Source organism: Dyadobacter sp. HNCC25DJ186, assembly GCF_056895235.1.
On record NZ_JBXHAS010000012.1, the window covers coordinates 57,672 to 173,014 of the forward strand.

Annotated in this window: 111 protein-coding genes and 1 pseudogene (2 of these 112 cut by a window edge); 51 read left to right on the plus strand and 61 right to left on the minus strand. The window is 41.2% G+C overall.

What is annotated here, in order from left to right; genetic code table 11:
- Positions 1-257, plus strand: the final stretch of a protein-coding gene (locus tag AC1XUO_RS25365; protein WP_483332637.1) for a PepSY-associated TM helix domain-containing protein. The gene continues 1,303 nt to the left of window position 1, outside the view; the window shows 257 of its 1,560 coding nt (coding positions 1,304-1,560); its start codon lies off the left edge, out of view; the stop codon is at positions 255-257.
- 346 nt (positions 258-603) lie between these two features.
- Here the strand turns inward: AC1XUO_RS25365 and AC1XUO_RS25370 are convergent, their stop codons facing one another.
- From AC1XUO_RS25370 to AC1XUO_RS25440, 15 genes are all read right to left on the minus strand, one after another.
- Positions 604-858 (minus strand): helix-turn-helix domain-containing protein, encoded by a 255-nt coding sequence (locus tag AC1XUO_RS25370; protein ID WP_483332638.1) that lies wholly within the window; start codon positions 856-858, stop codon positions 604-606.
- Positions 859-902: 44 nt separating this feature from the next.
- Entirely contained in the window at positions 903-1,256 is a 354-nt protein-coding gene (locus AC1XUO_RS25375) for a hypothetical protein (RefSeq protein ID WP_483332639.1), read from the minus strand.
- Positions 1,195-1,983, minus strand: a complete 789-nt coding sequence (locus tag AC1XUO_RS25380) for a hypothetical protein (protein ID WP_483332640.1) — start codon at positions 1,981-1,983, stop codon at positions 1,195-1,197. The genes AC1XUO_RS25375 and AC1XUO_RS25380 overlap by 62 nt, the downstream gene beginning before the upstream one ends.
- 30 nt (positions 1,984-2,013) lie before the next feature.
- The gene (gene traN / locus AC1XUO_RS25385; protein ID WP_483332641.1) at positions 2,014-2,853 is read right to left on the minus strand and encodes a conjugative transposon protein TraN; all 840 of its coding nucleotides are present in this window, start codon (positions 2,851-2,853) and stop codon (positions 2,014-2,016) included.
- Between the two features lie 44 nt (positions 2,854-2,897).
- Complete coding sequence (gene traM, locus AC1XUO_RS25390; protein ID WP_483332642.1) at positions 2,898-4,223, minus strand: conjugative transposon protein TraM; 1,326 nt, start codon at positions 4,221-4,223, stop codon at positions 2,898-2,900.
- Positions 4,224-4,227: 4 nt separating this feature from the next.
- A complete protein-coding gene (locus AC1XUO_RS25395; RefSeq protein ID WP_483332643.1) occupies positions 4,228-4,629 on the minus strand; it encodes a hypothetical protein in 402 nt (133 codons plus the stop codon).
- 18 nt (positions 4,630-4,647) lie between these two features.
- Positions 4,648-5,289, minus strand: coding sequence for a conjugative transposon protein TraK (gene traK / locus AC1XUO_RS25400; RefSeq protein ID WP_483332644.1), 642 nt, complete (start codon positions 5,287-5,289; stop codon positions 4,648-4,650).
- Positions 5,290-5,301: 12 nt separating this feature from the next.
- Positions 5,302-6,402, minus strand: coding sequence for a conjugative transposon protein TraJ (gene traJ / locus AC1XUO_RS25405; RefSeq protein WP_483332645.1), 1,101 nt, complete (start codon positions 6,400-6,402; stop codon positions 5,302-5,304).
- Between the two features lie 12 nt (positions 6,403-6,414).
- Positions 6,415-7,050 carry a TerB family tellurite resistance protein gene (locus AC1XUO_RS25410; RefSeq protein WP_483332646.1) on the minus strand — a complete coding sequence of 212 codons (636 nt, stop codon included), beginning with the start codon at positions 7,048-7,050 and terminating at the stop codon, positions 6,415-6,417.
- Between the two features lie 7 nt (positions 7,051-7,057).
- The gene (locus AC1XUO_RS25415; RefSeq protein WP_483332647.1) at positions 7,058-7,699 is read right to left on the minus strand and encodes a hypothetical protein; all 642 of its coding nucleotides are present in this window, start codon (positions 7,697-7,699) and stop codon (positions 7,058-7,060) included.
- Between the two features lie 14 nt (positions 7,700-7,713).
- Positions 7,714-8,394 (minus strand): conjugal transfer protein TraI, encoded by a 681-nt coding sequence (locus AC1XUO_RS25420; protein ID WP_483332648.1) that lies wholly within the window; start codon positions 8,392-8,394, stop codon positions 7,714-7,716.
- Positions 8,391-10,859: a TraG family conjugative transposon ATPase gene (locus AC1XUO_RS25425; RefSeq protein ID WP_483332649.1), complete on the minus strand. Its 2,469-nt coding sequence runs from the start codon at positions 10,857-10,859 to the stop codon at positions 8,391-8,393. Before AC1XUO_RS25425 ends, AC1XUO_RS25420 begins: the two co-directional genes overlap by 4 nt.
- Positions 10,860-10,894: 35 nt before the next feature.
- Positions 10,895-11,236: a DUF4133 domain-containing protein gene (locus AC1XUO_RS25430; RefSeq protein ID WP_483332650.1), complete on the minus strand. Its 342-nt coding sequence runs from the start codon at positions 11,234-11,236 to the stop codon at positions 10,895-10,897.
- 437 nt (positions 11,237-11,673) lie between these two features.
- Positions 11,674-11,997, minus strand: a complete 324-nt coding sequence (locus tag AC1XUO_RS25435; RefSeq protein WP_483332651.1) for a DUF4134 domain-containing protein — start codon at positions 11,995-11,997, stop codon at positions 11,674-11,676.
- A 101-nt stretch (positions 11,998-12,098) separates the two neighbouring features.
- Positions 12,099-12,623, minus strand: coding sequence for a hypothetical protein (locus AC1XUO_RS25440; RefSeq protein WP_483332652.1), 525 nt, complete (start codon positions 12,621-12,623; stop codon positions 12,099-12,101).
- A gap of 524 nt (positions 12,624-13,147) precedes the next feature.
- Here AC1XUO_RS25440 and AC1XUO_RS25445 point away from each other — a divergent pair.
- Entirely contained in the window at positions 13,148-14,413 is a 1,266-nt protein-coding gene (locus AC1XUO_RS25445; protein WP_483332653.1) for an aminotransferase class I/II-fold pyridoxal phosphate-dependent enzyme, read from the plus strand.
- 216 nt (positions 14,414-14,629) lie between these two features.
- Here the strand turns inward: AC1XUO_RS25445 and AC1XUO_RS25450 are convergent.
- The 3 genes and pseudogenes from AC1XUO_RS25450 to AC1XUO_RS25460 all read right to left on the minus strand — a co-directional run bounded on the left by AC1XUO_RS25450 (position 14,630) and on the right by AC1XUO_RS25460 (position 15,670).
- A pseudogene (locus AC1XUO_RS25450) lies at positions 14,630-15,198 on the minus strand (PDDEXK nuclease domain-containing protein).
- Between the two features lie 114 nt (positions 15,199-15,312).
- Positions 15,313-15,483, minus strand: coding sequence for a DUF1016 N-terminal domain-containing protein (locus tag AC1XUO_RS25455; protein WP_483332654.1), 171 nt, complete (start codon positions 15,481-15,483; stop codon positions 15,313-15,315).
- Positions 15,484-15,490: 7 nt separating this feature from the next.
- Positions 15,491-15,670, minus strand: coding sequence for a hypothetical protein (locus AC1XUO_RS25460; RefSeq protein WP_483332655.1), 180 nt, complete (start codon positions 15,668-15,670; stop codon positions 15,491-15,493).
- Between the two features lie 486 nt (positions 15,671-16,156).
- On the opposite strand from AC1XUO_RS25460, the gene AC1XUO_RS25465 reads away from it, so the two are divergent.
- Positions 16,157-17,230 (plus strand): proline iminopeptidase-family hydrolase, encoded by a 1,074-nt coding sequence (locus AC1XUO_RS25465; RefSeq protein ID WP_483332656.1) that lies wholly within the window; start codon positions 16,157-16,159, stop codon positions 17,228-17,230.
- Between the two features lie 435 nt (positions 17,231-17,665).
- Here AC1XUO_RS25465 and AC1XUO_RS25470 read toward each other — a convergent pair whose 3' ends face one another.
- Positions 17,666-17,968, minus strand: a complete 303-nt coding sequence (locus AC1XUO_RS25470) for a hypothetical protein (RefSeq protein WP_483332657.1) — start codon at positions 17,966-17,968, stop codon at positions 17,666-17,668.
- A 216-nt stretch (positions 17,969-18,184) separates the two neighbouring features.
- On the opposite strand from AC1XUO_RS25470, the gene AC1XUO_RS25475 reads away from it, so the two are divergent.
- Complete coding sequence (locus AC1XUO_RS25475; protein WP_483332658.1) at positions 18,185-18,493, plus strand: transposase; 309 nt, start codon at positions 18,185-18,187, stop codon at positions 18,491-18,493.
- A 255-nt stretch (positions 18,494-18,748) separates the two neighbouring features.
- On the opposite strand, the gene AC1XUO_RS25480 is transcribed toward AC1XUO_RS25475, so the two are convergent.
- From AC1XUO_RS25480 to AC1XUO_RS25515, 8 genes are all read right to left on the minus strand, one after another.
- Entirely contained in the window at positions 18,749-19,795 is a 1,047-nt protein-coding gene (locus AC1XUO_RS25480; RefSeq protein WP_483332659.1) for a T9SS type A sorting domain-containing protein, read from the minus strand.
- A gap of 852 nt (positions 19,796-20,647) precedes the next feature.
- Positions 20,648-20,914: a transposase gene (locus AC1XUO_RS25485; protein ID WP_483332660.1), complete on the minus strand. Its 267-nt coding sequence runs from the start codon at positions 20,912-20,914 to the stop codon at positions 20,648-20,650.
- Positions 20,915-21,444: 530 nt separating this feature from the next.
- Entirely contained in the window at positions 21,445-22,050 is a 606-nt protein-coding gene (locus tag AC1XUO_RS25490; protein WP_483332661.1) for an RNA polymerase sigma factor, read from the minus strand.
- Between the two features lie 199 nt (positions 22,051-22,249).
- Positions 22,250-22,948, minus strand: a complete 699-nt coding sequence (locus tag AC1XUO_RS25495) for a LytR/AlgR family response regulator transcription factor (RefSeq protein ID WP_483332662.1) — start codon at positions 22,946-22,948, stop codon at positions 22,250-22,252.
- Positions 22,929-23,942 (minus strand): sensor histidine kinase, encoded by a 1,014-nt coding sequence (locus tag AC1XUO_RS25500; protein ID WP_483332663.1) that lies wholly within the window; start codon positions 23,940-23,942, stop codon positions 22,929-22,931. Before AC1XUO_RS25500 ends, AC1XUO_RS25495 begins: the two co-directional genes overlap by 20 nt.
- Positions 23,943-24,377: 435 nt before the next feature.
- Positions 24,378-25,070, minus strand: coding sequence for a pirin family protein (locus AC1XUO_RS25505; RefSeq protein WP_483332664.1), 693 nt, complete (start codon positions 25,068-25,070; stop codon positions 24,378-24,380).
- 2 nt (positions 25,071-25,072) lie between these two features.
- Positions 25,073-25,624 (minus strand): hypothetical protein, encoded by a 552-nt coding sequence (locus AC1XUO_RS25510; protein ID WP_483332665.1) that lies wholly within the window; start codon positions 25,622-25,624, stop codon positions 25,073-25,075.
- A gap of 32 nt (positions 25,625-25,656) precedes the next feature.
- On the minus strand, positions 25,657-26,367 hold the full coding sequence (locus AC1XUO_RS25515; RefSeq protein ID WP_483332666.1) for a dioxygenase family protein: 711 nt from the start codon (positions 26,365-26,367) through the stop codon (positions 25,657-25,659).
- A 682-nt stretch (positions 26,368-27,049) separates the two neighbouring features.
- Between AC1XUO_RS25515 and AC1XUO_RS25520 the strand changes: the two genes are divergently transcribed.
- From AC1XUO_RS25520 to AC1XUO_RS25540, 5 genes are all read left to right on the plus strand, one after another.
- Positions 27,050-27,310 carry a hypothetical protein gene (locus tag AC1XUO_RS25520; protein ID WP_483332667.1) on the plus strand — a complete coding sequence of 87 codons (261 nt, stop codon included), beginning with the start codon at positions 27,050-27,052 and terminating at the stop codon, positions 27,308-27,310.
- Between the two features lie 803 nt (positions 27,311-28,113).
- Entirely contained in the window at positions 28,114-28,977 is an 864-nt protein-coding gene (locus AC1XUO_RS25525) for an AraC family transcriptional regulator (protein ID WP_483332668.1), read from the plus strand.
- Positions 28,978-29,056: 79 nt separating this feature from the next.
- On the plus strand, positions 29,057-29,866 hold the full coding sequence (locus AC1XUO_RS25530; protein ID WP_483332669.1) for an inositol monophosphatase family protein: 810 nt from the start codon (positions 29,057-29,059) through the stop codon (positions 29,864-29,866).
- The gene (locus AC1XUO_RS25535; protein ID WP_483332670.1) at positions 29,863-30,486 is read left to right on the plus strand and encodes an NAD(P)-dependent oxidoreductase; all 624 of its coding nucleotides are present in this window, start codon (positions 29,863-29,865) and stop codon (positions 30,484-30,486) included. Before AC1XUO_RS25530 ends, AC1XUO_RS25535 begins: the two co-directional genes overlap by 4 nt.
- A gap of 183 nt (positions 30,487-30,669) precedes the next feature.
- The gene (locus tag AC1XUO_RS25540; protein WP_483332671.1) at positions 30,670-30,849 is read left to right on the plus strand and encodes a hypothetical protein; all 180 of its coding nucleotides are present in this window, start codon (positions 30,670-30,672) and stop codon (positions 30,847-30,849) included.
- 51 nt (positions 30,850-30,900) lie between these two features.
- Here AC1XUO_RS25540 and AC1XUO_RS25545 read toward each other — a convergent pair whose 3' ends face one another.
- Positions 30,901-31,080 (minus strand): histone H1, encoded by a 180-nt coding sequence (locus tag AC1XUO_RS25545; RefSeq protein WP_483332672.1) that lies wholly within the window; start codon positions 31,078-31,080, stop codon positions 30,901-30,903.
- Positions 31,081-31,403: 323 nt separating this feature from the next.
- Between AC1XUO_RS25545 and AC1XUO_RS25550 the strand changes: the two genes are divergently transcribed.
- From AC1XUO_RS25550 to AC1XUO_RS25565, 4 genes are all read left to right on the plus strand, one after another.
- The gene (locus AC1XUO_RS25550; RefSeq protein WP_483332673.1) at positions 31,404-31,745 is read left to right on the plus strand and encodes a hypothetical protein; all 342 of its coding nucleotides are present in this window, start codon (positions 31,404-31,406) and stop codon (positions 31,743-31,745) included.
- 367 nt (positions 31,746-32,112) lie between these two features.
- Positions 32,113-33,096 carry a helix-turn-helix transcriptional regulator gene (locus tag AC1XUO_RS25555; RefSeq protein WP_483332674.1) on the plus strand — a complete coding sequence of 328 codons (984 nt, stop codon included), beginning with the start codon at positions 32,113-32,115 and terminating at the stop codon, positions 33,094-33,096.
- A gap of 392 nt (positions 33,097-33,488) precedes the next feature.
- A complete protein-coding gene (locus tag AC1XUO_RS25560; protein WP_483332675.1) occupies positions 33,489-33,923 on the plus strand; it encodes a MauE/DoxX family redox-associated membrane protein in 435 nt (144 codons plus the stop codon).
- Positions 33,924-34,066: 143 nt separating this feature from the next.
- Positions 34,067-34,327: a hypothetical protein gene (locus AC1XUO_RS25565; RefSeq protein ID WP_483332676.1), complete on the plus strand. Its 261-nt coding sequence runs from the start codon at positions 34,067-34,069 to the stop codon at positions 34,325-34,327.
- 60 nt (positions 34,328-34,387) lie between these two features.
- Here the strand turns inward: AC1XUO_RS25565 and AC1XUO_RS25570 are convergent, their stop codons facing one another.
- From AC1XUO_RS25570 to AC1XUO_RS25580, 3 genes are read right to left on the minus strand one after another with little or no spacing between them, the layout of a single operon-like run.
- The gene (locus AC1XUO_RS25570) at positions 34,388-35,740 is read right to left on the minus strand and encodes a RagB/SusD family nutrient uptake outer membrane protein (RefSeq protein WP_483332677.1); all 1,353 of its coding nucleotides are present in this window, start codon (positions 35,738-35,740) and stop codon (positions 34,388-34,390) included.
- Positions 35,741-35,751: 11 nt separating this feature from the next.
- Positions 35,752-38,955 (minus strand): SusC/RagA family TonB-linked outer membrane protein, encoded by a 3,204-nt coding sequence (locus tag AC1XUO_RS25575; protein ID WP_483332678.1) that lies wholly within the window; start codon positions 38,953-38,955, stop codon positions 35,752-35,754.
- 22 nt (positions 38,956-38,977) lie between these two features.
- Positions 38,978-40,363 carry a TlpA family protein disulfide reductase gene (locus AC1XUO_RS25580; protein WP_483332679.1) on the minus strand — a complete coding sequence of 462 codons (1,386 nt, stop codon included), beginning with the start codon at positions 40,361-40,363 and terminating at the stop codon, positions 38,978-38,980.
- Positions 40,364-40,915: 552 nt separating this feature from the next.
- Here AC1XUO_RS25580 and AC1XUO_RS25585 point away from each other — a divergent pair.
- Together AC1XUO_RS25585 and AC1XUO_RS25590 are read left to right on the plus strand one after the other, a co-directional pair.
- Positions 40,916-41,137 (plus strand): helix-turn-helix domain-containing protein, encoded by a 222-nt coding sequence (locus AC1XUO_RS25585; RefSeq protein ID WP_483332680.1) that lies wholly within the window; start codon positions 40,916-40,918, stop codon positions 41,135-41,137.
- 65 nt (positions 41,138-41,202) lie between these two features.
- Positions 41,203-41,442 (plus strand): helix-turn-helix domain-containing protein, encoded by a 240-nt coding sequence (locus AC1XUO_RS25590; RefSeq protein WP_483332681.1) that lies wholly within the window; start codon positions 41,203-41,205, stop codon positions 41,440-41,442.
- A gap of 130 nt (positions 41,443-41,572) precedes the next feature.
- Here the strand turns inward: AC1XUO_RS25590 and AC1XUO_RS25595 are convergent, their stop codons facing one another.
- The gene (locus AC1XUO_RS25595) at positions 41,573-42,775 is read right to left on the minus strand and encodes a hypothetical protein (protein ID WP_483332682.1); all 1,203 of its coding nucleotides are present in this window, start codon (positions 42,773-42,775) and stop codon (positions 41,573-41,575) included.
- A 181-nt stretch (positions 42,776-42,956) separates the two neighbouring features.
- On the opposite strand from AC1XUO_RS25595, the gene AC1XUO_RS25600 reads away from it, so the two are divergent.
- Both AC1XUO_RS25600 and AC1XUO_RS25605 read left to right on the plus strand, forming a co-directional pair.
- Complete coding sequence (locus tag AC1XUO_RS25600; protein WP_483332683.1) at positions 42,957-43,586, plus strand: TetR/AcrR family transcriptional regulator; 630 nt, start codon at positions 42,957-42,959, stop codon at positions 43,584-43,586.
- Between the two features lie 381 nt (positions 43,587-43,967).
- The gene (locus AC1XUO_RS25605) at positions 43,968-44,522 is read left to right on the plus strand and encodes an antirestriction protein ArdA (protein WP_483332684.1); all 555 of its coding nucleotides are present in this window, start codon (positions 43,968-43,970) and stop codon (positions 44,520-44,522) included.
- 243 nt (positions 44,523-44,765) lie between these two features.
- Here AC1XUO_RS25605 and AC1XUO_RS25610 read toward each other — a convergent pair whose 3' ends face one another.
- A complete protein-coding gene (locus tag AC1XUO_RS25610) occupies positions 44,766-45,335 on the minus strand; it encodes a DUF6624 domain-containing protein (protein ID WP_483332685.1) in 570 nt (189 codons plus the stop codon).
- Positions 45,332-45,964 carry a hypothetical protein gene (locus tag AC1XUO_RS25615; RefSeq protein WP_483332686.1) on the minus strand — a complete coding sequence of 211 codons (633 nt, stop codon included), beginning with the start codon at positions 45,962-45,964 and terminating at the stop codon, positions 45,332-45,334. The genes AC1XUO_RS25610 and AC1XUO_RS25615 overlap by 4 nt, the downstream gene beginning before the upstream one ends.
- A 500-nt stretch (positions 45,965-46,464) precedes the next feature.
- Between AC1XUO_RS25615 and AC1XUO_RS25620 the strand changes: the two genes are divergently transcribed.
- The 3 genes from AC1XUO_RS25620 to AC1XUO_RS25630 all read left to right on the plus strand — a co-directional run bounded on the left by AC1XUO_RS25620 (position 46,465) and on the right by AC1XUO_RS25630 (position 49,101).
- A complete protein-coding gene (locus tag AC1XUO_RS25620; protein ID WP_483332687.1) occupies positions 46,465-47,460 on the plus strand; it encodes an SDR family NAD(P)-dependent oxidoreductase in 996 nt (331 codons plus the stop codon).
- A gap of 18 nt (positions 47,461-47,478) precedes the next feature.
- Positions 47,479-48,207, plus strand: coding sequence for an SDR family NAD(P)-dependent oxidoreductase (locus AC1XUO_RS25625; RefSeq protein WP_483332688.1), 729 nt, complete (start codon positions 47,479-47,481; stop codon positions 48,205-48,207).
- 75 nt (positions 48,208-48,282) lie between these two features.
- Entirely contained in the window at positions 48,283-49,101 is an 819-nt protein-coding gene (locus AC1XUO_RS25630) for an AraC family transcriptional regulator (RefSeq protein WP_483332689.1), read from the plus strand.
- 195 nt (positions 49,102-49,296) lie between these two features.
- Here AC1XUO_RS25630 and AC1XUO_RS25635 read toward each other — a convergent pair whose 3' ends face one another.
- Positions 49,297-49,638, minus strand: coding sequence for a hypothetical protein (locus AC1XUO_RS25635; RefSeq protein ID WP_483332690.1), 342 nt, complete (start codon positions 49,636-49,638; stop codon positions 49,297-49,299).
- A 2-nt stretch (positions 49,639-49,640) separates the two neighbouring features.
- Positions 49,641-49,928 carry a hypothetical protein gene (locus AC1XUO_RS25640; protein WP_483332691.1) on the minus strand — a complete coding sequence of 96 codons (288 nt, stop codon included), beginning with the start codon at positions 49,926-49,928 and terminating at the stop codon, positions 49,641-49,643.
- Between the two features lie 203 nt (positions 49,929-50,131).
- Between AC1XUO_RS25640 and AC1XUO_RS25645 the strand changes: the two genes are divergently transcribed.
- From AC1XUO_RS25645 to AC1XUO_RS25680, 8 genes are all read left to right on the plus strand, one after another.
- Positions 50,132-51,082 carry a toprim domain-containing protein gene (locus AC1XUO_RS25645; protein ID WP_483332692.1) on the plus strand — a complete coding sequence of 317 codons (951 nt, stop codon included), beginning with the start codon at positions 50,132-50,134 and terminating at the stop codon, positions 51,080-51,082.
- Between the two features lie 173 nt (positions 51,083-51,255).
- The gene (locus AC1XUO_RS25650; RefSeq protein WP_483332693.1) at positions 51,256-51,648 is read left to right on the plus strand and encodes a plasmid mobilization protein; all 393 of its coding nucleotides are present in this window, start codon (positions 51,256-51,258) and stop codon (positions 51,646-51,648) included.
- A complete protein-coding gene (locus AC1XUO_RS25655) occupies positions 51,633-52,937 on the plus strand; it encodes a relaxase/mobilization nuclease domain-containing protein (RefSeq protein ID WP_483332694.1) in 1,305 nt (434 codons plus the stop codon). Before AC1XUO_RS25650 ends, AC1XUO_RS25655 begins: the two co-directional genes overlap by 16 nt.
- 12 nt (positions 52,938-52,949) lie before the next feature.
- Complete coding sequence (mobC, locus tag AC1XUO_RS25660) at positions 52,950-54,938, plus strand: conjugal transfer protein MobC (protein WP_483332695.1); 1,989 nt, start codon at positions 52,950-52,952, stop codon at positions 54,936-54,938.
- Between the two features lie 134 nt (positions 54,939-55,072).
- Positions 55,073-57,109, plus strand: a complete 2,037-nt coding sequence (locus tag AC1XUO_RS25665; protein ID WP_483332696.1) for an AAA family ATPase — start codon at positions 55,073-55,075, stop codon at positions 57,107-57,109.
- Between the two features lie 4 nt (positions 57,110-57,113).
- Entirely contained in the window at positions 57,114-58,184 is a 1,071-nt protein-coding gene (locus AC1XUO_RS25670) for a hypothetical protein (protein WP_483332697.1), read from the plus strand.
- Between the two features lie 44 nt (positions 58,185-58,228).
- Positions 58,229-58,930 carry a restriction endonuclease gene (locus AC1XUO_RS25675; RefSeq protein WP_483332698.1) on the plus strand — a complete coding sequence of 234 codons (702 nt, stop codon included), beginning with the start codon at positions 58,229-58,231 and terminating at the stop codon, positions 58,928-58,930.
- Positions 58,931-59,389: 459 nt separating this feature from the next.
- On the plus strand, positions 59,390-59,818 hold the full coding sequence (locus tag AC1XUO_RS25680) for a very short patch repair endonuclease (protein ID WP_483332699.1): 429 nt from the start codon (positions 59,390-59,392) through the stop codon (positions 59,816-59,818).
- A 137-nt stretch (positions 59,819-59,955) separates the two neighbouring features.
- Here the strand turns inward: AC1XUO_RS25680 and AC1XUO_RS25685 are convergent, their stop codons facing one another.
- From AC1XUO_RS25685 to AC1XUO_RS25715, 7 genes are all read right to left on the minus strand, one after another.
- Entirely contained in the window at positions 59,956-60,972 is a 1,017-nt protein-coding gene (locus tag AC1XUO_RS25685) for an HNH endonuclease (protein WP_483332700.1), read from the minus strand.
- 2 nt (positions 60,973-60,974) lie between these two features.
- Positions 60,975-62,759, minus strand: coding sequence for an ATP-dependent nuclease (locus tag AC1XUO_RS25690; protein ID WP_483332701.1), 1,785 nt, complete (start codon positions 62,757-62,759; stop codon positions 60,975-60,977).
- A 48-nt stretch (positions 62,760-62,807) separates the two neighbouring features.
- Entirely contained in the window at positions 62,808-64,565 is a 1,758-nt protein-coding gene (locus tag AC1XUO_RS25695) for a response regulator receiver domain (RefSeq protein WP_483332702.1), read from the minus strand.
- A gap of 20 nt (positions 64,566-64,585) precedes the next feature.
- A complete protein-coding gene (locus AC1XUO_RS25700; protein ID WP_483332703.1) occupies positions 64,586-67,486 on the minus strand; it encodes an ATP-binding protein in 2,901 nt (966 codons plus the stop codon).
- Positions 67,452-68,555 (minus strand): DNA cytosine methyltransferase, encoded by a 1,104-nt coding sequence (locus AC1XUO_RS25705; protein WP_483332704.1) that lies wholly within the window; start codon positions 68,553-68,555, stop codon positions 67,452-67,454. The genes AC1XUO_RS25700 and AC1XUO_RS25705 overlap by 35 nt, the downstream gene beginning before the upstream one ends.
- Positions 68,556-69,015: 460 nt before the next feature.
- A complete protein-coding gene (locus tag AC1XUO_RS25710) occupies positions 69,016-70,428 on the minus strand; it encodes a tyrosine-type recombinase/integrase (RefSeq protein ID WP_483332705.1) in 1,413 nt (470 codons plus the stop codon).
- Between the two features lie 281 nt (positions 70,429-70,709).
- Complete coding sequence (locus AC1XUO_RS25715) at positions 70,710-71,060, minus strand: helix-turn-helix domain-containing protein (protein ID WP_483332706.1); 351 nt, start codon at positions 71,058-71,060, stop codon at positions 70,710-70,712.
- A 240-nt stretch (positions 71,061-71,300) separates the two neighbouring features.
- On the opposite strand from AC1XUO_RS25715, the gene AC1XUO_RS25720 reads away from it, so the two are divergent.
- On the plus strand, positions 71,301-72,005 hold the full coding sequence (locus AC1XUO_RS25720) for a hypothetical protein (protein WP_483332707.1): 705 nt from the start codon (positions 71,301-71,303) through the stop codon (positions 72,003-72,005).
- Between the two features lie 57 nt (positions 72,006-72,062).
- Here the strand turns inward: AC1XUO_RS25720 and AC1XUO_RS25725 are convergent, their stop codons facing one another.
- From AC1XUO_RS25725 to mnmE, 3 genes are all read right to left on the minus strand, one after another.
- Positions 72,063-73,205, minus strand: a complete 1,143-nt coding sequence (locus AC1XUO_RS25725; RefSeq protein ID WP_483332708.1) for a site-specific integrase — start codon at positions 73,203-73,205, stop codon at positions 72,063-72,065.
- Positions 73,202-73,666 carry a helix-turn-helix domain-containing protein gene (locus AC1XUO_RS25730; RefSeq protein WP_483332709.1) on the minus strand — a complete coding sequence of 155 codons (465 nt, stop codon included), beginning with the start codon at positions 73,664-73,666 and terminating at the stop codon, positions 73,202-73,204. Before AC1XUO_RS25730 ends, AC1XUO_RS25725 begins: the two co-directional genes overlap by 4 nt.
- A gap of 372 nt (positions 73,667-74,038) precedes the next feature.
- Positions 74,039-75,406, minus strand: coding sequence for a tRNA uridine-5-carboxymethylaminomethyl(34) synthesis GTPase MnmE (gene mnmE / locus AC1XUO_RS25735; protein WP_483332710.1), 1,368 nt, complete (start codon positions 75,404-75,406; stop codon positions 74,039-74,041).
- 275 nt (positions 75,407-75,681) lie between these two features.
- Here mnmE and AC1XUO_RS25740 point away from each other — a divergent pair, with 275 nt between their 5' ends.
- The 8 genes from AC1XUO_RS25740 to AC1XUO_RS25775 all read left to right on the plus strand — a co-directional run bounded on the left by AC1XUO_RS25740 (position 75,682) and on the right by AC1XUO_RS25775 (position 85,200).
- Positions 75,682-76,263, plus strand: a complete 582-nt coding sequence (locus AC1XUO_RS25740) for a 7-carboxy-7-deazaguanine synthase QueE (RefSeq protein ID WP_483332754.1) — start codon at positions 75,682-75,684, stop codon at positions 76,261-76,263.
- Complete coding sequence (locus AC1XUO_RS25745) at positions 76,263-78,161, plus strand: OmpA family protein (RefSeq protein WP_483332711.1); 1,899 nt, start codon at positions 76,263-76,265, stop codon at positions 78,159-78,161. Before AC1XUO_RS25740 ends, AC1XUO_RS25745 begins: the two co-directional genes overlap by 1 nt.
- A gap of 178 nt (positions 78,162-78,339) precedes the next feature.
- Positions 78,340-79,308, plus strand: coding sequence for a thioredoxin-disulfide reductase (gene trxB, locus AC1XUO_RS25750; RefSeq protein WP_483332712.1), 969 nt, complete (start codon positions 78,340-78,342; stop codon positions 79,306-79,308).
- An 85-nt stretch (positions 79,309-79,393) separates the two neighbouring features.
- Positions 79,394-80,470, plus strand: coding sequence for a peptidoglycan DD-metalloendopeptidase family protein (locus AC1XUO_RS25755; protein WP_483332713.1), 1,077 nt, complete (start codon positions 79,394-79,396; stop codon positions 80,468-80,470).
- A gap of 54 nt (positions 80,471-80,524) precedes the next feature.
- Entirely contained in the window at positions 80,525-81,256 is a 732-nt protein-coding gene (gene bshB1 / locus AC1XUO_RS25760) for a bacillithiol biosynthesis deacetylase BshB1 (RefSeq protein WP_483332714.1), read from the plus strand.
- A 184-nt stretch (positions 81,257-81,440) separates the two neighbouring features.
- Entirely contained in the window at positions 81,441-82,010 is a 570-nt protein-coding gene (msrB, locus tag AC1XUO_RS25765; RefSeq protein ID WP_483332715.1) for a peptide-methionine (R)-S-oxide reductase MsrB, read from the plus strand.
- Between the two features lie 230 nt (positions 82,011-82,240).
- Positions 82,241-84,643: an ABC transporter permease gene (locus AC1XUO_RS25770; protein ID WP_483332716.1), complete on the plus strand. Its 2,403-nt coding sequence runs from the start codon at positions 82,241-82,243 to the stop codon at positions 84,641-84,643.
- A gap of 251 nt (positions 84,644-84,894) precedes the next feature.
- A complete protein-coding gene (locus AC1XUO_RS25775; protein ID WP_483332717.1) occupies positions 84,895-85,200 on the plus strand; it encodes a MoaF-related domain-containing protein in 306 nt (101 codons plus the stop codon).
- A 65-nt stretch (positions 85,201-85,265) separates the two neighbouring features.
- Here AC1XUO_RS25775 and AC1XUO_RS25780 read toward each other — a convergent pair whose 3' ends face one another.
- Positions 85,266-86,558, minus strand: coding sequence for a purple acid phosphatase family protein (locus AC1XUO_RS25780; RefSeq protein ID WP_483332718.1), 1,293 nt, complete (start codon positions 86,556-86,558; stop codon positions 85,266-85,268).
- A 15-nt stretch (positions 86,559-86,573) separates the two neighbouring features.
- Here AC1XUO_RS25780 and AC1XUO_RS25785 point away from each other — a divergent pair, with 15 nt between their 5' ends.
- Entirely contained in the window at positions 86,574-86,771 is a 198-nt protein-coding gene (locus AC1XUO_RS25785; protein ID WP_483332719.1) for a hypothetical protein, read from the plus strand.
- Between the two features lie 212 nt (positions 86,772-86,983).
- Here the strand turns inward: AC1XUO_RS25785 and AC1XUO_RS25790 are convergent, their stop codons facing one another.
- Entirely contained in the window at positions 86,984-87,361 is a 378-nt protein-coding gene (locus tag AC1XUO_RS25790) for a hypothetical protein (RefSeq protein ID WP_483332720.1), read from the minus strand.
- Between the two features lie 83 nt (positions 87,362-87,444).
- Positions 87,445-87,642: a KTSC domain-containing protein gene (locus AC1XUO_RS25795; protein WP_483332721.1), complete on the minus strand. Its 198-nt coding sequence runs from the start codon at positions 87,640-87,642 to the stop codon at positions 87,445-87,447.
- 346 nt (positions 87,643-87,988) lie between these two features.
- Here AC1XUO_RS25795 and AC1XUO_RS25800 point away from each other — a divergent pair, with 346 nt between their 5' ends.
- The 6 genes from AC1XUO_RS25800 (at position 87,989) to AC1XUO_RS25825 (ending at position 93,820) form a co-directional block, all read left to right on the plus strand.
- Positions 87,989-88,399, plus strand: coding sequence for a response regulator (locus AC1XUO_RS25800; RefSeq protein WP_483332722.1), 411 nt, complete (start codon positions 87,989-87,991; stop codon positions 88,397-88,399).
- Positions 88,400-88,606: 207 nt separating this feature from the next.
- Entirely contained in the window at positions 88,607-91,519 is a 2,913-nt protein-coding gene (locus tag AC1XUO_RS25805; protein ID WP_483332723.1) for a PAS domain S-box protein, read from the plus strand.
- Between the two features lie 77 nt (positions 91,520-91,596).
- On the plus strand, positions 91,597-92,139 hold the full coding sequence (locus AC1XUO_RS25810; protein ID WP_483332724.1) for an SRPBCC family protein: 543 nt from the start codon (positions 91,597-91,599) through the stop codon (positions 92,137-92,139).
- A 69-nt stretch (positions 92,140-92,208) separates the two neighbouring features.
- Positions 92,209-93,177 carry a 3-keto-disaccharide hydrolase gene (locus AC1XUO_RS25815; protein WP_483332725.1) on the plus strand — a complete coding sequence of 323 codons (969 nt, stop codon included), beginning with the start codon at positions 92,209-92,211 and terminating at the stop codon, positions 93,175-93,177.
- A gap of 121 nt (positions 93,178-93,298) precedes the next feature.
- A complete protein-coding gene (locus tag AC1XUO_RS25820; protein ID WP_483332726.1) occupies positions 93,299-93,589 on the plus strand; it encodes a Dabb family protein in 291 nt (96 codons plus the stop codon).
- A gap of 3 nt (positions 93,590-93,592) precedes the next feature.
- Entirely contained in the window at positions 93,593-93,820 is a 228-nt protein-coding gene (locus AC1XUO_RS25825) for a DUF2905 domain-containing protein (protein ID WP_483332727.1), read from the plus strand.
- 30 nt (positions 93,821-93,850) lie between these two features.
- Here AC1XUO_RS25825 and AC1XUO_RS25830 read toward each other — a convergent pair whose 3' ends face one another.
- Both AC1XUO_RS25830 and AC1XUO_RS25835 read right to left on the minus strand, forming a co-directional pair.
- Complete coding sequence (locus tag AC1XUO_RS25830; protein ID WP_483332728.1) at positions 93,851-94,774, minus strand: helix-turn-helix domain-containing protein; 924 nt, start codon at positions 94,772-94,774, stop codon at positions 93,851-93,853.
- Positions 94,775-94,842: 68 nt separating this feature from the next.
- The gene (locus tag AC1XUO_RS25835; RefSeq protein ID WP_483332729.1) at positions 94,843-95,853 is read right to left on the minus strand and encodes an aldo/keto reductase; all 1,011 of its coding nucleotides are present in this window, start codon (positions 95,851-95,853) and stop codon (positions 94,843-94,845) included.
- A gap of 622 nt (positions 95,854-96,475) precedes the next feature.
- Between AC1XUO_RS25835 and AC1XUO_RS25840 the strand changes: the two genes are divergently transcribed.
- Positions 96,476-97,921, plus strand: a complete 1,446-nt coding sequence (locus AC1XUO_RS25840) for a S41 family peptidase (protein ID WP_483332730.1) — start codon at positions 96,476-96,478, stop codon at positions 97,919-97,921.
- Between the two features lie 120 nt (positions 97,922-98,041).
- Here the strand turns inward: AC1XUO_RS25840 and AC1XUO_RS25845 are convergent, their stop codons facing one another.
- Complete coding sequence (locus AC1XUO_RS25845; protein WP_483332731.1) at positions 98,042-99,751, minus strand: helix-hairpin-helix domain-containing protein; 1,710 nt, start codon at positions 99,749-99,751, stop codon at positions 98,042-98,044.
- Between the two features lie 470 nt (positions 99,752-100,221).
- Between AC1XUO_RS25845 and AC1XUO_RS25850 the strand changes: the two genes are divergently transcribed.
- From AC1XUO_RS25850 to AC1XUO_RS25860, 3 genes are all read left to right on the plus strand, one after another.
- Positions 100,222-101,493 carry an AGE family epimerase/isomerase gene (locus AC1XUO_RS25850; protein ID WP_483332755.1) on the plus strand — a complete coding sequence of 424 codons (1,272 nt, stop codon included), beginning with the start codon at positions 100,222-100,224 and terminating at the stop codon, positions 101,491-101,493.
- A 323-nt stretch (positions 101,494-101,816) separates the two neighbouring features.
- Positions 101,817-102,014, plus strand: a complete 198-nt coding sequence (locus tag AC1XUO_RS25855; protein ID WP_090338661.1) for a CsbD family protein — start codon at positions 101,817-101,819, stop codon at positions 102,012-102,014.
- 180 nt (positions 102,015-102,194) lie between these two features.
- The gene (locus AC1XUO_RS25860; protein ID WP_483332732.1) at positions 102,195-103,193 is read left to right on the plus strand and encodes a 3-hydroxyacyl-CoA dehydrogenase family protein; all 999 of its coding nucleotides are present in this window, start codon (positions 102,195-102,197) and stop codon (positions 103,191-103,193) included.
- Between the two features lie 20 nt (positions 103,194-103,213).
- Here the strand turns inward: AC1XUO_RS25860 and AC1XUO_RS25865 are convergent, their stop codons facing one another.
- Positions 103,214-104,641 carry a right-handed parallel beta-helix repeat-containing protein gene (locus AC1XUO_RS25865; RefSeq protein WP_483332733.1) on the minus strand — a complete coding sequence of 476 codons (1,428 nt, stop codon included), beginning with the start codon at positions 104,639-104,641 and terminating at the stop codon, positions 103,214-103,216.
- A 273-nt stretch (positions 104,642-104,914) separates the two neighbouring features.
- Here AC1XUO_RS25865 and AC1XUO_RS25870 point away from each other — a divergent pair, with 273 nt between their 5' ends.
- Both AC1XUO_RS25870 and AC1XUO_RS25875 read left to right on the plus strand, forming a co-directional pair.
- On the plus strand, positions 104,915-106,240 hold the full coding sequence (locus tag AC1XUO_RS25870; RefSeq protein ID WP_483332734.1) for a cytochrome ubiquinol oxidase subunit I: 1,326 nt from the start codon (positions 104,915-104,917) through the stop codon (positions 106,238-106,240).
- Between the two features lie 55 nt (positions 106,241-106,295).
- Complete coding sequence (locus AC1XUO_RS25875; protein WP_483332735.1) at positions 106,296-107,315, plus strand: cytochrome d ubiquinol oxidase subunit II; 1,020 nt, start codon at positions 106,296-106,298, stop codon at positions 107,313-107,315.
- Positions 107,316-107,399: 84 nt separating this feature from the next.
- Here the strand turns inward: AC1XUO_RS25875 and AC1XUO_RS25880 are convergent, their stop codons facing one another.
- From AC1XUO_RS25880 to AC1XUO_RS25895, 4 genes are all read right to left on the minus strand, one after another.
- Positions 107,400-107,969 carry an NADPH-dependent FMN reductase gene (locus tag AC1XUO_RS25880; RefSeq protein WP_483332736.1) on the minus strand — a complete coding sequence of 190 codons (570 nt, stop codon included), beginning with the start codon at positions 107,967-107,969 and terminating at the stop codon, positions 107,400-107,402.
- Positions 107,970-107,993: 24 nt separating this feature from the next.
- Entirely contained in the window at positions 107,994-108,560 is a 567-nt protein-coding gene (locus tag AC1XUO_RS25885) for a YceI family protein (RefSeq protein ID WP_483332737.1), read from the minus strand.
- Between the two features lie 93 nt (positions 108,561-108,653).
- On the minus strand, positions 108,654-109,049 hold the full coding sequence (locus AC1XUO_RS25890) for an OsmC family protein (RefSeq protein WP_483332738.1): 396 nt from the start codon (positions 109,047-109,049) through the stop codon (positions 108,654-108,656).
- A complete protein-coding gene (locus tag AC1XUO_RS25895; protein WP_483332739.1) occupies positions 109,049-109,942 on the minus strand; it encodes a pirin family protein in 894 nt (297 codons plus the stop codon). The genes AC1XUO_RS25890 and AC1XUO_RS25895 overlap by 1 nt, the downstream gene beginning before the upstream one ends.
- Before the next feature lie 155 nt (positions 109,943-110,097).
- Between AC1XUO_RS25895 and AC1XUO_RS25900 the strand changes: the two genes are divergently transcribed.
- Positions 110,098-110,976, plus strand: a complete 879-nt coding sequence (locus tag AC1XUO_RS25900; RefSeq protein ID WP_483332740.1) for an AraC family transcriptional regulator — start codon at positions 110,098-110,100, stop codon at positions 110,974-110,976.
- 118 nt (positions 110,977-111,094) lie between these two features.
- Here the strand turns inward: AC1XUO_RS25900 and AC1XUO_RS25905 are convergent, their stop codons facing one another.
- The 4 genes from AC1XUO_RS25905 to AC1XUO_RS25920 form a co-directional block, all read right to left on the minus strand.
- Positions 111,095-111,475, minus strand: coding sequence for a DUF983 domain-containing protein (locus tag AC1XUO_RS25905; protein WP_483332741.1), 381 nt, complete (start codon positions 111,473-111,475; stop codon positions 111,095-111,097).
- Between the two features lie 234 nt (positions 111,476-111,709).
- Positions 111,710-113,359: a serine hydrolase domain-containing protein gene (locus AC1XUO_RS25910; RefSeq protein WP_483332742.1), complete on the minus strand. Its 1,650-nt coding sequence runs from the start codon at positions 113,357-113,359 to the stop codon at positions 111,710-111,712.
- 203 nt (positions 113,360-113,562) lie between these two features.
- Positions 113,563-113,997: a hypothetical protein gene (locus tag AC1XUO_RS25915; protein ID WP_483332743.1), complete on the minus strand. Its 435-nt coding sequence runs from the start codon at positions 113,995-113,997 to the stop codon at positions 113,563-113,565.
- A 13-nt stretch (positions 113,998-114,010) separates the two neighbouring features.
- Positions 114,011-115,343: the end of a metallophosphoesterase family protein gene (locus AC1XUO_RS25920; RefSeq protein ID WP_483332744.1), read on the minus strand. The gene runs 2,459 nt beyond the window's last position; 1,333 of the gene's 3,792 nt are visible here — the last part of the coding sequence; the start codon falls outside the window, past its right edge — the gene reads right to left on this strand; its stop codon occupies positions 114,011-114,013.

Genomic DNA, 115,343 nt, shown 5'->3' on the forward strand with positions numbered 1-115,343 from the left:
TTTCCTGGCTGATCCTGACGATTGCAGGTTTATTTGCCAAAACAGAAGCCGGCTGCACACGGCTGTATTTGTTTCTGGGAGGATTCTGTTCGGTTATGGTACCGATTAAAAATGGAATTATAACCAATGACTGGATCTGGATATCATGGGCAAAGGGGAATTATTATGTCGCTGGCACCGATCTGTTCTGGCTTGTTTCGGGCGTTCTTTCGTTTTCCATCGCAGCATCGATGAATTTGGAAAAGAAAAAGCGATGAAATCTTCTGTTCGAAATATCAGCAGCCATCTCCATTCCTGAACGGATTCAGGGTTCAGATAACGCTTAACTAGGCGAAAACATCTGGTGATTGATTGTTTTGGTCGAAAGGTACGGAACTGACATCGAGGATCCGGTTAACAACTTTTTAACTAAAACGGAGTCGACATTGAAATGACCAAGCGTGCTGGTTTTTGTTGGTAGAAAAGGTCTATGTAACATTTGCATCGCGGGCAGTTTCCTTTGACCTGTCCAATTATATATATTCTTCTAGTGTTAAGATAGATTCCACCTACTGGTAACAGAATATTTGCATGCAATCCGCTTGGCCTGCTCCACATATTCAATTAGCTCCTGGCGCTTAAATTAAGCCGTCCATTTCGCTTGTAATGAGATATTTTTCCAATATGACGATATACCGCCTGTTTGCTCAGTCCCAAAAATCTGGCAGCTTCTGTGATGCTAAGTAGTTCCGGCTGCTCTACTGATGTTGGATAATGATGTAAATGGGTATTTTCCATCAAACGGACCAGCATCTGCTCGATCCTTGGCAGACGCTGAGCAAGAATATGGAACGGATTTATCTTTTTAAGATCATCCATTGTTTTCAGTAGTTTAGGCTACTCCTCTCTAACCTGGTTTCGTCTCATTCTCCACAAGTAAAATAAATCTCACTTGGCCTATTCCGGTTAAAGGAACGCTCATACCGGATATAGCCATATTCGCTCAGCTCACCGACATATTTAAAATACGTATCGCGACAGGACAGCTTAGCCAGCCCGATCATCTGATGACTAAAAACCCGGATCGGACTGATCCTGCCCTGCTCATTCCAGTAGTTGAGCAGCGATGCATACACACCGATATGTGTACTGCCGATCCTGGGGTCTTTTTCGATGGCTTTGAAAAAATCAGCCAGCGGGCTCAGCTCGCTGATTTCACTGGCTGACAGAGAGTCCTTTCCGTTTTCCGGCCCTAACCGAAGTGGCATCGTTTTCATTAGCTTCTGGCTTTAATTGCTGACTCTGCTTTTGAGTGGCGCTCTGTTTTTCAAATTGTTTTTCTGACAGATCCTGACGTATACGCTTCGAATTGTCATCATAGACAGTGATGGATTTAAACTGCGGGTTGGCTTCTATAAAGCGTTTCTGCTCTGTGCCATTTTCATTGAAAGTCACAGACTGGCGGTTGCCCTTATGGAGCGATTCGATCAGACGGCTTTTATCCTGCCCGTTGCCAAGCTCCTTGATCGGCAGTTTACCCAGCGCTTTTTCGAGCTCAAAACCGTAGTTCTGATGGAACTGTTTGAGCTTATAATTGCCGTTATTATCCGTATTTTTAAAATCCAGCTGGACCCAGGCATTGTAAAGCTGACCCTCCTTGTTGGTCAGGTCTTTGTTTATCGCCCGCCCCTGCATCAGATTAAAAGCTTCCTTTAAGGTGATGTTATTGTTTTTTTCAACATAAAAGGACTGGTTCATCTTCTCGGTCTGATCCTGCTTTTTGAGCGATACCTGGTAGCTGTTAAAAAAATACATATCACTGCTGGGCGATTTTTTAAAGTGCAGCGCAGTTGTGGTCTCATCCCTGCCGAATGTATTCTGATGCTTCAGGGTGAACTCCGGTGCCTGTCTTTTCATGTTCTCTTTCAGCTGATTTTCCAGCCCTTCACCAAACCCGGTATACTTGATCTGGTCTTTTAGATAATCAAAATTTTTCTGGTTCATGATTTTGTTTGTTTATAGGTGATCTGATTTTTATTCTGCTACATCTCTGGCCTTCAGAAGGGTCTTACCGGCAATGTCCAGCGCAAGATGACGCCCGCCATTTTTCTCCATGACTTCGATGGCCAGATATTTCTTATCAGGGATCGTGAATTTGGGCAGCGCGTAGACAAACGAGTGCGCCGATTCACCCGCGATTACCGCCGTATCGCCTTTGATATAAACTGGCCTTATCTCCAGCTGCTGCACCGCTGTGCGTTTCGCTCTTTTTTTATCGCGGATAAAAAACCTGAGACTACCGATATCATAGCTGATCTGTGAGCTGTTTGTCATTTCAAGCCGGTAGAACATTACGTCCTGATCTATGTAAATGCCATGCAGTACAAGCGAGGATCCGGAGTTTTTGTCTTTGATGCTCCGCAGATGCTTTGGCTGCGCCATTACCCTTTCAGCTAACCTGCTGAGCTCAGCTTGGTTCGGCTGAAACTGATCAAGCGACGCATTGGGCCCTGAATTGGCTCCGGCAAATTCGATAGTAAGCTGCAAGGGCTCTGCGGCATAGTCCACCGCAAAATTATACAGCTTACCATCCGAAGTGATCACCGTCAGACTGGTGCTGTGAAAATCGGCTACCGTGGCTTTGACCCGCAGAATGTTGCTGACTCCTTTCGCCTTTTGCGCCAGAATATCGCGGCTCCCTTTATCAACACTGACGATATCATAAGGAAAAACAAGGTGCGTGGTCTTCGATGTGGTCAGCTCAAGTGGAAAAGGCTGGCTAACAAACATCTGCATGCTGTGATCCTGGGCCAGTACCGCTGCAGTCTCCAGCAGAAGGATCAGTTGGAAGATCCATTTAAAAGGATGATACATAATGTTTAGCTTTAATATGTTTGAAATGGATTAATTCACGGTTATTAGCTGCTGGCATTTCCGTCTAGCAGAAGAACCTGATAACCTGCTTTGACTGTCACCTGCAGCAGTCTGGCTTTTTTACCCATTAATGTCTTCGCGGTCTGAATGCCCGCGCTGGCCGCCTGCGCGCCCAGCGAAGGATCAAGAGTCCCGATACTGATGCCTTGTATATCCTGACTTAAAGACTGTTTGGCTACATCGCGCGCAATAGCGCCAGGGATATGAATGCCTGCAATCCCGTCCAGATCATACACGGAAAGCTTTACCGGAAACAGATTGTTTTCATAGCGGACTGATTCAATGCGGATCACCAGCCGCTCATTGTTCAAGGTCGCAATCCCGTAAACAAAGCTCTCTTTCGGGATCAGAACACCTGCTATATAAACATCCTGCGTCAATCTGAGCTTTACCGTTGAGCCGCTCACCACAGTCTGGGTCTGCGCTATGACAGCCGGGATTGCATTCTGATCAGCCAGTCCGAGTGTTTCATCCAGACCAAAAAAGCCATTTTGCTCAAAAGAAATGGATTTGACCGGATCCGCTTCCGTAGAATCTTCTGTTGAATTAGTCGCAAGCAAACTCACCGGATCCGCGCCAGACGCCTGACGGACAGCAAATACCTGGCCTCTGCTGCTCTCAGACTGCTCTTTGATCTTCTCTGATTCCAGCTCCGGATTTTGGATCTGGATAATTTTATCGAGAATTCCACTGAGCTCTTTAAGTTCCGGATCTTCATATACGTCCGGCGCGGAAGACTGCTGGTTCAGACCGGCCATGAGTGCTTCGAGCTTCTGAATTCCTTCATTTCCGCTGCTGTCATCACCCTGCGGGGAATTTTCGCTTTTCATATCCCGCCTGCTGAATTCAGGCCGGCTCGTCTCACTAAGCACATCATCGAGCGCTTTAAGCTTTTTTAATACCTTCTCTTCACCAGCCTGTACAGAAGTACTTCCCTGGTAACTTACCGGCCCCTGCTTTGCCTTAAAAGGTGCACCAAGCCCTGCCAGCTGACCGGTTTGCAGCGAATCCTTATAACCAGGACTGTCACTGCGGTAAGGGTCTTTACGGATCAGCTCACCAAGTTTAGCTGAATCAGCCGCTGCCCGCTCATAGAAACTTAATTTATTAACCTCCTTGTCCTCTTTAAGTACCGCATCAGGAAGGCTCGTAATCAAACCCTGACTCTGCGTGGTCTGCTGCTTCTTTTTTGCTCCTTTCACAAAAAGTGCCCAATAGATCAGCGTAACAAAGGGCAAAACCAGCAAGGGAAACATCATATAAAACTTTCGCTGCTGTAAATACCGGGCAGAATAAGCTGTGTTTTCCATCGTATTATTTGTTTATGGTTCGTCTGTCATTAATGCTGTCGGTGCGAAATGCTCTTTGCAGACTATCCAGATAAAGCTCAAAATCTGTCTGATGCTGCAGATCTTCCAGCTGCGTGAATTGATCCGGCAATGATGGTATTGAGATCCTGTCATAAACTGGCATTACTGCTGTGGGCTGCTGGTAAATGATCAGAACAACCAGGCAAAACAGCACGCAAGCGCCTACCAGATTCACAAACGTTATTTTCAGAAATATTTTGGCAAATCTGTCTGTACAGATATGTGTAAACATGACCCGCCAGCGTTGCAGACTGGTGATCCTGGAAATCATACCGCGTGACGGCCAGCGCCTGGGTTTTGCGCAAGCTTCAGACGGTTTTTTATGGGCATTAAAGTTGTAGAACATGACTTATATCTTAAAAGATTAAAAAAACGGGCTTAGTCCGGCGCTGCGGTTACGGATACTGACATCCTTGTTTTCCAGCGTCATCCAGCGCTCGATCAGAAATCCGTGCGGATTGTGATCGCTTCGTGAAACGTTTCGAAGATAGCCTTCCGTAACAAGGCTTCTTGTCACGATGCTCGTCGCCCGGATGATCTGCTGAGATGCTGTGCAGCGGAAATAATAAGGGTACGCTTTTGTATCGACCGCTACACTGTCAATCACGATCTGCTGGCTGATATTTCCTGATATAATGCTGGTGTAAAAGCCGGATTCGCGCAGATTATCATACTGCTTTTTTGCCGAAGCATCTGCCAGATAAAGCGCTTTTACCACACTGGCCTGTATTGCTTTTTCATCAGGATCGAGCGTAAAGAAAAACCGGTGAAAACTCGCCACGTGGTCTCTGGCCTCGACAGGAATATTGTCGCGCCGATCAGAAGCGTATGCTTCAAGCACCTTTCCGTCTGCCAGAATATAAACCCGGCTGGCGCTCGCCTCTGTCATCTGATAACTTTTGTAAACAGCAAAACAGCAGAAGGCAAAACTGGCACTTACAACCAGGAGCGTAAAAATCCGGATATGCCCGAACGCTCTTTCTATATCTTTCGCTTTTGAAAACATGATCTTTACAGGTTATGGTTTTGGTTCAGGCCTGGGGTAGCGGCCAAATCCGCCACCGGCCGGAAATGCCTTGTTGCCTACTGCGACTGCCGTGGCAGCAAAAATGGACGTTACTTTATTGAGCAGCGCATTACCGCCACCGGCCTGGATGATGTAGCCAGCCACCGAAGGGACCGAGAAGTATCCGACGATGCCGATAATGAGAAAAATCAGATATCCCATATCCTGTGCACTGAAAAAAGTATCTCCGCTACCCTGAACTTGTCTGATATCCAGCGCAATCATTTTTTCCTGCACTTTGCCAATAATAGCTCCGAAAATATTGGCCACCGGAAGCCACAAAAAGACGTTGATATAGCGCGCAATCCAGGCAGTAAGCGTATGCTGAAAACCATCAAATACGGCAATGCCAAATACCATCGGCCCGATAATGGCCAGCACCACCAGCTGAAAGGTCCTGATCGTGTTGATGCAAAGCGCCGCTGATTCAAAGATCACACGGAGTACTTCCGAGAGCGCCGCCTTGATCGAATTACGGAAATTGTAAGACTGCTTGGCCATATAAAACTTGATATCATTGCTGATCCCGTCTGTAAAACCTTCCGAATAATCATCGCCGTAGGTATACTTGATCCACTTCTCACGGCTGCCTTTCTGATCATCGCCCACATACATCTGCCAGAAATCAGAGCTTTTGATCGCATCTTCCTTCTTTTTTAAAAGCAGCGCAATCGCTTTGTCCGAGTCTGTGACCATACCTGCCGTACCGCGGACCGTAGGCGAAAGAATGCCATTGATCATCGCGATCACAGAGGGAAAAATCAGAATCGCAAACCCCAGCGCAAAAGGCCGCAGAAGCGGGTAAAAATCAATTGGTTCCGCGCTGGCAAGGTGGCGCCAGATGCGGCTGCCGATATAGAAGATCGCCGCAAAACCCGCAATACCTCTTCCCACATTGATCAGCTTACTGCACAAAGGCAGCATTTCCTTATAAAGCTCATCGAGCACACCGTTCAGACCCCGAATCTGCTGCTCATAACCCTGGGCCTGCGAATGCTCAGGCCATAATACTACCAACACCACCAGGATGGTGATCATCAGATTCTTTTTCACAGGCGTTGTAGTTTATGGTTTCAGATCGTACAGTTTTCTGCTCAGCTCAGTATCCGCTATCTCATCCTTCCGCTGCGCGGCAAGCAGCGCTGCATTCGAATTGAAATGTCTTAGAAACGAAAGCTGATCGGTCATATCATCATAAATGCTGTCAATGACACTGAGCCTTTCGTCATCGGAGGCCCTGAGCTTTTTTGCAGTCAGAACCATCGTGAGCGCATCCAGGTTTTTAAGGCTTCGATCTGAGAGTCTGCTGTAAACCTGGGCGATGTAATCCAGCTCGCTGGCTGAGAAGCTGCCCGAAGCGGCCAGTTTCTGATAGGCCAATTTGTATTCTTTGATAATGGCCAGCTGGCATCCGATAATTCCCTGCACCCGGCTGTAATTTTTCACCGCCGGACTGACCTGCAACAGGCCATCCAGAAAAGCTTCATGCAGTTTGAAATTCCCTTTGGAAAGATCCCTGATCGTGCTGTACCCTTTAAAAAGGATCTCATAGCCGTCTTTGAGCTCCTGCAGGATCTTACGAAGCTGATTGAGCTTTTCGATATTGAGTACCAGCTGGGTCACTTCGGCGGTTTGTGCATTTACCGATGCCGTGCTACTTAAAAGACTCAGCAGCAGAAAACTTAGCAATTTTCTTTTCATATCCCCGTTATTTTATGCCGTGCAAGGCGCGGCTGTTTTCAATGCCTGTCTTCTCTGTTGTAATCTGAGATGCCAGAAGTCTGGTCTTTTCAGCGAAGCTTTTTACAAACAGGTAATTATCCTGCATCTGACCGCACAGCAGATCAATCCTTCTGATCCTTTCATCATCTGTCATCGAAATGTTGCCGCTTCTGGCCACATCAAACATTGCGTACAGGATTCCCTGGCAATCATCATAGACCAAATCCAACACCTGGTTTATGTAGTCAAGCTGGCTCTGGCTAAACACTGCTTCTGCGGCGAGCTCGCCCACAAGCTTTTCACAGATCTGGTTGACCCTTCCGTGCAGATCAGTGAGCTGCTTTAAACGCGGATGCGAACTGACGGCAGCACTTACGATCCTGAGTGAATCAAACCTATTGGTATGAAGTTTAAACTCCCCTCTTTTGATATCACCAATCGTAGTCAATCCTTCTTTGGCGATTTTGTAGCCCTTTTCGGTTAGCTCCAGATACAGTTTCAGATGCGCGATCTGCTCGATCAGATACTCCTTCTGCGTTTTTTTCTGACGGAACCACTCTTTGAACTTCTGGGCAAAACAGCTGTGGGTCGCCAGCATCAAAACAAGTATGATCACTGTCTTTCTCATCTGTGCCGCGTTTTTTAGTCCTGGATTCCGTACAGCTCTTTTACCACCTTTGCATCGAATTCGCTTCTGGCCCTGGAAAGACTCAGCATCTGATTTTGCCGGTTAAAGCTGACCAGCTCATCATGGACCTTGTCAACCTGTCTGGCCACCCGGTCAATCATTTCAAGTCTTTTCACATCACTCATCTGTGTGCTGAAAGATTTTACCACCACTGTGAGCATATCCAAGTTTTTTGCTGTTTCTTCCAGCATACCCGCGTACACTTTCTGCATGTAGATCAGCTCCCCAAAACTGAAATGTTTGTCATTCTGAAACAGCTTCCATGCCTTCTGGTACTGCTCCACGATCTGCACCTGTTTTTCAGCAATCTGTTTGATGCGGAAATAATAGGCGATAACTGCTTTAACCTTTTTAAGCTCATCGTAATACTCTTTGTAAAGGTCCCGCTGTTTTTTGACCCAACCCGTGATCTCATCCAGGTGAAGTTTGGCCATTGTATTCTCGATGGCCTTCTGCGCATTCTGCAATTTAATTACCGCATTTTGCCTTCTTTGTATAAGAAGATCAACCGCTCTGACCACCCTTCTAACCGCTGCTTTGATGATCTCCGCCCAAGGATTCGCTGCCTGCGCGGTCTGCACCGGTGTCAGCACAGCCAGGCTCAGCATCAAAAAGAACATCATCTGCTTTTTCATTTTTTCTGTGATCTGATTTCATTTGCCAGCGCGGCAATCCCTTTTTTTATACTTCCGTATTTGCGGGCATATTCGCCCACTTTCATCTTTTCGGTTTCCTCGGTCGTGTAAGCGTAATACTCCTCGGTGCTCACCTCTGTGCGGTAAACCTTCGATAGCATCCCACCCAGACTGATGAAGACCTCCTTATATTTTCTAAGCGGATCATTGGCTTTGTTGACCGATAGCACCAAAGCCTTCTCCTTTTCAGTGAGTCCCAGAAGCTCCTGGATCTGGTCAAACTTGTTCTGATATTTGCTCTGATCCAAAAGGATCTTGCAGTCTGAGTTATTGATAATAGCCTGTTTGACCACAGGCGAAGAGATGATATCCTCAACTTCCTGAGTGACCACAATGGCTTCTCCAAAGAACTTTCTAACCGTTTTAAAAAGATAACGGATGTATTCTGCCATCCCTTCTTTGGCGATTGCTTTCCAGGCTTCTTCGATCAAAATGATTTTTCTGATTCCTTTGAGCTTTCTCATCTTGGAGATAAAGACCTCCATAATAATGATGGTGATCACCGGAAAAAGGATCGGATGATCTTTCACCGCATCGAGCTCAAAGACAATAAACCGCTGGTTTTGAAGATCCAGATTCTCTTCAGCATTTAAAAGATAATCAAACTCACCGCCCTGGTAATAGGGCCTTAAGACATACAAAAAATTGGCAACGTCGAAATCTCTGTCCTTGACCTGGTCCTTCTGCAGTACATCGACAAAGACATCTCTGAGAAAATCATAAAAGGAATTAAAGGATGCGAAAACCTGCTGATGCTCCTGCAGAAATTGATAATAAAGTGTCAGCGCGTTTGAGAGTGCAACGTATTCACTTCTTTTAAAAACCTCATTGTCTTTTTTCCAAAGTGCCAAAAGAAGCGTTTTGATACTTTCCTTTTTTTCCGTGTCTGGCTCTGAGCCTCTTTCAATGTAAAACGGATTAAAGCGGATCGGATGCTTTTCGTCGTAGGTAAAATAATAGCCCTCCACCAGATCACACAGCCCCTTATAGGAATGCCCCACATCCACCAGCACCACATGTGCACCCTGCTCATAATAGGAACGGACCATGTGGTTGGTAAAAAATGATTTCCCACTGCCCGAGGGACCCAGAATGAATTTATTACGGTTCGTGCAGATTCCCTGCCGGATGGGCTCATCGCTGATATCCACGTGCACGGGCTTTCCCGTCAGTCTGTCACCAAGGCGGATACCCACCGGACTGAGCGAGGAGACATAACCCGTTTCCAGATTCAGAAAACAACAGGCCTGCTCACTGAAAGTATCAAAGGCTTCGTTCATGGGAAAATCAGCTTCATTGCCCGGGATACCTGCCCAGAAAATCTGCGGGGCTCCACTTGTTTCCAGTTTGACCGAAGCATCGATCTGCGCAAGTGCCGAGGATACCATACTTTTGATCTGCTGCAGTTCAGCGCGTTTATCCGTCCAGGCCAGCACATTGAAATGCGCTTTGACCGGAAGGCGCTGCTCTTTGATCGCCTCATTCAAAAACTCGTTGGCTGCATCCAGCGCAAGCGAATTTTCCCTTGCATAAACCGACAGCGACTGAAGCCTGAGCCTTTTGCTTTCCAGCCGTTTGATCGCTGCTGCGCTGTCCTCAATAAATACATATTGGTTGTAAATATGGTTACACGACAACAGCTGTCCAAGCGTGGAGGCGAAGCCAACACTGAATTTGGTTTTATCGGTCGAATACTTCTCGTAGGTATTTGCCGCAGCACACTGACCCGGAAGATCAGCCGCATCGGCCAGGCTATAAAGCTGGCAGTACTGCTCCCCTATTCTGATGCCGTCTTTAAACTTCATATCGCGGATCATCCCGTTGCTGTGATCCGTTGCCAGATAACAATACCTTTCAATCAATCCGGTTTTTTTAGCCTGGCTTAAAAGCGCATCATCGTCAAGCTGACGAAGATTTACAAATCCGCTGTCCTGCAAAACCCTTCTGAACTGATCGGCCGCGTCAATAAAATCCTGGTGCGCTACTGCATCCAGCGTGTCCTGTGGCACAAGGGTTGGCCGGATCAGATTCGAGAAAAGCGAGCTTGATAAACTTCGGCCTTTGGGCCTTCTCGTCAGCATCACATAACAGCTGTGGGCCAGATAAGGCCGCTCATTAAAAAATCGCTCACTGCTCAAAGAGAGAAAGCTGGAATCCTGCCCGCTGAAATCAGCCCTATAACGGCTGTCAATAAAATAGTCCTGCTTGTGAAAAACACTGCCCGAAGGCAGCATCTTTAAGGCTTTCACCCAGCTTTGATGCAGCGCATCATAATCCTTGTCAGACAAGCTGAAAATCTCAGGAAGTTCTGCCTGAAAGACCACGGTTACATCTCCCTGCTTAGAGATGATGTACCCATTTTCCACATCAAGTATCGGAAGTAAATCATCTATCAACTTTTCCATTCTGCACACTGATTAACTACGACAATACTAATTTTTCACTTCCTGGCAGCGGCCACCGGCGCCTTCCGTTTCATAAAAACCCTTCGTGATCTCGATTTCACGACAACAGGAATATTTCGTCTGGCAAGCGCTTTGAGAAGTCCATGCTCGCCATAGGTGCTGCTCAAATGATAGATCCCGATCAGAAGCAGGCCACCCAGACAAATCGTTATGGCCAGACTGAGATAAGTGTTCACACCTGCCGTAAACATCACCGCGTAAGTGATCAGAAGAGCAAACATGCCTGCTCCCATATACCAGATATACTGCGCTTTCAAACCCTTGAAGACAATGCTCTGATTGACCCCCTTATTGATTACGTATCGGTTTGTCGCCATGGTTTAACTGGTTTAAAATTCGACCTTCTCGAGCATCTTTCAGCTGAGATTAACTTCACCTTATATAATACCGAACTAGGCTATACGTACTGATCAAGCTGTCAAAGTTCTGATGATCTGACGGGCGTATTTGTATTTGCTGTTTTCAATTGTCAACCCATAATTTACCCTTGACCGGTCTTTGCTGCCAATTACTTGTGATTACAGCGTGCTTACAGCTTGTGTCATTTTAGATCTGGCGGGGCCGCTGCGGCCCCTTTGCCAGACCCATACCTATCAGTCCGCTTGCCAGCAAAGCCGTATATTCCTACCCGTAGCAAACTTTCTCTCAAAGAAATCTTCTTTGTAAAGCCCGCCCGGGATGGTAGTGGATATAGATCCGGTGGCTTTTGGTCAGTGGCTTTCTGATATGTATCTTTTCATTGCCACGGATGCTTTTACAATCCGAAGAATGATTGTAAAACGGTCGCAACCACCACCAGAAAAATGCAGCTTCCAAACCAGGCGGCAGCTACTTTACCTGTATCCTGATCACCCGCATTCCATTTCTGAAATACTTTGACAGCGCCCACAAGACCTAGCACAGCACCTATGGCATACATCAGATTCGTACCCGGCTCAAAGTAAGAGCGTACCTGCGTGTTGGCTTCTTCGATCCCGGCCGCCCCATCCTGCGAGAATGCAGATACTGCTGTCAGCGCAGCTGCTGCCGTCAATAGTAAACCCCGTTTGACTTTTAAAATCATAACCCTGCTTTTCATACCACACATATTTAAAAGTTGAACATGCTTGTTTTCATGGTTTGCCGGCAGCTTTCCGCCAAAATGGCGGAAAGTCTGAGCCGGTCAAACACACAGCCCCACTACACCCTATTCCATATCGCCGCTTTATCCTCTTCACCCAGGTGTATGGAGCCATACTTTGCGCATTCAGTCCCGATGCATTCATTGATCGTAGACTGAAACTGCGTACCTTCAAAATCCAGGTATTCTCTTATCGTCATCTGCAGAAGCAATACAAGCTCCTGCTTGTCGTAATTCTTTTCATGCGCTTCCTGGATCAGATTTGTCAGGTACTCTGCCAGGCTTTGCTGTTGCCCGGATAAGACTCTGTTTTTCCAAAGACTAACCGGCGGAAAGATCTTTTTTGATCCGGCAAGTGGCTGATCAGCTGTTTGTGCATAATCGATATGCTCCGGCTCGCTTTGTACTAATGGCTCGTTTGTTACTTTCCGGGGCTCCGTTTGTTTAGCTCTCCAACTACGCCGCGAACGGATCTTTGCTTTGATTTCGCGTCCGTAAAACCTGGCAACAGCAAACAGGTAATAACCTGCGATCAAAGGGCCCGCCACGTAGACATACACGGCCCAGGGGTTGGTCGTAAACATAAAACTAGTATCGTTTATGGTTTTAGAATCCAGAATCACATCCATTGCTGCGCTGATCCTGATTGATGGCTACAAAGTAAGCGCAGTAGCCCACGCCACAAAAGCGCAACTTTTCCTGCTCCCCCCTAGCGCCTGTCGGTTTGGTGCAATAACCTTCTGATTATCAATAGAAAAATAAATAAAATTTTTTCAATCAGCACTGCTTTTATGCCACAAGACTGAGGAAGTTGCTCCGTCACATTTTACTAAGCAATTGAAATACAATCTATAAAATAAATCATATTGAATCTCATGACTGAATTGGCACCTCTTTCAGCGTAAAATTCTCTTATCCCGGCCGTGTTTTAACTGAAATTACATCCTTTTCAAACCCGTAGACGCGTCAAAATACTCCACTCACTATACGTAGGCTGTCTGACAATACTATAAATACCGAAATCAAAATAATCTTCTATGTAGCCGATTTCGAAAAAAACAACCCTTAGCTTGAGCTCGACTTACCATTCACATAAACTTTTCTAGCTATGAACATTGATTTTACCAAAGCAAGCTTCCGGGATTTTGAAAACATTCCCGGTCTGGATGCCATTGCAAGAGCAGAAGTATTTTACGACTTTCTAAGGTTCATGAAAATCAGCGGTCACATGAATTACCGTCTGGTCAACCAGTCCGGGTGCGGACCCGAGATGGACGTGATCACCCCGCAAAGCAGCGCATCGGCCGGCAGATATGTAAGTTTTGTCTCCAACGACTACCTGGGCTTTACACAGCATCCCCTGGTGAAAAAAGCTGTGATAGGCGCCATAGAAAACTACGGTACAGGCGCGGGCGCATCGCCGCTGATTGGCGGGCATTTTAACTTTCACCAGCAGCTTGAAGAGAAAATAGCCATATTTTTCGGGCGAAGCAGTGATTCAGCTGTGATCTATACAACCGGGTATACTGCCAACAGCGCCTCGCTGCAAAGCCTTCTTTTAAAAGAGGACATCGCCATTGTGGACACTGCTGTACACGCAAGTGTCTACGAAGGGTGTCTTCTGACCAACCGGAAAAGTTTTCTGCATAATGACATTGAGTCATTGGAGCGGATTCTGAACGATGTGCAGAGCCGCTACCGGACCAAAATGGTGATCATTGACGGGGTTTATTCACAGGATGGAGACATTGCCCAGCTTGACAAGATCCTGGAGCTGACACACCGCTATGGAGCATACCTGATGGTCGATGACGCGCATGGCATTGGTGTACTCGGAGAAACAGGCCGCGGGGCCATGGAGCTTTACGGGATTATGGACCAGGTGGACTTTATTACCGGCACTTTCAGTAAAACCTTTGCCGGACTCGGCGGCTATGTGATCGCTCCGCCCAAGGTAGCGGCCTTCCTTAAATTTCAGTCCCGGCAGCATATCTTCTCGGCAACTTCAACACCAGCTACAGCAGGCGTCATTAAGGCAATTGAGCTCATTGATCAAGAGCCGCACTGGAGAGCTAAACTTGCAGAGAACATTGCTTATTTCAAAAACGGACTGATCAGCCTGGGTATGGATGTGGGTAGCACGCAGTCTGCGATCATACCGGTCAAGATAGGAAATCCACATAAAACTTCTGATACCGGGACTATGCTTTTAAAGGCTGGGATCTACACCAATCCGATTCTTTATCCGGCCGTGGCAAAAAAGAATGCACGCATCAGAATGAGTCTGATGGCTACTCATACCAGAGAGCACCTGGACAAAGCACTGAACGCTTTTGAGGATATTGACAAGGTGCTTAAAATCTCAATAAAATAGTGCACCAATTCTTAATGATAAAGATAAGCCTGGAAGTTCCGCTAAAAACATAGGTATGATTTTAAATTCTGTAAAATTTCTGTCAACGCCTACTTCGCAGACACAGTCTATGGTAGCCAGGTTCAACTGAATTTCAGAGGTAGTCTTTGAGCATCCAATGGTCAGAGACTACTCCTGAGCCCAGGTTTCCTCTATTTAATAAGGCCTGCAGACTACTTATTTAGAAGCATTTAATTCATTCACTATCAAGGATTGTAATTCCGCATTTGGTAACAGAAGCTGATATTCAGCTACAACAATAGTTTTATTGATGTCCGGCAGCGCTATTTCTACATCAAGGTGGTCTTTATCCGCACAGATTATGATGCCGATGGACGGGTTTTCGTTTTCACTTTTTTCCAGCCGGTCGAGCAGCGACAGGTAAAGATTCATTTTTCCCAAATATTCCGCTTTAAAACTTCCAATTTTAAGCTCGATTGCCAGCAGGCTACATAGGCCTCTGTAAAAAAAAGCATGTCAACAAAATATTCCATTGCATTGTACTCCAGGCGGGACTGGTTTCCGATAGAGCAAAATCCTTTACCCAATTCCAATATAAAGGATCTGATCTTGCCGATGAGCCTGTTTTCTAATTCCAGCTCTTTGACAGGTTCTGTTTTACCCAGAAACCCCAGATTAAAAGTGGTTCTAAATACTTCATTGGCACAATCAGCATTCGGTGCTGGAAGTTTCTGGTCGAAATTGGGTATTTTGATCTGCTTCTGCACCTGCCCGTAGCTATCCATTATAACGGCGCTGAGAAGCAAATCTGATGACCAGCCTTTTGTAAGGGTTTCGTTTGCGTAGAATCGGGCTGCTTCCAAAGACTGTAACTTATCCAGAAATAGAAGGTTATGTCCCTATGGTAATACTGCAATCGCCCGTAGCAGTATAGTATATACCTGATAATAAAGCTCATAAAAGCGTTTCATATTCCACAGGTTTCGTGGAGACAAACCCATATCCGGAAACTCGTTTTTCAAATAAATGGATAATTGTTTCACAACGCCGCTGCCATATCCTTCCTGCATTTGTTTGTCAACCGGGCGGCCGGCGCCGAAGCAATTTTCCCAGACTCCAATAAATGGACTGTGTACTACTGTTTACCTGTTTGGCAATTACGAAACGAGCCGTACGGATCTGGTTAATCACCTGCCATAATATTTCTCCATATTCCGCATCGTCCAGGTGCGGTGCTATTGGTTTGTCTTCACTCATATGCTGTCAGTCTTAATATCTTGTGCCCTTCAGCTATTTTTCAATGGAGGCAAGTTCTTTGGTCCATGCCAGCTTTTTGGCCCGTAATTCCTTCTGATTTAAGTCAGGGAATTCCAACAGGTCTGTAAGTTTTTTCCCTCAAAAATCATTAAAGGAAGTCAAAAGTAAAGTTTATGGTAAATCAGCATTCTAACTCAAATTAAGAACGGTTTCCATCCGCGTAAATTTAACAATTACTTGCCAGTACTCCAGCACAGCTTTCTACATGAAACGCTTGGCTTCAAATAATAAACAATCATCTAAAATGCTGACAGAGTTAAATTAACTCACTGGCATTGAACACTATCTATTTTGTTTTTTGCACTTTGTGAATTTATTTTTAAACAAAAACATATTTATACATTTCTTGCAGAAATTAAACTCAAATCCGCTTGACAGAAAATGTCACTTTGGTTAACTTAAAGTATTCACTTACTCCACTTTACTATGAAAAATCTTCCGACATTAACATGGTCGCTGATCCTGATTGGTAGTATGACAATGTCTGGCTGCCTTAGCAACCTCGAACAATATGAGTTAAGGTACGCCTCAAAAATGCAGGCATTTGCCAAAGACACCAGCTCCGGGGTCAAAACAGGAGGTATCAGAATGATTCCCATCAGCACCCAACAAGGCACCTTTAAAGTATGGACAAAAACCATCGGAAACAGTGAGTCCATTAAAGTTCTGCTTTTAGGCAGCGGGCCCAGACTGAACCATGAATATCTTCAGTGCATGGAAAGTTATTTCCCTGGAAAAGCCATTTCGTTTATTTATTACGATCCCTTAGGAAGTGGGAGATCCGAAAATCTGAAAGACACTACTTGGTGGAACCCGTCGAGTTATACCGAGCAGGTTGAGCAGCTGCGTTCAGCGTTAAATCTGAATCAGAATAATTTCTATCTTTTTGGTCATGGCCGGGGAGGTATGCTAGCCATCGAATACGCACTTAAATACCAGAACAATCTTAAAGCACTCATCCTTTCCAATACAGTATCAAGCTCGAAGGTACATAACAGCTACATGGCACGGCTGATCTCAGGCCAGCCGGCTACCCAAACGATTAAACAGGTCAGTCAGAAAGAAAGCGGGCCAAAAATTGAAAATAGTCAAGACCAGAAGCGACTTTCTGAATTCTATTCTAAGCACGTTTGCCGTCTGCCACCTGGTCAGTACCCGGCTGTACTTGAAAGCATTTTTAACGTGCAGAATGATTCTACGCGTACCTTCAATAGCGCGTCTGATGCCTTCACAGCCCCGACAGAACCATCCAGCTGGGACCGGAGTGCAGACTTAGAACAAATTACTGTCCCTACCCTTCTTATCGGAGCTAAATATGATCTGATGGATCCTGAGCATGTAAAATGGATGGCTTCACAGGTAAAGAACGGAACCTATCTATACTGTGCCAGCGGGAGTCATTTATCGATGTACGACGACCAGCAGCTTTACATGGATGGTATCACCGATTTTATCTACAAGGTTTACAGAAAAGATCATTTCTGGGATATCTATTTCTGATGATCACCCTATTAGAAGAGGGTTTCTAAGATTTAAAATGAGGGTCCCTCTTTGTTGTATTCTTATAATTTCTAGCGATCAACCTTTAAATCTTATCATTCACTTCTAAAGTGCTTGATTACATCAAAATCGAAAAACAACGCTCCTTAGGCTGCTTTTTTTCTAATATTTTGCTCCATTGCTAATAATCCCATTCGATCTACACTTGTTCTTTTCCCCTTAGCATGAAGTGGCCGAAGCAGTGGTTCTCTTTTATATTTCCAAAGACGGGTTCGACATCAAAACATCGTTTTTTCGCCGTTCTATCCCTTCCGGGCTATTTCGCAGTTCATTTGCCTTCTTTTTCAGACGCTCCAATTCAACATTAATCAATATGATCTTCTGTTGCCCCTGGATTTATTACAAGCACCATTTAGCGGGCACCTGTACCAATTCTCATCCTGGTAGTCTGCTCAAAACCATTGCCGGCTTTTCTCTTACTGTTAGCGATGTAATTCTATTTGCTGGCCCATCCGACAGATGTAACAGTCCTTTTGGCGGATTATAAAAAAGTTTGTCGGCGCTGAAAGGACGCTTGGCGTTGTAAGTCTTGTTTTGCTGTTTGTCAAACATGCCATACTTCATATATGTAGCAATTTCTTTGTCTTCCCGCAAAATGTAATTTTCTTGCGAACCATGCCCGGCATCCGCTGTAACTACTTTTTGGAAAACTTTTAAAACTTGTTTAGTGCTGGGCAAGATGCTCCTTCAATGTGATTGTATCTGTTGGATTAGGTGTACGTATGGTATAATTTACAGGTATAACCGCCAGCCTCAAAATCATTCATAAGACGGTACATCTCTTCTGCTTTCTCCACAACTTTCAACATAACAATAAAAGTAAAACGTTATCATCGTGCAATATTAAGTCCCTGGATAAACGCATGAAAGATGTCCTTTCCTGAGTGAGATACCGTGCATCAAAAACGAAATTCGTCGAATTTTGTTTTTGGAAGTACAAAAAGGCTGTTTCTTTTTGCTTTGCAAAAGGGCTATGATGCGCAAGATGCTGAGATTACTTGTCTTGAATTGGAAGCTTTTGAGGAAGTTGGGTCGAAGAAATACCCCTCCGCCGGGCGATCATGGAAAACCAATTGGGACAATCTGACAACTTTTTCGAATTCCCAATTGAAATCGAAAAAAATCATTTACACCGGGCGGCGGCCGCTTAAACAAAATCTTCTTTCACAAACGATTCGGCACTGGAAAAGGCAATTTACCTAGCTCTAATGCAGGTTTCCAGAAAGTGGACTAGGCCACAGAGAAACTAGCCAATTACGCTCTTACAATTTATTAATTTATTCGTGCAGAATGATGACAGATCAAAATTTATTTTCTTTGCTCAGCTCCTTTTAAAAAGGGGCTTACACAATTAATTTCAGTAATCTTTCGCAATTAAGATATCGTCTACGGAGGGTTATAGCTCTATCTCACAAAGTTTTCTATATTTGATGCCATCGCCATCATAAAATAGTCAGGTCATCTTGTTACCATAATTTTCTTTGCTTTCCAGGATCCATCTGTTTTCCCAATTTTCAAAACATATATACCCTGTTTCAAATTTGTCACATTTATGGATTGTACAGGCATTTTACCTGAATCATACACCGTATTTCCAGTAATATTTATTAGCCTGATCGCATTTACATTAGCCCAGTCTCTCATCTTAATCGTAAGCTGATCTGCAACCGGATTAGGGTAAATTTCCACACTGATATTTTCAAAGGCAACATTTTTTATCGAACTAAACGTAAAAGTTTCATCCTTATCTATCATTTTCAAACGATAATAATTGTTACCTTCGGACGGATTTGAATGCGTAAACTGGTAGTTCAATTTGACTTTACTTTGTTCCGCAGATGGTATTGAACCAATTAAATTCCATTCTTTTCCACTCAAACTATATTCAATTTCGAACCGGTCACTGTTTATTTCCGAGGTTGTGGACCAATCCAGATTAACCTCTGTGTTTTCTCTGGCCGCTTTAAAAGATACCAATGTAACAGGTAGCGGACTAATGACTGACACCGGAGTAGACATCAAATCATTGGTCGGAGTTAAATTCCCCGAAGGAGGGTAGCTTAGGTTATATTCTGTAGCAATCGTGGCATACAAAATGGCAACATCACTTTTTATGGCCATCAACGGGATTTTTACAGCTCCAAAATCTCCTTTGGGAATTCCATCAGGCACGGTAAGCTTTATAATTGTTGAACCGGAAAAGGTTGTCATCTGGCTCACAATTGTCACACCAAAGGGTACTTTTGAAAAATCCAGAGCTCCGTTAACTTTCAATGTGTAAGGTATGGTGATCACAAAGTTTGCGTCGTAAGGCGTTAACGCTTTCCCGGCGTTAAAAACGGCAGAGAAATTACCAATCACCGCTTCAAGATATCCGGTTGAATTTACTTGAAAAATCGATTGAGAAAATATCATTCCGGCTGAGCCCGGATCTGCCTGTCCGTGGCTTGTTTCAAAAGACAGAAGAGCAACAATCAGTAATAAAATTTTTGCAGTAGATTTCATAGTTTAAAGTTTTACAGGAGGGAAATTCCTCAATATCAACGTATTGTATCAAAATAAGGCCATCAAAATTCATGCCGTTTTCAAATGTTAAAACAATTCATAAACGTAGTTAATCTGCTCTACGAGATTTTGCTTAAAATTTGATTCGGCTAATTTGTGACACGTTAAAATGTTGTAGAAATATTATTTTGAAACTTATTGTATATCAAACAAATTTTTAGGGCGGTTTGCGATATACCTGTTCGTTTTTTCCCTGAATTGAGAGTGGAGCTAAAAGAAGCAGAACGGAATTTAATTTTCATAACGATGAGGGATTATATTTTTATCGATTCGATATAGCCTAAACTGTTCAATTAAAAGAGTTTAAGTAACCGGATGCAATCTTAATAAAAATAACAGCCCATAGCTATAACTTATTATTTAACGGTAAGTTCTGTGGTTTAACTCTCTGCTTTGTCTTCAAATACGATAGTTTCCGCAAATAATCTCACTCTAAACATCAAAGCTAAACCTGTAATGCAAATTGAGTATTAATTGAAAAAATGAATTAATACCACTACTAGATATTCTATCGGATTTAACTTCTCATTTTGTCAATTTTCTCCGACGGCAAAAAATTGTATAAATTCCATTAAGATTCACAATATTAAGTAAGTAGCATCCGCGAAAGTCTGCCACCCCAGCCGGCAAAAAGATGAAAGGAATCCTATCAATAAAGAAGTTAACGGTGGAGGAATAAAATATTCGGAACTGACTGATCCATTATACAAAATAGTGTATTTAAATGTATGTCCATTAACAGAGATTTTGCGGATTAATCCATGTGGGATCCATCCAAATTTGGGGGGGAAGTTAAGCATATAGCTTAGTCAGCGTGAACGGGAAGAATGGAGTATGCCTTACGCCCCTGGACAAGGACTTAAACGCCTTAATTTTAGCATGGAATGATTCAACCATGGCATTAGTCCTTCTGTTGTTTAAGATGTTCTGATAGTGGGTTTGAATGGATCTGGCAACGGTTTTAAATGAGTGGAGACTACAATCTTCAACTGCATTGTAGCATAACGCTAACTTTTTGAAGGTATATTCTTCTGATTTACAAGTCCTGGAAATTATCACTAATCAGTTGGTAACGTAGGCTTGATTAATTAGTGGATAACGCTCAAACATCAATCTGGAATGGAGCATTCGGAGCCATTGATCAGCCCAAATCGGAATTTTATAACAGGTAGCTTCGCCCGGAGTTGAACAGATTACGTCAATGATTGATAATGAATTAATATATGCCCAGTAATACTCAGGTGATGGTCAGTAGGTCAGCAAATCATATGGTCAACGCGTCCGAATTCTCTACTGTGGGCGACACAGCGCTTAAAAGATTATCTGGTCCAGAATTATGCGATTAATGAGAAACGGCTAATCCAAAAGCAGTAAAAGGTTCAGACCTTAAAAAATGGAATCCGCATACTGAGCCGGACAATTGAAACAAACTCGTTGATGCAGATCCAACATTGCTGGACCAATTCGCTAAAGGACTTGGGCTATTAGATAATTACGATCATAAAAAATGGGATTCGAAAGGTATCACAACCCACCACGCCAAATATCCGTAATTATCGAATTACCGAGCTGAAACGAAAAAGACGTGTTCAAGTTAAATCATCAAGTTGAAAGTTCCTTCTAAGTAAATTCGGATACTGCTGGGCCAACAACTGTCGTAACTGCATTCTGGCCCTGGAAAAGTGTGACCGTACTGTTGCAGGATTAATGTTTAATTGATCTGCAATTTCATTTAAGGAGTAGCCATCTACAACATTCAATAAAAATACTGTTTTATAAATGGGTTTAAGCTGAAGGATTATGCTAAGTATCTGCTCAGAGGCAATCTGACCCAGAATATCATCATCAATACAGTAATCTGTATAGTCCCCATAACCGGTGTGATGATCTTTATACTTCCGCAGTTTTCGAAAATAACTTATGGCGGTGTTAACCAGGATTGTCCTGAGCCAGGCCTTAAAGGGTTGGTTACGGTCGAATTTTTTCAGATTATTAAATACTTTCAAAAAGCCCTCATTTAATACTTCGTCGGCCTCCTGCGAGCAGGACGTGTACCTGAGACAGATGCTTTTACTGTACCCATAGTATTTTTTAAAAAGCTCCCTTTGCGCCGATCTATTACCTTGGATGCAGGCATCAATAATGGAATCCAAACTTTGAGGGTCGAAAATAACTCTCAGCATAAATCCATTCATAAATTTAATTGTTAGCTGAAATTTGATTGTTAGGTCTTACTCTTTACATGCCGGTCGGATGTACTGTCGTCTGTAATCAAACTGCCAGGCGTTTATGTTGTTAATACATAATCGTCTAACGCATAGCGAATGTTGCAATGGTCTGTTAATGTATCGGTGAATAGGTTGAATGTGACGGTAAATGGCCGCTCCTAGAAAATCAGAGGCGGTTTTTCCAACTCAAAATAAAGTCAAGATAACTCTCGCTGATGGGCAGCTCTCTTTCAGAAATAAGCTTAACTTTTCTATTTTGGATGGATTTTACAATTGTGTTGGGCACAATGTAACTCCTGTGAATGCGGCTGAACCGGTTTTGCGGCAACATTTCCAAAATGCCTTTCAGCGTCATTAATGTCAGAACCGGGTGTTTCGAGCTCAACAAGTGGATTTTGATATAATCCTCCAAACTTTCTATAAACTCAATGTCATCCAGCTCGATTTTGACCATTTTATACTCTGACCTTACAACAATGGATTCAGTAGCATAATACCGTGCAGATTTGAGAAATTGATGGTGTTCTGCGGCCTTGCTTACAGCTTTAACAAATCGATCAAAACTGATCGGTTTCAGTAAATAATCTAACGCTTCCAGCTCAAATCCTTCGTATGCAAATTTCTTATGCGCTGTTGTAAAGATGACAATGGGTTTATTTTCCAAGTTCGCGACCACCTCCAATCCAGACATATCCGGCATATTAATGTCAATGAAAAGCAGGTCAATCTGATTTTTTTGCAGAAAGTTAGCACCTTCAATAGCATCGTCGAAAGTGTGGACAAGATCCAGGGATGCAATTTTTGAAATGTAGTTTCGTAATACATCCAACGCCAAGGGCTCATCGTCAATGACTAGACAGTTCATTGAATTTCAGTTCTAATTTAACAAAAAACATTTCTCCATCGCTATCGATTTCCAGAGCATAACTCCCCGGATACAGGAAATCAAGCCGCTTTTTTGTGTTGGCAATACCAACTCCCGCCCTGTCAGGGTTCCCATTGAAATCAAAAATCTTGTTTTGACAAAAAAACGAAAGCACATCAGTTGCATTGTCTATCCTAATCTCAATTTTAGATGGATAATGGTTACTGATTCCATATTTGAAAGCATTTTCAACAAATGTCATAAGGATTAATGGAGCAATTTGGGCCCGGGGATTACTGTTATTTACCTCAAAGAAAACGGTTGTTTTTGTATTAAGTCGCAGTTTTTGCAAATCAATATAGTTTTCAAGGCAATCTATTTCATCTTCCAATGGGACAAAGTTTTCAGTCGCTTCTTCTGTAATGTATCGCATCATCTGCGACAATTTCATCACGCTTGGCGCCGTATTTTCACTCTTTTTTACTGCCAATGCAAAAATATTATTAAGTGTATTAAACAGGAAATGAGGATTAATCTGTGCTTTGAAAAATGAGAGTTCAGCCTGTGCTTTCTGTGCTTCCGAAAGAACTGCTCTCTTTTCTGTCATGCGCAATTGCTGTGAAATCCTGGCAGCCAGCGCAACAACCCAAATCATAGTATACACAACTAAACTCACGAAATCGACAGCCGGTACATTTGATCGTCTGGGCGGCGGCGGGGGAAACTTCCCTCCTTTTTGAAATTCCATTCCCGGTGGCCGACCGAAATCGGGGCCATCCCCGCTATGTACGTTCTGCTGAGCATGGAATCGCTGGAAAATCAGGTTTTCAAAGGGTTTGGCATAACCAATGATCAAAAAGAGGGTCAAAAAAGTGGTGATATAAATAAAATACTGGTGTTTTAAATACAACTTAGGGATTAATAGAAGATAATTAAGATAAAAAAGTACGACATAGACCGCCACAAACGCCCAGAAACTTACGGATCGCAACACCGTGAATTGAATGTTAAGATCAGAATCTCGGGACAGAATCGTAACAGGAAGGCTAATAAGGATGAGCCATCCAACTAAATGAATAATCCAAATGCTTTTAGACTGAAACATAAATGTGGCAGATCCGGGTTTTACACGAAAGTTAAGATATAGTATGTAAAGAACGGTATTTAATTGCTGCTTCACAGATTACATCGCCCCTTAGCAACTACAATTCCTCGCAATGAAAAGCAGATAAATATAACGAATCAGAAATCAGATGCTACCTGCATAATTTTACTGGATTATCAAAAAAGGACTTGAATTGCTGCTTTGGAACGAGCAAGCCGCAGGCATTTATTGGCTGTTGTGCACGGTAAAAAACTAAAAATGATTTTAGGCGTCGCATTTTAAATAATACCATTGATTTATCCAATATTAAATACTTACCTGTTATTAATTCAATTCTAAAAGAACGATAATGGCATCATTCGACAAAGCTTCAAAATCAACGATGCCATTTTTGATATCAGTCAGAGCCAGCCCATCTCTTGCGTGAAGCAACCGGCCCTGTACTTCAAAAACACCTTCAAGTATAAATATAAAAACGAACGTCTGTTTCCAAGTTATGGATTTTAGAAAGTATTCATCAGATTCCCTGCCGGCGTACTTGCCAATATAAGCTAAACAACTGTTTGTGATAGTTGCAAAGCAAATCAGTTCATTCGGACTGCTGATATCAAATTCTTTATGGCTCAACCCCGGTAACAAGGGTTTAGAGCAGGAAAAAAAAATCTCTAGATAGTTGATATTGTCGCTTTCATATGGATTGACAACTTCATATTCCATGCCCTCAGACAGAGAAAACAGCTGAGCCTGCCCGGCACCAAGAAAGCCATTCCCCACCGTGCTTTTATATTCCACACCGCCCACCAAAGGAATAAGTAGTAACTGTAAATCTTTAATCGGTTGTATGCAACTGCTATGCTGGGCCTTGAGCACTGTATCATTCAAGTGCAGCAGCGATCCAATCGCTTTTCGGCTTTGGTCAAAATAATGCCCAAAATTGAGGCTATGGAAACTTTTTCGTCCTGGCAGCTGGGTAAGTCTCCTTTGATCTGACAAATAAATCTGCGCTTGGGTATCCATTGTCATAAGTTATCTTCGGGCTTTGTGAATGACAAGCTATTTGTAATCAATTGCTGATAGCTGGATATCGACAAATAGGGCTGCAACCGGATCATATCGGTATGAACGGGCTGACCTGCCAAATAAGCGTGCTGCTGGTCGCCATATGACCATAGAAGCGCCCCTGCTATCGTATCTAGCCAGCAAACGGGCGGACTCTCAAAGAAGATGGCCACCTTATGCTGCTTCTTGTCGGAGACATGAGAATGTACTATTTCAAATTTAAAGCTTTCAAAGGGCAGGCATAATTTCCCAGATACATTGACCACATCGGGCATAATGCCGTTCAGCTGGCCGATATAGCCAGTTGCTGCCGTGCTGACCTTCGTGTGGAGCCTGTCGGCCCCCACTACATTGTCAAGCAATTGCTGTAATGTTTTATACTGACCTTGGCGGTCGTAGTACTGGAACTGCATGTAAAACTCCTTATGCGTATCCTCAAAAACATAATTGTCCCAAGGTTTCTGGCAAAAGGCATCGATGACTTTGCGGTATGTGAGTCGTATCAGGCGCATGATGGAAGATTTTTAATCAGCAATACAGGCAATCAGGCGCTGACCACGATGGTAAGGGAAACCTCATAGCCTGCCGACATACTGCCGGTGACCGTCGCCAATTCATAGTCCAGACTGTCGTTAAGGATATTATCCTTTTCATTTGTAGTGTCCTGAGAGCCTTTTGTATAACCATATGACTGGCCTGTGGTATATATTAGATTGGTAACCTCGTAAGGGAAAGCAATCTGGGTAATCAAAAGGGACTTGCCTGATGCATTATAAATATGGACATGAATATGCGGGGCTCGCCCAGAGTACCATCCGGGGAATATTGACGTATAAGCAGCCAGTCCGTTTGCATCAGTTACCTGCCTACCGCGCAGAAAGTGCACGGATGTATAATTGCCATATTCAGAGTAATTACCGTCCGAATCACAATGCCAGATGTCTACCAATGCGCCCTCCAATGCTGTACAGCTGCTGTTGCCATTTTTGATAGTCAAATTCAGGGCCATAGCGACGCCTGTTTCTCCGTCGGTAATGTCCCTCCGGATATAGCTCGAAGGACTTTTGGTGGGGTAAGGGCCGTCTGTTTCAGAAGGCGTGACCGTACAGTTGCTTGATGAATTTCCGTTGGTGGATCCTTGTGTGGAGCCCTCCGTTGAATCGACAGGATCGACCTCCGAATTTTTACATGCGCTGATTGCTGCAAGGCCCAACAGGCTTCCAAATCCCTTTTTTAAAAAATCTTTGCGTTCCATAGTGATAAATTAATCTGCGATAGTATTACCATCAATACGTAGGGTATTTAGAAACGTTGCACTAAAAAAGAAATGCGTCGGTGAAAAGGGGGAATTCATCGGTGACTGCCGTATTATTGGCAGTATTGTAAGTCTTCTGCACTGGATCTGCATAGAGAGCACCAATCAGGCTAATCGCTTAAGGCTGGTAAGTACCTGGAATCTGCCAAATTTGAGATCAAGCAATGAGATGGTTGTCTATAATAATACCAAAAGGCCGATAAGGCAACATTCGGCGACCAGAAGAAAATCTATATTAATCACTTTGTTGAAAGTTAGAACATGTTATGTATAAACCTGCCTTTGCAAAATATTTCTGTTAAAACAGCGAAAAACAATTCTAAAATTTACAGTCAATGTCTGAAATACTGGCGATGACACCCTGTGGCAAATACTCGTTTAAGTCTATCTCAGCGGCAATGCTAATTGATAGTGCGAAATAATGAAATGGCGATCATATAAAGTTCATCTATATCATTTTTGCGGCTAATTATTCGGTGGTAAAAACGATCCATGGCCGATTTCTCATTTTGGGACGCATTAGCTACAAGGTCAGTTTTAAATAAAGTTTATGCGTTTCCGGTGCAGGTTAAATAGTATTCAGGTAGGATAAGCAGAAAAAGCGATTAAACTTCAAAATCAAATGCTCGTAGGCACCAACCAAATTGATCATCAAATAGGCATTTTGTCCCATACTATGCGTTACTTGTCACGCTTTGTTGCAGTGGTAAATAGAATTATGCTTGGTTTGGATATGATCGTCTCTCAATTCATGCAATCCCCACGTCTGGCAATTGGGCAGCAATGGCTTCTGCACGCACTTCTTATCTGGGTGGGCGCCGAACTGACCGACGCGCTTGTCTACTGGTATAAAGTCAACATGAACCGGCGTCCACCTATTTAATACCGATGGCTCGGCGGTTACACACTGGCAGCGATTTATTAATCACAACTATAATCAGACTGTCTGGCTGGTGATTTTGGCGGCCACATTCATTGTCGAATACAGTTACCATTATATTTTCAAGAACAAGCCATTCAAGTACTTTAGTATAGGTATCTGTCTTTTTCTGCCGGTTTTGTGCTTCTGAAGGGAAGTCCAAAGCTGCCATTGACTTCAATAAATAAAGGTGCTTTTCGAAGCATATTTACGGTATCAACATAGAATTTGATTACGCCCAATTTCTTATCTGTTATCGAAAACTGTTTCAACCACAACCCTTCGTAAGTTACTGACTGAGCCAATAATACATTTTTAAACAGTAGTAGAGCAAATTAGTAGAAGTTGGGTTCTCATTATTACGGAGGTTTTCATTCCAGATTAGCGAGACGGCGTTAAATTTTGGTTGTTTGGAACTCATGTAACGTTTTGGCAAACCAGGTTGCCTTGCTCCGGCAGCAGCCAGAGAAGTTAACCAAATTGATATTCTTGCTTACCATATCTTCTTTGCTCTTATCCATGAAAACTGTGGTTTTCCGGATATTCGAGTCGGTAAGCGAGCAAACAGTGAATTTTTCTTACATGCAAATTTGTAGCTATGTCAACAGGTATTATTTTGGTTTCATTTTTACGCAGCATGATTAGTACATAATAATTCAACAGGCTTTCGGCACTATTAAAGACTTCTTTCCGAAAGTTGAAGGGAGGAATTATTAAAACATGTTTCTTGTTAGACTATCGATTATTTAATTAAAGATTTATCATCATTGCTTATTGAAAAAAAAACTGATATCCCTGAATATAGCATCAGTGGACAGGCGCAGCATGGTCTACTGATCGCTAGCTTGGACAATTTAGGCCTATATCAAAAACATGCGGTAACTGAGCCGCACCGCGACGATCACTTCACTTTTCTGATGGTGACTTCCGGTATTTTTAAGTTGATGGTCGATTTTGAGCATGTGAGCATCGACAAAAACGCTGTTGTTATCATTAGGCCTGAGCAAGTCCATCAGGTAATCGGGACATCAAACGCAACGGGATGGCTGCTCAATATTGATGCAGCAGCTATCAGTCCAAATACATTGGCACCATTGTATGCTCATATCGTAAGTCCTGTTTTTCTGGACAGCGATTCTGTCTTAACAGCCCAGATCCTCTCTTTATTAAGTGGGGTAGACGTATTACTTTCCGAAAATGGCGATAAATTTCTTCATAGCGCCTCGTTTCACCTGGTAAACGCTTTGTTCATGCTGGTCGTTTCTTTGGCAATATCGCAAAAACCGTTGTCAGCAAAAAATGACCGGGCAAGTGCTGTTTATCAGCAATTTCAATCCTTACTACAGGATAACTTCAAAGAATGGAAGCAGCCGCACTTATATGCCCAGGCAATAGCATTGTCCCCGGTGCATGTGAATGATATGGTCCGTAAGCAATCGGGCCATTCAATTTCCCATCATATCCAGGCCAGAAATGTTTTAGAAGCCAAACGCCTTTTATTTTATACTGACAAGAATATTAATGAAATCGGGTATCTGCTTGGCTATGAAGATCCGCTGTATTTTGGGAAGCTATTTAGGAAACATACCCACCTTTCACCCACACAATTCAGGAGCAGATACCGTGTTTAGAACCATCATAACCGTGTTTACGCCTCACTAATGCGATCGTGGCAGCCATACCTTTGTAATCGAACAAATACAACCAGAAATGTATAAAACATTAGATACAGAGGCAATTTTATCTCAAATTAAGGAAGTTGGCGGAATTTTTCTGAGCGGATTCAGACAAAATCAGATTCCGCAAAGCCGTCAGGATTTTATGGACAGTTTAAAATCAATTGAAGAGCGTAGTTTGTATGAGCTGCGCCAGCGAATCGATTCTATTTTACCAGGCATACCGTGGGTCGATGATGATGAGTTTGATGGCAGGGCACAGACCAACCCCGCCGGCTATCCTCAGTATTGGCTTTGTGATACGATGGATGGTGCCGTTCAATACCTGCAGCATATCACAGGTTGGAGTATCAATATGGCATTAATCCGGGATGGACATCCGTATTTTTCAGCCATTTATGATCCTTTTCAGGACGAACTTTTCTGGGCAACAAAGGGTCAGGGTAGCTTTTTAAATGATGTCAAACTAAAAGTCAGCAAAAAGAACGAGGCATTTAATATGGTCGCTGTATTGGAATACGGGCATCAATTAAAAAGTGAAAGTAACTGGAAACCAAAATTGGAATCAGCATTTTCAGAACTATTGTCCCAATTTGGTGTCGTTAGAAATTATGGGCCTCATGGATTGCAGCTTGCCTACCTCGGAGCTGGAAGGATCGATTTGTTTTTGCAAAAAGATCTTGACACGCATAACTGGCTTGCCGGGATGCTCATTGCCGCAGAAGCCGGCGCAGTAATCCGTTCGGGCAACGGCTCAGAATGGAAATGGGGATCACAGGATTTGCTCGCTGGTACACCTGAGGCTATAAACATATTTTTAACCGAAAAATCCAGAAACTCATGAACATTGCGGTGATAGGAGCGGCAGCCGGAATTGGTTTAGAGGCTGTGTCTTTGGGTTTGAAAAAAGGTCATCACATGATTGCTATGTCACGTGACACCAGCAAAATGCCTGACCATCCGATGCTTACAAAAGTGAGTGCAAGCGCCACTAATGTACAGGACCTCAAAAAAGTCATGTCATTGTCCGATGCTGTATTGATAACGGTCGGCACAAAAAACAAAAAAGCAACGACGCTTTTCTCGGAAATCGCAAAGGCCATAATTATTGCCGGTAAAGATTTGGATTATGATAAGCCGGTCATCATTGTTACAGGCTTTGGTGCAGGGGATAGCAAACCCTACCTGAATTTGTTTATGAAGACAGTGATTTACCTGTTTATGAAAGATCAGTATGCAGATAAGACACTGATGGAATGCCTTATTATTGAAAGCACTATAAATTGGGAGATTGTCAGGCCAGGCATACTAACCAACAGTTTATCTGCCGAGCCTTTAAAGATAGTGCAAACCTTGAAACCCGGAATGAAGGTCGGCAAAGTCAGTAGAAAAAATATAGCATTGTATCTGATATCAGAAGTTGAAAATCCTGCTCATATTGGTCAAAAAATTGCGATTACATAAATATTGATGCCAGATACGCTATAAACCGAATCAGGTAAGCGAATCTTATTAGGCTTTTCCGAAAACTGACGTTGCTACATTTGTTTAGAGGCAGAAATAGGCAGATTCAATATTTCAACTAAATTTGACATGAGAAAACGACCGCGCGCCGGACCGTAAGTGTTTGACGAATAGTTCAAAAAGATGGCAGTGGAATTGTCTGAGGCCAAGGGCTCGGTGAGTGCGGCAGCGGCTGAGCTCGGGCCTGATGCACGGCGTATCAGTAATTGGCGCGCAAATCTTAATAAATCTGATTTTCGGGAAAAAGTTGAAGGTTTGACGGACAAGAAAAACGGATCCGGCAATTGGAAAGAGAGCTCCTGAATTTAATCCTGGACTTGTTGTTCAACATAGAAGACACCCGCTTATTTTTATCTATTTCGACTCGCCTTTCTTTTCTGTAACCTCCTGTCTTATTTCCTGAGCCAAAACTTTAAGTTCCTGCATTACATTGCGGACTCTGGTTCCGGCGGCTTTGTTTCCTTTATCGTAGAAGGCCGAGAAATCTGCCTCAGCATCCGTAACCAGCTGTTTGATTTTACTAAATTTTTCCAACGCTTTCGTTTTGTTGTTATGTTAACTGACGACTCCCTGATTTAGAAGCATAGCAAAAGTAAAATTTTATCTAGAATATGCTTAATTACGACTTTTTAGTGATCTCAAAGGTTAACCCAATTATATTTGTCATCCAGCCAGTTAGATGCAAATCCGGCACGGCAATTTCGTACTACTCAAAAGTTAAGAAGACACAACTTTCAAAAGCAGCCAAACCCGATGAAAATGAACAGTGCTGATTCTGATTAAATAGTAGCAGCCAAATATTTTTTATTCCGGCGACTCTTTACTTAATTGCCTTCTCAAATAAAACCGTTATAGTTTTGCATATTTTTGATTTTCTATATTTTTTTGAGAACCAGCAGTTCATTATTCTGGAATTAAAAAGCAAGGACCTTCCCGGTGACTCCACAAAAGCCGATCTTTACAAATGGCTGCTGATAGACAGAGAAAGTACTGAGATCACATTCCTTGATTTTCTATCGATCAAATCCGGGGCGCATCAGCAGGAACGCTTCTTCCGTCAGGGTTATTTGTCATTCGACTCAGAGCATGCTGTATACATCCGGGAATCAAGTTCGGTTCAAAATATTTTAAGAAACAAACACCCTGAGCTGATACCAGAATCGATTGTCGTTCGTATTGGGGAGCAACTTTCCATCTGATGTCTTTGTCAGGACATTTTCTACCTTTTTTGCCCTGCCCGATATTTGCTTAGCAAAAATCCAATTTACACTTTTACCGACAATCTTTTCAGCACTGTTGGCTGCTTTACCATTTCCAGTAACGTTTACCTTCACAGATTGCATTTTTTTGGCTTTCGTTTGGGAACGGGTGCTGATCAGGCCATACTGACCCACTCTGTTTGCGACTTCTGACTATCAGCAAGAAAAATATCTCCATGTAGCCGATTTTCAAATAAAACCCCTGCATTTTTCAGCCGCATTGGGGGAAGTATTGCGATAAGATCAATCAGTTGTAAAAAAATCTACTCCCCGGACAAATTCAAATTGTCTTTAAACAGTCACTTTTATGAAAACGATCTATTCCATTCAACTTCCCTCTTCGGTCCTGCCGGAGCTCACAACCAAACGAACTTTACCACCAGGCTGCTTTTATCCCGTTACAAATGCAGACGTGCAGCACTTGAAATGGTCAGAAGGAGACATTCTAAGGCAACGTTTCATAGCATATGATTTCATGCTCGAACTTTTTGAAATCAAACTCGACCAGGATCTAAAGATTGATGTGGCATTTAAAAAATCATGTGTAGTGTTTTACTATGGGCTGACCGGAAACATCGTTTGTATCGATAAACAGAGCGGTAGATTTTCGACCCTGGCGGCCGGTCAGTATGGCGCGATCAACTCACCCACCGGAAAATATCAGGTAACCATTTCCAAAGGATGCAGCTGTGGATTCCTGTTTATATTTGATACGGATTACCTCAGCAATTTCTTAAAGATGGCACCCTCAGATTTTCGGATGGGATCTCATTTCAGAGTAGGTTCTCCCTTTTGTCATACATTTCCGTTTTTCACAATCGGTAGTATTGATCAGATATATCAGCAACTTACCGCTGTACACTCAGAGCGAAGATCAATGTCACTGAAAATCTCACTGCTCAGTCTTCTTAAAGCATATGGCGGCCAACTGGCCAGGTTTAACAGTAAACCATTCCCTGAAGCATTCGAAAAGCTTATGTCAGTGAAGCACTATCTTGATGACCAGGTCAAGAGCGGCCCGTTACCTCATGCATCAGAAGTAGCAAAACAGTTCAATGTACATCCTGATACGCTAAGCAGAGCATTTCAGGATAATTTTGGGATCGGACTGAAAAAATATATCAATCAAATTAAGATGCAGCAGGCATTTATGCTTTTAACATATGATAGGTATTCCATACTGGTCGTCTCAGAGATGATAGGCTACAACAGTACATCCAGCTTTAGTACTCAATTCCGGTCTTATTACGGCTTCCCGCCAGGAAAAGCTGCTGCTATTAATGACAATTGAGTAAAGCAGAGATTAATTTCAACAGGGATTTTTTCCAATCTGAAAAGTCGGAAAATCGAACAGAATTCGTCGGAAAATCGAACAACTAATCTCAAAACAACTTGCGAAATTTGTTCAGGTCGTCGGGAGATATGCTTTGAAAATAAAATTACCAAGCAATAGGAATTAATCGGACTGGTATACCCGGACCGTAATCTGGCCATATAATTACTGCCGTAGAGATACGTATACACTATATGGTTAAAATATTGAACTGCGACAGACAAGAACCGGATGCTGATCATAAAGGTGACTTTTGGTATTAAAGATATCTTATGGTTGATTTAATATGAATGACTTTTAAACAGAAGCTTTTCTGACAGAATTCTATTGCACAATTAAAACATAACGCCATGAATCTATCTGTTTTTCAGCGCAAAAGAATCATTGGTACTGTAACCGTCATGCTGATTATCCTGTTTTTTTATACCGCAATAAGCAAGTTAATCGATATTAATGAATTTCGAAGACAACTTTCTAATCAACCTCTTCCGGCCTGGTCCATAGGTATACTGCTCTGGCTCATTCCAATCTGCGAGATCGTTGTCAGTTTTCTATTGGTTGCAGGCGCAAGTCGTACTGCCGGCTTATACGGATCGGCGCTACTGATGCTGATTTTCACCGGCTACATGGGGCTGGTACTTATGAATGTTTTTGAAAGGGTTCCTTGTGGATGCGGCGGTGTAATCGGAAATATGAGCTTTAAAGTCCATTTTATCTTCAATGCCTTTTTTTTAATGCTATCTATATCCGCACTTAGGCTGCAGAAAAAACGGGACGCAGTTTAACCGGAATACAAATAAAAACAAGACGCAGGCAGGCACAGTCCGAATCACTGCCCTACCCGCGCCAGGGATAACTTCGCCGAAAACCTGAAAACAGAGTAAGCACCAACTAATTGTTTAATTTTTAACACTTAAGTTTTATTCTTATGAAAACGTTAAAAGCCAATTATCTGTTTTTAGCTGCCCTGATGCTGGGCGGCGGTCTGGCAGTAGCCAACAACACAAACTCTGCTGTAAACACGGTTTTTTATAACAGTGCCGCCGAAGGGCAGCCCGAAAACTGGCAACCCGTTCCTTCGGGTCAAACGCTGCGCTGTGATGCGAATCCCGACAATGAGTGTTCTCAAACCAGAGACGAGAACGGTACAGTAATCTCCTCTCAATCAGGTGATGCCTCGTTGATCTGATCCGAATTTCGTACCGCTGCATGGCAGCGGTACGAAAAACATTGTCTCTCTGAGGACCACCTATGGATTCTGCTCAACAGTTCCGAACGAGGTCTGATCCTGCGGAATCTTAAATTGATACTGCGAAGCGTTAGGTAAAAGCGTAATTTTCTCTCCGGCGATATTTCGTGACAGTGTTACCGCATACTGTGGATCCTGATTCAGTCTTTTCAGATCCGTCCAGCGGACTCCTCTTCCAACAAGCTCTTTTCTTCTTTCGTCCAAAACAAGCTTAGTTGCCTGCTCAGCAGTGCTGGCAGAAACTGCTCTGAAACCATTTTTGGTCCACCTTTTTTCCAGCAACTTGTTGAGCGCTTCCATGGCCAGGGATGTCTGTCCGAGCCTTGCCAGGCATTCTGCTTTATTCAAATATACTTCGTCAGTGCTTAAACCCGAAAATGGATAAAGTGTACCTGTATAGCTGCCCTTGAAGTTGTGAGCTGCCGAGAAATAAAGCGTTTTTCTCAGATCCCCGTTCTGATAACTTTCAAACAAGGAAGAATCAACACGTACAGCCGGATTTCCCAGAAGCGAGGTCGACATCTCAGAGAAAAAAAGAATCTCCGGATTCACCGCGCTGAAAGGGAGCGGAAAAGGTGCGCTTGCCGAAGGTGCAAGCGCATTGTAATCCAGCAGTCCATCTTTTAAACTCAAACACTGCTCAGCGAAGGAAAGCGATTGGGCATAATCCTGCATGGCCAGATAAACGCGGGACAGAAGCGCAAATGTTGCAGCTTTACCAGGTCTTGAAAGATAGGCCGGTTCGCTTTCCAGCAGCTGCGCGGCAACCCTTAGATCGCCGGTGATCTGATCATAGGTCTGAGCGGTGGTAGCTCTTGGCAGCGTCTGATTGACATCCGCTCTCAAAGGCAGGACAATGCCGGCTGAACTATTATCTCCCTGTGGATTATAGGCCTTTGAAAACTGCTGGGCCAGATGATAAAAGGCAATTGCCCTGTAAAAGAGTGCTGCTCCCTTCAGTTGTTTATACGCGGCGGTTTCAGAGGATACTTCATCCATTTTCATCAGGCCGTCCAGCACCACATTAGCAGTAAATATTTGCTTGTAGGGCGTATCCCAACCCGGAAAGGATCGCTGTTCATCTTTACTCCACATATAAGTGCTCCGGTTCAGTTGATTCTGATTGGCAAGAAAGGCATCAGTCAGCGTAAAATCGCCATCTGATAATACGGTATGGTAGGGCGAGCTATTCATAAGCTGCAATCCATTATCCAAAAGCGCCTGATAGTCGGTCAGTGTCTGGGGTACCAGCAATGATTTTCTTGGCTTCCGCTCTAAAAAATCATCCTGGCATGCCACCTGTAAAATGCTAAAAGCACAAATCATTAATAGGTAAATACGTCCTTTTTTCATCACCGTTTGTTTTAGAGGTCGATTTTAATTCCAATACTGACGCTTCGCACCGGCGAAAACATTGCCTGCGCGTAATCCGGATCCAGGCTACCTTTGTAAGCTTTCCAGATCATTGCCAGGTTATTTCCATATATATACAGCCTAGCACTTTGAAAAGGCAGTTTTCTGCCCGCGCTCCGCACCAGATCATAGCTCAGGGTAACGTCCTGCAAGCGGATGTTATCAGCTTTCTGCACCAGAATCTGAGCGTAAGCGTAAAAGTTATCTCTGTTGGTGTTAACAGACGAAGGTCTGGAAGGAACACTGCTGAAAAGTTCGTCTCCTGCTTTTTGCCACCGCAGTGCATAATCACTATGCGTGGGCACGCTGTTATTTACATCTGTATAGGATACCGATCTCAGACGAAAATAATGTCCCAGCCGGTAGCTAAGGTTAAAAGATAACGCAAGCGATTTGTATGTTAACGTGTTTCTAAGTGCTCCAAACATTTTGGGTCTGGCCGGCCCGTGATAGTGCAAAGCATCCGGGTCCGTTTTTAACAGCGCCGCGTAGTCCTTGCTGACCTCCCCTTCCAGATAACCCTGCGGGTCACCTGTGGCCGGATCGAGCCCGGCCCAGCCAAGACTGTACAACCCATAAAGAGGCCTTCCTTCCAAAGGATAAACCGACGTACCATCTCCACTTCCCAGATAGGCAGTAGAAAGTGCCCGTACTTCATACCGTGAAACCTTATCTGTGGTGTGGCTGAAAAGCAGATCACTCTGCCACTTGAAAGCCTTATCAAAAATACGGGCTGTCAGTGTCAGATCCATACCACGACCGGCAATCGAGGCATAATTACCGGTAAATGTTTTCACACCTGAACTTCCCGGGTACGGCATGCTTCCGATCAAATCCATCCCTTTTTTCCAGTAATACTCCACGCTACCGTTAAACCGGCGCCCGCGGGTTTCAAAGTCCAGCCCCAGATTTAAGGTCTGAACCTTCTCCCAACGGAGCTTTTCGTTGGGCGGATTGGTGATCACTGCATACGGGAACCGGGTGTAATAATCGGTCCCCTCAAAGAATGCAGTAGTGTATGCGGATACATTTTTATTGCTGTTCCCACTATAGCCAAACGTCGAGCGGAGCTTCACAGTAGAAAGCCAGGCGACCTGAAAGAAACGTTCCTGCGAAAGCCTCCAGGCAGCACCAGCCGAATAAAGCGGAACACGCTTGTCATTGGTCTCAACGCCGAAAAGATTGCTCTGATCCATCCGCCCGCTGGCTGAAAGTATATATTTTCCTTTTAGGGTATAAGAACCATTCACAAAATAGGAAAGATACCGGTCCGAAGTTCCCGATCTGCTATCGACATAGGGAACCCGCATGGTCGATGCCGGATTTACATAAGAGCGGAACGCGGTAATATAATCAACAGGCCTGCTGGAAGCGTAATCATCATCATAACCGTAGTAACGGCTGGCGCCCGCCTCAGTGGCGTGGTCCCGGATTTCAGCCCCACCGATCGCAACAAGTTCGCCGGATCCGGCGAAAGTATGGGTATAGCGAAGCTGTCCGCGCAGGTTATGGGATACGTAAGCGTTCTCGCTTCGGTCGAGAATCCCGCCTGGTGCAAGGTTTTGTTTTACCATACCGGAGCTGTCAACCCAGGACAACTGATTCACCAGATTTCGGGCGGTATAGGTCTGCTCGCTGTAATAATTCCTGCCCGTACTGATTCCTTTTCCATACTGATAAAGCATTGAGAAAGAAAACCCCGGCAGTATTTTGTAGTCTGCAGTAAGATTAATCCTGTAATCGGTCAATCCAGCTTTGTTATCAGCAGCCGCCATTTCTGCAAGCGGTTTATACTGCCAGTTTAAAAGCCCGGCATGCTCGGCCTGCTGAAGAAAATTAAGACGGTAATCCTTTATGACGGCCAGCGGCTCACCTTGGCCATCAGCCAGACTTGCATAAGGGTACATCTGTGTCCCAAGTGCGCCCGTCAATGGATTGGTATAGGTCAGATTTCCCGGATTTGCGTTTCTATTTTTAGATTCACTGAAATATACGCCTGCAGAAATTTCCAGTTTAGGGGATACAATAAACGTATTGTTTGCATTGAATGTAAAGCGCTGGTACGCATTGGATACCTCACTGGGACGGGTTTCATCAAAACCGGCTGAGACGAAGTACCGGTGCGTGTCGCCCCCACCGCTTAGCGCAAGTGCATACTGCTGGCTGACGCTGCTTTGATACATATACTTTTCATATTCACCTCTGATGTCGCGGCTTTTCAGTAGCTCGATTTCGGACTGGGCCTGCTCCTGGGTGATAAGGTTATCGCGCTCGGCGATCAGAAGCTCCACGACCGGAGTGAACGGATATTTAGCGGCGCTTCTCTCGGCTGAATTGTATCTTCCGTTCTCAAACAAAAATCGTTCGTTGTCAATAAAATCTGCGGTGCTCATACGCGGTTGATAGAACAGATCAGGTTTGGCCCCGATGGTCAGATTGCTGTTAAAAGTGATCTGTGGTGATTTTGCTGCGCTCCCTTTTTTAGTCGTTAACACGATCACCCCGTTTCCAGCCCTTGAACCCCAGATTGATGCCGCAGCTGCATCTTTCAGAACCGTGACACTTTCGATATCATTGGGATTAATGCTGCCAAGATCTCCTTCGTAAGGAAAATTATCAATAATAATCAGCGGACGGGTGCTGGAATTAATGGTGCTTTGCCCCCTGATCAGCAGCCCCTGCGCGCTGCCTTTTCCACGGTTGTTGATCAGACCAGCTGCCACATCATCCAAACGGCTGACGATATCCGAACTCACGCGGCGGTTTAAAAGCGCATTATCCACCGTAGCGAATGAACCAGTAGCTCTTTCACGGGGTATTTTTTCATATCCCGTAGAAATTACCACCTCTCCAAGCTGATTGGCGTCCGGCAAAAGCGCTATTCTCAGGGGGGCCAACAAAGGCATCTGAACAGCCAGCTCCACAGACTCATAGCCTATGTATGAGATCTGCAGACTAAGCCTGGTCTGATCTACTGCCAATTTAAAGCGTCCCGTTTCGTCCGTTGTCACGCCTTGATTTATGCCTTTAATTTTGACAACCGCTCCGGCCAGCGCACTGCTGTCGGAAAGTGAGACCACCTGCCCCTTCAATAGCGACTGCGCGCTGACAGTATGCAAAAAGCCCGTAAACAATAATATTAAAAATATTTTCATCGTATAGGAGTGTTAGAATGTGTTAGTAGGAAGAAACGGCAGCGGCAGGCTGTCGGTCTCTTATCACAAGTACCTGGATATCGACCATCTTTTGCTCAAAAGTGAGATCATAGCCGGCAAGCGCTTTTTGCACGGAAGCCAGATCATTAAAATCCAGATCCAGGTCAAGATCCACATATCCCGTGTAGCCGCTCTGATCAACCAGTGGTAGTTTTGATGACCGCATATAGCTATTCTCAAGCCCCATGACAAAAACGGGCAGTGTACTGTGGCGCAGACGGTAGGTAAAGTTTTCATACCCTTCCGTAAACCGTTGTGACTTCGACTTGAATTTTTCAAGCCCGGAAGTGCGTACAAGAGCCAGAACCGGCCTTTTCCGGGTTTCAACAACTGCTTCGTACTGCGGAAACAGCTGCGTTAGATCATCACGGAACATGGCAAAAGCATTCGCTGCACGCCCTGCGGGCAGAATCAGCTCGTAACACATCGTGTTTTTGGGAATCCATTCGCGCACGGCGGCACCCTTCAGCCCGCTGATAAACTTTAAACTGTCACGGGTCTGAAGATCAACCGAGTGCCTGGCAATGAAACGCTTGCCCTGCCCGTAAGCCATAGAATACAAATGGTATGGCGTTATGTTGGTAAAGGTTACGCGCCACTGATCAATACTGTCTCCTGGTTGTTTCAGAATCACAAGGCCTGGTAATCCCTGAACATATCCAGTGTGCAGCGCCCGGTAACGGACATTTTTAAAAGCAGGATTTTCAACAGGCTCCAGTAGTTTAAACAAGGGCGTCGTCAGCCCGTTGTAACCCAGATCTTTTTCATCCTTTTTCACAGCCATTGGCCTGGCATTACCAGCCAGAAAGGCTCCAATCCGCTCAGCAGTAATTTCTTCTTTCCCGGTAATGGCCCGAAGCACGCCATCGGGATCAATCCATACGTAATGCGGCACACCCGAATGCGGAAAAAGTTTGCTGAGCCCGGTATCTGCCGTCACTTCCGGCCCTTGCACCCGCGGTCCTTTTCGCACATTGTATTTATTTCTGAATACGCTCACCTCGCGCGGTGTCTGATACGTGACCGGAATGACAGCTATTTTCCCCCTAAAGTGATGTTCAAGTGAATCCATACGTGGTATCATGGCCACGCAGGGTTGGCACCAGGTTGCCCAGAAGTCAAGAATTAAAAGCTTTCCTCTGAATTCAGATAATTTGGCCGAGGGCGATTTATAGTTCAGAATATTATTGACTGTGATATCCGGAACTTTATCACCGATCTGTAACGGTTTAATAACACTAATATCCTGTGCAGCAGCCGGTTTCCAGCACCAGAGAAGCAGATAAAGAAGCAAAAAATAGTATAGATACGGCAGTATTCTGCCTGGGGAGCAAAAACGTGTGTTCATTGCAACAAAGATTTTGGAGTGAAGACTTGAGTGAACGAAAAACCTATATTATAGTGTGCAGAAATGATGCTCAATCAATTGGCAAGCATCTATGAGTCACTCGGGCTTTCGGATGACTTGTTGGAAAATGAAATTAAGATAGTATTTCATTGTGTAGTTTAAGTTTGAACAGTGTTACCTTGCGCCAAGAGCATTTTAAATAACTATGACTGAAATCAAAATTCAATACTTATTTTGCGAAATCAGTATCCATCCCGAAATGGCCCAAGATTTCATAAACTGCCATTAAGTTTTCTTTCAAATCAGAATTACAATTTTCAATTTCAATTTCTCCCAACAATTTGAGAATTCCCTTTTGATACCTGAGCAGATCATCAACCTTTTGGAGTGGAATTATTATCTCAAAATGGGCTAGAGTTGAGTTATAATGCACCATAATCTTTAAGATTTTCTGTAAATTTATTCAGAAAATCTTAAAGATCAAAATATAATTATCAACATTTTAATAGAATAATTTCTGAATATCTATATTTATATAAAGATATTCTTAATATGAAGACGAAACTTGGAGCATTTTTTGATAGTAGGTCCATTAATAGGGCGGAGATTGCTCGTAAAACTGGCATAAGTAATCAAAGGCTCTCGGAATTATCAAATAACAGCAGCGCTAATTTACGTGCCGACGAGCTTTATTTAATTGCTTTATCTTTGGATATTAATCCGTGTAGTCTTTTGGATTTGTTGTGTAAACATTTAAACTTGAATGGGTTATAGTATATCCGAAATAGATCGATTATTTATTAACAATCGATACATTAATTATTAGAATCTAAGACCATATGAAAACTAAGTTAGGAGAGTATTTTGAAAGAAAGTCAGTAAATAAAGCCGATATAGCAAGAAAATCTAATTTATCCAGTCCAAGATTAACGGAATTATCTAATAACACTTCTGCAAAACTACGTGCTGATGAATTGTACCTGATCGCTTTGGCAATGGGTGTCTCTCCGTGTGAATTGCTAGAATTTGTTTGCGGAGATTTAAAAAAAACTCAACCAAATCAGGAGTCATTTGAATAATTTTAATAGAGGAGCTGTTCCGTATGTAAAAAGGAAATAATTGTTTACTGTAAATATAACTATACCTACTACCAAACGAGCAGGCCGATGAAATATGTAAGTGAGCACTTATTTACACCTGATGTGCAAGTCATACGATATCACTTTTCTGAATTGCAGCAATCGTCTTTTCCATTATGGCAATCACCGCTCTTTTATCCTTATCCTCCGCCGCGTAAGATCTCTTCCTAACACTGTCCCATGAGAGATCGTCTCTTTCACTTGAAGACAGCAGCGGAATAAGAGCTTTGAATACTGCCTGAACTGACCCTCTTTCTAATAATCCAACGTGCACGAATGCTCTCAGAAGGATGCCGATCTGATCCGAATTCAGCGAAAGTCTAATTTTTAGATCAGCCGGCTTACTTCTGTCTGGAAGCCTTCTAACTTCTAATGGACTAACATCCCACTGAAACTTCTTTTCCAGATAATTGATTTCCTGAGCAAACCAATTGCCCACCACACTTTTGATCCCTTTATAATTTGGATTTAAACGCACGCCCGGTTTGAGATGCATCTGATTGAACTCCTTGTAAGCAAGAAGTAGCTGATCAAGCTTGTCAGTCACCGACACATAGGAATTGATCCTGCCAGCTATCTTCTCTGTATAATAATTCAGATATGTCTTCTTATTGAAATTTCGATAAATAAGCAACTCATTAATAGCAATGTAAAGCTCATTCTCACTCTTTAACGATGCAATTTCTTCAAGTCCCTTAACAAGTTCTTTCTTATATACCACCTCTCGAACTGTCACCCTGCGTCCAGGCTCTTGCGCTGTAAATTTATATAGCGTACCAAAAACGATATCTATTAATTTTTTATCGCTGACTTTGCGTCCTATTTTCGTTTTAAGATTATCCAGCCTGACTTTTAATTCCTGTCTGGTCATATCCAGGTAGGTGTTTGGTATCCACTCATCAAGTCCAAGAAATTTCAGATACCGTCCTTCTATAAATGAAATCAGTTCATCAAGATGCTCAGCAATTGCCTTTGATAGCACTTTAAGATCCTCGGCATCAGCCGGAATCCTATTACTGTTTTCACTGGCCTGATCAAGCATAAGTATCAGGTCGGAATGATAACGTTTAACAACCAGTTCAATCTCTGAATGGTTTTTAAGAGCATATACTTCCCGTTTTAACTGCACCTGTATCTTCTCCTTTTCTTCATCAGCTCTTTTTAAAATTGATTCCGTTTGTGCTTTTGAAATAGCACTTACATCCGTTTTTGCCGGATTTAATGTAATACAAACCAGCAAATCATACCATTCAAGTGAATATGAGTGTTGCATGTGATTGTTGATTAAAAGTTGTCGAGATCTTCCAGTTTTCTTAATTAAGTGTCAATTTGAAGATAAACTTATCATACATTAAGTAAAATTTCGGCTACATACCATTTTTTTATTACATTAGCTTAACAGACTGTCATAGTGCTGATTACAATAATATGACACCATTTTACTCTTCACAACCATGGAAGATCTAATCAGAAGAAACAGAAAACAGACAGAGCAAAGACTTATTGCAGCGGCAGGCGAAGTGTTTCGCACCAATGGTTATGCAGGAATTAAGCTTAACAAAGTTGCCCGGCAGGCAGGCGTCCAGAAAAACCTGATATACCGCTATTTCGGGAGTGTGCAGAAGCTTTTCAGAGAGTATATATTATTGCAGGATTACTGGAGCTTTTATCACAAAAATCTCGATAACATTCTGGAAGAAAACCAGAAGGACTCCGGCAGAAACCTGGCTAAAAATGTTCTGGAAAAACAACTCGATTATTTTTATTCCAATTCAGAAATGCAGCAGGTGATCCGCTGGGAGATCTGCGAGAAGAATGAGATCTCACGGGGTATATCCGACGCCCGCGAACGATTGGGAGAAGATATGCTCGGGCTCACAGACCCATATTTCAAAGGTTCCAAAGTAAACTTCCGTGCGTTGTTAGCGTTACAAATTGCAGGCATCTACTATTTCGTCCTTCATGCCATGGTAAATGGGAGCACCTTCTGTGGAATTGACATAAATAAAGAAAGCGACATGAAAGAGCTGCACAAAACGCTCAAACAGGTAGTCGACTGGGCCTACGAAAAGGCTTCCAGCTGAAAGCTGGTTATATTATAAACTCACTACAAAATCTGGCCCGACAGTCTGCCCTTGTGATCGTTTATGGTCACAAGGGATTTTTTTATCCCTAAAAAAACGGATAAAACCTGCTACCGGTAAGTATTACGCTTGACTTTATCAATGTCTTTAAGACTCCAGCCGCACGTTTGCCAGTCAGTCAACCGAAAGTTACGAAGCAAAAAATGACGGCCGCAAGCCTGCACTTCGTCATCCGGCTATTTACCACCGCTTCCAGCGGCCCGCCTTAAACCGCCGGATGGGCTTTCACCCAAGGAGTAAACCCCGTCATTTTTTCTTCGTCGGAAAGCAGCGATTGCCTTTGGCACGAAGCCGGGCTTAGCTACTTAAAGTGTTTCACTTATGAAAACCTCAGTTGAATTTCGCATTTATGTTGGTACTTACGCTAAGTACAATGACGGATCGCTTTTCGGAAAATGGATGGATCTCTCAGATTATATTGACTTGAAAGATTTCTACGAAGCTTGTTTAGAATTACATCAGGACGAACAGGATCCGGAACTTATGTTTCAGGACTGGGAATACATTCCGGATTTTCTGATTTCAGAAAGCAGTCTGAATGAATATACTTTCCAATACATGGAAGAAGTCACCGGTATGGATGATGAAAGAGCCAGGGCGCTTGAAATCTACTGCAAGGATATAGCCAGCTGGCCAGATAATGAAAAGGATTTTGAAGAAATACTCGAAGAATTCAACGAGTCCTATCAGGGATACTTTGCAGGATCGATGAAAGATCCGGCAGAAGAATTCGCTTACCAATACATTGAAGATACCGGAATGCTTTCGGACGTACCCGAGCTACTTCAAAGATACTTCGATTATGAAGCCTTCGGAAAAGATCTGTTTATGGATGGGTACTCCGAATATGAAGGACATGTGTTCAGTAGCTACTAAATTAAAAGGGCTCCGGCCCTTTTTTTGCTCCTTCGATTTTACTAGGATTATCAAATTTTTCAAGAACTTGGCGGAAACGTTTTTGAAATAACGTTTCATAAAATTACCTGGCTAGCTTAGCTTCTGTACAACAGAAACAAAGCTAGCAGGCAGCAAGCGTATATACAACCAAAAAAACTTTTGACCCCACGATATTCCTGGTGGTTCGTCAGTTTGGTGTCAGCAATAACTTTTGCAGTCTACTTAGATCCATCCGACTTTCTTACGCCATTGGTTGAACGTTTGGTCATCAGGATGTAAGTCCGTAAGCTCATCGTTATTACTTTCGACAATCATATCCTCATCAAGCACTTGTAGTTTCAGCTCCTTACGCAGCCGGATCATTTCTTTTTTATCTTCGACAGGATACAGGCCGCGACTGTCAAACTGAGTACCGTATTTTTGGGGCTTTCCCTCAAAATAACAAATCCGGTCATACAGATAAGCAAGGTTCTGCGGGTTGACATCATCGACTTCGGTTATCAGTTTCCAGCACGTTTTCATCAAAGCAGGCTCGCTGATAGCATGCTGCACAATGAGCCATGCCGCTTCGCTGGCTTTTTCGCCGACCTTCGATTTTAATGGGTACCCAATCTCGTCGATAATTTCTGTTAGCCGGTCTGCATTCTTTTTATGTAAAGCCTCCATCTCCGGATTATATCCCCCCGAAAGTGCGCCTTCATTTAATAGTTTTTCGCGCAGATGCAAATCATGCTGAGCCATTTTTATCAATTCCTCTGCATAGGTGTTTATAAATTCCGATGATTTCATCATTTGTCCGCCTTGGGCAACTGAAGAATCTGGATTGATCCTCCTGCGCTGTATCCTGAGAGCTGCACAAATAGATGATCTCCCTCTTTTCTACGAATTGCGTATACTTCCACCACATTGTTGGTATAATCAATCGAGCCCTCTTCGCCGAAATAAGTTGCTTCGTCTTTAATACGATCGAGTTCTTTCTGTGTTACTTTTCCCTGAAAAATCAGCACACCTCCGGCCGAAGTAATCAGATCTTTGTAACTCTTTTCAAAAAAGGGCAAAGACCACTCTTTACCAGTAACACTCGTTATAAATGCTTTGTAAACCTTTCCTTCGACGGGAATCATCCCTTCCCGCGTCGGAAAAAACAGCCGGTCGAAATCGCGGGTAAGTGGCTTATTTAGAGGTGCCAAATCCGCCGGAGGATTAAAAACGGGAAACGCACCCAACTCCTTTTCACTGAAAGGAACTTTACTCAGATCGATAGAATCCGGAAGGATACCACTGCTGGCCTCAGCCTTGGTTACGGTGGTGTCCTTAGCAAGCCCGGACTTTTCTGCCAGAGTATCTGCTTTGCCGGATTTATTGCAGGCAAAAAACAAACCGGTCAGAATTACGGACATTAAAATTGTTTTACTTTTCATTTTCATTGGCTATTTTATGGTGGTAACAGATTACTTATATCATGTAAAGAAAATTCAGGCCAATAACCTTTCAAAGAAAAGCATATGTTCATTTTCTCCATGAAGTGACACTAATCTTAACTTATTGGTTGTCTCTGCTGGATAATTCGCATCATAGTAACAACGATTCCGTGGCAATTTGACTATAATCAGGTATTGTTTTAACAAGTGTTACAATACTATCAATCAATAATTTAACCTGGTCAATTTTGTCCAAAATGATCTATCCTGACTCTCCGAATTGCAGCGGTCAGTGAATCCGCATTTCCCATCCTGCGTCCTATCATCAATGTTTTTTAGTCCTTAATTCTCCAATTGTTGGTTCAGCCTTATAAGAAATGCCAACCACATCGGTTAAAACACCGGCCTTTTAAACAAAACACATTCGGACGTTTAAACAAAGACGCCTCAGAGCATCCGGCCTACTTTTGTCCCATCAATAACATTTAAAATTTAAAAGAATGGAACAAAACAATTATCAGGGAGCATTGCAAAACCCAACGGGTTCAGGCTTCAACGCAACATCTACAACCAATGATGTTATCAAAGGAATTGACCTTACCGGGAAAATCGCCATTGTAACCGGGGGCAACACCGGTATCGGTTTGGAAACCACCAAAACGCTGGCAGCAGCCGGGGCGACAGTAATTGTGCCTGCAAGAGATACCGAAAAAGCAAAAAGGAATCTGGAAGGCATTGCCAACGTAGAATTGGAAACAATGGATTTAATGAATCCAGATTCCATTGATGCGTTTGCTGAAAAATTTCTTGCTTCAGGCAGACCACTTCATCTACTTATCAACAATGCGGGTATTATGTGGGTGCCGCTGCGCAAAGACAGCCGTGGTATCGAATCACAGTTAGCCACCAATTATTTAGCACAATTTCAATTAACCGCAAGGCTTTGGCCAGCCCTGAAAAAAGCTAATGGTGCAAGAGTGATTAATGTATCCTCACACGGACATCAATTTGCTCCATTCGATTTTAATGACCCTAATTTTGTCAATAGGGAATATGAAACGCTGCAGGCTTATGGGCAGTCAAAAACGGCCAGCAATCTATTTGCCCTTGAGTTGGACAATCTTGCCAAAGCATTTGATGTACGGGCTTACTCATTACACCCGGGTTCTATTGCAGGAATAGAACTGGGTAGAGAAGCATCCCTGGAACTATTTCAAAAAATGGGTTTCCTTGATGCAGATGGTAATCTGTTACCGGAAGTAGCAGCATCGTTAAAAACAATTCCACAAGGTGCAGCCACAACAGTTTGGTGCGCCACCAGTCCCCTGTTGAACAATGTTGGAGGTGTATATTGTGAAGATTCTGATGTGGCCGAAGTGGCTTCGGATACTTCCATGTCCAATGGTGTAAAACGTTACTCAGTGGATGAAGCCAACGCCAAACGCTTATGGACATGGAGCGAAGCCATGACAGGCATTACATTCAACCTTATTTAATCCAATAAAAATACTGAAATGAAAAGTTTGAAAGATAAAGTTGCCGTCATTACGGGCGGCAACAGCGGCATCGGGTATGCCACAGCAAAGGCGCTCCATGAAAACGGAGCAAAAGTGATCATCACGGGCAGACGGAAAGAAGCGATTGAAAAGGCAGCATCAGAACTCAACGTCCGTAGTTTGCTGGCAGACCAATCCAGCTTATCAGATATTGAAAGGCTGGTATTGGATGTGAAAGAGCAATTCGGGAAAGTAGATATTTTGCTTATCAATGCAGGTATCACAAAGCTTGCACCGATTGAGGTAATGACAGAAAATATGCTGGACGAAGTAATGAATGTTAATTTCAAGGGAGCATACTTTACGTTAAGTAAATTTATTCCAATCCTCCATGATAGTGCCTCGGTTATATTTTTGTCATCAACATCTGCTACTATTTCCCCACAAAACGCGTCTGCCTATGCGGCAAGCAAAGCAGCTATCAACGCCGTTATGAAAATTGCGGCCCTGGAATTGGCCTGCCGAAAAATTCGTGTGAATGCTGTGAGTCCAGGTCCCGTTGCTACGGAAATTATGAATAAACTTGGCTTGGATGATTCTGTTGAAGCTCAATTATTAAATAGCATTCCTTTGTCAAGATTGGGCAGGGCAGACGAAGTGGCAGATTTGATTACTTACTTATCGGGCGATCATGCTTCATTCATTACAGGCTCAAATTTTCTGATTGATGGCGGGCAATCCGTATAATGCCATACTTATGATTATCTCTATTTTTGTATTCATAATTTCCTGTCGAAAAAAACGAAATTCAAAAAATGCGCAATGGAATATCAAGCAAAATATATAACCGAGGATATTAAACTTTCCTGTTACGAGGACAAGTTTTTCAAGTCGGATATCATGTTCGACCACCATATGCTCGTGTGGTTCATTTCGGGTGAAACCAAAATTGTGCAGGCAGATGCGACCTACCTTTTTAAGAAAGGCGATATATTCCTGATTCCCAGAAATCAACTGGCAACTATCATAAATTATCCAACCAATGGGCAACCGCATAAGACTGTGGTGATGCACCTGTCCATGGAAAGATTAAGAGACTTTTACGCCAACCTAAATGTGAAACCCAAAGTGTTGGAATCGCAGAAAATATATGCTTTCAGCGATCACCCTTTGCTTGAAAGCTGCCTTGCTTCGTTAGTTCCATACTTTGAAATGAAAGAACTTCCGAAAAATATTGCCATCCTGAAAATAACAGAAGCTATCAGCATTCTCAGGACAATTGACAGGGGTATAGACAGCGTATTGGCAAATTTTGAAGAGCCAGGGAAAATTGATTTGGCAGACTACATGGAAAGGAATTTTATGTTCAATCTTCCTTTAGAAAAATTCGGCTATCTGACAGGCCGTAGTTTGACAACTTTCAAACGTGATTTTAGCAAAATGTATAACACAACACCGCAACGTTGGCTTACACAAAAGCGATTGGAACTGGCACATTATCAATTTGTCGAAAAGAAAAAGAGACCAATCGACGTTTGCTACGAGGTTGGTTTTGAAAACTTATCGCACTTTTCTTACGCTTTCAAAAAGCACTTTGGGTATACACCTACCGACTTGACCGGGCAGCAAGTTCGCCGTTAAAAAATTGAGCTTAAAACGCGACTTGATTCATTGAGTTGCGTTTTAAGCTTTTGTGGCACGATGGCTACGATAGTTGTTTCTAAGATATTTCAATTAGGCTGGCCCAAACTATCGACGTTTTCGCTACACTTTTCGTATTGTGTAGGGACTTGACCAAACTCGGATCTTCATAACGCGGTTCTCCGAAATTTCCAATCATACAGACCAAGCATTGCGGAATGCTATATTACCCTTACCGTTGATTTCAACCGAAACCATGTAAGAGGCTCCCGTTTCGCAGGTTGTAAAGTCTATTTCACAACCATCAAGCATGTACATCTCATCCTGCTTTCTACGGTAAACAGTGAGTTGAAATTTTCGACCTGACTTCTGCTCTGTAAAATAGCAGCAAATACCCATGGTCTTTTTGGCCCAAATCTTAAAATCAAGCTTCGCTTCAAATTTGCCTATTGGAACCAGTGTAGCAATAAAAGGATACTCGGAAGGGTTGTGGCCGGCTCTGAGCCCCTGCAACCATGACATCACATTATTTTCCATAGCTAGCCCTGTGCGATCCTTTGAAGTTTTTCATTAAGCTCGGTCATATCTGCTTTTCTAAGAAGTTCCATACTAATAACTTCTATTTCCTGAAAACATTCTTTTGGGAGCGCGGCAATAATTCCGGGTTGGTCGGGCTTGTCTTTTTGCACGATGCCGTTTTCAATCAACTGGCTTAACAGCAGTGCTGTCTTTCTGGATATCGTCAGCGAAATCTTCACACTTTGATTCATCCCCGGAGCAGCCAGAAGTGTTTCATACATTCTGCTCATTTCAATCGTCGTTTCCATTTTTCAAAGTTTAGATTTTACATCATTGAATTGGGACAAAATTATTTTATCCATGCCACTTTATCCTAACGAAAATCCAGTCAGGATTGCGGGAAACAATGCTTTGAAACACCATTGATGCTTTCCCCGATATCCTGCCGAAAATGCTTTCAGGATAGGTTTGAGCGGCTGGACTTAGTTAACTTGACCTTGATATCTGAATTGTGGAAACGGAAAATGTGCAGGATATGGATTACAGAAACGAAAAAAGTCCGTTAGAAAACCTTAAGGAAACGGACATGGTAAACTTCCTGTATGAGCTGGGATTTCAGCCGGCTAAAATCAGGGGTAATGATTATTGGTACAGCTCACCGCTGCGTAATGAGCGGACTCCCTCTTTTAAAGTAAATCGCAGACTTAACAAATGGTTTGACCATGGTCTTGGCAAAGGCGGAAACCTGGTTGATTTTGGCATTCTGTATTACAACTGCTCAGTGGGTGAATTACCTCAAAAATCTTATAAAGATCTTGCTCTTCATCAGCCGTTTCTCCACTCCCCTAACCAACCACGCAAAGAACAGGAAAACAAGATCCAGATTCTGGATGTCAAACCCTTATTTTCAACACCGCTTTTCCATTATTTATCTCAAAGAAAAATTCCGTCAAAAATTGCAAGTGTACATTGCAAAGAAGTCGTTTATGACTTGGGAGGAAAACACTATTACGCCATCGGTTTTGAAAACAATTCCGGCGGCTATGAACTGCGCAATGCTTTTGTGAAATTATCCAGCTCACCCAAGGACTTCACCCTGATTGATAAAGGCTCAAAAGACATCCTGGTTTTTGAAGGTTTCTTTGACATGCTTTCTTACCTGGCTCTTTACAACAATCCAGGGAAGCAGCAGCAAAGCATTCTTGTTTTAAATTCTATTTCCTTATTCGAAAAAGTACGCTCTGTTCTTGAAACCCACGAGAAAATCAGCCTCTATCTTGACCGGGATAAGGCAGGGATGGACCAAACCCGGTACGCCTTATCAATCAGCGATAGGTATCGGGATAAAAGCAGTCTTTATCAACATCATAAAGATTTAAATGACTGGCTGGTTTCATCAGAATTCGTGCACCGAAAATACTTGAATCTCAAAAGAGGCCTGAACCCTAATGAAAGTCTTTAAGGCTTTTCAAAAGTCTGGAGGAGTCCGGTCTTTCCGACTCCGGCCAGATGTCAGGTTGTATCACAACCTATCTGGCGCCGCCGGCGGGGCTGCCGACTGCCTGTCACTCCGGAGTCGTGGGCAGGTGAGTTCTAAAAATAGAAAATTGTTGAAACCGTGAAAATGATTTTGTGATGAAAGAAGAAAACAACAACCGAACCAAATGGCTTCACCTCCGACTAAGTCCAGACGAATACGCGAAGGTTCATAGTCAGTTTAAAAGAACTACTGCCCGTAAACTCAGCGAATATGCCCGCAAGGTCTTACTGTCCAAACCTGTGACTGTTAACCACCGGAATGCTTCGCTCGACGAGCTGATGACCGAGCTGATCAGGCTCAGAAATGAGCTGACCGCTGCCGGAAATAACTTCAATCAGGCTGTCAAAAAACTCAATTCCCTAAGCCAGATTTCACAGTTTCGTGACTGGCTGATAGCATACGATTCCGATAAGAAAGAGCTTCTGGATCAGATCGAAGAGATCAAAAACCATATCGCTGTAACATCGAAAAAATGGTTGCAATCATAAAGACAGGAAACTCTTTGAGAAGGAGTTTTTACTACAACGAAAACAAGATAATTGAGGGAGTTGCCGAGTTTATTTCCGCAGGCAACTACCCTGCTGATGCCGAATCACTGAGCGAAAACCAGAGGCTGAATATGCTTTTGAAACTTGCCAATCTGAATGAAAATGTGACACGAAACAGTGTGCATATCTCACTAAATTTTGATCCGTCAGAGCAGCTTTCAAGGGACCAGCTCAGCGATATTGCAAAGACTTATATGGAAAAAATTGGGTTTGGGCAGCAGCCCTATCTGGTCTATCAGCATCAGGATGCCGCGCACCCACACATACATATCGTCTCTGTAAAAATAAGGGCCGATGGGACCCGGATCGAAACACAGAATATCGGCCGGAATCTTTCCGAAAAAGCACGTAAGGAAATTGAAATCGAGCATGGACTGGTGCGCGCCGAAGACAGCAGGCAACGCAAAATTTATGAGCTCAAACCTGTCAATGTACAGAAGGCTCAGTATGGTAAAACTCAGACCAAACGGGCCATTGCAACGGTACTTGAAGCGGTACTTCCCACTTATAAATATGTTTCATTACCAGAGCTGAATGCAGTGCTTAAACAGTACAATGTGGCGGCTGATCGTGGCAGCGAAGACTCACGCACTTACAAAAGAAATGGGCTCACTTACCGTATTCTGGACGAGCGAGGCAACAAAATCGGAGTACCGATCAAAGCCAGTGATTTTTATAACAAGCCTACCCTACCCAATATCCAACAACGCTTTCAGCTCAATGAAGCAGCCAGACAACAACACAAAGCGCGCGTAAAAAATGCCATTGATTTCGCTCTATTAAAACGTTCAGATGTTGATCTTGAAAAACTGATTCAGGCGCTGGAAAAAGACGGTATCAAAACGGTGCTTCGCCAGAGTGAGAAAGGCCAGATATATGGAATTACCTATGTGGATTTTCGCACTAAGTGCGTGTTCAACGGCAGTGATCTGGGTAAACAATACAGTGCTAAGGCTATCTCGGAACGCTGTGGCCACCAGCAGCAACAATCTAAGAAGCATGAATATATTCAGAGCCAGACGCCATCTACCGGCACCAATAATTCCGGAAATAACACTCAAAAAAATGGCCCGCTAACAAGGATATTCTTGGATTCGTCTGACAAGAATTCAGTCTCCGATGACTCACTTGATATACTTTTTCAGCCAACCTTCTCACCCGATCCAACGCCCTGGCAACTACGAAAAAGCCGTAGAAAAAAACAGCAAAAACAATCCCATTCACTTTAAAACAATACTATCATGGCTTCGAATACAGGAGAAAATGATCAGGCTTTACGCCGGATCCTGGACATGACAAGACTGATTAGCCTGGCCCTTTTAGGTCTGCACTTCTATTATTTTTGCTACACCGCCTTTGAGCAATGGAAGCTCGTTTCCACATTCAGTGACCGTATTCTGGAAAACATTTTCAAGACCGGTTTGTTCGCGACGTTTAACAGAACCAAACTAGTCGCACTTGCTTTTCTCGCTATTTCACTGCTTGGCGCAAAAGGGAAAAAGGAGGAAAAATTAAGTACAAAAATAGCATTGATCTACATTCTGATTGGTGTAGCAATCTACTTTTTTAACCATTGGATCCTCTCGCTGCCAGCGCAGCCGGTCTTTGTTTCGACCATGTATATTGCTGTAAGTGCCATTGGTTTCATGCTTATTTTGTCAGGCGGGACGATGCTTTCCAGAGTAATCCGTTTGAAAATAAATGGCCAGGATATATTCAATAAGGAGAACGAAACCTTTCCGCAGCATGAGCAGCTGATTGATAATGAATACTCCATTAATCTCCCTGCCAAGTATAATCTGAAAGGAAAAATCCGTAAAAGCTGGATCAACTTCATCAATCCATTCCGTGGACTTCTGGTGCTTGGCTCACCTGGTTCAGGCAAGAGCTACTTTGTCATCCGGCACGTGATCACCCAGCATATCCGTAAAGGTTTTTCCATGTTTGTTTATGATTTCAAGTACGACGACCTTTCAAGGATCACATATAATACCTGGCTTAAAAACAAGGATAAATACAAAGTTCCACCACAGTTTTACGTGATAAATTTCGACGATCTCTCCCGAACACACCGCTGTAACCCGCTGGATCCGGCAGGGCTCATCGACATTACCGATGCAGCAGAAGCTGCCCGCACGATACTGATGGGACTCAACCGCGAATGGATCAAACGACAGGGTGATTTCTTTGTGGAATCTCCTATCAACTTTTTGACAGCGATCATCTGGTTCCTTAGAAAATACCAGGATGGGGCGTTCTGTACATTGCCCCATGTGGTAGAGCTCATGCAGATTGAGCAGGATAAACTTTTTACAGTGCTCCGGACTGAACCGGAAATCCAGGCCATGATCAGTCCATTTGTGTCCGCATTCGTCAATGATGCTACCCAGCAGCTAGAAGGACAGATCGCCTCCGCACAGATTTCAATGGCCCGTTTGGCATCACACTCTTTATATTATGTTCTTTCTGGTAACGATTTCACATTGGATATCAATAATCCAGATGAGCCCAAAATCGTATGCATGGGTAATAATCCGCAGAAATTGTTGACTTATGGAGCTGTGCTTTCCTTATATATCACAAGGCTCATTAAGCTGGTCAATAAAAAAGGAAAGTTAAAAAGCAGTCTGATCTTTGACGAGTTCCCTACCATTTATCTGAATCACATGGACAGTCTTATTGCCACCGCGCGCAGTAATAAGGTATCCACTACCCTTGGAATCCAGGATTTCTCACAGCTCCGCAAAGACTACGGTAAAGAACAAGCAGATGTCATTATGAATATTACCGGTAATATTGTCAGTGGTCAGGTCTCCGGCGATACCGCCAAACAGCTTTCTGAACGCTTCGGAAAAATTATGCAGGACCGTACCAGCTTTTCCATTAATCGGACCGACACCTCCATCAGCCGGTCTAAACAGCTGGATTCCGCTATTCCACCATCTAAGATTTCATCGCTCAGTTCCGGTCAGTTTGTCGGAATGGTTGCCGATAATCCGGACCAGAAGATTGAGTTGAAAGCATTTCAATGTGAAATACTGAACGATCATGATGCTTTAAAAAAGGAAGAAGATGGTTTTGAGGACATTCCGGTAATTCGTAAACTTGACGAAGGAATTGTTCAAAGGAATTATCACCAGATCATCCAGGATGTGCAGGATATTGTACAGTCGGAGATGGAAAGGCTTTTAAATGATCCAGAAATGGTACATTTGGTGCTAAGGAAATGAAAATATACTAAGCTTAAATATCAAATTTATAGAGTTAGAATAAGTCAAGGCATTAAGTTCCGCCAGTTACTATGTCGCTAACTCAGAAAAGGAAATATTTGGATTGCTGCATTTAATAAAACGAAACCCTCTCTATGCCAACGAATAGTAGAATATTTAAGATTATTGCACTTAAACCATTATCAGGCTGTGCTAAGGAAATTCGCAAAATACTTCGTGAAGAAGAAGTATACTATTTCCATAGCAATTTTCAAATTGCTAAAAATGGGAATCTAGCATATACTACAACTTATCCAGAAAATCTTTATGACTCCAGGAAAATAAAACTAAGTTTTTCGGCTATTGCCGGAAAAAATGGCGCCGGTAAGAGCACAATTATTGAAATATTGTTGATGGCAGTAAACAACATTGCATGTCATTTTAAAATTAAACCAGATTTACAAACTGTTCATGGATTAAAGATTGAACTGTTTTTGCAAATGGGTACTTATCATCGAATTACGATAGATGGTATGAAAGTAGTCATGGAGGACTATGATGATTCTGGGACTTTACGTAAAAATAAAGAAACCGATAACATAAAGTTAAAATTACAGGATCTGTTCTATACTATCTGTATGAATTACTCTCACTACGCATACAACTTTGAAGATTACGGAAATAAAAATCAAAATGACTGGCTTACACCACTATTTCATAAAAATGACGCTTACCAAACTCCCCTGGTCATAAATCCATGGCGAGAGAATGGAGATATTATTATTAATCGCGAAAACGAGCTTGTGAAAGCAAGACTAGTTGCTAATCTTTTAAGGCCTTCACTTGAATCGACATATGACTTTAGAAATCTTACTGAGAACCTCCGAGCTGTATCATTAATTATAAAGGAAAACCGCTTCAAAGTCTACGACAGTGAGTTGTACAGGAAGAGAGCTAGTCCTGACTTTGAGAAGGATAATCCAATTAATCCAGTTTTATATAAGGACCTTAAACATTTACTAAAGGACAAAATCCTTTCTGGAATAAATAAGCAATTCGATTTTCGCTATGAGTCTTTAAAGTTGAATGCGGACGATACAGAAAAACTTGCTATGGATTACCTCATCAGGAAGCTTATAAGTATTTCAACCAAATATAAAGAATATTCCGAATATTATTCCCAAGAATACGATGACTTTAATTATCCAAAATTAACAGAATACCTTAAGCGTGTGGTACGAGACCGTAGCCACATAGGATTCAAATTGCGTCAAACCTTAAACTATCTTCGACATAAACATATAGGATCAAATCCAGAAGATTTAACATTAGATTCTCTATCAAAAAGGATACAGGATGTAATTGGGTTAAAGCCCAATTATAAAGATCAAATAATTGAATTGATTCCACCTCCCATTTTTACCATAGATATTGAGATGGCTGGTAAGACCATACCTGATAAGGCAATCACTCTTATGTCGCTAAGCTCCGGTGAAAAGCAAATGATATACTCTCTTAGCTCAATTCTTTATCACCTGTCTAATCTGGATTCGGTATCAGGGAAATCGGATACAAAAGTAAAATATAAAAGAGTTCATATAATACTGGAAGAGATAGAACTGTATTTTCATCCTGAGCTACAGCGCAATTATATTAATTTTTTTAGGCAAAGTATTTTAAGCTTGGAAATGAAATACATTAGAGAGATAAGCGTCTGCTTTGTTACTCATTCTCCATTTATTCTGTCCGACATACCCAACTCTTGCATAATGTTTTTACAAATAAAAGATGGTAATGCTATCCAGGTAAATCGTTTTCGGAAAACCTTTGCTGCCAATATACATGATTTGTTATCTGACGCATTTTTCATGGAAGAAGGAGTCTGTGGTGCATATGCTATCAAGCAAATAAATAAAACAATCAGTTTCTTAAATAATCATCTCGAAAGGAAAAATCTCGAAAAAATACTGGACAGTGACCCCAACAATGAACATCTTTTAGGCGAGATTAATGATCTAGATAATGATATTTACAATGAGAATCCTGAGAATCATGCTCTGTTAATTCAAAATATAGGAGAGCCTGTTATCCGAAGAAAATTGGAGGAAATGTACAGCGAAGCATTTCCAATTAGCGGTAAAGATAAAATCCTCGCTGAAATTTCACGTCTCCAAAAATTACTTGATCAATAATCTTATGCTGTACATTGATAAGAATAATTCCAATATCTCACAGGCAAGATCTATTCATGTACAGAAAATCTCTTGTCGGATAAAACGAAGGACAGGTGGCCCCAAATGTGAACGAAAAAATTGTGAAATATGCGTTGCAGGTGTGCACATAATCCCAGATGTGCCAAAGAAACTTCGAGATATTTTGCACGATGATTTTTTCTTAGAAGCAATTATCGGAGGCGAACCTGATCAAATTTATGTTATGGCAGAAATGCTATGGGATGAGCTAGTAGGTAACTTTCAATGGAATGAGTATGAAAACTTTCATAGATCGAGAAGGAAAAAGCAGACCAAAAGATCAGTTGAAGACAATATTTTAATGAAAAAATATGATTTACTTTATCAGCTCTTTTTTAAGATATTCGATTATGACAATTGGTTCCTTAATAGTGATAAAGCTTGCCACTACGATGCTTACCAGTTGGCTTCTGGATTAAACAGAAGCACTTGCACCTACTGTAACCGACTTTATACCAACACTATTAAGACTTACCGCAATGAAAAAATCATGCGACCGACCTTCGATCATTGGTTTTCGCATAGCAGACATCCGATGTTGGGATTGTCATTCTACAACCTTATTCCAAGTTGTTCCATATGTAATTCCTCTATCAGAGGAGCCCGAAATTACCTACTTTCAACGCATTTGCATCCATATGCTGACGCTAATGCCAGCAACGAGTTTCAATACCAATATCATTATTTCAAAAGCATAGATAAGTATGAAATATTTATTTCATACGCAACAGATTCGACGAAAGTCTTTCACACAGTAAACGATCTTAAATTAAAGGAAATGTATAATTCCCATACTTCGGAGCTTGCTGACATGATACAGATTAAAAAGGCGTATTCTGAAAAGTATATCGACAAGATGATCAATACTTTTTCAAATATAAGGTTGTCGCAAAAGGAAGCATATAGGCTTGCATTTGGAGTTGAACAAGATACAAACGATTTCTATAAAAGGCCATTAAGCAAGTTCAAAAAAGACATACTAACTAATCTTAATCTTTTAGACGATATACCATAACAATCGACCAAAAAAGATAATAAATTTATATTTTTAACTTAAGAATGAAAGATTGGAGGGTATTTGAACGACTTGTCGCATCCATGTTCGCGGATGAATACAGTCAATCGAACTATACAGTAATTCCTAATGCACGGATCAAGGGACACATAAGCGGTCGAAAGAGACAGATAGACGTTTTAATTGATTTTAGGTATGACGATGATCTAGAAAGGCGAATTATAATAGACGCAAAACATAAAATTCGACCTATTGATATAAAGGAAGTTGAATCCTTTGAAGGATTGATGAAGGATGTTAATGCAAAAAGGGGCTTTTTGGTCTGTTCGAACGGTCACACAAAAGCTGCTTTGAAAAGGGCACAAGAGCATATTGGAATCAGACTTTTATCTAATGACGAGCTATCGGATTTTGGTTCAACCTCTTGGGAAAGATGTGCTGCCCCAAATTGCAAAGACGGACTTGTACTATGGGATGCGACGCCGGGAGTATTTCATGATCATACTGTTACCGTACAAGCTACCGGTAAATGTGACGAATGCGGTAAATTTCAAATTTGGTGCTGGGGATGCGGAAATAAAATAGCCTTAAAAAAAGAAGACGAATGGCAATGTACTTGCAAAGGACCCTGGTTTTGGTTAACATCAATTGAGCCCGATAATGAAGACGGTACAATCTTCGGAAATTATCTACTGCTCGTTTTAGGAAATGGAACATGGGAAATAGTAGACAGAAGGCCAATTTGACACTCAGATTGATTATACGCTGTTTTTTTAAGACGATATATCTTCAAGAGTTAACATTATCTAAAAAAAATTGGAACTGAGAAACCTTTGAGTTTTGTTACTAAAAGGCCAATATAGCCAATCTGTTTTACCTTCAGTAAAACTTAACGTTGAACGATGTCATGGTCGAAAATAAAGAATTTTCATTAGGGCTAAGTTATTTCGATATTATCGACCTATCTGATTTAGACCTAAATCATTTCCTTATCTTGTCAACACGTGAAGAAATAATTGATTGGCTACAATGGAATGATCCCAACGGAATTTATTCCGATTCACTGTCCTTAGCCGAATTCGGAGCTATACTTTCAAAAGAGGAAGGAATTAATATAATACTGTCCCAAATTTCAGAATGTCGTTAACGAAATTTGTTATTTTTGCTATTTAATATTCCCGCAGCTCGATCTAATTTATTAACAAATGGCTGATATACACTCAGTTCATACTCGGAGCCACAACATGGCATCTATCCCTAGTAAGAATACAAAACCAGAATTATTAGTTAGAAAATTTTTGTTCTCGAGCGGATTTAGATATCGATTACATGTTAAAAAATTATACGGCACACCAGATATAGTTTTAAAAAAATACAAAACAATAATTTTCGTTAATGGTTGTTTCTGGCACGGACATGAGAACTGTAGCTACTTTTCTATCCCCAAAACCAGAAGCGAATGGTGGGCAAAAAAAATCAATAAAAATATCCTTAGACATGAACAAGCTATATCAGAGTTAAATATTTTAGGATGGAAGGTAATTACTATTTGGAGCTGTAAACTCAAGCCGAAGCTTGTAAAGCAATCTATGCACGAACTAAAATTAACAATTATTTCAAATAGAGAGATTTAATTTAATGTATCTGTTGCAAATAAACTAATTCACACGAATATCTCGTCTTAATTTCTTTTAAGATTCTAAAAAAAATCCTTTTACCTAAATAGTATTATAATTCTTCCTGAACAGCCTTTAGGTAGCTTTTCTTTTGCTCAATTATCATCGTCTAGTTTTGACGTGAAAATTTCCCATCTAGCTTTTAAACTGTCGAAATTAGGTAATCTATCTATCGAACATCTTAACTTTATTTTGTGATATTCAGAATATTCAGACATTGCCTTTCTATGGACATAAACACGCATGGTATCTGGATCGACTCCAATCAGGTCGAGATCAAATAACGTATGAATGTCCGCTCTAAGTAATAGACCGTTACTTGTATGGTTGTCTTTTTGACCTCTATATGGATTAATGTGTGCTGCTTCGATTATATCCAGAATGCGACATCCTGTGATAAGGCAATTTTTACCGTATAACTCTATAAGACTGTTTCTGAATGCTTGCTGTCCCCTTCTAACCCTAATTGATTGAATTATAGTATTTCGTTCGTCCAAAATATTAGGTCTGTAGATTTCAGCTTCCTCATCAATAATATTATCAAGTGACCGCATATTTCCATCGACAACGTCAAATTTCGCTATATGGCTATTCGGTAACAATCTCGACACTGAATTATCCAACCTTTGGATAGACATATTCTGATTATACCCTTTAACATAATATGGTCTTAAATCAAAAAGAAATACTTTATTAGGATCAACCTTAACAAAAGCGGAGCCAAAAAACGCTGTATATTTTTCAACAATAGATTCTAAAACCTCTGGCGTATTAAATTCATGCCCCTTATTGCATCTGTACTTTGGAAGAATTTTCTTTCTAATATCGATCGTACTCGATCCACATTGAGGACATTTACTTATATTTTTCTTATCTGTGAAACTGGTGATATCTTCAATCTGCGAGTATCCTAAAACAATTTTCTTATTTATAATAATAACCCTATCACCTTTCTTAACATTCTTATGATTAGCAACCTTGGTATCATAACTATAATGTTCATCAAACTTATCCCCATAAGAATCCACTGTCTGCATTGCACGATCAGAGTCTTCAACCGCTTTCAAAGCCCAAGTCACCTCACTCGAAGTCATATTATTTAAAATTGCCATAGTTAAGAATTTTTAAATCCTTCTAGGATATTAGCAATTTTTACAAAATTCTCGTCCTTTCTCTCGACAAAATTACGAATAAACATTTTATGTACAGAAAGAATGGAATTACCGTCAACACTACCGATTAGATGCTCAGTTAATTGAGCAAATTTTTGCTTTGTATTTTGATCGTCATTAAGCTTACCGATTTTGGAAATCGCCACTAAGTTCTCCGCATATTTTTGATCCCAGATAATATCTTCTGGAATATCGCCAGGCAAATAACTAAGATTTGAATTTAGATATTTTAGGTATTTTATTACCGATTTTCGCTTTTGAGCCAAATTGCCAGCATTTCTATTTCCGTCTAATCTGAAACCTAAATTTTTCAGTTCAATACATGTTTCGACCTTGACTACAGATGATAAAAATTCAAGACTCTCTAAATCGTTTTGAGAAAAAGTATTGGGATCAAATTTGTCCTTCCGTTTATCACCATCTAGCATAATAAATTTATACCTCTCATCCTCCTCCGAATACGAAACCGCTGCCTTATAGATACTCTCTCCTCCGCCTGGGAAAAATTTGACGGAAAATAAAATACTGTAATCTTGTGGAAGTTCGTTAATAACAGCTTCAATTATAAGCTTAGCCGTCATATCTTCAACAATAATTGACTTAGTGTCCTTTGTATTTACATCCACGCCTATGTTTTGAAAAGCTTCAAAATAACTGCATTCATTTTTGATGGAGAATTTATCATCTCCATCCTTGTAAAATAACTTAATGGCTTTGCTGGGTAAAAATTCAATCAATTTAGACGAATGGGTAGAAATAACAATTTGAAGTTTCTTTTTTAAAGTCCATTTTAGAAGGAATAACTTAAGCTGTTCCTGAGCCCCTGGGTGTAGAGAAGATTCGGGTTCATCCAAAATCACTAAAGATCCATCTTCGGCTTCTTTAATCTCGTGGACCAACATTACAACAGCAAATTCACCCCTTCCGGCAAATGCCTCGCTATAGTTTAAACTTTTTGTCTTAAAAAAAACAGTGGCTCCATCAGGACCATATAAATCATGAATTAATATTTTACATTCCAAGTAGGATTTGCCAAGAATTTTTGAAATATCATTTATAGTATCTTGATCTATATTTATAGGCAAACCGCTTTTTCTACCCCAGACTCCTGCCCTTGAATTATGATCTAATGCAAACTTTACGTGGCTCGAATATCTGCTTAAATAGTCTTGTTTGGTTTTAGCAGTTATTGTTGCTTTAAATTTGGCAAAATAAAAAAACTTGTCAAACGCGCTTAACTGAGCACGAAAATCCAAGTATACAACTTTTTTCTTCAGAGTGGGATTCCTTTTCCCATCTGGCAAAATGTCCATGTCATATTTTTTAATCGGCCTGGAAGGTTCCCAATAAAACGAACCTTTTGCAGTTCCTACCTGAGTCTTCACGACCTCAGCAATATTCCCGTCCTGTTTCTTGTAGCCATAGACAAAAGCAGGAGGATTACCTTTTTCCTTTGAAATTGGATCTACACGTGTAGAAAACCAATACTGGCCGGTACTGTAACCCTCTGGGGCACCATAAATAGCATGCAATGCTGAACTTTTTCCAGAACCATTTAAACCAGTCAGAACGGTTAATGGGAAATCAAAGTTTATTATAACATTCTCCTTTAAATTCTTGAAGAATGGGAAACGGATATATTCAATATAATTAGGGAATCCATTTTTGGATGATTTTAATTTCCAAATTGATTCAACAATAGCATTCTGTTCGTCTTGAAATTTCATTAGGACCGATCAATTTTATGAAACTGAGAAGTTAGGCTTTGAACGTCACTAATGTGGTAAATCAATACCGACAACTGTCCCGTAACTAAATGATTCATTTGATACTCTTTGAGCAAAAGACTCCTTTAGAGTAGTTTGATATTGTAACCTGATCTTTTTATTTTGATAATAAGAAAATAAATTCCGGATATCATTATCATCGATAAAAACTGTAAAAGGTTTACACTCCCATTCGATTGGAAATACTTTTCCATCAACCTTGATTACTGAATAAAAGTTTTTTTCAATATTTTTTAAAGCAGTAGTAGTATTTACCACTGTTGAACTCGTTCTCACGAAATAAAAATTATTATCTATTTTTGATGGGTCAGCACATACACAATGCGGTGTGATTGATAAAAAATACCCCTTGTCTAGCTCGCCTGCATCGGCAATCTCGAATACTTTAAATATGTCACCAAATCGTATTTTTTGATCTTTTTCAAGTCGATCAGTTATTAATATTGTGGAAAGTTTATTTCCCAACTGCAATAGTGATTCTTGAATCTCATTCGACTGAATTCTTGTAAGATTATTATCTTTTTTATATTTATCTAGGACTAAGAATATTTCTGGTTTGATATTTAAGTTATACTCAGATAAATCATTCACCCATGACTTGAGAAGAAAATCAAAAAATTCATTATCTGATTTATAATTCTCCATATGCTTAAAAAAGGCCTTCTCATCAACGCTTGATAAGTTCATTCCAATCTTTCTTACATCTTCCTTAAGACGATCCCGCATTTCTATACTTAATAGAGTAATAAAATTATGAGGAGCGCTAGAAATTAGATTACTGAATTTATCATAAACATTCTCCGCTGTAACAGACATCGGATTATATTCAATGCCAGGCTTAGAAAAAATTGTTACGATTGTATTATTAATTCTAAAACCTAAATCCATAGTTTTAATTCTTGCAAACTTATATTGTCCATTAGAATTAGTGCCTATAAGGTGATAGTAAAAGTCCTCTAATGGTAAATTCTTACTATCGACAAAAACTTCAATGAATACTTTTTTAAATTTCCTTTCAACACTTACGCTTTTCTCAATGTCAAAATATTTGCAAAACACATCCAGTATAGAAACATATGTAGTTTCATACATCGATGGAGTATGAATTACGTCACGTAACAACCTTAGAACTTCGTCATCTTCTAGAAATAACTGTATTTCGTCGTCAAGACCATCAATAGTTATAGTTTTTTTCAACTCTAAAACCGTCGAAGCAAATAATCCCCTAATCTTTGAGTGATTTTCATCTATCATTTGCTGCGAATAGCAGTTGAACTTAATTGCCAATGCTCCAACTATTTCAATGAAATCCTCAACTGGTTTTTGTGTGTAGATTATGATGAATGGTAATTTGTCGCTTACAATAACTTCTTCAATAATTCTTAGCGTACTTAAGTGTCCGCTATTTCCATCTAGTTCCCAGTCAATTACAAGTAGATCCTTATTATTAAGAAGGATATCAGGTTTCCAAGACTCTTCATAAGATTTGAAATGATAGATATCCAAATCACATTCACCATCATTACGGAAAGACTGATATAGCGCCCTTGGAATTTCTTTATTCAAAAGCTGCCTATTTCCAAACTTATCCAAGGACAGCGTAGCCTCAATTACATCTATTTCATTATCAAGCATATAAGGCTGAACAAACATGTCGTCAATACAAACTGCAGATTTTATTGACTTTTTAATGATAGCTTTTGAAATTGCTTCAAAAGTTAATTCTGGAGAGGTTGAATCTAACACTGATATATTTAAGTTATTATTTAAAACTGTTCACTGATAGATTGAGAATCTAGTTTTTTCTTAATAATGAAGCATGCACCTTTTAGAATATTATCTTCAATATTATTTGAAGCGTATATTTCATAACCGATAGAGTTCAAATTCTTTTTAGCCAGATATAAACCAATACCCCTACCATCTTTCTTTTTTGTAAAAAACAAAGTAAAGACATCATCAAGATAAAGATCCTCGATCCGTTCACCAGAGTTCATAATTAAAATTTTGTCATCTCTTAATTCAATTTTAATTTCACGGTTTTTTGAAGGAGTCAGCCAATAATTAGCGTTGTTAATAATATTAAGAAAAACCGGCTTTATGATTGAATCAAAAGTGAAAAATTCATATGATTGAAAGGAATCATTTACTTGGAAGTCTATATTATAAGAATCGAATTCGTTTTTAAAAAACTGACGAATATATAATTCAATCTCTCTACCAGTGATTACTGATCGAGTTCGGCGACTAGTTCTATATAATGGTCGCAGTAAGTTGTAATTTCCTTCTAAATGCTGGAACGCATTTTTTAATTGTGTATAACTCGGACTCAGTTCTGTATATTTTGTTGAATATATTTCAAAATTAAGTACAGCATTCTTCATTTGAGAATACATTATATTAAACTGATGGTCAATTATCTCAATGGAGATACCTAATTGTGCGAGTTCTTCATAATCTTCCAGTCTTTTTTGAAGTTTCTCACTTTGATCCTTATACCAGCCTCTCAAATAATCATCATCAACTTCAATACTGAGATTTTTAACTTGTTTAACAAATCCCCCAATTATTTCAACAATTCTATTACTCTGCTCATCAGTAATTCTATCAAGTAAAGTAATTTTCCTAGTCAAGTCTTCATTTGTGTCCTGCTCACCAACTTTCAAAGGAGAAGTTTTTTCAATAAAATCATTTAAATAATTTTCTTTTTCAATTTTAAGATCTTCTCTTTTTCGTTCAATTGCATCCTTAAGTTGCGTAGAATAATTAGAAAATATTTGATCTAATGTTTTTATATGTTTTTCAAAAATTGATGAAAATTCTAATTTTAAATTCTGGGTGTTTATTTTTTTCCTGTTAAGCTCTACAATGTTTAGACAAGCAGATATTTTTTGTTCTGCATCAATATATGCATCCTGAAATTCTCGATAGGTGTCTTCTTGTTTTCGGGTAAATTTTAAATCCTTAGGTGCAAGCATTCTCATGCTCCTATAAAGACTTCTTTTTTCATTCAGTTCTGAGACCAGAGAATTATAAATATTAAAATTCAATTCAATATTTAGGCTTTCTTTATTCAATGAGCTTTCAATTCTTTCTATGTCATTATTTAGTATTTGAATCTCATTTCTGTTAACCTCTAAATTTTGCAAAAACGAAGATTTCGTTTTTGCACTTTTCTTTTTTTCGGCTAGTTTTTGCCTATCAAACTTATCTTGTATATCTTTTATTTGAGTTGCTCTACTAGTATTATTGTCATTAGGGTCAGACGAAGTTTTTAGATATCTAAGTGCAATGTCTACAAAGAACGCTTTTAAATCATCTCTAAAATCTCGGTATGCTTTATTCTGAATAAATCCTTCTCGGCCGGCCTTATCACTTAGACCAGGATTAATAGATCGTGAAATGTCAATGTAGCCAACAAACCTTCTATGACTAAAGAAATATTCACCAGCCCTTTTGCTTCTTCTTTCCTCAAATCCTAAGAAGTCTGCATCAGGTCTACCATAAGGAAGTATTCTAAAGTTATCTCTATAAATGTATAAACCACCGAATTTATCAAGTTTTGAGTCTATTCTCCTATATTCTTCTTCATTAAGCAAAGAATTTTTCGGTACTCCCTCAAATTGACCCCACTGGATATTAAAGGGACCATAAGAAGTTGGGCCGAAGGGCCTAATAGGTTTAAATGTGTGCTTAAATATTTGGTTAAATACACGCAACTCACCAGTAAAAAAGCCATTGGCGTCAAAGCTTCCCTTAAGCCAATGATCACCCATTTGCATTTCCTGCGTTGTAAAAAAATCGTCAACTAAATTATATCTCCCTGCTGAATTATATATGTAAAAAGCAGTATCGAAATCTTTATTCGAGCCATTAAGATCGTTATGTAAGCCAGTTAATGTAGATCTTATATAGGTAACTGTTAGATCTTTTCCATAGTTAGAATTGGATTCTGAGTCTAATTCTAGTAATTGCTCATGCGGCTTAAATACTAAAAAAGAGGTTCCGTGATAACCTTCATTAAGAAAAGGTATTACAATCTCATCTTCAATAAAATCAGGAACAACTGCAGAATCTAAATCCGAAAGAACCAATTCTCTAATGAGAGTTTGTTCTTTCCATATATTTTCGGAAAAGTTCCGTTTAAATCTTTCACAAGCATCCTTGACATTAGAACGAAATTCATTGATCGATGAAAATGTAAAAATGGGTAACTCTAAGTCATCTAGAAAAAAATTATAATTTTCAAGTACTCGCCAGTCAATAAGTAGGCATTGTACCGGTTCATTTACCTTTTTTGTAATCATTAGAAGAGTACTTCCCAAGTAAGCCACAGAAAGTCGGCCTATTCCCTTTTCTCCCATGGGGGGTCTAACCTGTAGACCAAATTGGGGGTTAGTTGCTTGGCCTCTTGTTTTTGAGTCAGTACCTAAAATTAACCATTTTTCAACAATGTCGTGAAAGGTCATTCCAAATCCATCATCGGATAAAACGAAAAAGGGGGATGAACCCTCCCGGTATGATTTTAAATAAAGTTTACACTCAAGATTTGCAGCATAAGCATCATATCCATTTTTCCATAGCTCAGTTATAGCAGTGGGCAAATCTGCTATCTGACCTTTACCTAAAAGCTCAATTGCTCTTGCTTTCGCTCTGAACTGTGGCATCTCTAAAACTTTTTATTATACTGTGAGCAATTATATTAGCTAGGTTCGGAGGGACGGCGTTCCCGATCATTCTAGCTGTTACTACCATACTTGTTGATAGAAAATCATAATTTTCAGGAAATGACTGTAAAATGGCACCTTCCCTTATTGACAATGCTCTATTTTGTTCTGGATGTCCGAAGCGGCCATTCGAAAGACTATAAAATTTAGTGGTGATTGTTGGAGAAGGGCTATCCCAAAATAGGCGGCCGTAAACGTCTCTAAATGTATTATCCTTTCCTTGGTAGCACATTAGTTGAAGTTTCTCATCGTCCTTCCAAGCAAGCCTGGATCCACCATCCTTCGGAGTATTACGTATCCTACTAAGATTAATATCCTGCAATTTACCAGTCCAGTGCTTCTGCTGTGCATTGTTATCCCTATGACCTGCTTCGATTGATGGAAGATCAAAAATTGCATCACGAACTGTGCGTGGTTCCTTAGTAACCGGTTTTGGGATACTAACTGAGCTCGCCACTCTCGAAGCTATTAAGACATAGCGCTTCCTATTTTGAGGTACATTGTAGTAAGCAGCGTTTATAACTTTGTCTTCAAAACTATACCCTAGTGAACTAATGTGCTTTTTAAACTTTGTCAGCGGACTACCTTTTTTTTTATCTAGACCTGGCACATTTTCAATAAAAATAAAACCAGGCTTGAAATAATCAATGAAACGCTTGAACTCTTCAAGAAGCAGTCTGCCTTTTGATGATTTAGTCTTGTCTGTATTAATGGTGGTATAATACTGACAAGGGCTGCAACCAACAAATATCATATTATCAAGATTAGGTTGGATTCCTAGAATTTCGGCAAGATTTTCCGGCTGTAAAGTAGCAATATCAGCCTCAATGAAAATTGATCCTTTATTATTCTCCTCATATGTTTGCTTATAGCTCCTATCTATATCAATACCCGCCAGGACATTAATACCTGCTTTCCTGAATCCACTAGTCACACCCCCAGAACAACAAAAAAAATCTACCGCCTTGAGAATTAGGCCATTATCACTATTTACAATATCTTCACTCATATTTAAATCCAATTCTTGGGTTGGTAACAAGCTGTTATTGACTCAAGATCTTACTCTTACTATTTTTGTCAGTTTGCGGGTTATAATCTAGCAATTTAAGCTGAAAAAAATATTTAATTAGGATTATGGACAAAATTATGTTGAAGTATTATTTAGCGGTATTTCAAGAACAAATAATAAGTCTCAAAACTTAGAACCTGGAATGTTCATTTTTTGAATCCATTCTCAGACCTTTGTAAACCTTAGAGCTAGTTAAATTCTTCCTGGTATCGTTAGTTTGTCTAATCAAGATATGCAGAACATATGTACAATCTTAGCGATTAAAAAGCTCCGACAGAAAGAGAACGAGTAGCTTAAATTATTATCAAAACACTAATTTACTGGCTATAAACAATTTGAATATTACCTATTAACTCTGAATACGCAAGCCGTATTTGCTGACACTTCGGGCATATTAATTTCAAATCAGTGCCTCAAGATACTTCTTCATTTTCTCATCGTCAAAAGACCCGAGATAGGCCTGAGTAGTCGAAATGTTCTGATGTCCTAACGATTGGGATATAAAAGCAATAGGTGCCTCAGACTGTAAGAGTATAGTAGCGAAGGAGTGTCTGGCAGCATAGGTTGTAATGTCCATAGCTATATCCAATTTCTTTGCAATATTCCGAATATGCAGATTGGTAATCGTTACGATCTGCGAAACAGTACTTTTCTTCTGCTTTGCGGTCATGCCGGAATCCAAAAATGGAAAAACGTATGATTCCGGCGCGGTACTGTTGGTATACCTGTTTATGATGTTCCAGCTTTCAGCAAACAGGTTTATTTTTATCCGGACCTGATTGCCCTTTCTCGTTCGTGCTGTTTTTTGTCGAACGAAGGATAAGCTATTTCCTGCCTTGTCAATGTCCTTCCACTTGATATTGCAGATATCGGTGATATTCATCCCATTGCTCAGATATGAAAATACCCACAGATCACGACCTCGCTCTTCATATGAACCAGGCTCGCTCTGATAGCTGATGATCTTCATGACATCAGCCTTAGATAGGGCTTTTTTAATATTTGCACCAGCAGGAATGACATAACCTCCTTTCCCAAAAGGATAAAAATCTGAGCTCACAACCTTATCTTTAATCGCATCGTTAAAAACACTACGCAGTTGCCGGCAATATATTCCCACCGTCGTAAGCGTTGCCGGTGTATCGACGGCAGGAGCTTCTCCTTTTTTCAACTTCTTCTTTTTTGCTGCACGACCATAGAGAAGCATCCATTGTTCATAGGCCTTTAGAAAACCGGGAGTAACACGTTCAAATCTTAAAATTGCCGCAGCTTTTTCCGCATTCCGTTTTGCAGGTTTAGGAATATTTAGAAATCTGGATCTTTCAGCATCATTGAATGAAGAAATAAACCGTCTCAATGAAATACCCGTATCTCTGTAACTCGCAGCTGAACCAAGGCGTTCTTCACTTTCCATCGCCTTTGCTTTTAAATCAAGCATGCTTATCACGTCGTCTGACTCGATACGTATAGGTGGAGCTTCTACCTTTCCGTAATTTTCAAACGATTCACGAAACAGATCAAAAGTAAAATTCGGACCTAGATATCTGGTAATGTTACGTGCAAAAGGAACAATGCCCACTGGGTCAGTCTCCCGGCTCCATAGCTTATGCCAGACGTAAAGAAAATTGTCATCCTTGATTTTACCATCCGGTGATTCTTTCTCTGCATTTTTCTTTAACCGCTCCCACTCCGCCTTACTTACTTTGATACCTGTTGAAAACAATTTCTGCTTTCTTTCAAAGATGACGTTAAGCTTTATCTTATTATCATCCCTCCTGGTGTCGAAGAATAAATTCACTGTGGCCTGTTTCATGATACTACCATTTTGATTGAACATTCATTCAATTTTATGTGCAATACAATGTGCAATACAAATTTACGGATTAGACGACAAACAGACAACAAACAAAAATAAAAATATTTTATAAATGTCTAATTATCAGCATATTGAATAATAATAGACAAATATACAATAAGAAGAAAAACCATATTTTTACTGACTCATAATAAGTAAGTATTTACCGAATTGCGGCTGACCAATTTGATAATATTTAACGATGCGCGTTTTTATCAAACAAATCGTCAATTGACGAATCAACTCACCCTGCGAAGTCTTTTTCCGGCATTTTTCAAATACTCATCTGCTGCTTGATGTAGCTCCTCCGCAGTCTTTCTTCTGCCGTTTTTAATCCACGCATATAGTTCATCTTTCTCGAAGTATAGGCGCTTACCATTTTTATGCACTGGTATTTCCATCCTACAGACTTTACTATAGATTGTAGAGGTAGAAAGACTTAAAAATGACGCAGCCTCAGAAATCGTCATCAAATGTTTAGCCGAAGATTCGGAATACCCCAAACCCTCCAGATGCTTTTCAATCTGTGTTAGCCTGTCTCTGATTTCGCCTACCACTGCTGGTAAATTCTCAAAAGTAATTCGATCCATGTTAAAAATGTTTTAATTCCTAAAAATCCCATACACACAATTCCTCCACTCCAAACTTTTTCGGTATTATAAACGACCAAGTACAACATTAACTTTGCCTTTCTGCCTAACGACTCAGCAGCAAATGGTATGTATTTCAAACCAGACACTCACACAAAGTTAAATAAAATTATGACAAATAAATTATTTATCATAATTTTATTTAACTATATGAATGTTTGCAATAAAATCATCGTTAAAATGCAAAAGAAACTGCGATTAAGCTATAAGGTCTATTTCAATACACGACTTCAAAAGGTCTCATTTCACGGAGATTTAACAGCCCCGCTTTATATTCAATTAATTTATAGACAGAAGCCGCAATATTTTAAAAGCTCCTATTTTGATCAGCTGGGAAACCCAAAGTACACGGTCCGAAGCGTTCTGGGAAACTATGCCCCTATGATTAGACAGGTGAGCGATTCGGAAGAAAAACTTCTTGAATATCTTTCCGAAAAGCAGCAAGACAACGTCGATATCAATGCATTTAAGGCCGAATATTATTTCCTCAGTCAGGATTTACTTTTTCATCTCGAAGAGCATTTTCAGCGGTTTATGATTACATTCTTTCATGACGAGGGCCTCCCGGTTCTGGCATTTTTGATTTCCGAAGGTGGAAAACAGATCACTGCTGAACATATTTTGAATGATCTAAAAACGGGCCTGAATCACAAGCTCTTTGTAAAACTGACAGAAAATGCGGTTCACTATGCACCTCCCTATATACCTCTATGCGCATTTCTTCGAAGTATCCGTAGCCAGGCAGTGCCATTTCTATCTGTGCTTGATTGGAATTCAGTTGATTTTAGAAACGACTTTAAAACATTTCTAGACGCTGAATACCCCTCTTACCGCTTCGATCAAATTGACCAATACTTAAATCAGCTAAAAGAATCATTTCGCTGAGTAAAATACCTTGCTCTGATCTTACTGATGATACCCATTCGGATTAGCTGACGTCTGCTATGCATTTAGATATTGTATTGGGATTAAATCTCCACCAATAACCAGCTTGATTCTATGCGATGCATCCCGCTTAAGCTTGTCAACAATTTTTACATAAATCATTGTTGTTTTAAGGTCTTTGTGACCGAGCAACTTAGACACTGTTACAATATCTGTCCCAAAGAGCAATTGTAACGTTGCGAATGTATGCCTGAAACAGTGAAAGGTTAAATGCTTTGAAATTCCGGCATCCTTAATCCATTCAGGAAGAATATAGTCTACCTGACTGTATTTAAGACCCGTAAATACTTTTCCATGGGATGGCTGACCCAGTAAGTCGTAAGCTTGGTCAGAAATTGGCATAAACTCCGCGCTGCCGGTTTTGTCCACCAGAAACTGGATAAAATAGTTACCTCTGACTCCTTTAAGTTCCGACCACGTTAGCGTATTGATATCGGAGAATCTCAGGCCAGTCAGAATCGAAAACAGACAAGCTCTTTTTACTATTTCAGATCTGCATGGCGTATTGGCTAAAAGCTGTATCTCATCCTGAAATAAAAATTCCCGATGCGTGTCCTTTGGAGAAATACTATCAATGATCTCCCCAAGATTGACTGCAAGAAAACCTTTTTTGAATGCTGCCTTTAAAGTTGCTTTGTATTTTGCAAAGTAACTGACGGCCGTATTCCTTGAAATGGGACGACCGAATCTGCCGATGCCTGGCGCAGACAATAAATAATCAGCATATTCTTCACTGAACGTTTCATTCAACTGCGGAAACAGGATTTTATCACCAGCAAAACTTTTAAAATAACTGACAGCCATTCTCCAGTTTTCCAGATTGGTTCCGTTTCGCCTTTCTTTTTGTGATTCAAAGAATTCAATAAAATCTCCGTTCATCATCCGGGCGGATAAAAAACCAAACCTTCTATTTTGTACTTCAATCTGCCTTCTGGACCGGATCGTTTCAGCAAGCTCCATGGTCTCTTTGTTGTGCAGCCGCTCAAGCTCAGTCCGGGCTTTCTCATATACATAAATCCTGAGATAATTTTTTCTCGTCATCGCACCGGTATCCGGATTGGGAACAGGCGGATAAATGTCCAGGTAAAGGGCAATCCTGCCCTTTCCGATTTTTTTTCGTCTTAATGTTACTTTGCTCACTTTTCACCTCCTCTCATTAAACGATATGCCCGATCTATATGCTTTTTGGAAATATAAATTTCCTTGCCTTCCTGAAATTTAGGAATTTTCTTCCTGTTTACCATACTGTATACGGAGTCTCTGGTGACACCAAGGGACGACGTAATATAATCAACGGTATAGCAGTTGTCTTTTGTCAAAGGCTCTTCTTCCAATGTAATCTTCGGCACCGGTTTTACGGCTAGGGCTGGAAGCTCAAACAGTCGCTGGATTTCTGATCGCAAAACCCTTGTTTTTCTGACACCCAAATTGATAGCCTTTAACCTGCCCGTAGCGATCATCAAATGAATAGCTTTTCCCGAGCAGCCTAGAGCAAGAGCAGCATCATTGACGGTTAGAAACTCCTTGTCCCAGACCTGATTCTTAGGAATGTCTCTTACCGCCTGGGTCTGTTTGTTGCTAATTTCTATCTTGCCTTGCATTTTTTGTTGCTTCGCATTCTTCCTTCTGAGTTTATAATTACGCTTCGCGCATTCATCACCACAGAACCTTGTAACCGTGGTTTTCGCGGTAAATTCATTACTGCAATGTTCGCATATCCGTGTAATGCTGATATTTGAGCTCATAAGCTGATATAAGATTACATAAGAGTAAATAAGATGATTTAAGGGTAAATAAGGGAAGTAATCTCTCCCATTTTTTTGTCCCTCAAAACTTGCCAGCCTTGAGGGACAAATAGGGGACAAAAATAGACAAAACTTAATGAAAAGTCCAAAAGAAAACGGTTGAAAATTTTGACTAATAGTCTAATTTTCAGCCGTTTATATGTATTTACTTGCAGCTCTTTTGTGCGCCTACTTGCCGATACAAAACTTCGAAAAAATATTATCCAGCAAATCATCCGTCACAATCGTCCCGGTAATTTCACCCAAATGATGCAGCGACAATCTGATATCCTGGGCAAGAAAATCACCCGTAATTCCGGTATCCAAACCATTGATAACTTCATTCAACGCATCCTGGGTTTTCAATAAATGCTCGTAATGACGAAGATTTGTGACTACTGTATCGGTTGCAGATTGGCCATAAACACGATTCACCAAAACTTCCGTAAGCATCGACAAGCCTTCCTGCGTTTGGGCAGAAATTCCTATGATTTCCGTGTTTTCGGCTTTTAGTTTATTAAAAATCTCAGGTTCGATATCAATTTTGTTGAATACCCAAAGGACATCTTTGCCAGCAGCAAGTTCGGTGGCAACCCGCTTATTTTCCAAATATGTCTGCTCGCTGTCGAATAGAAAAATTACGATATCCGCTTTTTCCATCGCTCCGCGCGAACGCTCAATTCCGATGGATTCTACCAGGTCAGTCGTTTCTCGAATCCCGGCGGTATCAATAAATCTGAACTTCAATCCTTCCAGGATCATGGTGTCCTCAATCACATCACGGGTCGTTCCGGCGACGCTGGTTACGATTGCCTTTTCTTCATTCAAGAGTGCGTTCAGCAAGGTTGACTTTCCAACATTTGGAGAACCAATAATCGCTACCGGAACACCTTCTTTCAGCGCATTTCCGAAATCAAATGATTCGATAAGCGGTGCGATTGTTTTCCGAAGTTTGATAATCAGTTGCCTTAAATCGTCACGTTCTGCGAATTCGACATCTTCTTCACCGAAATCCAGTTCAAGCTCCACGAGAGAAGCAAAATGAATAAGTTCTGTACGCAAGGATGCCAGTTTCTTCGAAAAACCTCCGCGTAGTTGGTTCAATGCTGTTTTATGACTGGCCTCTGAGTCGGCAGCGATAAGATCGGCAACCGCTTCGGCCTGCACCAGGTCAAATTGTCCGTTCAAAAATGCGCGCTGAGTAAATTCCCCCGGACGTGCTATGCGGGCTCCTTTTTTGATCAGGAGTTTTAAAATCTGTTTGATAATGTAATCAGAACCATGACAGGAAATCTCAACCGAATCTTCTTTCGTAAAAGATTTGGGTGTTTTGAAAACCGTCACCAAAACCTCATCAATTAATTCTGTATCCGATTGTATCGTTCCAAAATGTGCCGTATGACTATCAACCTGATTCAGGTTTTTGCCTTTAAAAATATCGTTAACAATGGAGATCGAATGAAGTCCGGAAACACGGATTACGCCAATTGCTCCCACACCCGAAGGCGTTGCCAAAGCGCAAATCGCTTCCTGTTGTTGTATTTGGGTATTATTCATAGTACAAATATCGCATTCATTCAGCTAATTTTAGGGCTCAATGGCAAGTTTAAGTTATTCTGACGTTTAACAACCGTTAATCCAAATTCATTTAACGCAGAAGAAAATTCTTTAAAGGCCAGTAAGTCAATCTGAAAAGACTTTATCTGTTTTTAAATTATTTCCCGTTTTCTTTTGTTACCCTCTATCTTTGCACTGATTTTATTTATCGCTTACATACTTTTTGAATTTTGCTAACTGAAACATTACCCATCGTCACCGGTCAACTTCCTGTTATGGAGGCTTTTTACACTTTGCAGGGAGAAGGCCAGCATAGTGGAAAAGCTGCTTATTTTATCCGTTTAGGCGGATGTGAAGTAGGTTGCCACTGGTGTGATGTAAAAGAGTCCTGGGATGCCAACGCACACCCTAAACAAGAAATTAACACAATTGTTGAAGGTGCCCTGGAATACCGAGGCCGACTGGCTGTCATCACCGGCGGCGAACCTTTAATGTATAATCTGGATGCGCTAACGGGTGCTTTACAGCAGGCCGGCTTCCAGACTAATATAGAAACCTCGGGCGTATATCCGTTCACAGGGCATTGGAACTGGGTTTGTTTTTCACCAAAGAAATTTAAAACACCTCACCCTGATATTTACGAAAACGCGAACGAGCTGAAAGCGATCATATACAACAAAAGTGATTTCGAATTCGCGGAAGAGCACGCTGCAAAAGTGCATGAGCACTGCACATTATTATTGCAGCCTGAATGGAGTAAACATGAACAGATGCTTCCTTTGATAATAGATTATATCAAAGACAATCCGAAGTGGAAAATGTCGTTACAAACGCATAAATATATGAATATTCCATAATGCGCCTCCTTCTGCTGATCCTGCTTTTTTCAGGTTTTTTGATACCAACGCTCTTTGCGCAGGACGCGCCCATGTCCCGGCGCGGAAAAGAGACGTTTGATAAGGCACAAAAAGCATGGCAGGCAAGGCAGATTAATGAGGCGCTTGTTTTGTTTGAAAAAGTAGAAGAAACCGATCCTAATAACGCAGAGCTTCATCTTCGGCTGGCTCAAATTTATGAGCTTCAAAAAAAAACGGAACTTACTAAGAAACACTTTTCAAAATTCGTAACCCTGCGTCCAGGTGATCCGCAATCTGCATCTGCGTACCAATGGTTGGGAAGCAATTTATTCCGTGCTGAAAAATATGATTCTGCACGGGTCTATTTTGAAAAGGTCATGGCGCTGGCACCTGCAAAATCCAGCCTTTTAAGACTGGCTCAAAAAAATTCAGCTTCTGCTTTGTTTGCTAAAAATGCGATTCAACATCCTGTTAAGGTTCAGAAAAGGTCCATGGGTGACACGGTAAACTTTTTAACCTCTCAGTTTTTTCCGGTCATGACTGCCGATGACGAAACGTTGATCTTTACCGGATTAACAGAAAATAAGGACGAAAATATTTATATAACGCACAGAATTCCAGGAGGCTGGGACGTGCCGGAAGAAATTTCCAAAACGATAAACACACCTAACAACGAAGGTACTTGCAGTATATCTGCCGATGGACGGACGCTCGTACTTACTGCCTGTAATCGGGCAGACAGTTACGGAGGCTGTGATCTGTATATTTCAAAAAAACAGGGAAATGACTGGAGTGCACCGCAAAATCTGGGCGAGACAATAAATTCCAGAAATTGGGAATCCCAACCCTCTTTATCCGCGGATGGCAGAACCTTATATTTTGCGTCAGACCGACGCGGCGGACAAGGAAAACTTGATATCTGGTATTCGATTTTAAAAAATAAAGATAGCTGGTCGGAACCGAAAAATCTTGGCCCGGGGATTAATACGCCGGATGATGACAACGCACCCTTTATTCATGCAAACGGAAGAACTTTATTTTTCGCTTCGAATGGCCTGCCGGGGATGGGTGGATTTGATATTTTCTTAGCCCAAAAGACAGACACTACCTGGTCTGCACCAAGAAATATCGGCTATCCTATCAACACGCAGAACGATCAGGTTGCGCTTTGCATTTCTGCAAACGGGAAAAAAGCCTATTACACCGACGACAATACTGATATAACTGCCGGCAGATCGTTGCTTTATACCTTTGACCTACCTGACACGCTCCAAAGTCTGGTAACACCTACGCGATACGTAAAAGGTAAAATTGTTGACAAAAAAACACAGCAACCTTTGTCTTCAAGTATTGAGTTATACGATTTAAAAGTTCAGCAAAAAGTCGCTGAATTTTCGTCAGACGCGCAGACCGGCAGCTTTTTAGCGGTTCTGAATAAGGGGAGCGAATATGCATTTTACGTTTCAAAAGCAGGTTATCTTTTTAAAAGTCTGACATTTTCAGTCACAGATTCGGTGTCTTCGATAAATCTGGAAATCCCGCTGGAATCTATCGAAAAGGACCGGGCAGAAATCTTAAACAATATCTTTTTTAACTCAGGCGAATTTACGCTGGATGATAAATCAAAAGTGGAACTCGACCGAATGGTTGATTTTCTTAAAAACAATAAACAAATAAGTATTGAGATTTCCGGGCATACGGATGACGTTGGTACTGATCAGGTAAATCTTGTCCTTTCAAAAAAGAGAGCACAATCCGTAATGGATTATCTGCAAAAATCAGGGATTGATGCCGCCCGCTTAGGCTCAAAAGGATACGGAGAAATGAAACCAATGGTGAAAAACGACTCAGAAGAAAATCGTAGAAAAAACCGTAGAATTGAGTGGCGGGTTTTATAAGGAAATTTGCATAAAGGGGTTAATTTTCGCACTTTTGTCGTTTCGTAGATGTTATACCTTCGTGGGCACAAAATACAAAATGCCCGTAAAAATGCGATTATGCAGCCTCGAAACAATCGGTCTGCGTGTTGGCAAAGTGGATTTTAAGAAATTTGAAAAATATTAAGTAAGAATTAACATGACATCTGAAAAAGTAGATTGCCTCATCATTGGATCCGGACCTGCCGGATACACAGCTGCTATATATGCTTCAAGAGCTGGGCTGAATCCTGTATTATACCAGGGAGCGCAGCCAGGCGGTCAATTGACAATAACAACAGAAGTAGACAATTATCCGGGATACCCTGATGGAATTACAGGTCCCGAGATGATGATAAATTTTGAAAAACAAGCCAAACGTTTCGGTGCAGATATCCGTTACGGAATGGCGACAGCCGTTGACTTTACCTCATACCCACGCAAAGTGATTATTGACGGTCAGAAGGAAATTCTGGCAGATGCTGTTATCATTTCAACGGGTGCGTCGGCCAAGTGGCTTGGATTAGAAGATGAAGAAAGACTGAACGGTCATGGCGTTTCTGCCTGTGCAGTTTGTGATGGATTCTTTTTCCGTGGGCAGGATGTGGTTGTCGTTGGAGCAGGTGATACGGCTGCCGAAGAAGCCAGTTATCTTGCAAAATTATGCCGTAAGGTATATCTTGTTGTTCGTCGTGATGAAATGCGTGCTTCTAAAATCATGCAAAAACGCCTTGAAACACTTCCAAACATCGAAATTCTTTGGAATACAGAAACAGTGAAACTGAACGGAGAAGAAGGTCTTGAAAGTGTTTTGGTAAAAAATAATAAAACAGGCGAAGAAACTCTGTTAGACGTAACAGGATTTTTTGTAGCGATCGGTCATAAACCCAATACCGATATTTTCAAGGGTTACATCGACATGGATGAAACTGGTTATATCAAAACAATTAAAGGTTCTGCGCATACCAACGTTTCAGGTGTTTTCGCCTGCGGTGATGCTCAGGACAATGTTTATCGTCAGGCGATCACTGCGGCTGGTACAGGTTGTATGGCTGCTCTTGATGCTGAACGCTTCCTGATGGAACGTGAAGTTGAGATCATTGCAGACGATATCCTTGAAACAAACTAAGAATTAACCCAGAAAATTAGACATTAAAGTCGGGCTACCAGCTTGTGCAAAACACAGTTGGTAGCCCGATATATTAACGATATTTATGAAAGGAAAGCTTATTGTAGGTTTGCTAATGGTCGTGTGTTTGAGTCCCTGGAACACGCAAGCGCAAGAGCGAGGAAAATTCAAGAAAAACCCAAAGATTAATCAGGCCGGAAGTAATGCCAACGAAGGCCCCACAAGAGTAGGCACGCCACAGCCGGAAGACGAATTTCAGGTAGAAACCTCCACATTAAAATTTCAAAGCCAGTTTGAACCTGTAAAACCGTTAAATCCGGTTGTCAGCGAAGATACAGCGACAATTGACGAAGGAGAAACAGATGTAGTTGAAGTGGTTGATTCACTGCTTGTAGGCGACGAATGGGTAAAATCAGCTGAATATTATGTGATATGGGATGCCCGGACAATTAATCCATACGGACTGAATCCGCTTGATTTTGACGAACCGGTTGATTTGACTCTTTACAATCCTGCCATAAACCGAATGTGGAGCACACCAATGCCAAAAACGCCTACGACCTCAAATTTTAGCTATCGTTGGGGTCGCTGGCATAATGGAACTGACCTGGATCTTGAAACGGGTGATACTGTCAGGTCAACGTATGATGGTATGGTCAGAGTTGTTGCCTGGGATGGAAGCGGTTACGGAAAATTTATCCTGGTGCGGCATTACAATGGTTTAGAGACCTTATACGGCCACCTTTCGAAACAAATGGTTGAATCCGGACAGCTTGTGAAGGCGGGAGAAGTAATCGGACTTGGGGGAAATACGGGCCGTAGTTCTGGTTCTCATTTACATTATGAAAACCGTTACGAAGGAAATCCTTTTGACCCTAGAAATATTTATGACTGGGAAAATGCTCAGATCAAATCAGACCATTTTCTTTTGACCAGCAATGCCTGGGGGCATTTGCGTGGCGGTCGCGCTGCTAAAAGTGAATTCGAATCTGGCGACGCTCCGGTTGCTTATTCTCGTTCAATTTTACATAAAGTACGTTCCGGCGATACGCTTTCTTCCATTGCAGGTAAATACGGTGTATCCATTTCGAGCATAGCAAAAAAGAACAGGATTTCGACCCGGTCAACTTTACGCTTAGGACAAAAACTTAGAATCAAATAAATAACGAGCCGGATTTATTCCGGCTTTATTTTTAAAATACAATTTAAATCCCTCATGAAACTTGATATTCTTGCCATAACTGCGCATCCTGACGACGTTGAATTGTGCTGCGCCGGAACGTTACTGGCCCAAATGGCACTTGGGAAAAAAGTGGGTATTGTTGACCTTACACGAGGCGAACTGGGCACACGGGGAACACCCGAAGGCAGAATTCAGGAAGCTGCCGACGCTGCGGCTATTCTAAATATTAACGTTAGGGATAATGTAGGTCTTGCCGATGGCTTTTTTTCCAATGTAGAAGAACAACAAAAAGCAATTATCCCTTATATCAGAAAATATCAGCCGGATATTGTCATCACCAATGCCATAGACGATCGTCATCCTGACCACGGCCGGGGTGCAAAAATTGTCGCGGACAGCTGTTTTTACTCCGGTTTACGAATGATTGAAACTTTTGATGAAAATGGTATCAGACAGGAAGCCTGGAGGCCGCGTCTGGTTTTTCATGCCATTCAGGATCGGTTCATAAAACCTGATTTTGTTGTTGATATCACTGATTATCACGATCAGAAAATCCAGGCAATCCGTGCATTTAAAAGCCAGTTTTTTAATCCTGAATACAATGCCAACAGCAACGAGCCGCAAAGTTATATTTCTTCGCCAGATTTTCTGAATTTCGTAATTGCAAGAGCGCAGGAGTTTGGACATTCGGTGGGTGTAAAATTTGCAGAAGGATTTACAACCACACGAATGCTGGGAGTAAAAGATCTCTCCTCGTTCATATAACCGGAATTCATTAATCTGATAATGTAATGCCTGAACTTTTTACGGTTTCAGGCATTTTTTCGTTAACAACTTTGATTTGATGATCTGATTTTAAATTAAACGTGGAACAACATAAAAAAGCAATTTGTTAAATCTTTGAACAACTTATTGTCGTATATCTATTAAAGCATTAACCCGACTTTCAATGAAAAATAAATTAGCATTAGCATCTCTTTTTATCCTTGGAATCTGTTTTCAAAGCTGTTATGCGCAGTCGGAAAAACAGAAATCCGGGCAAAAAAAGAGTCCGGTATATTCTCATACCGACACGACAAAAGTAAATCAGTCTGATAAGGACTGGAAAAAGATCTTGTCTCCCGAAGTTTATGACGTTGCACGTTTGAAAGGAACAGAAAGACCGTTTACAAGCAAATTTGAAACGTCAAAGGAAATTGGCACCTATTACTGTGCAGTTTGTGGAAACGCATTATTCCAGAGTGATACCAAATTCGACAGCGGATGCGGCTGGCCAAGCTTTTATCAGCCGATAAGTAAAACATCAATCGTATACCACAAAGACAGAAGTTTAGGAATGGAGCGTACGGAGGTTACTTGCGGACGCTGCAAATCGCACTTAGGTCATGTTTTTGACGACGGTCCTCCGCCGACAGGATTGCGTTACTGTATCAACGGTGTTGTGCTGGATTTTGAGAAAGCAAAAACTGCTGAAAAGAGTTATTCCAAAAAGCAGAAAAAAGAGACGAGCGGAAAGTAAAATAAGCCACAGTCTGATTCTGTGTGACAAGAGTGGTGTGAAAAAATTCCTATTAGATGGATTTTTTCACACCGCTCTTTTTTTAACTCCTGTTAAATTTATAAGATGGCAGGAAAAGAAAAATCTAAAAAGTTAAAAAGCGTTAAATGACTTCTCTTCATTAGATTACGAGGTTCGGTTCCGGTAATTTTGAAAAAACCGATACTGATTAACCGTAACTGATAAAATAAATGCTTAATAACTACCTCAAAATTGCCTGGCGCAATTTGATAAAAAGAAAATTTTTCTCGCTTGTCAGTATCCTCGGTTTGTCTGCTGGAATGACCTTTACATTTTTGATAGGGTGTTTTGTTTGGGGCGAAATGCAAGTGAATAACTCGTTCAAAAATGCTGATCGTCAGTATATTCTTCAAAGTAAGTGGAAAAAAGAGGATATGGGAATCGAGATTGCGACGCTTGGGCCGCTTGGAAAAACTTTAAGAGAAGAATATCCAAATCTTGTTGCCAATTATTATCGATTTGACGGCATAACCGTTGCAGTTTCTCACGGCGAGAAACATTTCCGGGAAGAAATTCAGTCCGGCGATTCGACATTACTGACCATGTTTGGTTTTCCGCTGATTCATGGTGACGCATCCACAGCTTTGCAGCAGCCAAATTCCATCGTCCTTACAGAAGAGAAGGCAATGAAATATTTTGGCAAAACGGATGTTCTGGGAGAAATTCTTTCGCTGGACAACTTCATTGGTAAAAAACAGGACTACAAGATCACTGCCATATTAAAAACACTTCCCGACAATTCCGTTAATAATCTGCTGAAATCGCAGGCAAATATATTTATTCCAATGGGCAGTCTGGAAGGCAGGCAGGATGCAGAAAACTGGAACAATCCATACATGATCACCTACCTTGAACTGAGGGATGGTATTGAAAAAGAAGATCTGGACAAACCAATCGCCAGACTTCTGGCCACACATACGGATAAAAATATCAGGGCAAATCTTTCAGTATATGCCACGCCGCTAAAAGAATTTTACCTGGACCAAAATAACGGATTGGCCAGAAAGATGATCTTCACACTTACCGGCGTTTCGATATTTATTTTGTTGATGGCGATTGTAAATTTTATTAATATCTCAATTGGCAACTCAACTTCACGCTTAAAAGAAATTGGAGTCCGCAAAGTGCTCGGCAGTCTGCCATCTCAGCTGATCAAACAATTCCTGGCAGAATCTTTCATTCTGGCTGCCGTAGCGATGATCTTGTCGGTCAGTTTTTATGAGATTTCACGCCCCTATTTTGCTGATATGCTGGGAAAACCAATCCGGTCATCATTCGCGTTATTCCCCTATTCCCTTTTTATCACCGTTTTTTTCACTGTCTTTACAGCACTAATGGCTGGCATATATCCCGCATTTATCCTTTCCTCACTCCCGGCGATTGAATCCGTAAAAGGAAAATTGAAATCCGTGAAAGAAAATATATTGTTCAGAAGATTACTGATCGTATCGCAGTTTGCGATTGCACTGTTTGTGTTTTCAGCGGCAGCGCTTATCACTAAACAGGTTGATTATTTTTTCAATAAAGATTTAGGTTACAATAAAACATCGATAGTGTACGTAGCTACCCCGCGTGAGTGGACTGCCGAAGGAATTACCAGAATGGAAGGCATCCGGGATGAATTATCTCATTTGAAAGAAATTAGCCAGGTTAGTTTATCTTATGAAATTCCAAACGGAAATGCTGGCGGCAGTAATGGATTATATAGACTAGGACAAGATTCCACGGAAGCCGTCTATACAGAGACACTTTCAACCGACGAAAGATTTGCGGATACCTATAAATTAAAAATGGAAGCCGGTGATTTCTTCTTTGCAAATCAGGGTACTTACAAAACCGATGAAATTGTACTCAACCAAGCCGCAGCAAAAGCACTGGGTTTTCCAAATCCGCAGGCTGCAATCGGGCGGCAAATCCGTATGCACTTTTCTCAGGCGCCTTTCACGATTGGAGGTATAACCAAAGATTTCCATTTTGCATCCATGCATGAGAAGATCAAACCGCTGGCCTTTATCCATATCAGAAATGCCTCTGTCTACAGATATCTGTCATTTAAAATGCTTCCGGGAAATATCGGAGATAAAATGGCCGCTATCGAAAATAAGTGGCGGGAGCTTATGCCGGACGCTCCGTTTGAATACATATTTATGGACGATGGTATCATGAAACTTTACAGAACGGAAATGCAGCTCAAAAAAGCATCATTTATTGCCTCGGTACTGTCGGTAATCATCGTTTTTCTGGGAATTCTGGGCACGGTTTCACTTAATATTTCAAAGCGGACAAAAGAAGTTGGAATCAGAAAAGTATTGGGTGCTTCGAGCATCAGTATTATTATGCTGTTTCTACGGGAATTTATAGTCGTGATTGGAATCTCAGCTGCAATTGCTATTCCTTTGGCCTACTTCATTTTAAACGAATGGCTGGAAAGTTATGCCTACCGGATCGATATCAGCTGGGTCAATTTTACTGTTGTAATCACTAGTTTTTGTTCAGCCGTCATTGTCCTGGTTAGTTTGATGACATTTAAAACGTCATTATTAAACCCGGTAACAGCCATTAGAACCGAATAAATCCTTTTCTGTAAATATATAAAAATCACTATCAGGCCTTTGGCTGGGTAGCGATATTTTTCTTTTAGGCATTACGATGGCGGATTCATATTACTTAAACCGGGAAAATTATAATCGACCAACAGAGAGAAAAGAAAGCGGACTGAATTATAAGGAAGCAATGCCCTGAATAGCCCCCCTGATAGTCTCAAATCCCAAGCAAAATTCAGAAACTTTATTGCCAGATTTGCTTTGCATTTGATCGAATAATCATGGATATCCTTGGAAATAATTATAAGGTACAATTTGGTAATACCAGTGCAATCTTTTTTTTCGAAAGTGTAACGACATTAAGGTTTACAATTAAAGAACTGAACGGTGTATGCGTAGAAAATTCTGAGACCGTAGACATAAAATTGACACAACTTCGACCTCAAATTTATCTGGCGACCTGGAAAGAAAACAATGGGACAACGGTTTCTCAGGTTCAGGATTACGAATTTGGGATTGTATATTCTAACTGGACAACCCCGGGTGGAGAATTTAAAAACCTGAAAGGCACTATTTCACAAGTTTGAAAAAGTGTTACAACGGTCCCTGAAAAAGTTTTGTCTTGAGAAAATATGAATTAAATACAATATTATCATTTTCTTTCTTTCACATCTGTCGGAATTTTGTCGACTACTTTGTTGCCCTGCCCTTTTTGTTTTATCAAGTCAAAAGCGTCATATAATTCTCCTGTTGCAGTGAAAGTCTTAAAATTCAGACTATCCTTATCAATGGTAACCACATGAAAAAGCTGGGTGTAAACTGCTGAGCGGTCCATCCAGTTTTGTTTTTCAACATTTGAACTGGTCATTTTAGGCCCACTTACAGAAACCACATACATTGTTCCTGATACTTCATTCTTACCGGACATCGGAATTTTCGTCATCCCTCTTGCATACGTATGGTCATGACCTTGCAACACCAGATCCACTTTGTATTGATCAAATAGCGGCTTAAATGTTTCACGCATCCTCTTGTTATCTCTCGTAGATTTTGGTGAAAAAATCGGATGATGAAATGTTACACAAGTCCATCGATTGGGATTGTTCTTCAGAATATTATTTAACCAGATCCGCTGTTTTTCCAGATATTCATCTGACACCTCGACCTGGTCTGAATTCAGCGAAATAAATCTTGTTCCCTGAATATCAGCGTAGTAACAGGTTTCTTCGAGACCTTCCGGGCCATTTTCCGGAAGTGTGAATTGAGGACGCCAGAAAACAGAAGTCGTATTGATGCCCTCAGGTGTGTCAAAATGGTCATGGTTACCCGGTGTTGGAAACCCAGGAACCATGCTGTGAATGAAGCCGCCAGCCTCAAACCAATCCCCCCATTCAACATCTCTGTTCGCTTTGTTTATCAAATCGCCGGCATACATCATCAGCCTGGCATCAGGTGCTTTTGCGTAGGCCTCCCGCGCCACTCGCGACCAAAGGGACCTGATATTGGTTTGTACATCTCCATAGTAGATGAAAGAGAATTTTTCACCTATTTCCCCTGCGGTATTGAAGTGTATCCATTCGCTCCAAGACGCTCCCTGGCCGACACGATAAGCATATTTCGTAGCTGGTAAAAGATTTTGAAAAATTACCGAGTGATACATCGCTGTCGGGGTATCATTAAAAACCAGTTTTTCAGAGGTTGCCTGAATCTTTTTTGCATGCGCAACAAACCTGGGATCTGCATCTGCCAGGGCTATTTCAGCATAAGAAGTATCCACAGATTCACTCGTCCGCCAGTTTGCAGCCATGGATGTGGAAGGATCCTGTGTAACGTTCAGGACAATTCGGTCCGGCAATTCAGTTGGAATATATAAATTGTTAATCTGAGATTTTGCTGAAAAACAACTTACCAAACAAATCAGAAAAATTAAAAGTTTAAGTGGCATCAGAAGACTGTTTAAGTGAAAAGAACCGGAAGAACAGAAGGCTATCTCACCCGGTTACATGCAATCGGCTATATTGACAATACGCTTTTTAAAATAATTCAGGCTATTTTTTTATCCTTAAAATATTACAACTATAAAATGAAGATAAGCCCTGATGCCAATTTAGACCAGCCACTGACAGCAAGCTGGCTGATGATCGGGAAGCAAATATGAAGTAGCTACATTATTTTGGTAGAAAAATCTTCTTAATTGTCCCAGGCCATGCCGTGAGTGAAAAGCCCGGTATGGGATGGTGTTCATAATAGTTACGGCCGAAATTTCCTTTAATTAAGATTACACACATCCCTTCAAAAGATCCTTTCACCTGGATATAAAAAAACCTGCCCATTGACGGGCAGGTTTTCGAAATCTATTTTTTAAAGCGCCTACAAGTCCTCTGCTTTTTCGCCTACTTTCTTACCTGCTTTCTTTACACCTTTTTTAGTAGCATCGTAGCCATCCTCAGCTACATCACCCACTTTATTTGCACCTTTTTTTACTCCCTTTTTCGTTGCGTCGTATCCGTCCTCAGCTACATCGCCGACCTTATTTGCGCCCTTTTTTACGCCTTTTTTTGTGGCATCGTAACCATCTTCTGCCACATCACCTACTTTATTTGCACCTTTTTTAACACCTTTACCAACCGCTTTCGCATCTTTTTTTACTTCTGTACCTGCTTTTTGAGCAAGATTTTGCGTTGAGTCCTGTGCATAAGTCCAGGTCGAAAAGGCAACAAATGCTATAACCAAGATTGTCTTTTTCATAACTAAATTAATTGTTGTTATACATCAGAATTGATGTAACCAGATTAATAAAGAATCATACCAGACCTTTGAATATTCCCGACCTACCCGATTTTCTCAAATTGATAACTTCCTTTAATATTCTCGTTGAGATATGTGCCTTTTGAAAAGGATGCCTTCATTTCCAGATAGACCTCCTCGGGGACATTTTTGTAGTCGTACACCGTACCAGAAACAAAAGTGATCCGTAAAATTTGTGATTTGGCATAATACCTATACTTTGAAACAACCGTAGACGGCATGGTTGACCTGTTTTAAATACAAGAATTTGCTCCCAAATAAACAATCATGCCCGGGATGTTGTCGCGTCAACCAAAAAAAACAAAATCAGGAGAAACTCCCTTTGACATCGTAGTTGAATTTTCCACAACTTTTATGTTTGGGGCAACTAATTTATTCTGTATATATAGAACACTTATTCTCTTGATTAACAGCATATTTTATTCATACAGACAATTACCTATGATAAAAATCAGCCTTGCATGAAATCTTCCTGAGACTTTTTTTTATTACCTTTAAAAAACCAGTCCGATGCCCGAAATATCTTCTGGTCAAACATACCCGCCTAAGACAAATTGTCGAATTAGAATGAAGCAGAAAATAATATACATGGCTGATGACGATGAAGACGATCGTCTGTTTCTTTCTGATGCAATTCATAAGCTCAACCTGGAAATAAAAATTGTAGAAGCATCAGATGGAGATGATTTGTTACATCTGATCGAAACAGAAAACACGAAAGATGCCAACATTCTGATCTTGCTGGATATGAATATGCCACGGGTAACCGGCCTGGAAGCATTGCAGACGATTCGTGCAAATGAAAAAATCAAACATATTCCGGCCGTAATGATCTCCACTTCTTCTGATAAAAGGCTGATTCAGAAAGCTTATGAGACGGGCATTAATGCCTACATCAAAAAACCCAACAACTACGACGGTTTTGTCAAGATCGCCGAGGCGCTTCAAACCTGCTTTCTTGACTTTGAGCAAGCCTAACGTAAGTTTTTCTCGTAAAATTGCTTTTCTTTCATCGTTCTAAGACTTATCCACGGCAAAAATCAAACTTCCTGGTTCCCGGGATTATGATTGAATGTCATTATTCGTGTTGATACACTTCAAAATTTACTATTTTTGAAGCCAGGCAAATTCAAAAGCCTCATAATTAAACAGCACTAATTCCCGACAAGCCTAAGTAAAATATTCATGAACGGCAACATAAAGCCATTTAGTCCAGACGACGTTAATGAAGCCAACCGGTTACAACTAGCCCTCCGCTCGGCTGGAATCGGCACCTGGCAGTTTGACATTTCAACCGACTCCTTTCTTTGGTGTGACCAGAGTAAATTACTATACCATTTTCCTGGACAAACGGAGAATATTTTGAGGTTTGAACAGGTTGTTGATTTGGTACATATTGAAGATCGCCGACGTTTTCAGGAAATATTTCACACGCCTTTTAAGATTGATGACGACTATGCTCATAAAATTGAGTTCCGCGTTAACAGTGTTATCGAAGGACAGACGCGCTGGTTATTATCGAAAGGACAAATTTATTTTGATGAAGGTGGAAATCCCGAAAAAATCGTTGGTACTGTTCAAAACATTACACGAGAAGTCCTTGATCGCAGGTATCCGACAGCCGGAAATAACGCAAAGGATGTTTCGACTGTAAGTGTAAACGCCTCCGGAATAGTACCATTAGAAGCATTACAAGCTCTAAAAGCAAGTGAGGAGAAGTTTCGTTCGCTCGTAGAAGAAGCTCCCGTTGCAACTTGTCTGTTCGTAGGGCCGAAACACATCATTGAGGTAGCTAACGATAAAATGATTGGCTATTGGGGAAAGGATAAATCTATTCTCTCCAAACCTGTGATTGATGCAATTCCAGAGATAAAAGGGCAGCCTTTTGAGGACTTGCTGGACCAGGTCTATAACGCTGGCATAACCTATGAAGCCAAAAGTGCTCCCGCCGATCTGGTCGTAAATGGTGTTTTGGACACGTACTATTTTGATTATACATATAAGCCATTGCGTAATTCCCAGGGTGAGGTATATGGTATAATGAACATGGCGCATGATGTTACGAACGAAGTACATGCAAGACGTTCTCTCGAGGCGAGTGAAGAAAAGTTGCGATCAGTTTTTGCAAATGCGTCGGCAGCCATGGGCCTTTTTGTAGGGCGCGATCTGCACATTCAATTAGCAAATCAGGCATTTATCGAAATAATAGGTAAGGGCCCTGACATTATTGGCAAGGCTTTGGAGGAGGTCGTTCCGGAGCTCCATGACCAGGCGTCGAGCCGGATACTTAGGGAAGTATTTGATTCCGGAAAATCGCTGCAAAGGTTCGAGTCGCAGGTAAATCTGCTTCGCAACGGTATGATGACCAGTAATTATTACAACATTACCTATACCCCACTTTTCGATTGCGAGGGGAAAGTTTACGCTATTCTTGATATCGGTATTGACGTCACCGAAACTGTTTTGGCAAAACAAAGGCTTGAAGAAAGTGAACTCTTTGCACGAAATATTATCAACCATTCCCCGGTGGCCAAGTTGGTATTTGTCGGGAATGAAATGGTAATCCGGACTGCCAACGAAAATATGCTTGCCATGCTTGGAAAAACTGATTCTATTATCGGGAAAACTTTTATGGAAGCTGTTCCGGAGCTATTGGAAACGCAGCTCATGGATCGGCTTCGGGAGGTGCTTCATACCGGTATTCCATTCAATCAGCCAGAGGAAAAGATAGATCTGCTACATCAAGGGATACCTTATTCCGGTTACTACAACTATAATTACAAGGCATTGCAAAATACTGCCGGGGAAAATTATGGTGTGCTTGTCACGGCGATTGAGGTTACCCCACAGGTACTGGCCAGACAAAAAGTTGAGGAAGCTGAACAGGTTTTAAGAGATGCAGTTGACTTGGCCGAACTGGCTACATGGAGCCTTAGGCCCGAAACGGAAGATATCCGTTATGGTGAAAGGATGAAAGAATGGATCGGCTTAAAAGACGACTTAACCAATTTTGAAGTCGGTAAAAATTTTATTCCTGAGAACGACCGAGAAAGAATTCGTTTCGCTTTGAAGGAGGCTTTAAAACCAGAAGGTAGTGGCATTTACGATGAAGAGCATCTGATCGAAAATTTAGAATCAGGAAAAATGCGATATATCCATGCCAAAGCAAAAACGTTTTTTGATAATAATAATAAACCTTATAAACTTGTAGGTGTTGCGCAGGACATCACTGCGCAGCGGGAAATCCAGCAAACGCTCGAACAGCTGGTGCAGCAACGCACCGAAGAACTTGAAACGATGAATGAGGAATTGGCGGCCATCAACGAGGAATATATGGCAACCAATGAAGATCTGGCCCAGTCGAATCATTTACTGATTCAATCAAACCAGAGTCTGCAGCAATTTGCTTATGTAGCCTCACATGATTTGCAGGAACCACTTCGAAAAATTCAGTCTTTTGGCAATTTACTGGTAAATCGTTACTCAGAATCATTAGGCGAAGGTGCCAATCTGATCCAGAGAATGCAAACGGCAGCCATACGTATGTCGGGGCTGATTGATGATCTTCTTGCCTTTTCAAGAATTTCAAATCAACCGGATGTTACCAAACCGATATCACTTTCAGATGTTATTCAAAATGTGTTGTCTGATCTCGAAGTTAAAATTCAGGAAACAGAAGCTGTGATAAAAGTTGAAAATCTTCCGGTTATTATGGGTGATGATTCACAGCTGAGTCAACTTTTCCAAAACCTTTTGTCCAATGCCCTGAAATTTTGCCGGAAAGATCAGACTCCTCATATTAAGATAAATTGTAAAATTATAAATGTTAACGAACTGCCTATTACCATAAATCCGGCACAAGTTTCGCAGTCTTATCACCAGATTAATGTCGAAGACAATGGTATCGGTTTTGAACAAAAATACGCAGAGCGAATCTTCCAGCTATTTCAAAGGCTGCACGGCCGCAGTGAGTTTGAGGGTACTGGCATAGGGCTTTCGATTTGCGAGCGCGTTGCGACCAACCACGGCGGAGCAATTTCTGCTTTAAGCGAACCCGGCGAAGGATCTATATTCAGCATTTTTTTCCCAATTGGCTGAGGCATAATATTTATAGCGGACCAGGTAAAATATTGACACTAAGTAAATTTTATCTTGTGCAGCTAAATTGATATATTATGACAGATCAAAAAAAATCAGGTATCATCGAATTAAGTGAGCAATTCTCCGTTCCCGTTGAAACGCTATATCAAGCGTGGACTGAGACTGAGCATCTGAAAAAATGGTGGAACCCTATGGGCGACTCGCTTGAAGCGGTCAAGAATGAGCTCAATGAGGGTGGTATTGTATCGTACGATTTTAAAAGCGGGGACTACCATGTCAAGGGAAATTACGAAGAGGTAAAACCGAATGAAAAACTGGTGTATACCTGGAACTGGGAATTTAAAGGTGATATTCCCCCGGAATCCTACAAGTTGACGATTCGTTTTGAAACTGCCGAAGATGGAAGTCTGCTGCATGTCAGGCAAGAAGAGCTGGAAGATGATGACATTATCAACGCACATCAGGACGCCTGGAAAAATGCATTGAAAAGTTTAAAATCACATCTGGAAGGATCCGAGAAAAATAATCGTGATAATCTGAAAAGCGATGAAGGAATGAGTGACAGATCCGGCGGATATAATGAACTACCGGAACAGGCGAAAGTGGGTGGAGGCTGATTTCAACAGGAAGTCAATCGTTTATTTAATTTTTATAAGTAATTTCATGCCTTTCAATATAAAAATTATATGAACAGATTATTCCAAACCAAACTACACCAATTCTCCCGCCGCTTGCTACTGGCAGCTGCGACACTATTATTAGCCGTTTGCCATTTCAACGCCAACGCCAAACCCCTCGCCTCACCCCTGGAAGGCCGATGGGATATAACGGTTGATGTGGCGGGTAAGCCCTCTCCTTCCTGGCTGGAAGTAAGGCATTCAGGCAATCATACGTTGATAGGCCAGTTTGTTTCGTTTTCAGGAAGTGCACGTCCGATTTCAGAAGTTCACTTCAAAGATTCAAAGTTCAATTTTTCAATTCCTCCGCAGTGGGAAAAAGGAGATAAGGATCTGTCTGTGGAAGGTACTTTACAGGGAGAGAAAATTAGCGGATCGCTTACGACACCCGAGGGAAAAACCTATACCTGGACAGGCGTTCGTGCTCCTTCACTTAAAAGGACAACGCCTCCTGTCTGGGGAAAAGCAATAAAATTGACTGACGGAAACACGATCAAAGGCTGGCATGCCATGGGCACAAATCAATGGGTATCTGAAAATGGTGTGCTAAAAAGTGACAAATCGGGTGCAAATTTGATTACTGATGAAAAATTTAACGACTTCAAACTTCATGCAGAATTCCGCATCCCAAAGGGAAGCAATAGCGGAGTATATCTGCGCGGTCGTTATGAAATGCAGGTTACCGATGGCAAAGGACTTGAACCCGCTGTTGATCAGCTTGGTGCAGTTTACGGTTTTATCAGCCCAAGCGAAATGATGGCAAAGGAGCCGGGAGAATGGCAATCTTTTGATATCACATTGATTGGCAGAATGTTAACGCTTGTTGTTAATGGTAAAACGGTTATCACCAATCAGGAAATTCCGGGTATCACTGGAGGCGCGCTGGATAGTAATGAAGGCGAACCTGGTCCACTTTACATTCAGGGAGACCATGGCCCGGTTGAGTATAGAAATATTATTATTACTCCGGCTAAATAATTATTCTGAATTGAACGAGGGCCGTTATCTTTATTCAAGGTAACGGCCTTTTTCTTTAATTTTCGGACAAAGATCTCTTTCTTGTTAATAAACTCTAATTAAAACTTTTGAAATATCGATCATGATTCAGCATTCCGTAATTTTTAAACTTAAACATCCACAAGGTTCGTCCGAAGAAACTTTATTTTTAAATGCAGCAAGGGCGTTGGATTCGATACCCAGCGTCCGGAATTTTAAATGTTTGAGGCAGGTCAGCCCGAAAAATAAGTTCGAGTATGGCCTGACAATGGAATTTTCTGATCAGGCTACGTATGACGAATATTCCCGCCATGAAAAACATGATGCCTTTATTCAAAACTTTTGGGTGAAAGATGTACAGGACTTTTTGGAAATTGATTACGAGCAATTATAAAACATGTCGCAGCAGACAGGCAAATACATCATCATCGCAGGACTCGTTCTAATGATTTTTGGAGCAACAGTTTATTTTATAGGAGATAAACTGAACTGGCTCGGTAGGTTGCCAGGCGATATTCGGGTTGAAAAAGATAACTTCAAATTTTTCTTTCCAATCACTACTATGATTATTGTCAGTGTGGTTATTAATCTGATTATCGTAATAATTCGAAAAATTCTTGGGTAAGATCTTAGCCAGGCAGATCCAAAAATTTCATCAATTACTCGGCATTGCCTTTCTAAACATCGCCGGAGTAGAGCCGGTTTTATTTTTGAACAGACGATTAAAATACTGCGGATATTCAAATCCGAGTTTAAAAGCAGTTTCGTTGATCGTAAGATTAGTGGTCAGTAATATCTCCTTAGCCTTTTCAATCAACAAGTTATGGATATGCTGCTGTGCGCTCATACCCGTCAGAGAACGAAGCATATCGCTCAAATAATGAGAAGAAACGTTAAGTTGCTCCGCAATTTCATTGACGGCCGGGATCCGGCTAACGGATTCCTGCTGAAAAATATCCTTGATCAATCCCTCAAACCGGACGATCAGATCCTCCTCTGAACCGTTTCGGGTGATAAACTGCCGATTATAAAACCTGTTCGAATAATTCAGCAGGACTTCAAGATGAGAAATAATTACATCCTGACTGAACGCGTCGATGGGCTGTTGATATTCCGTTCGAATGTCCAGCATAATGCGCTCAATAATCCGCTCTTCTTTTTCAGAAAGATGAAGGGCTTCATTTACATCATAAGAGAAAAAACCATACGCTCCGATACGTCTTGACAGTTCATACTTCCTTAAAAAATCCGGATGTATCAAAATCATCCAGCCTGAAATTTTTGAAAAATCAGCTCCCTTGTTGAGCGTGAAAACCTGTTTTGGCAGAGAGAACCCCATGATTCCGTCGCTGAAATCAAAATACTTCTGCCCATAAAACATCGCATTGCTGACATTTCTTTTCAAGAATATATTGTAAAAATTCATAATCAGTTTGTCATCGGGAAGATCGGGCATGTTAGGACTGCATTTAACCTCGATAACACTGATCAGCGGATGTTCCGGCTTCGGCAAACCGACCAGTTTATGATATTCAGAGAGAGAATTTAAGATGATCGGATCGGTTGACGATTTTTTCATTGTATATTTTTCAAAACAGGAAAGCATACTTTAAAGTTAATGCTTTCCTGCCGTTATGTTAAATTCAGTTATAAGTTCACACCACTCATCGAAGTTTCATCGTAGCGGTCACCTGCCGTAATACCAGCCGGAACAATAGAATCCAGATGTGAAAGTTCCTCTGCCGTGAAAACAATATCAGTCGCAGCAATATTGTCTTCCAGATATTTCACACGTTTTGTACCCGGAATTGGGACGGTACCTTTTGCCAGCGTCCAGGCAATCGCCAATTGTGATGGAGTGATATTTTTCGCGTCCGCAAGTATTTTGATTTCTTTCACCAAATCCAGATTTTTATAAAAATTATCTCCCTGGAATCGCGGAATTGACCGCCTGAAATCGTTAGGAGCAAAATCATCAGGGGTTTTAATATCTCCCGTCAGGAAGCCACGGCCCAGTGGCGAGTAGGATACAAAACCGACGCCCAGCTCATTCACAGCCTCAAACAAGCCATTTGTCTCAACGGTCCTTTCAAAAAGCGAATACTCCGTCTGGACTGCTGTGATCGGATGTATCAGATTTGCTTTTCGAAGCGTCTGAGCGGAAACCTCTGACAACCCGATGTACCTTACTTTTCCAGACTGCACGAGTTCAGCCATCGCTCCAACCGTTTCTTCGATCGGCGTTTCAGGATCAACACGATGCAGATAGTAAAGATCGATATAGTCCGTTTTCAGATTTTTCAATGAACGGTCAATCGCTTTTTTAACATAGTCAGGCCGGCCATTGATGCGCCAGGTAAGCTGTTCATCATCACCAACCTCATAACCAAATTTTGTTGCCAGAAGGTATTTATCCCGGTTGCCTTCCAAAGCTTTGCTTACCAAACGCTCATTTAATAAAGGGCCGTACAAATCGGCGGTGTCCAGAAAATTCACACCTAATTCCAGTGCGCGATGAATGGTTGCAATGGATTCCTTTTCATCAGCTAAGCCATAAATATCCTGACCGGCAATTGTTGTCATTCCCATGCAGCCAAGTCCTTCCATCGGAACTTCAAATCCCTGGTTCCCTAGTTTTACTTTCTTAATACTGCTCATTTCAGTCGTCTGTTTAATGATTTATAACAGCACAAAGGTGAAACTTTCAAATTTTGAAAAATTATACGAAACGGTCCTATTTGTATACAAACCGGAGATGGATAAGTTAATTGCAATAATTGTAAACCCAGAAAGAAAATCGTTCTTCTACTTCAAGATTCTTGTCAATTCCTTATCACTTTTATAACAAATGTGATAGTTTTGCAGCTAATTCATCTCAAAATGAATTAGGTAGAAATGTTACTTATAAGAACTTTGGAGATCCGGAGTTCTTATTTTTTTGTATCGGGGTTCTTATTTTCAATCGTTATCTGTCTTGCCAATTTCCAGCCCTGCACCTTAGCCTAGCCAGCCACCAGGTATTGCTGATTGGCTTACTGCACGATCTACCAAATGGCTTCTGAAACTCGCTTTAAGTGTTTTCTAATTAAAATTTTCTCAGCACCAACTTCACTTTTTCTTCAAATAGAAAAAAGGAAAATCGCCAACGTCGACGGAAATTAAATCTTGGCTGCTCGCCACACTTAAATTTATTCTCACGTAATATGATATGTGCACAATAAGAAATATCAAGCAGTATTCTAGTAAATATAGAAGCTACTCAATTTTAATCTGACTAAACATGTTAAATTTTAAAAGGTTCAGCCGAATTGGGTTCATTATCGCAGCAATCTCCATGGCTGGCTGTAAAGACAACAATGTCGAGCCAACTACTGAAACCACCGACAGTTCGGATTACCAGGCTATTAATAGCTGGATCTACGAAGTAATGAATGACGCATACTTTTGGTACAAAAATATGCCTGCGGAGAATAGCCTTGGCAGTGACCTTAATCCAAATGAATATTTCGAAAAACTAATTTATCAAAGAACCACAACGGATCGGTTTTCTATGGTAACCGACGACATTGACCAATTAACGAATGAATTTAACGGTGTAAGTAAAATTTTCGGCATTAACTACACACTTTCATATACTGATGATACTAAATCTAACATAGCAGCATTTCTAAGTTATGTCGTAAAAGGAAGTCCTGCGGAAGCGGCTGGCTTGAAGCGCGGCGATATCATTATGAAAGTTGGCGGCACGCAACTCACTGCGAGCAACTATACCTCCCTGTTTGGAAACAGTGAGACTGCAACTTTTACACTCGGCGTGCTGAATGGAGCAACTTTAACGGCTGATAATTCAAAAACAGTTACATTAACAAAAGCGGAAATAAGCGAAGATCCGGTCCTGTTTTCAAGTGTGATCTCCAAAAGCGCTTTTGGCAAAACGATCGGTTATCTTGTTTATACACAATTTGTCCCGGGCACAACTGCTGAGGCAACGAAATATGACAACGAATTAAGACAGGTTTTTGCCAATTTTAAGAGCCAGGGCGTAAATGAATTGGTGCTCGATCTGAGGTTCAATCCGGGCGGATATATCAGTTCTGCTGAAACACTAGCTTCGCTTATTGGTAAGAATATTTCAAGCTCGAAAGTTTTTTATAAAGAGCAATGGAATGATAAATACATCGCTTACTGGCAAAGCAAATATGGAGTAAATGCGCTGAATTATAATTTTCAGGACGAGGGAAATAATATAGGATCTAACCTAAGCCGTGTTTTTGTTCTCACTTCGAATGGCACCGCCTCGGCAAGCGAACTGGTTATCAATGGCTTACGACCTTATATGGACGTCATAACGATCGGAGAACACACGTACGGCAAAAACCTATTCGGCTCACTGATCAGCGACGATAAAAACCGGTGGAAATGGGGTATGTATGTGATGTTGGGCCAGACGGCCAATGTTAATAATGAATCTGACTATGGGACCGTCAACGGAATGGCGCCGACCTATGAGATCGAAGATTCTGTGATTCCTTATAAATCTTTCGGAGATGAAAACGAAACGCTGCTGAGAAAGGCGCTTGATGTCATGGGAATCCCCGCCCCTACCGGAACCAGACTTGCGGCAACGAAATCAGTAAAATCTTTCATTAGCGAACCGTTCAAAGATAATCTGATCCCTGAGAAAAGGATGATCAAGGATGCCCCTCTGACAAAGTTATTGAAGTAAAACCTTCCTCTATGATTATGGTTTGGAGCAGTCAGTATTTTATTTAAAAAGATATTAAAATAAAACGCTGCTGCTCCTACACATCTATTCCAGGCAATATGCAACCAAAATTTAACGCACCTACCCTTTTCTCATCTTCAAATATTCCTCAATCTCAGTTAAGGTGAAGGCATTAAATGTCATGTTTTTTGTAAGGCCGCCCTTCCTGGCAACCGCTACGCCATAATGCATATCATAATATCCCTCTTTTTTGTGCGCGTCGGGATTGATACTCAGCAACACACCTTTCTCCATGCAATAGGAAATCCAGCGCCAGTCCAGGTCAAGACGCCACGGAGACGCATTTATTTCAATCACAACCTTATGATCCGCACAAGCGTCAATAATTAATTTATGATCGATCGGGTAACCTTCTCTGGATAATAACAGGCGTCCCGTCGGATGCCCCAGAATCGTGGTATATGGATTTTGAATCGCCTTCAAAAGACGCGCTGTGGCTTTTTCAGAAGTCATAGTAAGATTACTATGAACCGAGGCGACCACGTAATCAAAACTTGACAAAATTTCGTCCGAATAATCCAGAGAACCATCTCCCAGAATATCCGATTCGATGCCTTTTAATATTTTAAATCGTTTTTCCGGCCCGTTCATCGCAAACCGTTCGTTGAGCCTGGCAATTTCTTCGTGCTGACGAAACACATCTTCCGGTTTCAATCCGCTGGCGTAAGAAGCCGTTTGCGAGTGATCCGCTATACCCAGATATTCAAAACCGAGTTCCTGACAAAAAAGAGCCATTTGTTCCAGCGTATGCTGCCCGTCGGAATAGGTACTATGGTTGTGTAAAATTCCTTTCAGATCGTCCCAGGTAATTAACTGATCGGGGGTATGATTTTCCGACCATGTAAATTCCCCAAAACCTTCCCGCATTTCAGGGACAATGTATGGCAATCCTGCATGCTCATAAATTGCTGCCTCGGTCTCAATCGTATCATATTTTGCATGCCTCCAAAGTGAAGTACCATGTGTGGTTGTAACACCCAAATGTTCAGGAGCAGCGGTTTCCAGGAATAATTCGTTGACAAAATGATCAGGGTCTACAGACAGGATTTCAACCTGAACGGCAACGTCACGAACATTTCCCCGCCAAATAAACGGAGACGAGTGAATTTCATTTTTTACAAGAAATTCCATTGCTGCAATCGATTCCTGCAAACCGGCGGGCGATACCGTGCCGACCAGCAATCGAATAATTTCGACTGTCTCAGCTTTTCTTCTCACCTCCCCGGCAACTGAAACCTGTTCATATACTTTTTTTAATTCTTCTTCAATAAGATCTGCGATCGCGTGCGCCTTGTCCATGCGCAATTTTCCAGCCTGATCCTTTAAAAAAGCCAGCGATTCCAATATCTTCTGCTCGGTACTTCCACCGAAACCCTTTACTTTTGCAATTTTCCCACTTTGACAAGCAAGTTCAAGCTCATGCAGATTGTCAATCCCAAGTTCCCGCCACAAAACTGAGATCTTCTTGGCACCAATCCCCTTGATACTGAACATTTCCAGAACACCAACAGGCGTCTTCTCCAGCAGTTCTTCCAGTTCACTGAACGTCCCCCGTTGTACGATTTCCAGGATTTTTCCGGCAGTACTTTTCCCGACGCCCTGGAGTTTTGTCAGCTCTTCCAGAGACATAAGCGCCAGCTCCCCGTCCTTATATTTATCCAAATAAAATCCGGCTACTCCGTAACCCTTTATTTTGAATGGATCGGCTCCATGAAGTTCAAGAAGTTTGGCAGTTAGTTCTAGGAGTTCTACAATTTCGGCGTTGCTCATGGTCGACTTTATTAAAATATAATCTGCGAATTACGAAGTATGCGTCAGCATTTGCAAATACTGGATTAAAATCGCTCGTCAATTTAAAATTTTCGATAGAATTATTAGCCACTTCAAATAGTGAATAATCAGGGTTTTTATAAGTAGAAAAATCAAATCAAGAAGATCAACCTGATCGTGTCACGCATTTCCGTCTGACCGTATACATCTGGAATCAACCACATTTTACAGTGCATACCTAAATTTATTACACCAGAATCCCTCAAAAACAGTATAATATTCCAGATAAAAATATTTATAATTATAAAATCTTCCGAGACATAGCCCGGAAGGGACCTGCTGGCGTAATATATCGAAAATCCGGCAGCCTATCTGAGTACTATTTTCAGATCAACATGTTATGGCCAAAAGAAGGAAAATATCAAAAACAGATCATTCCACAAGCAATAATTTTAATCTTTTAAATGAATATGAATAAAGAGCAGCTTACACAGTATCGCGAAGAGGCATATCATCATCTTACCCGGGAACTACTTTTCTTTTGGGAAACCCGTTGTGTCGATAAGGTAAATGGAGGATTCATTACCCATTTTGATAATAACGGAAATGATTCCGGGGAAGATGAAAAATCACTTATCGCCCAAACCAGAACTGTTTACACATTCTCTTCCGCGCACCGTGCCGGTTATGGTGAAGGCCGCTATGCAACCATCGCAAAACATGGGGTCGACTTTCTTATCAATAAAATGTGGGACGTAGAAAATGGCGGTTTCTACTGGCTCATGGACAGAAAGGGTAATATTAAGATTGATGAGAAAATCGTTTATGGCCTTAGTTTTGCCATATATAGTTTAAGCGAATATACCCTCGCAACAGGAGATCCGATTGGACTTGAATATGCTGAAAAGACATTTAATCTGTTACAGGTTCATGGCGCAGACACTCATTTTGGAGGTTATTTTGAAATGTTTACAAGAACATGGGAGCTGAAAGGCCCTGGATCTGCGGGTGGAGACCGAAAGACACTGGATGCCCACATGCATCTGATGGAAGCCTTTACGACTTTGTTTGAAGCGAGCGGGAAACAAGTTCATAGGCGGAAACTGGTTGAAATTATCCAGCTGCTGATTAACAAAATTATGCACCCTGTTTACGGTACCGGGATACCACAATTCTGGGCGGACTGGTCGGTTGCGCCACAGATCAAATTTGATATCATCTGGGGATGGGACAGATTTTCTGAGGACGGTCTTAAAAGCTCGGCAGAGGATAACACAAGTTACGGACATAATGTAGAGTTTGCCTGGCTCCTTATGCACGCACTGGACATAGCAAAAATCCCTTACGACAATTACAATACCCAGCTTTTAAAATCATTTAATCACGCCATTGATTACGGAATTGACTGGGAATTTGGAGGCGTATATGTCGAGGGCTCTCACGCCGGGGAGGTTTATGATCGGGAGAAGGAGTTCTGGCAGCAGGCAGAGGTACTTATTGGTATGCTTGACGCCGTTCGGATTTATGGTGATGAGAAATATTTAAAAGCATACCATTCGACGCATCGTTTTGTTTTTGATAAAATGATCCATCACAACGTTGGCGAGTGGCTTCCGCTACTCAACCGTCAGGGTGATCCTATCTGGACGCACATGAGCCATTCATGGAAAGTTAATTATCATTCAGTCCGGTCTATGGTGCAGAGCATCGTTCGCCTTGACAAACTTTTGGGAAACATATAATCGGGTTGGGGAGAATTTGCGCATTAATTCATGATTCCAATACACGGTTTAGGGAAATTGATGGACAAAAATATCTCCTGACGTGGAATGAATCAGTTAAGAATAGTTCAAATCAATAACAGAATTATCTTGTTTCAGTGTTATCCATGATCTGTATTTTGCTCATAATCAATATTCTGCTGATCGATCAGCCAATAACATTGATACCGAATTCGAGGAACGAACTACTGGGACCGGTCAATTTGGTATAATTTGTTTAACTTATTAAACAATTGCTTATCTGGAAAGCATCGGAATCATCAATAATTTAAACACGTAAAACTATGAGCGCATTCACACAGCAAGTAAAAGGTAACTGGAATGAATTGAAAGGTAAATTCAAACAACAGTACGCAGATCTTACAGATGATGATTTGCTATATGAAGAAGGAAAAGAGGACGAACTTCTTGGAAAACTTCAAACAAAATTAGGAAAAACACGCCAGGAAGTTGAAAGCGAAGTAGACAGCTGGTCCAAGTAATATAGTACAATTAAGGTTTAAAGGGCACCCTGAAATTCATTTTCAGGGTGTTTTTTTGTATAAGAGCTCTTACTGAATACAATTTTTCGCAAAAATAGTTAACCTGTCTTTTTCAATTCATATCTTCCCTAACTTTAAAATATTAAAATAAATTTCGACCAACAATATCCTAAACCTTCAATGAACACCAGAGAAATTCCCGTAGCCGTCGTCGGCCTTGGCCTGATGGGATCCAGTATCGTAACCTGCATGCTGATAGCCGGTCATCCTGTGGTAGCGCTAGCCCCGCAGCGTAACGATCTGCTCTATGCGAAAAAACGAATAACCGCAGATCTGATCAAATCGCTGGCAAATGGGATTATCCAAAATGCCCCTGAATTCTATCTGGAAAATCTGCTGATTACTGAAAATTATAATGATCTGTACGCGTGCAAACTTGTGATCGAATGCACACTGGAAGACATAAAAATCAAAGAATCCGTCTTTGCAAAAGTTGAAGCGGTCATTGCGTCGGATGCCATTCTAACGAGCAACACTTCTGCAATACCAATCAGTACTTTGCAAAAACTGACGAAACATCCGGAGCGTTTCTTTGGCTTGCATTGGGCGATTCCAGCACATACCACTCGATTTCTGGAAATAATTTGCGGTGACGATAGTAATATTGTTTACGGAGAATTTTTATACGAATTGTCTTCTTATTGGGCAAAAGAGCCGATTCTGGTTAGGAAAGATATTGCCGGATTTATTACAAATCGTTTGATGTACGCCATGTATCGCGAAGCGATCAGTTTGGTTGAAGGCGGCTATGCAACAATAGAAGATATTGACCGGTCCTGCCGAAATAATGCAGGATATTTTATGACAATGGTGGGCATTTTTCGATGGATGGACCTTACCGGCGTGCCAGCATATCACGCTGTGATGAAAGACTTATTACCCACGCTGAACAACAGCCAGGAAGTTCCAAAATTAATTACCGACATTGTGGAAGCTGGTGGCAAGGGAACTGCAAACGAAAAGGGATTTTATGACTATTTGCCGGGAGAAGCAAAACTTTGGGAAGAAACTTATGCTCAGTTCAGTTACGAAATAAGGGAATTGGCTTTAAGATATCCGGCCGATATCGTGAAGAAGAAACTGAAAGAAAAGCAGGAAGAGCAACAGAAAGGTCAGTGATTTATAAACCAAATTAAAGACTATTCATGATTAGCTTTTAGCGAAGGAACTAGCGATTTTAAGTGAGGTTTTTGCACGCCGGACTTAGATTCAAGCTGATTATCGCCAGTGGCTTCATTCTTGTCATATGCCATTGGCCGGATTTCCTGAAATATTTTAAAGCTCTCGTTCTGCATAATTTTGATTTCAGCAACATTACTATTTTCAATTTTTATGCCCGGACCGGGGGTTTTAATGATGGTATTTTGATTAATACCAGATTTTTTCACACCGTTCAGATAAATAGCAACGCCCTGTTTTTCAATCGTTCCAATATTTGAGAATAGATTATCCTGGATCAAACAGTCCTGGCAATTGCCAAGCATCGAAACGCCGCTGGCGCCGATATTTGAAATGAAACATCCAGTTACGGTGCCACGGTCATTAAAGTTGTTAAACACAACAGCATTTCCACCGAGATCTGAAAAATGGCAATTTTCAATGGTGCTATTTTCTGTGTTTTCCAGCATTATCGCCCCTCCCCGGAAAAACGCACGGTCGCTGCCGGCTAATGTATCTTTGCTGTCCATAAAAGATCTTTCATTATGGAGAAACTTTAAGTTTCTAATATGTACGTTTTTGAGTTTCTTGTTTTCACTACCATTTACTATAAAACTGTTTTTGAGGTGGGAAACTTCAAATTTTGCTTTTGAAAGATCTGTTCCGAGCGTTGGATAATAATATAAAACATGAGCCGTTTTGTCCAGATACCACTCTCCCGGCTCGTCAAGTTCAACAAGCACATTTTCTACGTATCGTTCGTTTTGAGACATATGAGCCAGTTTTTTGACTTGCCAGCCACCTTCCAGTTCCAGGTTATCGGTATCGTCTACCCCGGTAATCTTATAATGCAAGCTACCCATTTTACTTTCATCCAGCGCATGGACGTAACCTCCAACCGGATTCCCCCAGGTAAGGACCCTTACGTAGTAGGTGGCGTCCTCTGCCGTTCCCCCAAACACTTTTGCACTCGAATCGATATTCGGATATCGTGCCATCGTTTGCAGATTCCCGTTTACAAATAAACGCTCAAATTTACTTTCTACCGGCACTGTTGTTTTGAATATTCCATCTTTAAATCGTTGCCAGTCCGTTTTCAGAAGTCGACCTGCGCTTATGAATACCTCCTGCCCTTTTGAAGCCGTAATTTCAAGCTCCGAAGGAAAGTCAGGAGAATTGACAATTTTAACAGCCTCTTGCAAATAATAGGTACCACCAGACAACTGAATACTCACCCGTTTACCTCCAAAAGAATGAATTAATTCAAGTGCTCTTTTAATTGATTGAACCGGTTTGTTCACATTGCCCGTGTTGTCATCATTACCATTCGGCGAGACGTAAATGTAATTTACCTGGCCAAAAGTAGAACATGCAAGGGCAACGAAAAGCACACTAAATAAATATTTCATATTCTTGTTCCTAATTTCACGACATCGAACCTCCATACTCCCGGCTTTAAAAGTAACGTACATCATTTCTTACTCCAAACTGAATGTGTTTTCTTCGATTTTAATTGTGAATAAAGTGGTTGTTCTGGAAAGTCTTGAGTAGCTTTGAGGCGGTTAAAAAGGCATGATTTGTTATGCTTTCCAAACTCAATTAAATATAACAAAATCAAGTTTAATGTAGAACGCAAATTTAAAAATCTGCTGTGCATTATCTGAATTCTAGATTTCTCAAATATGGATGACTTCATTGCCGCAAGATCCCAAATGGCTCTTTCATTGGGGTTTCACATAATCTTTTCCTGCATCGGGATGGTGATGCCATTTTTTATGGCCGTTGCCCATTATTATTATCTCAGAACTGATAAAATCGTTTATAAAAATATAACAAAAGCATGGAGTAAAGGTGTCGCTATTTTCTTTGCGACCGGCGCCGTTTCAGGCACAGTGTTATCTTTTGAGCTGGGACTTTTGTGGCCTGAGTTCATGAAACATGCGGGGCCGATTTTTGGTATGCCGTTTTCACTTGAAGGTACCGCATTTTTTATAGAGGCTATTGCGCTTGGCTTTTTTCTATATGGCTGGGACCGCTTTAATAAGTGGTTTCACTGGGTTACCGGCGTCATTGTGGGGGTCAGCGGACTTGCCTCAGGAATACTGGTTGTGGCGGCGAATGCCTGGATGAACAGCCCTGCCGGTTTCGATTTTTTTAACGGCGAATATCTTAACGTGGATCCGATGAAGGCCATGTTTAATGATGCCTGGTTTTCGCAGTCACTCCACATGTGTATTGCGGCTTTTGCAGCCACGGGTTTTGCGGTGGCCGGGGTCCATGCCCTGATGATCATAAGAAGGCAGAATGTATATTTTCATACAAAATCGTTCACCATCGCCGCTATCTTTGGATGTGGTGCCGCCGTGCTCCAACCGTTGAGCGGTGATATCTCAGCAAAAGATGTAGCGAAAAGACAACCGGCAAAGCTGGCGGCGATGGAAGCACATTTCCATACAGAAAAAGCCGCCGGTCTCGTCGTAGGCGGAATTCCTGATGAAGAAACGAAGGAAGTTAAGTACGGGATTAAAATTCCTGGACTACTAAGTTTTATGGCACATGGGGATTTCAATTCGGAGGTTACCGGCCTGGATAAATTTCCTGAAGAAAATCAGCCCCCGGTTGCGATTACGCATTATGCCTTTCAGATAATGGTCGGGCTTGGTATGGCGATGATGACACTTTCCTTATTATATTTTCTGGCCTTATGGAAAAAGAAAAAATGGCTGCAAAGCGATTGGCTGCTTAAACTTTTTGTAGCCGCCACACCAATCGGGTTCATTGCCGTTGAAGCTGGCTGGACTGTCACGGAAGTGGGCAGACAACCCTGGATAATCTATAATGTCATGCGAACTGCCGACGCTGTCACCCCTATGCCTGGTATCAGTTATTCATTTTATATGTTCACGGCTATGTATGTTTCCCTGGGTATGATTGTAACTTTCATGTTATACAGACAGATCAAAATGGTAGACAAACTCTACGATCTGCCCGACGGCGCCAAGCATTAACCAGAAGTTTCTGAACGGAGGAATCCGCGATTTTTTACTTATACAAAAATATAAAATGTTATACGTCGTCATCATATTTCTCTGGACAGCAATCCTTCTCTATCTCCTGCTGGGAGGTGCAGATTTTGGTGCTGGAATTATTGAATTATTTACTTCGAAAGCCAACAAGATCCAGACCCGAAAAACGCTTTACGAAGCCATTGGTCCGATCTGGGAAGCAAATCACATGTGGCTGATCATTGCTATCGTAATTCTGTTTGTAGGTTTCCCTACCATTTACAGCACCATGTCCGTTTATTTGCATATTCCTTTAACGATTATGCTTTTGGGAATTATAGCCCGCGGAACAGCCTTTACGTTCCGGCATTATGATGCGGTTCAAGATGATATGCAGTATATCTACAACCCTATTTTCGCATATTCAAGTTTTATCACGCCATTTTTTCTGGGAATTATTGCCGGAAGTGCGGTTTCGGGGCATATTGATACAACGTCCAAAAACTTTATGGACGCTTACATTTTCAGTTGGCTTCACTGGTTTTCTGTTTCTGTCGGGTTATTTACAGTATCAATTTGCGGCTTCCTGGCAGCGGTTTTTCTGATCGGAGAAACGGACAGTGCGATTGACCGAAAACGGTTTGAATTAAAAGCAAAGGCATTTAATATCGCAGCTGTTGTATGCGGCATGCTGGTTTTCGTCTCAGCGATCATTGACGGAATTCCTTTGATCGACTGGGTATTTGGAAATATTGTAGGCATTATCGCCATTTCGGCAGCGACATTATCGCTAATTCTTCTCTGGTACCTTTTATACAAAGGCAACTCCTATTTCATCAGGATTCTGGCAGGGTTTCAGGTAACCATGATACTTTTAACAACAACTTACCGGCATTATCCCAATATTGTGATTTTGAAAAACGGTGGTTATTTGTCGTTAATAGAGCATAGTGGTCATCCCAAAACCATACAGGCACTGGCCCTGGCATTGCTGATTGGAAGTGTTTTTATTCTTCCCGCATTATTTTATCTTATTTACAGCTTCCAGAAAAAGAAAGTGGATTACGCTGTTGATTAAATAAATTGCTACAAAAAGATAATGGCCCAACTTAAAAAAAGCCAAGCCATTATCTTTTATTCAGAATTTTATATTGATTTTTACTTACTTATTCTCCTTGATCATTTTAAGCCCTTTCGTCCAGCGTATAAGTTCTTTCAGCATTCCTTCGGCAGACTTGTAAGCACTTTCTGAGGGAACAAATTCACCTTCTTCATTAATGAATTGCGTAAACAATGGTAAATTCACGGCCTCATAAACAGGAACAATTTTAAAAGTAGACAGATCCGCCTTTAAACTGTTCGCTGCTCTGGTCCCGGCTGATATACCACCATAACTCACAATGCCTGCCGCTTTGTAGCCCCATTCATGGAATAAATATTCCAAAGCATTTCTCAACGGCGCCGGATAATTATAGTCATATTCCGCAGTCACAAAAATGAAAACATCTGCCTCCTCAATGGAAGCACTCCATTTTTTGGTATGTTCGTGCTCATACTTTTGCATCGTTGGATGATTTGCCTCGTCCATCATGGGCAACTTAATCTCACCGAGATCTAAAATTTCAACTTTAAATTCCTCGTGTTTCGCCGCAACTTCTTTAATCCAGGCCGCCACGAGCGGACCTTTTCTTCCCGGACGAACAGTCGAGGTAATAATTTTCAGATTGTACATAAAAAAGATTTTCTGATTTATTAATTATTGTCCAAATTCGCCATCAGCGATAATGATAACTTCTTCACTCAACATCGGTGCTTCAAATTTTGGGCCAATGCCAAAATCAGAACGCTTGATCGTACCAGTTGCCCTAAAACCGGCAACCGCTTTTTTGCTTGCCGGATTGGTGACAGTTCCACGATAAATAAAATCCATATAGACAGGTTTTGTAACACCGTGCATCGACAAATCACCAATTAATTGATATTTGCTTTCACTGACTTTTTTAAAACTGGTGCTTTTGAAAGTCAGCTCCGGGTTTGCAGTCGCGTCAAAAAAATCGGCCGACTTCAAGTGCTCGTTTCGTTTTTCCACTCCTGTATTGATCGAAGCGGTTTTAGCAGTCAATGTGAAAGTAGCGTCGCTGAAATCCGGTTTTGAAGCATAAATTGTGGCATCAAAATCTGTAAATGCTCCCGAAACGGTTGAAATACCGAGATGCGTGATATCAAATTTAAGCTGCGAATGGGCTTTGTCCGCTTTCCAGGTTTGCGCGAAAGCAGAGAATGAAGCAACTGTCAAAAGAATTAAAATTGAGATTTTTTTCATAACGGTTTGAAGTTGAATTGAGAATAAAAACTATAAGTTAAAAAATAAAACGTAGGATATGACCAGCGCAAGCTGACTCAGAGGAAGTAATATTTAAATAAGTATCGTATCAATCGTAATGGTGTGGGTTAAAGCACTATGAATGGGGCATTTATTCGCGATTGTGAGAAGCCGCTCTTTTTGCTCCTCAGATAAATCACCAACCAATTCAATGCTGCGGCTCATTTGAGAAATATTCAATTGCACATTTCTGGAAAACTCAACGGCAACATTAATCTCAGTCAATTCGACCCAGCCCTTTCTGTTGGCATACATCCGCAGTGTCCCGCATGTACACGCTGCAAGGGCCGAAGCCAGGAGTTCTTCCGGTGAAAATCCAAGCCCCATTCCGCCAGCCGAAACCGGTTCGTCAGAAATAATGGAATTAGTTGCCGACTTTATTTCTGTTTTATAAAGTACCGACCCGATACTTGCTTCAACTTTTGCCATTATTTTCTTTTTAAATAGTTAGGTTCCGCAGGAAGCGGCACAAAATCAGTTTCACCTGGTACCGGTTTAAAATTTTGAGCGAGCCAATTTTCTTTTGCCTGATCGATCAATTCCTGACTGCTTGCAACAAAATTCCAATAAATGAACCGGTCCTCTGCAAATGGCTCGCCGCCAAAAATATAAACAGTCGTATTTTCAGCCATATTGAACGCGCAAAGTTGTGTTTGTTTTGCCACCAAAAGCTGTTTGGGTAAGTAAACGTTCCCCTCAGTTTCAATGCTTCCTTCCAGGATATACAAACCAGCCTCACCATATAAATCACTTCCAATGCTAACGCTTCCTGCATCCTTACTTTTGATTTCCAGAAAATATAGCGGACTAAACACAGGCACTGGCGATTGTCTGCCCATCAGAGACCCGGCAATTAATTTATAAGTAACCGAATTTGTTTCCCAATGAGGAAGTTCAGCTTCCGAAGCATGAAAAAATTCAGGCTCCATCTGTTCCAGTTCTTTTGGTAACGCAACCCAGATCTGCAGACCATGAAGTTCTTTGTCCGAATGACGCAAATATTCCGGTGTTCTTTCTGAATGGACAATTCCCGCACCAGCCGTCATCCAGTTCACCTGCCCTGGTTTTATTTCAATTTCAGTCCCCAGGCTATCTTTATGCATCACGTTTCCCTCAAATAGATAAGTAAGCGTCGAAAGCCCGATATGCGGATGCGGCGGAACATCCATATTTTGATGGTCGTTCATTTTTGCCGGCCCCATATGGTCGATAAAAATAAAAGGGCCCACCATCCTTTTTCCTGTAAAAGGCAGCAATCGTCCAACCATGAAATTTCCTATATTTCTGGGACGCTCCTCGATGATCAGATTAATATTTGACATTTTCTTTGCTGATAAATAGACATAAGTTTGCAGCGAAAAGGTAAATATTATTATTCATTTTACGGAAAATCGGAAGATAATTTAATCTTGACCAGGAACTATTCACTTTTACAGCCAAGGATTACTAGATTTGAAAAACACATTTCCAATCTGCAATGCAAACCAATATTCCACGAGTTGATATCAGTACGCTTTCTGCTTACCGCAACGACGATATTCTGATCAGTCGGTTTGCGCCTTATCTGGCTATTCATCCAAACCTGACCTCACCACATCGTCATAGTTTTTATCATCTGTTATTCTTTTCCGAAGGCGGTGGGAGACATACGATTGACTTTAATCACTTTGACGTTAAGCCGTATCAAATTTATTTTATGGTGCCAGGACAGGTACATTCCTGGGATTTCGAAGGGAACGTAGATGGATATGTAGTAAACTTTTCAAGCAGTTTTTTTCAATCATTTTTACTGAAATCAGAATATATCAGTCAATTCTCATTCTTTAATGGTGGCACGACCGAAAGCGTTATTGACCTGCCGGAAGCTGTGCAGCATCCAATTCTATCACTTTTTGAAAAGTTAGTCACCGAATCGCAGCAGCATAATGTCTTAAAGGAAGATATGCTCAGAGTTTTGCTGATACAGATTTTTATTTCGGTTCAACAAAGTATTTCCTCTGAACAACGGAACCGCACACCATTTCAGGCGCACCCGGTTTTGAAAAATTTCCAGAAATTAATTGAAAAAAACTATCTGGAAATCAGATTGCCCGGTGAATACGCAAAACTTCTAAATATAACCCCAAACCATTTGAACGCGCTTTGCAAGGAACATTTGGGAATTCAGGCAGGAGAGGTAATTCGTAACCGGGTCGTATTGGAAGCGAAACGGCTACTGGTCAATCTCGGATTAAGCGTCTCAGAAGTCGCTTACAAACTTAATTTTAACGATAACTCCTATTTTACCAAATTTTTCAAAAAGGAAGCTGGTATGAGCCCGGAAGCTTTCAGAAAAAAATCGCTGACTAAAAGTTGATTTTTTGTCGATATTTATAAAAATCCTATAGGAAAATAAAAAAACCGCAGTCTTCCATTTTTCGATAAGAATAAAGGAAAACTGCGGCTATTATTATTGGTCATTATGCAGGATAACACTAGTGTTTATGGGTAATCGAAACATCCTGAGGAGAGATAAAAATAGCCAGCCAGGATCTTCGTGCCAGACGATAGAAATACGGGGTGAGCAAGATCAAAACCGGGATGATACTATAAAGAAAATAGTCAAGGTATTCGCCAAAGAAATTAACGAATATGAAAAAATAAATCAGCATAAAAATTACGTAAAAAGCATAACTCATATATAAAGCACCTTGATAAAAACCCGGCTCCGGAACCAAATTCTCTCCACAGTTGGGGCACTTTTTATTCATTTTATCAAATTTGAGAGTATAGGCACTTTTGGTAATAAAAAAATCTCCTTCCGCACAACGTGGACATTTGTTAAAAAGCACGCTGTAAATCCTGTTATGTTTCATGGTAAGCTATAATTTAAGCCGATGAGGCTGTGTATGTAATGTTTGAAAATTGCAGTTCCAAAGCAATCTCTCATCATAACCTCTTTTCTGAATTTTGTGTTACAAATTTCATACTTAAACTCCATGAATGAAACGACAGAAATAACTATCTATGGTATTAATCAACGATTTTAGAAACCATACGGATAAATAAACTTGCTAAGACGGCAGGACTTTAAACGTGTTCGGTGCCCCTTATAAACCTTTCTCTACCAATTTGCTGCTTCTGATTATTTTCAAAAGCTCAGAATGGTAACCGAACGTTTTCTTCAGATTATTTTCGTCCCAGACAACATTTTCCAGTGCAATGATACTTGTTTTGGTTTTGGGAAAATAGAAGTTCATCGAGACAAATCCTGGGCAAAATCCAGTTTGTCCCAGCTGCAAAATTCCGTCGTTTGTGTCTACCGTTATCCCATACCCATATTCCACAACGCCAAAGATCGGGTGATTGCGAACCGCACCTTTTTGCTTATTCATCATTAACTTATAGGTTGATCCCGACAATAATTTCCCCTCGTGCAGACATTTATTCCAGATCACCAGATCATGCGCTGTTGAAATGAATGATCCGGCAGCGACGTAATTCTCAAAAGTCTCTCCTTCCGGCTCAATCTGTCCTTTTTCATTTTCAGTATACCCCGGCACCAAATTCCGATAACCTTTTATGCCAGGATGAAATGTATTATACATTTTAGACTTTTTAAACATACGCTTTGATTGCTCTGCAAAGGACTTCCCGCTCGTCTTTTCGGTGATTTTTGCTAAAAGGTCGTAACCGATCTGTGAATAGGCATATTGAGTCCCAGGCTCGAAAGTGAGCGGCTTGTCAAGCGCAACGATGCCGTGCATGTGCGTAAGCAGGTGATGAACAGTGACGGTGTCTGCCCAGCTTTCCGCTAAATCCGGAAGATATGTTTTGATGGGGATATGAAGTTTTACCCGTCCTTTTTCGTATTCTTTTAATACCAAAACAGCTGTAAACTGCTTACTAATTGAGCCAACTACGAATTGATCATCAAACTTAAATGGAGAAGGCTTATCAAAGTATGGACGGCCGTAAGTTTTTGAAAATTTACTAATACCATTTTCAGAAACAAAAACGATGCCGTTAAAAGGCTTTTTTGTTTCAGCAGACAAGAGAGCGTCCATGGCTGCCGGCCCGTCAACTTGTTTTGTCGGAATAATCTTTCGATGCGCATGAATATCATAATTTCCCTTCGCCCATTTTGCCGACGGATCTATCCATTCCGGCATCGCCTTGAATAAAAAACCATGTTTTAGTCCTGTATTCAATTCTATTTCCTCGAAGCGTCCTACTACATTTGACGACTTCATTTTCATGTTTTGACAAGAATGTGGGCCATCGCTTTTCTCATAGATCGAAAGTATATTCCCGCTGAAATTAATTTCAGGAATTTTGGTAACATCCTCCTCATCGCATGAACCGATGAACACATAATTTACGTCAGGATTTTTCAATAAGCTGGATGTAAACTGGGCAATATATCCTCCTTTCGAAGTTCCAATCACAGTAATATGCGATGCTTTCGCACCGGTTTGCAACAGGCTGTCAATCTGGCCAACCACCTTTGCGGCATAATCATGTGCATCAGTATTTCGCGGACGTATCTCACTGATGACCGTCAATCCACGCCGCTTGAATGCACTGACAATCTGGAAATATTCAGCTTTTCCATATTCAGGATGGCTGTCGTTTAAATAATTTTCCTCGATGAATTTGTTATGGAGAAAGAAAACATAATGCTGCGCGTGTGCAAAATGGAAGCAGATAAAAAATAAAAATGAGAAGAATAACTTTTTAAAGGTCATGAATAATTTCATTGGCTAAACGCTTGATTGTGGGTGAACCTTAAAGTTACTATTCCCTGAGGAATATTTCTTAAAGACCCAGCTCACCAGCATCTATTTATTTCTCAGAAACATAATGATGATTCGATTTATCTAATTCAATATTGCTTAACATTGAAAAGAATAGTCACCTGCTTAAACCGCATCGTGACAAAAAAAAGAAGATAAGCGAGAGATTATTTTTGCAAGTAAAAACGAGCAATATTAATTATTAAAATCACCTGACCGAAACAAAATACGCCAAAACTAATGAGACAAAGCATAGATAAAAACTCCATGTTTTGTCTCCTTGTTTGGTAATCGCCGGCAACTGAATTTGCTATCGGAGCGCATACCAGTATTAATCCCCCGAGCACTGTCAGAAAAAAATGTATCCATCCAAACTTCTCATTTAGAGGTTGGCCGGTTCTTGAAAATACCTGGTAGACGAGCGCGAAAAAGAACAAAGCAACGGCGAGACACGTTGCAAGCATTTTTTTGCTGATGATAAAATAGGTATTGTAGAGATTTATTTCGATGATCTTGTTAAGAAAAAACAAAGACGCCAACAACAGCAAGATTCCGCCTGCCACAAACATTACCGAAACTCCGTACGTTTTATACAACTCCATATCATCTGTTTTTTTAGAACCAAAAACCTACCTGAAAAGCAATTCGGGGCCTTTCTTCTCTTTTTTCTTTTGGTATGAAAGCGCCAACCGACAAGGTAAGAATATCAACAGGCGCAACCCAAACACCACCGCCATAACTGTAATGCCAGTTGTCGCTCGGATCATGTTCCTGCCAAACCCTTCCATAATCGAAACTTCCAAAGAGTCCGTAAGTTAGCGGTAAAGTTGGGTTAATGCTACTTCCCAATCTCGCACGTAAATCACTGGAATGCCATAAACTACTTTTTCCATAAAAACGTTGGGTTCGGTATCCGCGTAATCCCTGATTACCTCCAATGGTTGGCATTTGAAAAAACTCAAATCCCTTGCCAAAATTCAAGCCTGTCCCGATCTGCGAAGCGAATATAATATTTTCCTTCCTGTCCAGACTAAAATAAAACGCTAACTGCGCTTTCAGACCTGCAAAGCTTTTATCTTCTTTCAAGTTCTTCGTATAGTTTAAACCGGAACTGAATCGAATACCTGAATGCGGAGCGAAGATATTGTCGACGCTACTGAAATTAAATAACATCTGGCCGCCGCTGTAATATTTAGTCTTGAAAATATCGTCCGGGAGCTGGTTATTATCGCTCGTAATGAAACGTCCGGCGGTCGAAGCCACATCTGAAATTTCAAACAAAGGCCCTAACGTGACGAATCCACTGTTGCCGGCAAAATGTTTTTTTATTGCCGGATAAACATGAAACGCGCTTTGCCTTACACGGTAAAAGTCAGGGTTATCCAATAATCTCTCGGAATTATTTCCCAGCCCTGCATAATTAAACGCATAAGACGGACCGTGATAATAGGTATCAAGGTAAAAGTCAAATTTTTTAAACACATTCAGGAAATCACCTGTATAGTTAACTCTTACCGCTTTTGTCGCAAACGAATATTTAGCCCCGAAGTGTTGAGAAGAAGCATAAGGTTCCTTTTTGAAACCGTACCGGATCATACTAAAATTGGCCCCAAGCAAAAATCCGTCATCAGGATTAAATCCTATAATGGGCAGCGGAATAGTAATGTCATAATCGCTCTCGGCGCTTCTTCGGTCGTAAATATTGTAGCGGTACAAACCAGTCCGTTTATCCTTTGTTTCCCTTCCTGCATGAATTGTATTTTTGCCAAGGTCGTCGTAAACGATGGTCTTTTTCCCACCAGTTTTCACGACAGAACTATCTGTAAACACATCTTTCCCGGTCCCGCCAATCAACCTGACTTTGATTCCCTTTTTCACGTCGCCGGTAACAATAAACTCATCTTCATCCCCATTGCCGTAAACGTTAATTATTTTCGTAACGGCATGA

Coding starts and splice junctions, on each gene's coding strand:
- AC1XUO_RS25910 (WP_483332742.1), bottom strand. CDS start 113,359: ATGAAATTATTCATGACCTTTAAAAAGTTATTCTTCTCATTTTTATTT.
- AC1XUO_RS25900 (WP_483332740.1), top strand. CDS start 110,098: ATGCAAACCAATATTCCACGAGTTGATATCAGTACGCTTTCTGCTTAC.
- AC1XUO_RS25850 (WP_483332755.1), top strand. CDS start 100,222: ATGAATAAAGAGCAGCTTACACAGTATCGCGAAGAGGCATATCATCAT.
- AC1XUO_RS25775 (WP_483332717.1), top strand. CDS start 84,895: ATGGATATCCTTGGAAATAATTATAAGGTACAATTTGGTAATACCAGT.
- AC1XUO_RS25625 (WP_483332688.1), top strand. CDS start 47,479: ATGAAAAGTTTGAAAGATAAAGTTGCCGTCATTACGGGCGGCAACAGC.
- AC1XUO_RS25560 (WP_483332675.1), top strand. CDS start 33,489: ATGAATCTATCTGTTTTTCAGCGCAAAAGAATCATTGGTACTGTAACC.
- msrB (WP_483332715.1), top strand. CDS start 81,441: ATGAAAAATAAATTAGCATTAGCATCTCTTTTTATCCTTGGAATCTGT.
- AC1XUO_RS25715 (WP_483332706.1), bottom strand. CDS start 71,060: ATGGATCGAATTACTTTTGAGAATTTACCAGCAGTGGTAGGCGAAATC.
- AC1XUO_RS25605 (WP_483332684.1), top strand. CDS start 43,968: ATGAAAACCTCAGTTGAATTTCGCATTTATGTTGGTACTTACGCTAAG.
- AC1XUO_RS25515 (WP_483332666.1), bottom strand. CDS start 26,367: ATGGAACGCAAAGATTTTTTAAAAAAGGGATTTGGAAGCCTGTTGGGC.
- AC1XUO_RS25505 (WP_483332664.1), bottom strand. CDS start 25,070: ATGGATACCCAAGCGCAGATTTATTTGTCAGATCAAAGGAGACTTACC.
- AC1XUO_RS25780 (WP_483332718.1), bottom strand. CDS start 86,558: ATGCCACTTAAACTTTTAATTTTTCTGATTTGTTTGGTAAGTTGTTTT.
- AC1XUO_RS25855 (WP_090338661.1), top strand. CDS start 101,817: ATGAGCGCATTCACACAGCAAGTAAAAGGTAACTGGAATGAATTGAAA.
- AC1XUO_RS25690 (WP_483332701.1), bottom strand. CDS start 62,759: ATGAAATTTCAAGACGAACAGAATGCTATTGTTGAATCAATTTGGAAA.
- AC1XUO_RS25840 (WP_483332730.1), top strand. CDS start 96,476: ATGTTAAATTTTAAAAGGTTCAGCCGAATTGGGTTCATTATCGCAGCA.
- AC1XUO_RS25610 (WP_483332685.1), bottom strand. CDS start 45,335: ATGATGAAATCATCGGAATTTATAAACACCTATGCAGAGGAATTGATA.
- mobC (WP_483332695.1), top strand. CDS start 52,950: ATGGCTTCGAATACAGGAGAAAATGATCAGGCTTTACGCCGGATCCTG.
- AC1XUO_RS25685 (WP_483332700.1), bottom strand. CDS start 60,972: ATGGCAATTTTAAATAATATGACTTCGAGTGAGGTGACTTGGGCTTTG.
- bshB1 (WP_483332714.1), top strand. CDS start 80,525: ATGAAACTTGATATTCTTGCCATAACTGCGCATCCTGACGACGTTGAA.
- trxB (WP_483332712.1), top strand. CDS start 78,340: ATGACATCTGAAAAAGTAGATTGCCTCATCATTGGATCCGGACCTGCC.
- AC1XUO_RS25875 (WP_483332735.1), top strand. CDS start 106,296: ATGTTATACGTCGTCATCATATTTCTCTGGACAGCAATCCTTCTCTAT.
- AC1XUO_RS25740 (WP_483332754.1), top strand. CDS start 75,682: ATGGAGGCTTTTTACACTTTGCAGGGAGAAGGCCAGCATAGTGGAAAA.
- AC1XUO_RS25670 (WP_483332697.1), top strand. CDS start 57,114: ATGCTGTACATTGATAAGAATAATTCCAATATCTCACAGGCAAGATCT.
- AC1XUO_RS25445 (WP_483332653.1), top strand. CDS start 13,148: ATGAACATTGATTTTACCAAAGCAAGCTTCCGGGATTTTGAAAACATT.
- AC1XUO_RS25600 (WP_483332683.1), top strand. CDS start 42,957: ATGGAAGATCTAATCAGAAGAAACAGAAAACAGACAGAGCAAAGACTT.
- AC1XUO_RS25480 (WP_483332659.1), bottom strand. CDS start 19,795: ATGAAATCTACTGCAAAAATTTTATTACTGATTGTTGCTCTTCTGTCT.
- AC1XUO_RS25680 (WP_483332699.1), top strand. CDS start 59,390: ATGGCTGATATACACTCAGTTCATACTCGGAGCCACAACATGGCATCT.
- AC1XUO_RS25865 (WP_483332733.1), bottom strand. CDS start 104,641: ATGAAATATTTATTTAGTGTGCTTTTCGTTGCCCTTGCATGTTCTACT.
- AC1XUO_RS25595 (WP_483332682.1), bottom strand. CDS start 42,775: ATGCAACACTCATATTCACTTGAATGGTATGATTTGCTGGTTTGTATT.
- AC1XUO_RS25465 (WP_483332656.1), top strand. CDS start 16,157: ATGAAAAATCTTCCGACATTAACATGGTCGCTGATCCTGATTGGTAGT.
- AC1XUO_RS25805 (WP_483332723.1), top strand. CDS start 88,607: ATGAACGGCAACATAAAGCCATTTAGTCCAGACGACGTTAATGAAGCC.
- AC1XUO_RS25835 (WP_483332729.1), bottom strand. CDS start 95,853: ATGAGCAGTATTAAGAAAGTAAAACTAGGGAACCAGGGATTTGAAGTT.
- AC1XUO_RS25535 (WP_483332670.1), top strand. CDS start 29,863: ATGAACATTGCGGTGATAGGAGCGGCAGCCGGAATTGGTTTAGAGGCT.
- AC1XUO_RS25870 (WP_483332734.1), top strand. CDS start 104,915: ATGGATGACTTCATTGCCGCAAGATCCCAAATGGCTCTTTCATTGGGG.
- AC1XUO_RS25915 (WP_483332743.1), bottom strand. CDS start 113,997: ATGGAGTTGTATAAAACGTACGGAGTTTCGGTAATGTTTGTGGCAGGC.
- AC1XUO_RS25770 (WP_483332716.1), top strand. CDS start 82,241: ATGCTTAATAACTACCTCAAAATTGCCTGGCGCAATTTGATAAAAAGA.
- AC1XUO_RS25585 (WP_483332680.1), top strand. CDS start 40,916: ATGAAGACGAAACTTGGAGCATTTTTTGATAGTAGGTCCATTAATAGG.
- AC1XUO_RS25555 (WP_483332674.1), top strand. CDS start 32,113: ATGAAAACGATCTATTCCATTCAACTTCCCTCTTCGGTCCTGCCGGAG.
- traK (WP_483332644.1), bottom strand. CDS start 5,289: ATGTTTTCAAAAGCGAAAGATATAGAAAGAGCGTTCGGGCATATCCGG.
- AC1XUO_RS25815 (WP_483332725.1), top strand. CDS start 92,209: ATGAACAGATTATTCCAAACCAAACTACACCAATTCTCCCGCCGCTTG.
- AC1XUO_RS25375 (WP_483332639.1), bottom strand. CDS start 1,256: ATGAAAACGATGCCACTTCGGTTAGGGCCGGAAAACGGAAAGGACTCT.
- AC1XUO_RS25885 (WP_483332737.1), bottom strand. CDS start 108,560: ATGAAAAAAATCTCAATTTTAATTCTTTTGACAGTTGCTTCATTCTCT.
- AC1XUO_RS25570 (WP_483332677.1), bottom strand. CDS start 35,740: ATGAAAAAAGGACGTATTTACCTATTAATGATTTGTGCTTTTAGCATT.
- AC1XUO_RS25415 (WP_483332647.1), bottom strand. CDS start 7,699: ATGAGAAAGACAGTGATCATACTTGTTTTGATGCTGGCGACCCACAGC.
- AC1XUO_RS25830 (WP_483332728.1), bottom strand. CDS start 94,774: ATGAAAAAATCGTCAACCGATCCGATCATCTTAAATTCTCTCTCTGAA.
- AC1XUO_RS25635 (WP_483332690.1), bottom strand. CDS start 49,638: ATGGAAAATAATGTGATGTCATGGTTGCAGGGGCTCAGAGCCGGCCAC.
- AC1XUO_RS25820 (WP_483332726.1), top strand. CDS start 93,299: ATGATTCAGCATTCCGTAATTTTTAAACTTAAACATCCACAAGGTTCG.
- AC1XUO_RS25520 (WP_483332667.1), top strand. CDS start 27,050: ATGCTCGTAGGCACCAACCAAATTGATCATCAAATAGGCATTTTGTCC.
- traN (WP_483332641.1), bottom strand. CDS start 2,853: ATGTATCATCCTTTTAAATGGATCTTCCAACTGATCCTTCTGCTGGAG.
- AC1XUO_RS25745 (WP_483332711.1), top strand. CDS start 76,263: ATGCGCCTCCTTCTGCTGATCCTGCTTTTTTCAGGTTTTTTGATACCA.
- AC1XUO_RS25380 (WP_483332640.1), bottom strand. CDS start 1,983: ATGAACCAGAAAAATTTTGATTATCTAAAAGACCAGATCAAGTATACC.
- AC1XUO_RS25410 (WP_483332646.1), bottom strand. CDS start 7,050: ATGAAAAGAAAATTGCTAAGTTTTCTGCTGCTGAGTCTTTTAAGTAGC.
- AC1XUO_RS25420 (WP_483332648.1), bottom strand. CDS start 8,394: ATGAAAAAGCAGATGATGTTCTTTTTGATGCTGAGCCTGGCTGTGCTG.
- AC1XUO_RS25655 (WP_483332694.1), top strand. CDS start 51,633: ATGGTTGCAATCATAAAGACAGGAAACTCTTTGAGAAGGAGTTTTTAC.
- AC1XUO_RS25495 (WP_483332662.1), bottom strand. CDS start 22,948: ATGAACTGTCTAGTCATTGACGATGAGCCCTTGGCGTTGGATGTATTA.
- AC1XUO_RS25590 (WP_483332681.1), top strand. CDS start 41,203: ATGAAAACTAAGTTAGGAGAGTATTTTGAAAGAAAGTCAGTAAATAAA.
- AC1XUO_RS25810 (WP_483332724.1), top strand. CDS start 91,597: ATGACAGATCAAAAAAAATCAGGTATCATCGAATTAAGTGAGCAATTC.
- AC1XUO_RS25530 (WP_483332669.1), top strand. CDS start 29,057: ATGTATAAAACATTAGATACAGAGGCAATTTTATCTCAAATTAAGGAA.
- AC1XUO_RS25540 (WP_483332671.1), top strand. CDS start 30,670: ATGGCAGTGGAATTGTCTGAGGCCAAGGGCTCGGTGAGTGCGGCAGCG.
- AC1XUO_RS25860 (WP_483332732.1), top strand. CDS start 102,195: ATGAACACCAGAGAAATTCCCGTAGCCGTCGTCGGCCTTGGCCTGATG.
- AC1XUO_RS25880 (WP_483332736.1), bottom strand. CDS start 107,969: ATGTACAATCTGAAAATTATTACCTCGACTGTTCGTCCGGGAAGAAAA.
- AC1XUO_RS25650 (WP_483332693.1), top strand. CDS start 51,256: ATGAAAGAAGAAAACAACAACCGAACCAAATGGCTTCACCTCCGACTA.
- AC1XUO_RS25795 (WP_483332721.1), bottom strand. CDS start 87,642: ATGCCGTCTACGGTTGTTTCAAAGTATAGGTATTATGCCAAATCACAA.
- AC1XUO_RS25455 (WP_483332654.1), bottom strand. CDS start 15,483: ATGCAGGAAGGATATGGCAGCGGCGTTGTGAAACAATTATCCATTTAT.
- AC1XUO_RS25665 (WP_483332696.1), top strand. CDS start 55,073: ATGCCAACGAATAGTAGAATATTTAAGATTATTGCACTTAAACCATTA.
- AC1XUO_RS25755 (WP_483332713.1), top strand. CDS start 79,394: ATGAAAGGAAAGCTTATTGTAGGTTTGCTAATGGTCGTGTGTTTGAGT.
- AC1XUO_RS25620 (WP_483332687.1), top strand. CDS start 46,465: ATGGAACAAAACAATTATCAGGGAGCATTGCAAAACCCAACGGGTTCA.
- AC1XUO_RS25575 (WP_483332678.1), bottom strand. CDS start 38,955: ATGAAAATATTTTTAATATTATTGTTTACGGGCTTTTTGCATACTGTC.
- AC1XUO_RS25845 (WP_483332731.1), bottom strand. CDS start 99,751: ATGAGCAACGCCGAAATTGTAGAACTCCTAGAACTAACTGCCAAACTT.
- AC1XUO_RS25510 (WP_483332665.1), bottom strand. CDS start 25,624: ATGCGCCTGATACGACTCACATACCGCAAAGTCATCGATGCCTTTTGC.
- AC1XUO_RS25630 (WP_483332689.1), top strand. CDS start 48,283: ATGGAATATCAAGCAAAATATATAACCGAGGATATTAAACTTTCCTGT.
- AC1XUO_RS25705 (WP_483332704.1), bottom strand. CDS start 68,555: ATGAGTGAAGATATTGTAAATAGTGATAATGGCCTAATTCTCAAGGCG.
- AC1XUO_RS25790 (WP_483332720.1), bottom strand. CDS start 87,361: ATGAAAAAGACAATCTTGGTTATAGCATTTGTTGCCTTTTCGACCTGG.
- traM (WP_483332642.1), bottom strand. CDS start 4,223: ATGGAAAACACAGCTTATTCTGCCCGGTATTTACAGCAGCGAAAGTTT.
- AC1XUO_RS25580 (WP_483332679.1), bottom strand. CDS start 40,363: ATGAACACACGTTTTTGCTCCCCAGGCAGAATACTGCCGTATCTATAC.
- AC1XUO_RS25640 (WP_483332691.1), bottom strand. CDS start 49,928: ATGGAAACGACGATTGAAATGAGCAGAATGTATGAAACACTTCTGGCT.
- AC1XUO_RS25700 (WP_483332703.1), bottom strand. CDS start 67,486: ATGCCACAGTTCAGAGCGAAAGCAAGAGCAATTGAGCTTTTAGGTAAA.
- AC1XUO_RS25895 (WP_483332739.1), bottom strand. CDS start 109,942: ATGTCAAATATTAATCTGATCATCGAGGAGCGTCCCAGAAATATAGGA.
- AC1XUO_RS25825 (WP_483332727.1), top strand. CDS start 93,593: ATGTCGCAGCAGACAGGCAAATACATCATCATCGCAGGACTCGTTCTA.
- AC1XUO_RS25720 (WP_483332707.1), top strand. CDS start 71,301: ATGCAAAAGAAACTGCGATTAAGCTATAAGGTCTATTTCAATACACGA.
- AC1XUO_RS25800 (WP_483332722.1), top strand. CDS start 87,989: ATGAAGCAGAAAATAATATACATGGCTGATGACGATGAAGACGATCGT.
- AC1XUO_RS25490 (WP_483332661.1), bottom strand. CDS start 22,050: ATGAATGGATTTATGCTGAGAGTTATTTTCGACCCTCAAAGTTTGGAT.
- AC1XUO_RS25905 (WP_483332741.1), bottom strand. CDS start 111,475: ATGAAACATAACAGGATTTACAGCGTGCTTTTTAACAAATGTCCACGT.
- AC1XUO_RS25435 (WP_483332651.1), bottom strand. CDS start 11,997: ATGAAAAGCAGGGTTATGATTTTAAAAGTCAAACGGGGTTTACTATTG.
- AC1XUO_RS25710 (WP_483332705.1), bottom strand. CDS start 70,428: ATGAAACAGGCCACAGTGAATTTATTCTTCGACACCAGGAGGGATGAT.
- AC1XUO_RS25675 (WP_483332698.1), top strand. CDS start 58,229: ATGAAAGATTGGAGGGTATTTGAACGACTTGTCGCATCCATGTTCGCG.
- AC1XUO_RS25430 (WP_483332650.1), bottom strand. CDS start 11,236: ATGGCGACAAACCGATACGTAATCAATAAGGGGGTCAATCAGAGCATT.
- mnmE (WP_483332710.1), bottom strand. CDS start 75,406: ATGAATAATACCCAAATACAACAACAGGAAGCGATTTGCGCTTTGGCA.
- AC1XUO_RS25395 (WP_483332643.1), bottom strand. CDS start 4,629: ATGTTCTACAACTTTAATGCCCATAAAAAACCGTCTGAAGCTTGCGCA.
- AC1XUO_RS25730 (WP_483332709.1), bottom strand. CDS start 73,666: ATGCAAGGCAAGATAGAAATTAGCAACAAACAGACCCAGGCGGTAAGA.
- AC1XUO_RS25615 (WP_483332686.1), bottom strand. CDS start 45,964: ATGAAAAGTAAAACAATTTTAATGTCCGTAATTCTGACCGGTTTGTTT.
- AC1XUO_RS25425 (WP_483332649.1), bottom strand. CDS start 10,859: ATGGAAAAGTTGATAGATGATTTACTTCCGATACTTGATGTGGAAAAT.
- AC1XUO_RS25565 (WP_483332676.1), top strand. CDS start 34,067: ATGAAAACGTTAAAAGCCAATTATCTGTTTTTAGCTGCCCTGATGCTG.
- AC1XUO_RS25440 (WP_483332652.1), bottom strand. CDS start 12,623: ATGTTTACGACCAACCCCTGGGCCGTGTATGTCTACGTGGCGGGCCCT.
- AC1XUO_RS25460 (WP_483332655.1), bottom strand. CDS start 15,670: ATGAGTGAAGACAAACCAATAGCACCGCACCTGGACGATGCGGAATAT.
- AC1XUO_RS25890 (WP_483332738.1), bottom strand. CDS start 109,049: ATGGCAAAAGTTGAAGCAAGTATCGGGTCGGTACTTTATAAAACAGAA.
- AC1XUO_RS25370 (WP_483332638.1), bottom strand. CDS start 858: ATGGATGATCTTAAAAAGATAAATCCGTTCCATATTCTTGCTCAGCGT.